Annotated in this window: 108 protein-coding genes (2 of these 108 only partly in view); 53 read left to right on the plus strand and 55 right to left on the minus strand. The window is 71.3% G+C overall.

Annotation, left to right across the window (positions count from 1 at the left end; translation table 11 throughout):
- A protein-coding gene (locus QSK36_RS08920; protein WP_352239945.1) for a carboxymuconolactone decarboxylase family protein crosses the window boundary here: on the minus strand, window positions 1–365 show its 5' portion. The gene continues 73 nt to the left of window position 1, outside the view; 365 of the gene's 438 nt are visible here — the first part of the coding sequence; it begins with the start codon at window positions 363–365; its stop codon lies off the left edge, out of view.
- Between the two features lie 187 nt (window positions 366–552).
- Here QSK36_RS08920 and QSK36_RS08925 point away from each other — a divergent pair, with 187 nt between their 5' ends.
- On the plus strand, window positions 553–1,590 hold the full coding sequence (locus tag QSK36_RS08925; protein ID WP_285782009.1) for a helix-turn-helix transcriptional regulator: 1,038 nt from the start codon (window positions 553–555) through the stop codon (window positions 1,588–1,590).
- A gap of 110 nt (window positions 1,591–1,700) precedes the next feature.
- On the opposite strand, the gene QSK36_RS08930 is transcribed toward QSK36_RS08925, so the two are convergent.
- Genes QSK36_RS08930 through QSK36_RS08940 form a run of 3 tightly spaced genes read right to left on the minus strand, consistent with a single transcriptional unit; the run spans window position 1,701 to window position 4,211 of the window.
- The gene (locus tag QSK36_RS08930; RefSeq protein ID WP_285782010.1) at window positions 1,701–2,501 is read right to left on the minus strand and encodes an ABC transporter permease; all 801 of its coding nucleotides are present in this window, start codon (window positions 2,499–2,501) and stop codon (window positions 1,701–1,703) included.
- A complete protein-coding gene (locus QSK36_RS08935; protein ID WP_285782011.1) occupies window positions 2,501–3,274 on the minus strand; it encodes an ABC transporter permease in 774 nt (257 codons plus the stop codon). Before QSK36_RS08935 ends, QSK36_RS08930 begins: the two co-directional genes overlap by 1 nt.
- A 1-nt stretch (window position 3,275) precedes the next feature.
- On the minus strand, window positions 3,276–4,211 hold the full coding sequence (locus QSK36_RS08940; protein ID WP_285782012.1) for an ABC transporter ATP-binding protein: 936 nt from the start codon (window positions 4,209–4,211) through the stop codon (window positions 3,276–3,278).
- 185 nt (window positions 4,212–4,396) lie between these two features.
- Here QSK36_RS08940 and QSK36_RS08945 point away from each other — a divergent pair, with 185 nt between their 5' ends.
- Window positions 4,397–4,846: a universal stress protein gene (locus QSK36_RS08945; RefSeq protein ID WP_285782013.1), complete on the plus strand. Its 450-nt coding sequence runs from the start codon at window positions 4,397–4,399 to the stop codon at window positions 4,844–4,846.
- Between the two features lie 27 nt (window positions 4,847–4,873).
- On the opposite strand, the gene QSK36_RS08950 is transcribed toward QSK36_RS08945, so the two are convergent.
- Window positions 4,874–5,560 carry an ATP-binding protein gene (locus QSK36_RS08950; protein ID WP_183532195.1) on the minus strand — a complete coding sequence of 229 codons (687 nt, stop codon included), beginning with the start codon at window positions 5,558–5,560 and terminating at the stop codon, window positions 4,874–4,876.
- 200 nt (window positions 5,561–5,760) lie between these two features.
- On the opposite strand from QSK36_RS08950, the gene QSK36_RS08955 reads away from it, so the two are divergent.
- Both QSK36_RS08955 and QSK36_RS08960 read left to right on the plus strand, forming a co-directional pair.
- Complete coding sequence (locus QSK36_RS08955; RefSeq protein WP_183532193.1) at window positions 5,761–6,156, plus strand: DUF3224 domain-containing protein; 396 nt, start codon at window positions 5,761–5,763, stop codon at window positions 6,154–6,156.
- Window positions 6,157–6,185: 29 nt separating this feature from the next.
- Window positions 6,186–7,139: a diacylglycerol/lipid kinase family protein gene (locus tag QSK36_RS08960; RefSeq protein WP_285782014.1), complete on the plus strand. Its 954-nt coding sequence runs from the start codon at window positions 6,186–6,188 to the stop codon at window positions 7,137–7,139.
- 219 nt (window positions 7,140–7,358) lie between these two features.
- Here the strand turns inward: QSK36_RS08960 and QSK36_RS08965 are convergent, their stop codons facing one another.
- Together QSK36_RS08965 and QSK36_RS08970 are read right to left on the minus strand one after the other, a co-directional pair.
- Window positions 7,359–8,471: an ABC transporter substrate-binding protein gene (locus QSK36_RS08965; RefSeq protein ID WP_285782015.1), complete on the minus strand. Its 1,113-nt coding sequence runs from the start codon at window positions 8,469–8,471 to the stop codon at window positions 7,359–7,361.
- Between the two features lie 258 nt (window positions 8,472–8,729).
- On the minus strand, window positions 8,730–9,215 hold the full coding sequence (locus QSK36_RS08970; RefSeq protein WP_285782016.1) for a carboxymuconolactone decarboxylase family protein: 486 nt from the start codon (window positions 9,213–9,215) through the stop codon (window positions 8,730–8,732).
- Window positions 9,216–9,485: 270 nt separating this feature from the next.
- Between QSK36_RS08970 and QSK36_RS08975 the strand changes: the two genes are divergently transcribed.
- Window positions 9,486–10,352, plus strand: a complete 867-nt coding sequence (locus QSK36_RS08975; RefSeq protein ID WP_285782017.1) for an RNA polymerase sigma-70 factor — start codon at window positions 9,486–9,488, stop codon at window positions 10,350–10,352.
- 114 nt (window positions 10,353–10,466) lie between these two features.
- A complete protein-coding gene (locus QSK36_RS08980; protein ID WP_285782018.1) occupies window positions 10,467–11,636 on the plus strand; it encodes an ATP-binding cassette domain-containing protein in 1,170 nt (389 codons plus the stop codon).
- A gap of 148 nt (window positions 11,637–11,784) precedes the next feature.
- Here the strand turns inward: QSK36_RS08980 and QSK36_RS08985 are convergent, their stop codons facing one another.
- From QSK36_RS08985 to QSK36_RS08995, 3 genes are all read right to left on the minus strand, one after another.
- Entirely contained in the window at window positions 11,785–12,441 is a 657-nt protein-coding gene (locus QSK36_RS08985; protein WP_285782019.1) for a nucleotidyltransferase domain-containing protein, read from the minus strand.
- A gap of 156 nt (window positions 12,442–12,597) precedes the next feature.
- The gene (locus QSK36_RS08990; protein ID WP_285782303.1) at window positions 12,598–13,023 is read right to left on the minus strand and encodes a VOC family protein; all 426 of its coding nucleotides are present in this window, start codon (window positions 13,021–13,023) and stop codon (window positions 12,598–12,600) included.
- A gap of 426 nt (window positions 13,024–13,449) precedes the next feature.
- Window positions 13,450–14,085 (minus strand): dienelactone hydrolase family protein, encoded by a 636-nt coding sequence (locus QSK36_RS08995; protein ID WP_285782020.1) that lies wholly within the window; start codon window positions 14,083–14,085, stop codon window positions 13,450–13,452.
- 628 nt (window positions 14,086–14,713) lie between these two features.
- On the opposite strand from QSK36_RS08995, the gene QSK36_RS09000 reads away from it, so the two are divergent.
- On the plus strand, window positions 14,714–16,441 hold the full coding sequence (locus QSK36_RS09000) for a nitroreductase/quinone reductase family protein (RefSeq protein WP_285782021.1): 1,728 nt from the start codon (window positions 14,714–14,716) through the stop codon (window positions 16,439–16,441).
- Window positions 16,442–16,658: 217 nt separating this feature from the next.
- Window positions 16,659–17,582, plus strand: a complete 924-nt coding sequence (locus QSK36_RS09005) for an alpha/beta hydrolase (protein ID WP_285782022.1) — start codon at window positions 16,659–16,661, stop codon at window positions 17,580–17,582.
- A gap of 54 nt (window positions 17,583–17,636) precedes the next feature.
- Here QSK36_RS09005 and QSK36_RS09010 read toward each other — a convergent pair whose 3' ends face one another.
- Window positions 17,637–18,875, minus strand: coding sequence for an MFS transporter (locus QSK36_RS09010; protein ID WP_285782023.1), 1,239 nt, complete (start codon window positions 18,873–18,875; stop codon window positions 17,637–17,639).
- An 18-nt stretch (window positions 18,876–18,893) separates the two neighbouring features.
- On the opposite strand from QSK36_RS09010, the gene QSK36_RS09015 reads away from it, so the two are divergent.
- Together QSK36_RS09015 and QSK36_RS09020 are read left to right on the plus strand one after the other, a co-directional pair.
- Entirely contained in the window at window positions 18,894–19,937 is a 1,044-nt protein-coding gene (locus QSK36_RS09015; RefSeq protein ID WP_352239951.1) for a LysR family transcriptional regulator, read from the plus strand.
- Between the two features lie 94 nt (window positions 19,938–20,031).
- Window positions 20,032–20,799 (plus strand): group II truncated hemoglobin, encoded by a 768-nt coding sequence (locus QSK36_RS09020; RefSeq protein WP_285782024.1) that lies wholly within the window; start codon window positions 20,032–20,034, stop codon window positions 20,797–20,799.
- Between the two features lie 64 nt (window positions 20,800–20,863).
- Here the strand turns inward: QSK36_RS09020 and QSK36_RS09025 are convergent, their stop codons facing one another.
- Together QSK36_RS09025 and QSK36_RS09030 are read right to left on the minus strand one after the other, a co-directional pair.
- Window positions 20,864–21,283 carry an ester cyclase gene (locus QSK36_RS09025; RefSeq protein ID WP_285782025.1) on the minus strand — a complete coding sequence of 140 codons (420 nt, stop codon included), beginning with the start codon at window positions 21,281–21,283 and terminating at the stop codon, window positions 20,864–20,866.
- A 15-nt stretch (window positions 21,284–21,298) separates the two neighbouring features.
- Window positions 21,299–21,811, minus strand: a complete 513-nt coding sequence (locus tag QSK36_RS09030; protein WP_285782026.1) for an ATP-binding protein — start codon at window positions 21,809–21,811, stop codon at window positions 21,299–21,301.
- A gap of 180 nt (window positions 21,812–21,991) precedes the next feature.
- Here QSK36_RS09030 and QSK36_RS09035 point away from each other — a divergent pair, with 180 nt between their 5' ends.
- Entirely contained in the window at window positions 21,992–23,338 is a 1,347-nt protein-coding gene (locus QSK36_RS09035) for a phosphotransferase (protein WP_285782027.1), read from the plus strand.
- Here QSK36_RS09035 and QSK36_RS09040 read toward each other — a convergent pair.
- Window positions 23,266–23,877, minus strand: a complete 612-nt coding sequence (locus tag QSK36_RS09040) for an ArsR/SmtB family transcription factor (protein WP_285782028.1) — start codon at window positions 23,875–23,877, stop codon at window positions 23,266–23,268. The two genes, QSK36_RS09035 and QSK36_RS09040, sit on opposite strands and share 73 nt — an antisense overlap.
- 117 nt (window positions 23,878–23,994) lie before the next feature.
- On the opposite strand from QSK36_RS09040, the gene QSK36_RS09050 reads away from it, so the two are divergent.
- Window positions 23,995–24,945 (plus strand): DUF2218 domain-containing protein, encoded by a 951-nt coding sequence (locus tag QSK36_RS09050; RefSeq protein WP_352239954.1) that lies wholly within the window; start codon window positions 23,995–23,997, stop codon window positions 24,943–24,945.
- 60 nt (window positions 24,946–25,005) lie between these two features.
- Here the strand turns inward: QSK36_RS09050 and QSK36_RS09055 are convergent, their stop codons facing one another.
- Window positions 25,006–25,842 (minus strand): EamA family transporter, encoded by an 837-nt coding sequence (locus QSK36_RS09055; protein WP_285782029.1) that lies wholly within the window; start codon window positions 25,840–25,842, stop codon window positions 25,006–25,008.
- A 108-nt stretch (window positions 25,843–25,950) separates the two neighbouring features.
- Between QSK36_RS09055 and QSK36_RS09060 the strand changes: the two genes are divergently transcribed.
- The 3 genes from QSK36_RS09060 to QSK36_RS09070 are packed head-to-tail and all read left to right on the plus strand — an operon-like array spanning window position 25,951 to window position 28,210.
- The gene (locus QSK36_RS09060; RefSeq protein WP_285782030.1) at window positions 25,951–26,526 is read left to right on the plus strand and encodes a helix-turn-helix domain-containing protein; all 576 of its coding nucleotides are present in this window, start codon (window positions 25,951–25,953) and stop codon (window positions 26,524–26,526) included.
- A gap of 60 nt (window positions 26,527–26,586) precedes the next feature.
- The gene (locus QSK36_RS09065; protein WP_183532164.1) at window positions 26,587–27,054 is read left to right on the plus strand and encodes a ribosomal protein L7/L12; all 468 of its coding nucleotides are present in this window, start codon (window positions 26,587–26,589) and stop codon (window positions 27,052–27,054) included.
- 52 nt (window positions 27,055–27,106) lie between these two features.
- A complete protein-coding gene (locus tag QSK36_RS09070; protein WP_183532162.1) occupies window positions 27,107–28,210 on the plus strand; it encodes a tyrosine-type recombinase/integrase in 1,104 nt (367 codons plus the stop codon).
- Window positions 28,211–28,220: 10 nt separating this feature from the next.
- Here the strand turns inward: QSK36_RS09070 and QSK36_RS09075 are convergent, their stop codons facing one another.
- Window positions 28,221–28,778 (minus strand): GyrI-like domain-containing protein, encoded by a 558-nt coding sequence (locus QSK36_RS09075; RefSeq protein WP_285782031.1) that lies wholly within the window; start codon window positions 28,776–28,778, stop codon window positions 28,221–28,223.
- Complete coding sequence (locus tag QSK36_RS09080; protein WP_285782032.1) at window positions 28,775–29,602, minus strand: MerR family transcriptional regulator; 828 nt, start codon at window positions 29,600–29,602, stop codon at window positions 28,775–28,777. The genes QSK36_RS09075 and QSK36_RS09080 overlap by 4 nt, the downstream gene beginning before the upstream one ends.
- Window positions 29,603–29,740: 138 nt before the next feature.
- Here QSK36_RS09080 and QSK36_RS09085 point away from each other — a divergent pair, with 138 nt between their 5' ends.
- The 3 genes from QSK36_RS09085 to QSK36_RS09095 all read left to right on the plus strand — a co-directional run bounded on the left by QSK36_RS09085 (window position 29,741) and on the right by QSK36_RS09095 (window position 32,218).
- Window positions 29,741–30,148 (plus strand): YciI family protein, encoded by a 408-nt coding sequence (locus QSK36_RS09085; RefSeq protein ID WP_285782033.1) that lies wholly within the window; start codon window positions 29,741–29,743, stop codon window positions 30,146–30,148.
- Window positions 30,149–30,159: 11 nt separating this feature from the next.
- The gene (locus QSK36_RS09090; RefSeq protein ID WP_285782306.1) at window positions 30,160–31,305 is read left to right on the plus strand and encodes an RNA polymerase sigma factor; all 1,146 of its coding nucleotides are present in this window, start codon (window positions 30,160–30,162) and stop codon (window positions 31,303–31,305) included.
- 154 nt (window positions 31,306–31,459) lie between these two features.
- Complete coding sequence (locus tag QSK36_RS09095) at window positions 31,460–32,218, plus strand: MerR family transcriptional regulator (protein WP_285782034.1); 759 nt, start codon at window positions 31,460–31,462, stop codon at window positions 32,216–32,218.
- A gap of 146 nt (window positions 32,219–32,364) precedes the next feature.
- On the opposite strand, the gene QSK36_RS09100 is transcribed toward QSK36_RS09095, so the two are convergent.
- Together QSK36_RS09100 and QSK36_RS09105 are read right to left on the minus strand one after the other, a co-directional pair.
- Window positions 32,365–32,811, minus strand: a complete 447-nt coding sequence (locus QSK36_RS09100; protein ID WP_183532152.1) for an SRPBCC family protein — start codon at window positions 32,809–32,811, stop codon at window positions 32,365–32,367.
- Entirely contained in the window at window positions 32,808–33,254 is a 447-nt protein-coding gene (locus QSK36_RS09105) for an ArsR/SmtB family transcription factor (RefSeq protein WP_285782035.1), read from the minus strand. The genes QSK36_RS09100 and QSK36_RS09105 overlap by 4 nt, the downstream gene beginning before the upstream one ends.
- A gap of 98 nt (window positions 33,255–33,352) precedes the next feature.
- Here QSK36_RS09105 and QSK36_RS09110 point away from each other — a divergent pair, with 98 nt between their 5' ends.
- Window positions 33,353–34,090 (plus strand): HAD family hydrolase, encoded by a 738-nt coding sequence (locus QSK36_RS09110; protein WP_285782036.1) that lies wholly within the window; start codon window positions 33,353–33,355, stop codon window positions 34,088–34,090.
- A gap of 12 nt (window positions 34,091–34,102) precedes the next feature.
- Here the strand turns inward: QSK36_RS09110 and QSK36_RS09115 are convergent, their stop codons facing one another.
- The 3 genes from QSK36_RS09115 to QSK36_RS09125 all read right to left on the minus strand — a co-directional run bounded on the left by QSK36_RS09115 (window position 34,103) and on the right by QSK36_RS09125 (window position 36,992).
- Window positions 34,103–34,852 (minus strand): GNAT family N-acetyltransferase, encoded by a 750-nt coding sequence (locus QSK36_RS09115; protein WP_285782037.1) that lies wholly within the window; start codon window positions 34,850–34,852, stop codon window positions 34,103–34,105.
- An 8-nt stretch (window positions 34,853–34,860) separates the two neighbouring features.
- Window positions 34,861–36,288 (minus strand): adenylosuccinate lyase, encoded by a 1,428-nt coding sequence (gene purB / locus QSK36_RS09120; protein ID WP_285782038.1) that lies wholly within the window; start codon window positions 36,286–36,288, stop codon window positions 34,861–34,863.
- Between the two features lie 65 nt (window positions 36,289–36,353).
- Window positions 36,354–36,992: a hypothetical protein gene (locus QSK36_RS09125; protein WP_285782039.1), complete on the minus strand. Its 639-nt coding sequence runs from the start codon at window positions 36,990–36,992 to the stop codon at window positions 36,354–36,356.
- Window positions 36,993–37,181: 189 nt separating this feature from the next.
- On the opposite strand from QSK36_RS09125, the gene QSK36_RS09130 reads away from it, so the two are divergent.
- On the plus strand, window positions 37,182–38,333 hold the full coding sequence (locus tag QSK36_RS09130) for a sensor histidine kinase (RefSeq protein ID WP_285782040.1): 1,152 nt from the start codon (window positions 37,182–37,184) through the stop codon (window positions 38,331–38,333).
- Entirely contained in the window at window positions 38,330–38,974 is a 645-nt protein-coding gene (locus tag QSK36_RS09135) for a response regulator (RefSeq protein ID WP_285782041.1), read from the plus strand. The genes QSK36_RS09130 and QSK36_RS09135 overlap by 4 nt, the downstream gene beginning before the upstream one ends.
- 32 nt (window positions 38,975–39,006) lie before the next feature.
- Here QSK36_RS09135 and QSK36_RS09140 read toward each other — a convergent pair whose 3' ends face one another.
- From QSK36_RS09140 to QSK36_RS09150, 3 genes are all read right to left on the minus strand, one after another.
- A complete protein-coding gene (locus QSK36_RS09140; protein ID WP_285782042.1) occupies window positions 39,007–40,305 on the minus strand; it encodes an MFS transporter in 1,299 nt (432 codons plus the stop codon).
- Window positions 40,302–40,931 (minus strand): helix-turn-helix domain-containing protein, encoded by a 630-nt coding sequence (locus tag QSK36_RS09145; protein ID WP_183532136.1) that lies wholly within the window; start codon window positions 40,929–40,931, stop codon window positions 40,302–40,304. The genes QSK36_RS09140 and QSK36_RS09145 overlap by 4 nt, the downstream gene beginning before the upstream one ends.
- Window positions 40,932–41,016: 85 nt before the next feature.
- Window positions 41,017–44,319, minus strand: coding sequence for an efflux RND transporter permease subunit (locus QSK36_RS09150; RefSeq protein ID WP_285782043.1), 3,303 nt, complete (start codon window positions 44,317–44,319; stop codon window positions 41,017–41,019).
- Window positions 44,320–44,429: 110 nt separating this feature from the next.
- On the opposite strand from QSK36_RS09150, the gene QSK36_RS09155 reads away from it, so the two are divergent.
- From QSK36_RS09155 to QSK36_RS09165, 3 genes are all read left to right on the plus strand, one after another.
- Window positions 44,430–44,996 (plus strand): MarR family winged helix-turn-helix transcriptional regulator, encoded by a 567-nt coding sequence (locus QSK36_RS09155; protein WP_285782044.1) that lies wholly within the window; start codon window positions 44,430–44,432, stop codon window positions 44,994–44,996.
- 45 nt (window positions 44,997–45,041) lie between these two features.
- The gene (locus tag QSK36_RS09160) at window positions 45,042–45,815 is read left to right on the plus strand and encodes an SDR family NAD(P)-dependent oxidoreductase (RefSeq protein WP_183532132.1); all 774 of its coding nucleotides are present in this window, start codon (window positions 45,042–45,044) and stop codon (window positions 45,813–45,815) included.
- Between the two features lie 328 nt (window positions 45,816–46,143).
- Window positions 46,144–46,587: a hypothetical protein gene (locus tag QSK36_RS09165; protein WP_285782045.1), complete on the plus strand. Its 444-nt coding sequence runs from the start codon at window positions 46,144–46,146 to the stop codon at window positions 46,585–46,587.
- A gap of 75 nt (window positions 46,588–46,662) precedes the next feature.
- Here the strand turns inward: QSK36_RS09165 and QSK36_RS09170 are convergent, their stop codons facing one another.
- Entirely contained in the window at window positions 46,663–47,472 is an 810-nt protein-coding gene (locus tag QSK36_RS09170; protein ID WP_285782046.1) for an SDR family NAD(P)-dependent oxidoreductase, read from the minus strand.
- A gap of 71 nt (window positions 47,473–47,543) precedes the next feature.
- Here QSK36_RS09170 and QSK36_RS09175 point away from each other — a divergent pair, with 71 nt between their 5' ends.
- Complete coding sequence (locus tag QSK36_RS09175) at window positions 47,544–48,098, plus strand: TetR/AcrR family transcriptional regulator (protein ID WP_285782047.1); 555 nt, start codon at window positions 47,544–47,546, stop codon at window positions 48,096–48,098.
- A gap of 98 nt (window positions 48,099–48,196) precedes the next feature.
- On the opposite strand, the gene QSK36_RS09180 is transcribed toward QSK36_RS09175, so the two are convergent.
- Window positions 48,197–49,294 (minus strand): sensor histidine kinase, encoded by a 1,098-nt coding sequence (locus QSK36_RS09180; protein WP_285782048.1) that lies wholly within the window; start codon window positions 49,292–49,294, stop codon window positions 48,197–48,199.
- Window positions 49,291–49,953: a response regulator transcription factor gene (locus QSK36_RS09185; protein WP_285782049.1), complete on the minus strand. Its 663-nt coding sequence runs from the start codon at window positions 49,951–49,953 to the stop codon at window positions 49,291–49,293. Before QSK36_RS09185 ends, QSK36_RS09180 begins: the two co-directional genes overlap by 4 nt.
- A 141-nt stretch (window positions 49,954–50,094) precedes the next feature.
- On the opposite strand from QSK36_RS09185, the gene QSK36_RS09190 reads away from it, so the two are divergent.
- From QSK36_RS09190 to QSK36_RS09220, 7 genes are all read left to right on the plus strand, one after another.
- Window positions 50,095–51,627, plus strand: a complete 1,533-nt coding sequence (locus tag QSK36_RS09190) for a DUF1349 domain-containing protein (RefSeq protein ID WP_285782050.1) — start codon at window positions 50,095–50,097, stop codon at window positions 51,625–51,627.
- 172 nt (window positions 51,628–51,799) lie between these two features.
- The gene (locus QSK36_RS09195) at window positions 51,800–51,925 is read left to right on the plus strand and encodes a hypothetical protein (RefSeq protein ID WP_285782051.1); all 126 of its coding nucleotides are present in this window, start codon (window positions 51,800–51,802) and stop codon (window positions 51,923–51,925) included.
- A gap of 261 nt (window positions 51,926–52,186) precedes the next feature.
- Entirely contained in the window at window positions 52,187–54,247 is a 2,061-nt protein-coding gene (locus QSK36_RS09200; RefSeq protein WP_285782052.1) for a cellulose binding domain-containing protein, read from the plus strand.
- 59 nt (window positions 54,248–54,306) lie between these two features.
- The gene (locus QSK36_RS09205; RefSeq protein ID WP_285782053.1) at window positions 54,307–55,008 is read left to right on the plus strand and encodes a 2-oxo acid dehydrogenase subunit E2; all 702 of its coding nucleotides are present in this window, start codon (window positions 54,307–54,309) and stop codon (window positions 55,006–55,008) included.
- A gap of 4 nt (window positions 55,009–55,012) precedes the next feature.
- A complete protein-coding gene (locus tag QSK36_RS09210) occupies window positions 55,013–56,335 on the plus strand; it encodes a GH1 family beta-glucosidase (protein WP_285782054.1) in 1,323 nt (440 codons plus the stop codon).
- A gap of 519 nt (window positions 56,336–56,854) precedes the next feature.
- Complete coding sequence (locus QSK36_RS09215) at window positions 56,855–57,751, plus strand: aldose 1-epimerase family protein (protein ID WP_285782055.1); 897 nt, start codon at window positions 56,855–56,857, stop codon at window positions 57,749–57,751.
- A complete protein-coding gene (locus tag QSK36_RS09220; RefSeq protein WP_285782056.1) occupies window positions 57,752–58,756 on the plus strand; it encodes a phosphotransferase family protein in 1,005 nt (334 codons plus the stop codon).
- Window positions 58,757–58,758: 2 nt separating this feature from the next.
- Here QSK36_RS09220 and QSK36_RS09225 read toward each other — a convergent pair whose 3' ends face one another.
- Window positions 58,759–58,926: a hypothetical protein gene (locus QSK36_RS09225; RefSeq protein ID WP_161627906.1), complete on the minus strand. Its 168-nt coding sequence runs from the start codon at window positions 58,924–58,926 to the stop codon at window positions 58,759–58,761.
- A 119-nt stretch (window positions 58,927–59,045) separates the two neighbouring features.
- On the opposite strand from QSK36_RS09225, the gene QSK36_RS09230 reads away from it, so the two are divergent.
- Both QSK36_RS09230 and QSK36_RS09235 read left to right on the plus strand, forming a co-directional pair.
- Entirely contained in the window at window positions 59,046–60,293 is a 1,248-nt protein-coding gene (locus QSK36_RS09230) for an FAD-dependent oxidoreductase (RefSeq protein ID WP_285782057.1), read from the plus strand.
- Between the two features lie 11 nt (window positions 60,294–60,304).
- Window positions 60,305–61,675, plus strand: coding sequence for a class II 3-deoxy-7-phosphoheptulonate synthase (locus QSK36_RS09235; protein WP_352239967.1), 1,371 nt, complete (start codon window positions 60,305–60,307; stop codon window positions 61,673–61,675).
- A gap of 114 nt (window positions 61,676–61,789) precedes the next feature.
- Here the strand turns inward: QSK36_RS09235 and QSK36_RS09240 are convergent, their stop codons facing one another.
- A complete protein-coding gene (locus tag QSK36_RS09240) occupies window positions 61,790–62,155 on the minus strand; it encodes a thioredoxin family protein (protein WP_139572877.1) in 366 nt (121 codons plus the stop codon).
- A 122-nt stretch (window positions 62,156–62,277) separates the two neighbouring features.
- Here QSK36_RS09240 and ctaD point away from each other — a divergent pair, with 122 nt between their 5' ends.
- Window positions 62,278–63,966 carry an aa3-type cytochrome oxidase subunit I gene (ctaD, locus tag QSK36_RS09245; RefSeq protein ID WP_285782058.1) on the plus strand — a complete coding sequence of 563 codons (1,689 nt, stop codon included), beginning with the start codon at window positions 62,278–62,280 and terminating at the stop codon, window positions 63,964–63,966.
- A 55-nt stretch (window positions 63,967–64,021) separates the two neighbouring features.
- On the opposite strand, the gene QSK36_RS09250 is transcribed toward ctaD, so the two are convergent.
- From QSK36_RS09250 to QSK36_RS09260, 3 genes are all read right to left on the minus strand, one after another.
- A complete protein-coding gene (locus QSK36_RS09250; RefSeq protein WP_285782059.1) occupies window positions 64,022–66,463 on the minus strand; it encodes an ExeM/NucH family extracellular endonuclease in 2,442 nt (813 codons plus the stop codon).
- 163 nt (window positions 66,464–66,626) lie between these two features.
- A complete protein-coding gene (locus QSK36_RS09255; RefSeq protein ID WP_285782060.1) occupies window positions 66,627–67,508 on the minus strand; it encodes a universal stress protein in 882 nt (293 codons plus the stop codon).
- Between the two features lie 87 nt (window positions 67,509–67,595).
- The gene (locus QSK36_RS09260) at window positions 67,596–68,066 is read right to left on the minus strand and encodes a universal stress protein (protein ID WP_183531361.1); all 471 of its coding nucleotides are present in this window, start codon (window positions 68,064–68,066) and stop codon (window positions 67,596–67,598) included.
- A gap of 401 nt (window positions 68,067–68,467) precedes the next feature.
- On the opposite strand from QSK36_RS09260, the gene QSK36_RS09265 reads away from it, so the two are divergent.
- Window positions 68,468–69,184, plus strand: a complete 717-nt coding sequence (locus QSK36_RS09265; protein ID WP_183531360.1) for a permease prefix domain 1-containing protein — start codon at window positions 68,468–68,470, stop codon at window positions 69,182–69,184.
- Here QSK36_RS09265 and QSK36_RS09270 read toward each other — a convergent pair.
- Entirely contained in the window at window positions 69,144–69,467 is a 324-nt protein-coding gene (locus tag QSK36_RS09270) for a helix-turn-helix transcriptional regulator (RefSeq protein ID WP_076436494.1), read from the minus strand. The two genes, QSK36_RS09265 and QSK36_RS09270, sit on opposite strands and share 41 nt — an antisense overlap.
- Before the next feature lie 100 nt (window positions 69,468–69,567).
- Here QSK36_RS09270 and QSK36_RS09275 point away from each other — a divergent pair, with 100 nt between their 5' ends.
- The 8 genes from QSK36_RS09275 (at window position 69,568) to QSK36_RS09310 (ending at window position 79,192) form a co-directional block, all read left to right on the plus strand.
- Window positions 69,568–70,755 carry a cytochrome ubiquinol oxidase subunit I gene (locus QSK36_RS09275; RefSeq protein ID WP_285782061.1) on the plus strand — a complete coding sequence of 396 codons (1,188 nt, stop codon included), beginning with the start codon at window positions 69,568–69,570 and terminating at the stop codon, window positions 70,753–70,755.
- Window positions 70,756–70,769: 14 nt separating this feature from the next.
- Window positions 70,770–71,516, plus strand: a complete 747-nt coding sequence (locus tag QSK36_RS09280; protein ID WP_183531358.1) for a cytochrome d ubiquinol oxidase subunit II — start codon at window positions 70,770–70,772, stop codon at window positions 71,514–71,516.
- Window positions 71,517–71,526: 10 nt separating this feature from the next.
- Window positions 71,527–73,263 (plus strand): thiol reductant ABC exporter subunit CydD, encoded by a 1,737-nt coding sequence (gene cydD, locus QSK36_RS09285; protein WP_285782062.1) that lies wholly within the window; start codon window positions 71,527–71,529, stop codon window positions 73,261–73,263.
- A complete protein-coding gene (gene cydC, locus QSK36_RS09290) occupies window positions 73,260–75,014 on the plus strand; it encodes a thiol reductant ABC exporter subunit CydC (RefSeq protein ID WP_285782063.1) in 1,755 nt (584 codons plus the stop codon). The genes cydD and cydC overlap by 4 nt, the downstream gene beginning before the upstream one ends.
- Window positions 75,015–75,174: 160 nt before the next feature.
- Window positions 75,175–76,482 (plus strand): extracellular solute-binding protein, encoded by a 1,308-nt coding sequence (locus QSK36_RS09295; RefSeq protein WP_285782064.1) that lies wholly within the window; start codon window positions 75,175–75,177, stop codon window positions 76,480–76,482.
- An 83-nt stretch (window positions 76,483–76,565) separates the two neighbouring features.
- On the plus strand, window positions 76,566–77,465 hold the full coding sequence (locus QSK36_RS09300; RefSeq protein WP_285782065.1) for a carbohydrate ABC transporter permease: 900 nt from the start codon (window positions 76,566–76,568) through the stop codon (window positions 77,463–77,465).
- Window positions 77,462–78,292 (plus strand): carbohydrate ABC transporter permease, encoded by an 831-nt coding sequence (locus QSK36_RS09305; protein WP_240808741.1) that lies wholly within the window; start codon window positions 77,462–77,464, stop codon window positions 78,290–78,292. The genes QSK36_RS09300 and QSK36_RS09305 overlap by 4 nt, the downstream gene beginning before the upstream one ends.
- Before the next feature lie 12 nt (window positions 78,293–78,304).
- Entirely contained in the window at window positions 78,305–79,192 is an 888-nt protein-coding gene (locus tag QSK36_RS09310; protein ID WP_285782066.1) for a MurR/RpiR family transcriptional regulator, read from the plus strand.
- Between the two features lie 73 nt (window positions 79,193–79,265).
- On the opposite strand, the gene QSK36_RS09315 is transcribed toward QSK36_RS09310, so the two are convergent.
- From QSK36_RS09315 to lon, 7 genes are all read right to left on the minus strand, one after another.
- Complete coding sequence (locus QSK36_RS09315; RefSeq protein WP_183531355.1) at window positions 79,266–80,564, minus strand: S1C family serine protease; 1,299 nt, start codon at window positions 80,562–80,564, stop codon at window positions 79,266–79,268.
- A gap of 133 nt (window positions 80,565–80,697) precedes the next feature.
- Window positions 80,698–82,233, minus strand: coding sequence for an acyl-CoA synthetase (locus QSK36_RS09320; protein ID WP_285782067.1), 1,536 nt, complete (start codon window positions 82,231–82,233; stop codon window positions 80,698–80,700).
- Between the two features lie 59 nt (window positions 82,234–82,292).
- Window positions 82,293–83,432: a Fic family protein gene (locus tag QSK36_RS09325; RefSeq protein ID WP_285782068.1), complete on the minus strand. Its 1,140-nt coding sequence runs from the start codon at window positions 83,430–83,432 to the stop codon at window positions 82,293–82,295.
- A 67-nt stretch (window positions 83,433–83,499) separates the two neighbouring features.
- The gene (locus QSK36_RS09330) at window positions 83,500–84,333 is read right to left on the minus strand and encodes a MetQ/NlpA family ABC transporter substrate-binding protein (RefSeq protein WP_285782069.1); all 834 of its coding nucleotides are present in this window, start codon (window positions 84,331–84,333) and stop codon (window positions 83,500–83,502) included.
- A 22-nt stretch (window positions 84,334–84,355) separates the two neighbouring features.
- A complete protein-coding gene (locus QSK36_RS09335) occupies window positions 84,356–85,012 on the minus strand; it encodes a methionine ABC transporter permease (protein WP_285782070.1) in 657 nt (218 codons plus the stop codon).
- Window positions 85,009–85,953: a methionine ABC transporter ATP-binding protein gene (locus tag QSK36_RS09340; protein WP_285782071.1), complete on the minus strand. Its 945-nt coding sequence runs from the start codon at window positions 85,951–85,953 to the stop codon at window positions 85,009–85,011. The genes QSK36_RS09335 and QSK36_RS09340 overlap by 4 nt, the downstream gene beginning before the upstream one ends.
- 359 nt (window positions 85,954–86,312) lie before the next feature.
- Complete coding sequence (gene lon, locus QSK36_RS09345) at window positions 86,313–88,673, minus strand: endopeptidase La (protein WP_285782072.1); 2,361 nt, start codon at window positions 88,671–88,673, stop codon at window positions 86,313–86,315.
- Window positions 88,674–88,827: 154 nt separating this feature from the next.
- On the opposite strand from lon, the gene QSK36_RS09350 reads away from it, so the two are divergent.
- Window positions 88,828–90,291, plus strand: coding sequence for an MFS transporter (locus QSK36_RS09350; protein WP_285782073.1), 1,464 nt, complete (start codon window positions 88,828–88,830; stop codon window positions 90,289–90,291).
- A gap of 12 nt (window positions 90,292–90,303) precedes the next feature.
- Here the strand turns inward: QSK36_RS09350 and QSK36_RS09355 are convergent, their stop codons facing one another.
- Both QSK36_RS09355 and QSK36_RS09360 read right to left on the minus strand, forming a co-directional pair.
- Window positions 90,304–90,882, minus strand: a complete 579-nt coding sequence (locus QSK36_RS09355; RefSeq protein WP_285782074.1) for an HAD-IA family hydrolase — start codon at window positions 90,880–90,882, stop codon at window positions 90,304–90,306.
- A 30-nt stretch (window positions 90,883–90,912) separates the two neighbouring features.
- A complete protein-coding gene (locus QSK36_RS09360; protein ID WP_139572896.1) occupies window positions 90,913–91,746 on the minus strand; it encodes a hypothetical protein in 834 nt (277 codons plus the stop codon).
- A 171-nt stretch (window positions 91,747–91,917) separates the two neighbouring features.
- Between QSK36_RS09360 and arfB the strand changes: the two genes are divergently transcribed.
- Window positions 91,918–92,340: an alternative ribosome rescue aminoacyl-tRNA hydrolase ArfB gene (gene arfB / locus QSK36_RS09365; RefSeq protein ID WP_182902494.1), complete on the plus strand. Its 423-nt coding sequence runs from the start codon at window positions 91,918–91,920 to the stop codon at window positions 92,338–92,340.
- Here arfB and QSK36_RS09370 read toward each other — a convergent pair.
- The 7 genes from QSK36_RS09370 to QSK36_RS09400 are packed head-to-tail and all read right to left on the minus strand — an operon-like array spanning window position 92,312 to window position 98,877.
- Window positions 92,312–92,938 carry a TetR/AcrR family transcriptional regulator gene (locus QSK36_RS09370; protein ID WP_285782075.1) on the minus strand — a complete coding sequence of 209 codons (627 nt, stop codon included), beginning with the start codon at window positions 92,936–92,938 and terminating at the stop codon, window positions 92,312–92,314. The genes arfB and QSK36_RS09370 overlap by 29 nt on opposite strands.
- Window positions 92,939–92,968: 30 nt before the next feature.
- Entirely contained in the window at window positions 92,969–93,424 is a 456-nt protein-coding gene (locus QSK36_RS09375) for a hypothetical protein (protein WP_285782076.1), read from the minus strand.
- Complete coding sequence (locus QSK36_RS09380) at window positions 93,421–93,663, minus strand: hypothetical protein (protein ID WP_183531343.1); 243 nt, start codon at window positions 93,661–93,663, stop codon at window positions 93,421–93,423. Before QSK36_RS09380 ends, QSK36_RS09375 begins: the two co-directional genes overlap by 4 nt.
- Before the next feature lie 18 nt (window positions 93,664–93,681).
- Window positions 93,682–95,316 carry an amidohydrolase gene (locus QSK36_RS09385; RefSeq protein WP_285782077.1) on the minus strand — a complete coding sequence of 545 codons (1,635 nt, stop codon included), beginning with the start codon at window positions 95,314–95,316 and terminating at the stop codon, window positions 93,682–93,684.
- Window positions 95,317–95,337: 21 nt separating this feature from the next.
- Entirely contained in the window at window positions 95,338–96,627 is a 1,290-nt protein-coding gene (locus QSK36_RS09390) for an MFS transporter (RefSeq protein ID WP_285782078.1), read from the minus strand.
- A 19-nt stretch (window positions 96,628–96,646) separates the two neighbouring features.
- Complete coding sequence (locus QSK36_RS09395) at window positions 96,647–98,305, minus strand: urease subunit alpha (RefSeq protein WP_285782307.1); 1,659 nt, start codon at window positions 98,303–98,305, stop codon at window positions 96,647–96,649.
- 5 nt (window positions 98,306–98,310) lie between these two features.
- Window positions 98,311–98,877, minus strand: coding sequence for an urease subunit gamma (locus tag QSK36_RS09400; RefSeq protein ID WP_285782079.1), 567 nt, complete (start codon window positions 98,875–98,877; stop codon window positions 98,311–98,313).
- Window positions 98,878–98,999: 122 nt separating this feature from the next.
- On the opposite strand from QSK36_RS09400, the gene QSK36_RS09405 reads away from it, so the two are divergent.
- Together QSK36_RS09405 and QSK36_RS09410 are read left to right on the plus strand one after the other, a co-directional pair.
- Window positions 99,000–100,181 carry a PucR family transcriptional regulator gene (locus QSK36_RS09405; RefSeq protein ID WP_285782080.1) on the plus strand — a complete coding sequence of 394 codons (1,182 nt, stop codon included), beginning with the start codon at window positions 99,000–99,002 and terminating at the stop codon, window positions 100,179–100,181.
- Between the two features lie 122 nt (window positions 100,182–100,303).
- Entirely contained in the window at window positions 100,304–104,812 is a 4,509-nt protein-coding gene (locus tag QSK36_RS09410; protein WP_285782081.1) for an NACHT and WD repeat domain-containing protein, read from the plus strand.
- A gap of 45 nt (window positions 104,813–104,857) precedes the next feature.
- On the opposite strand, the gene QSK36_RS09415 is transcribed toward QSK36_RS09410, so the two are convergent.
- Complete coding sequence (locus QSK36_RS09415) at window positions 104,858–105,493, minus strand: hypothetical protein (protein WP_285782082.1); 636 nt, start codon at window positions 105,491–105,493, stop codon at window positions 104,858–104,860.
- Between the two features lie 42 nt (window positions 105,494–105,535).
- Complete coding sequence (locus QSK36_RS09420; RefSeq protein ID WP_139572906.1) at window positions 105,536–106,315, minus strand: HAD-IIA family hydrolase; 780 nt, start codon at window positions 106,313–106,315, stop codon at window positions 105,536–105,538.
- An 89-nt stretch (window positions 106,316–106,404) separates the two neighbouring features.
- Between QSK36_RS09420 and QSK36_RS09425 the strand changes: the two genes are divergently transcribed.
- Complete coding sequence (locus QSK36_RS09425; protein ID WP_285782083.1) at window positions 106,405–107,466, plus strand: LLM class flavin-dependent oxidoreductase; 1,062 nt, start codon at window positions 106,405–106,407, stop codon at window positions 107,464–107,466.
- A gap of 126 nt (window positions 107,467–107,592) precedes the next feature.
- On the plus strand, window positions 107,593–107,913 hold the full coding sequence (locus tag QSK36_RS09430) for an alpha-amylase inhibitor (RefSeq protein WP_285782084.1): 321 nt from the start codon (window positions 107,593–107,595) through the stop codon (window positions 107,911–107,913).
- A gap of 46 nt (window positions 107,914–107,959) precedes the next feature.
- Here QSK36_RS09430 and QSK36_RS09435 read toward each other — a convergent pair whose 3' ends face one another.
- On the minus strand, window positions 107,960–108,859 hold the full coding sequence (locus QSK36_RS09435) for a TIGR03619 family F420-dependent LLM class oxidoreductase (protein ID WP_285782085.1): 900 nt from the start codon (window positions 108,857–108,859) through the stop codon (window positions 107,960–107,962).
- A gap of 22 nt (window positions 108,860–108,881) precedes the next feature.
- On the opposite strand from QSK36_RS09435, the gene QSK36_RS09440 reads away from it, so the two are divergent.
- Complete coding sequence (locus QSK36_RS09440; protein WP_183531333.1) at window positions 108,882–109,727, plus strand: phosphotransferase family protein; 846 nt, start codon at window positions 108,882–108,884, stop codon at window positions 109,725–109,727.
- A gap of 19 nt (window positions 109,728–109,746) precedes the next feature.
- The gene (locus tag QSK36_RS09445; protein ID WP_182902512.1) at window positions 109,747–110,013 is read left to right on the plus strand and encodes a TFIIB-type zinc ribbon-containing protein; all 267 of its coding nucleotides are present in this window, start codon (window positions 109,747–109,749) and stop codon (window positions 110,011–110,013) included.
- 66 nt (window positions 110,014–110,079) lie between these two features.
- Here the strand turns inward: QSK36_RS09445 and QSK36_RS09450 are convergent, their stop codons facing one another.
- Together QSK36_RS09450 and QSK36_RS09455 are read right to left on the minus strand one after the other, a co-directional pair.
- Window positions 110,080–111,045, minus strand: coding sequence for a hypothetical protein (locus tag QSK36_RS09450; protein WP_285782086.1), 966 nt, complete (start codon window positions 111,043–111,045; stop codon window positions 110,080–110,082).
- Between the two features lie 43 nt (window positions 111,046–111,088).
- Window positions 111,089–112,672, minus strand: coding sequence for an ABC-F family ATP-binding cassette domain-containing protein (locus QSK36_RS09455; RefSeq protein WP_183531331.1), 1,584 nt, complete (start codon window positions 112,670–112,672; stop codon window positions 111,089–111,091).
- A 400-nt stretch (window positions 112,673–113,072) separates the two neighbouring features.
- Here QSK36_RS09455 and efeU point away from each other — a divergent pair, with 400 nt between their 5' ends.
- Window positions 113,073–113,410: the start of an iron uptake transporter permease EfeU gene (gene efeU / locus QSK36_RS09460; protein ID WP_285782087.1), read on the plus strand. Its footprint extends 505 nt past the window's final position; the window shows 338 of its 843 coding nt (coding positions 1–338); its start codon is at window positions 113,073–113,075; its stop codon lies off the right edge, out of view.

Consider the following 113,410-nt stretch of genomic DNA (forward strand, 5'->3'; position numbering starts at 1 on the left):
AGGATGATCGCGGACATCTGGTTTTCGTCGAAGTGGGTGGCAGCAGCGTCCCAGATCTCGTCGGTCACGCCCGGAGCGCCGTCCTGGATCCGGGTGGCGGCCTCGGTCAGCGCGAGCGCGGCCCGCTCCGCCTCGGTGAAGAACGAGGTCTCGCGCCAGGTGACCACGTTGTGCAGCCGCTCGTCGGTCTCTCCATGCTTCTTCGCCGACTGGACGCCGGCGAAGACACACGGGCTGCAGCCGTTGATCTGGCTGGCCCGCAGGTGGACCAGCTCGAGCACGAGCGGGTCGACGCCCCCGGCGTGAATCGCCTTGTGGAGATGCTGGATCGCTGTGATCACGTCGGGATTCGCCACGCTCTTCATGCGTGCTTCCATGGGTCCTGCCCCTCATCGGTTGCGTGCGCCCATCCGGGCCCGTCATCTGACGAACCTTGGCGGAGGTCATCGTCGTCGTAATGGACTTTTAGGCCGAGGAGTTCTCGGTCATGCCGGCGACGTTACGGTATGACCCGGTCAGAAACGGTCCTGGTCATCGAGCAGACTGTTGTCCGTGCTCAACACCTCGGCGCGGCTGCTGCGGCTGCTGTCTTTGCTGTCAACGCGGCAGTCCTGGACGTGCGCTGATCTTTCCGCCCAGCTGGAGATCACCGAACGGACGGTTCGCCGGGACATCGCCCGGCTACGTGAACTCGGCTACGGCATCGAATCGGAGATGGGCCCATGGGGCGGCTATCACCTCGGGCCCGGAACCAGCATTCCGCCACTGATCCTTGACGAGGAGGAGGCCCTCGCGGTCGCTGTCGGGCTGCGCACCGCCGCCTTCAGCGGAGTCTCCGGCAGCGACCAGGCAGCCCTGTCGGCGCTGCTGAAACTACGCCAGGTGCTGCCGGCCAGGATCGCCGACCGGCTCGGCGAGCTGGACGCCGCGTTCACTCACACCACGCGACCCGACGACAGCCAGATCTCCCCCGCGCTGCTGCTCGACCTGGCCACCGCGTGCCGGCGAGGCGAACGCACCCAGTTGACCTACCGCGACGGGGCCGGAACGACGTCCACCCGCCGGGTGGACCCCTACCGGCTCATCTACACCGGCCGCCGCTGGTATCTCCTCGCATACGACCTGACGCGGCAGGACTGGCGCACCTTCCGTACCGATCGCATCATCGATGCCACAGCCATCGGGCAGGCCGCTGCCCTGCCCGACCCGCCAGATCCAGCACAGATGGTCAGCACGGGCATCGCGCTGAGGCCCTACCCGATGCGGGTGACCATCCGCCTGGCCGTACCGGCCGATGAGGCCCTAAGGCTGGTGCCACCAACGGTCGGCGTCCACCATCCGGACGGCGATGACGCAACGATCGTCGATATCGGCGGGCCAGACGCCGACGGCCTGGCCCGCTACCTGCTCAGCCTCGGCCGACGACTCCAGATACTGCACCCAGAAGAGGTCCGCCAGGCATTCCTCACCCGCACACAACAACTCCTCAAGGACAATCAGCAACACGACCATCCGCTGATCGCCGACACGGCTACCTGCAGTGACGGATGTTGCCAGCCACCACGGACGGGTGCTGAGATTCCGCATTAGGGCAGGTCAGCGATATCCGTTGGTTTTTCGGCCAGGACTACCGGGACGCCGCTACCCCCGAACTCTTCGACGCAGGGATCCGGGGTTCGGGAGAAACCCGGGCGTGTGGGTCAGTCGCACAGGACCCGGGTCAGGCGCCGGGAGGCGAACCAGACTCCCGCCCCGGCCAGCACGGCCAGGTAGGCCGCGTGCCCCAGCAGCCCCCACCCCAGCATCCCCATGCACAGGCCGCGCACCAGCTCCACCGCGTGATAGAGCGGCGTGAGCTGGATCAGCACCTCGACCCCGACCGGGTAGTCCTGCACGGGGGAGAACGTCCCGGAGAACAGGAACAACGCGAACTGCCCGGTGCCCATCAGGTCGAAGTCCTGCCAGCCGCGCATCAGCGTGCTGACGGCCATCCCCAGCCCGCCGAAGGCCAGCCCCACCAGCACGGTCGCCGGAAACGCGGCCAGCGCCCAGCCGGGCTCCGCCAGCCCCATCACCACCATCACCACCAGGAAGATCGCGGTGTAGAGCGAACCCCGGGCGATCGACCACACCAGCTCGCCCACCGCGATCTCGATGGGCCGCACCGGCGTCGCAAGCACCGCCTCGAACGTCTTCATGTACTTCAACTTGAAGAAGAAGTTGAACGTCGTCTCGGCCAGCGCCCCCGACATCGCCGACACCGCCAGCATCGCCGGCGCGACGAACGACGCGTACGACATGGTCCGCCCGCCCACCGTCAGCTCACCGATCAGCGCGCCGACGCCGACACCGATCGACAGCAGATACAGCAGCGGCTCGAAGAAGCCCGACAGCAGCACGATCCAGTACGACGGCCCGGAGCGCAGCGCCCCCACGTTGCGGCCGATGACGGCGCCCACCCGGCCGAGGGAGACCCGGGACGCCACCAGCGTCGTCACCATCAGTCCTCCAGCTTCCGGCGGAACGCCCGCACCGCCAGGAAAAGACCCGCCACCGCCCACACCAGCAGATAGCCGGCATGCACCGGAACCGGCCAGGCCGGGGCCGCGCCGAGCGTCGCCGCCCGGCACAACTCCACCGCATGCCACAACGGCGAGGCGTACGCCAGCGGGCGCAACACCGCCGTGAGCTGCTCGACCGGGAAGAACACCCCCGCGAACAACGTCGAAGGGATCACCACGAACCGGAACAGCAGCGAGAAATAACTGTCGTGGTCGATCGTGGCGGCGAACGCCGTCACCGGCGCCGCCACCGACACCGTCAGCAGCGCGCACACCAGCGGGGTGACCAGCGCCCACGGCGAATGCAGCCCGCCGAAGAACACCACGACGACCAGGAAGGCCACGACCGCGATCGTCACCCGGAAGACCAGGTAGAGCAGATGGCCCCGGACCATGTCGGCCGGCCCCACCGGCGTGGCCCGCATCGCGTGATAGGCCCGGACCCACTTGAAGTCGCCCAGCACCGAATAGGTCGACTCGCCCACCGCGATCTGGAAGGCCGTCGACGCGAGCACGCCCGGCACGATCCACGGCAGGTAATCGACGCCCTGCACCCTACCGACATAACCCCCGACACCGATGCCGATGCTCACCAGGAACAGCACCGGCAGCACGAACGAGGAGAACACCGACGCCTGCCACAACCGCCGGTAGAGGGTCAGGTGCCGCTCCAGCACCGCGATCGTCGGATGCACGCCATGGGTCACGGCCATCTCAGTCCACCAACGTCCGGCCCGTCAGATGGAGGAACACATCCTCCAGCGTCGACCGCCGCACCAGCACGCTCGACGGCTCCAACCCGCGCCGCTGGATCTCGGCCAGCGCGGCGTCTCCGTCGTCCACGTAGACCAGCACCCGGTCGGGCAGCGGATCGACCCGCTTGCCCACCCCCTCCAGCGCCGCCGCGTACCGCGGCCCCGCCTCCGGCATGCCGGGGAAACGCAGCTCGACCACCTCGGCCGTCGAGTAGGTCGCGATCAGCGACCTCGGCGACCCCTCCGCCACGATCCTGCCGCCGTCCATCACGACCAGCCGGTCGCACAACTGCTCCGCCTCGTCCATGTAATGCGTCGTCAGCACCAGCGTGGTGCCCCGCTGCTTGAGCCGGAACAACCGCTCCCACAACAGGTGACGGGCCTGCGGGTCAAGCCCCGTCGTCGGCTCGTCGAGCAGCACGAGATCAGGATCGTTCACCATCGCCCGCGCGATCGTCAGCCGCCGCTTCATGCCTCCCGACAGCGGCTCCACCTTCCCGCCCGCGCGGTCGCCGAGCTGCACGAACTCCAGCAACTCGTCGGCCCGCCTGCGGCTCTCCGCCCGCGACAGCCCGAAATAACGGGCGTACGTCACCAGGTTCTCCCGCACCGTCAGATCGGGATCGAGGTTGTCGAGCTGGGGACACACCCCCAGACGCGCGCGGATCCTCGGCCCGTCGTGCACCGCGTCCATGCCAAGGATCCGCAGCTCCCCGGCGGTCGGCGTGGACACACACCCGATCATCCGCATGGTCGAGGACTTGCCGGCCCCGTTGGGCCCGAGGAAACCGAACGCCTCTCCCGGCGCCACGTCAAGGTCGATCCCGTCGACGGCGGTGAACTCCCCGAAGCGTTTGACCAGGCCACGCGCGTAGATCAGAGGTTGATCAGCCACGATCCGAGACCCTAACCAACGGCCCCGACACTTCCGCAACAGGTTATCCGCGCCACCCGGCCGGGCCCTGCCCCGCCTCCCCGGCGACCCCGCGGAGACCGTCACGCCGCACCTGATCCACCAGGACCCGCCCCCAGGCCCGGCCCCGTATCCGGACGCCCCCCGGTGGCCGTACGCTGACTTGCGTGAACACGTTCGAGCTGGGCACCGACGGCCCACGAGTGATCCTCGTCGGTATCGACGGCTCGGAAACCTCCCTGCGCGCCGCCGCGTACGCCTGGGGGCTCGCCCGCCGCCAGGGCTCGCATGTCGTCCTCGTCTACGTCACCAACCCCGGAACGATCAGCACGATAATGCCGGCCGCGTCGGCCTCGGTGATCGAGGCGGGGGAGGAGGTCGCCGCAGACTTGCGCACACAAGTGGAGCGCTTCGCCCAGACCGCCCACTCACGCGTCGACTACACCTTCCGCACCGAGTACGGCGACGCCGCCGGCGTCCTCGCCAAGATCGCCGACGAGATCAGGGCGGACGCGGTCGTGGTGGGAGCCTCCACACAGGCCGGCCACCGCTTCATCGGCTCGGTCGCGCTCCGCCTGGTCCGCACCGGCCGCTGGCCGGTCACCGTCGTCCCCTGACCCACCGCACATTCACTCGGCCTCGCCTCAGCGGCGGTCGGGGCCCGACACGTCCAGCGCCCGCAGGCCCTCCAGCACCCGCAGCAACGTCGCCTCGTCCGGGCCGTCGGCCCGCGCGCCCACCGGATGCCGCCGCACCCGCCGCGGCAGCGCTCCCGCCAACGCCCCCGCCGCCTCCGGCCGCCCGCGCGGCGCGGAACCGGCGGCCGGAGCAGCCGCCGCCCCCGGCGGACGCGACCCCTCCACCGGCGAGATGGCCAGCTCACACCATACGATCTTGCCGCGATCCGGCGCCGAATAGTGGCCCCAGCGCCGGGCCAGACTGCCGACCAGCGCGAGCCCCCGGCCGCTCTCGCGCAGCTCGCCTCCCCCCTCGCCATGCGGCACCGGCTCGCGCTCGCTGACGTCCCACACCTCGATGAACAGGCTGCGCCGCCCCGGCGCCACCCGGACCCGCAGCGCCACCGTACGCAGGGCCACCGGGAACATCGACGAGGCCACCGGCGGGCTGACCACGGCGTCCGTCGCCCGCACCGCGTTCGTCACCAGCTCGGAGACGACCAGCTCCGCCGTCTCGGCCAGATCCGCGAGCTCCCACCCCCGCAACTGGCACCGCACGAACGCGCGCGCCCGGCGCGGGGCGGTCGCGGCCGACCCGAACACCTTGTACGCCGTCCTGCGGCCCTCCTGCGAAGGGAAGGGGGAGATCAGCATCGCGCCGGCCGGGCCTGGACGAACCGGCCGGCGAGGACCGGGACGGCCGGTCGGGGAAAACCCATGCCTCCGATCATCTGTCATGAACGGCTGCAAAGTGACGGGCTTCACGGCATTCGCCTAACTTTCTCCTGCCGCTCACCCACGTGACACCGCCGTACCTGACAGGAGGTGACAGGAACACGCGGCACGCTGGACATATGAACGGACACGCCACCGGCACCTTCGACATCACCAACTGGACCGACCTGGCCATCGAGGAGAAGGAAGGCGCCACCTTCGGCCGCAACCACATCACCAAGACCTTCCACGGCGACCTTGTCGGCACCAGCACCACCGAAATCCTCACCGTCGTCACCCCTGACGGGCCCGCCGCCTACGTCGGCGTCGAACACGTCGAAGGCACCCTCCACGGCCGCAAGGGCACCTTCGCACTCCAGCACAGCGCGGCCAGCCACAACGGCGAACAGTGGATGAAATGGCAGATCGTCCCCACCAGCGGCACCGGCGAACTGGCCGGCCTCACCGGCGAGGGCACCATCCGCGCGGAGGACGGCCACCACTACCTCCTCGACTACACCCTCCCCGAGGCCTAATCGGCCCCCATCCGGGTAGCCGCCGGTCCATGGTGAAATCCGCTGACCGGCGGCCCGCGGACGACCCCGCCGCCGCGCCTGCCACCCCCAGAACCCCGGTACCCCGCGTCGCCGTCATCGCGCACCGCAAGAAGACCGTCGGCGGCGGCCTCGACGAGCTCCGCAAGCTCATCACCGGCTACGACGTCGACGACCTGCTCTGGTATGAGGTCCCCAAGAGCAAGAAGGCCCCCAAGAAGGTCCGCCAGGCCCTCAAGGACGGCGCCGAGCTGTTCTTCCTCTGGGGCGGCGACGGCACCGTGCAACGCTGCGTCGACGCCCTCGCCGGCAGCGACGCCGCCGTCGCCATCGTCCCCGCCGGGACCGCCAACCTCCTCGCCCGCAACCTCGGCATCCCCGAAGACCTCCCCGAGGCCGTACGGATCGGCTTCGAGGGCCGCCGCGCCAAACTCGACCTCGGCAAGATCAACGGCGAGCACTTCGCGGTCATGGCGGGCGTCGGCTTCGACGCCGAGATGATCGCCGACGCCGACCGCGGCCTCAAGGACCGCCTCGGCCGCTTCGCCTACGTCTGGACCGGCCTGCGCCACGTCGGTGGCGCCGTGACCCCCATGAAGATCAAGATCGACGACAACGACTGGTTCGAGGGCGACGCCAGCTGCGTACTCGTCGGCAACGTCGGCACCGTCACCGGCGGCATCGACGTCTTCGAAGACGCCCGCTACGACGACGGCTGGCTCGAAGTCGGCGTCTCCACCGCGGAAGGCCCCATCCAATGGGCCCGCACCCTTGGCCGCATGAGCGCCGGCAACGCCGAGAAATCCCCCTTCGTCCGCATCACCCGCGCCCGGAAGGTATCGGTCAAACTCCGCACTCCCATGGCGTACGAACTGGACGGGGGAGCCCGCGACCGGGTCAAGCGCATCACGGTCAAAGTCGTGCCCCAGGCCATCACGGTCTGCCTGCCCGAAACCCCCGCCTGACCACGCGAGTCCCGGACGCTCCGCGCCCGGTCCAGGGACGACGCCAACCGTCCGAACTGGCCGGGCGCCTCGAACGGCCCCGCCTGTCCGCGAGGCCTACACAAGCCGTCGTCATCGGAGGCCGCGACCGGGCCGCAGCCCTACCGCCGACAGCAAAGGCCGCTTGCAGGCCCGGTCGTCCAGACCGCCGCCAGGCACCCGCCGATCACCTGTGCTCTCTCAGCCGGTGTGAAGGATCCGAAAGCGACCGGGATCCGCCGGATCACGATCAACGACCTGGATCGGCGTCCACGCCCATTGCCACACGCTGATACCTGGCGTGCGGGAGAAGCGGATCTGCCCCCGGGTGCCTTCGACCGCGACGCGCGGCCAGGATCCGGCAGTGCGCGCCCGGTCCACGCCCTGGGAACGCAGCACATCGGCGAGGACGGCGACCGCGTCGTACCCCTCGAAGGCGACGAAGGAGGGCGCTTCGGCCAGCCGCTCGCGGAGGGCCGTCTCGACTCGTGCACCGAGTGGGCTGAGGCGCTCGGGCAGGTAGCGCAAGAACGGGATCGCCGCACCGTCGTCGCCCAGCAACATCGCCCATTCGGCGAACTCCGGTTGCCCGGCCGGAGCACCGATCATGATCTCGGCGAGACGCTGGTCGCGGCGCACAGACTTGACGATCGGCACTGCCGGCTCCGGATGGCCCACCAGAAGAAGGAGGGCTGTCGCGCGACTGTCGACGAGTTCGTCACACACGGCCCTGGGGGTGCGCCCGCGCACGTCGAGTTCGATGACGGTGCCGCCGCGTGGAGCGAGGTGGTCCCGCAGAACGCGGGCCCCAGCCGCCCAGTAGACACTCGACTCGGCTGCTACGACGATGCGCCTGTGGCCCGCGCGGAGGAGGAAGTCCGCGTAGATCCGCCAGCCGTGGGACTGCGCCGGGGCGAGGCGCGCGACCCATTCCGTCGGCCGTTCGGTGAGCGCGTCGAGAACCGCCGACGAGCAGAGGAACGGCAGGCCGAGGGCGTCGGCCCTGGCGGCGGCGGCACGGGCGACGACGCTGTGATATTCCCCCGCCAAGGCAACCACGCCCAGGCGCGCCAATTCATCCACGGCCGCCGCGGCCCTGTGCGGATCAGCCGCGGTGTCTCGCACCACCAGCTCGAGTGGTCGTCCCACGATCCCGCCGGCGTCATTGACTTCGCGAACGGCCAACTCGAGTCCAGCGAGCAAGTGCCTGCCTGCCTCGACCCAACCAGGCCGAGTCAGCGGAACGAGAGCGCCGATCTGGACGAACGATCCGTCAGCCCGCTCCGCTCCAGGTGGCGACGGTGGCCTGTCCATGCGCTGGCGTCTCCAATGTAACGACTCGTTGCACTATGCCCGGATCGCAGAGTGGCAAGGCCCGATAGTACGCGTCCATCCCATCGTCGCCCTAGCGGGCTTCCGGGTGATCATGCCGGTTATTGCATCCACCACCGCCAACCGGTGCGGATGAAAGGCCAAGGAGCGTGTTCCCCAAGGCCGGTGCCCTTCGCCGCTCCCGGTTCGATGACGTCGCCACCGAAGTCACGGCGAAGGGTTTCCACCATGACGTTTCTTTCAGCTCGCCATGCCGGCGAACATGCCGGGTTCATAGGAGCCGCCCGGGTTGCGCACGATCACGTTGAGCCGGTTGTTGGCATTGATCATGGCGATCAGGGACACCAGCGCGACGATCTGGTCGTCGTCGTAATGCTTGCGCACCCGGTCCCAGGTCTCGTCGGACACGCCGTGGTGCGCGTCGGCGATCCGAGTGCCCTCCTCGGTGAGCGCCAGCGCGGCCTGCTCGGCCTCGGTGAACACGGTGGACTCGCGCCAGGCGGCGACCAGGTGGAGCCGGACCGCGCTCTCCCCGGCCGCCATGGCGTCCTTGGTGTGGCAGTCGATGCAGAAACCGCAGCCGTTGATCTGGCTGGCGCGCAGCATCACCAGGTCCTGGGTGGCCTGGGGGAGTGGCGACTGCTGGATCGCCAGGGCGACGGTGTAGATCCGCTTGGCGATCCTGGCGCCGAGCTCGTTGGCCATCAGGTCGATACGGGGTTCCATGACGGTGGTCCTCACTCGCGACGTGGCGTACCGCGCCGATCGGCGGCGCGGCGTCCTGACGAGCAAGAGATCCCGGCGACCCGATCCCTGTGACAACACGGCCCTGTGACGTGTGTCACCGAACACGGCTGTCACACAGCGGTGAGGACCGGCCTCTTATGCATGGCACAGTCGGGAACCGACAGACAGGAACCAGCGATGAGCGAACGCGGCGAGCGACCGACGGACACAGCAGGGCCCCTCGCTCGTGACAGCCGCATGGACTCCGCCATGGACCTGGCCACGGAGGTGTTCGTCGCCCATCGCAATCTTTTGTTCACCGTCGCCTACGAGATGCTCGGTTCGGCCGCCGACGCCGAGGACGTGCTGCAGGACACCTGGCTGCGATGGGCGGGCGTCGACCTCGGGACGGTGCGGGATCAGCGTGCCTACCTGGTGCGGATCGCCACCCGCCAGGCATTGAAACGGTTGCGTACGCTAGGCCGGCGCAGGGAGTCTTATGTCGGGCCGTGGTTGCCCGAGCCGTTGCTGACCGCGCCGGATGTGGCCGAGGACGTCGAGCTGGCCGACAGCGTCTCGATGGCGATGCTGCTGGTGCTGGAGACGCTCGCACCGACCGAGCGGGCGGTGTTCGTGCTGCGTGAGGTGTTCGACCTGGATTACGACGAGATCGCCGAAGCCGTCGGCAAGAGCCAGGCCGCCGTCCGCCAGATCGCCCACCGGGCACGCGCGCACGTCGCCGCCCGCCGTCCCCGCGACGTCGTCTCCCCGAACGCGACCCGAGCCGCGCTCCAGGCCTTCCAGCAGGCGGTCGAGACCGGCGACCTGCAACGCCTGCTCGACATCCTCGCCCCCGACGTCGTCCTCCTGACAGACGGCGGCGGACTCAAGCAGGCCGCGTCGGCGCCCGTCGTGGGGGCCGGCAAGGTGGCCCACGTGCTGAGCAGGATCACCCCCGCGGCCTCGCTGCAACCGGCACACGTCAACGGCCACCCCGCCCTGGTCGTCCGGCTCGACGGCGACATCGACACCGTCATCACGGTGCGCATCGACGAGGGCCTCATCACCGGGCTCTACGCCGTACGCAACCCCGAAAAGCTGTCGCGCATGGAGCGGGAGACCACGATGAGCCGCTAAGCCCGGCGCCCCGCCGGCAACGCGGCCACCCGGAGCGACTGCGACGACGACCGTGACGCACATCACAGCACCTCGCGCCCGAACCCCCGCGACCCGGCACAGTACCCACAAACAATGGACGACACGGACCTCCGGCTGCTGCGACTGGTCGCCACCGGTGACGACCATGCCTTCGAACAGCTCTACACCCGGCACGCCCACGCCCTGCTCGCCTACGCCGAAGGACTGCTACGCGACCGCGGCGCCGCCGAGGAGGCCCTGCAGGAACCTTCATCGCCGTCTGGCGCTCCGCCGGATCCTACGAACGCCGCTCCACCGTCCCGCACCCGGCTGTACGGCATCTGCCGCCGCCAAGCACTCAAACGCATGAACGGCGGCCGCCCCGCCCCCCTCCCATCCACCGAACCAGACCCCGAAGTCGTGGCCCTCGCCCGCGCCGACACCGCCGCCGTCGCCGCCGCGCTCACCGCACTACCCGCCACCCACCGGGAAGTCCTCACCCTCGCCCTGTCCGCCGGCCTGTCCCACGCCGAGATCTCCCACATCCTGGACATCCCTGTCAGCACGGTCAAAAGCAGGCTGTTCACCGGCGTCGGCGGCCACGACCTCACCACCAGAAGCGGCCGCCTGGCCGTACAACGCCGGCTCGGCTACCTGCCCCAGGACCTGGGCCTCTACCCGGACCTGTCGGCCCAGGAGTTCCTCGACTACGTCGGCCTGCTCAAAGGACTCGACGACACCATCGCCCGCCGCCGCCAGATCGGGGAGCTCCTCGACATGGTCGGCCTGACCGGCGCCGCCACCCGCAAGCTCCGCGGCTTCTCCGGCGGCATGCGCCGCCGCGTCGGCATCGCACAGGCCCTGCTCGGCGACCCCGCCCTGGTCGTGGTCGACGAACCCACCGCCGGCCTCGACCCCGAGGAGCGCATCCGCTTCCGCACGCTCCTGGCCTCCATCGCCGCCGGCCGCACCGTGCTGCTCAGCACCCACATCGTCGAGGACGTCGCCCAGACCTGCCGCGACACCGCCGTCATGGCTCGCGGCCGGGTCGTCTTCAACGGCCCGGTCGCCGACATCGCCCAGCAGGCCGAAGGCGTCACCTGGGAACTGGTCGGCCAGGGACCGCCACCCGCCACCGGCGTCGTCGTCTCCGCCATCAGCCGCTCCGACGGCACCCACTACCGTCTCGTCAGCCCCGCCCGGCCCCATCCTCGCGCCGTACCGGTCCAGCCCTCGCTGGAGGAGGGGTACGTCGCGCTCATGCACGCGGGCGCGAGCGGCTGACCAGCGGGGGAGAGGGGAGTGGTCACGCTGTGTAGTCGCCGGATCGGCCGCTCGCACCGAGGGCACCGCACCGGCACCGGGGAGTCCGGTCGCGTCCTGCCTGAGTCGATCTGTCACGCGACCGAGATGCTGACCAGCGGCGCCCGGGTCAGCACGCGAGCCGTTCTTGCCAGGGGTGTGTGCCGAAACTGTGCGCCAGGGCCTCGCTGAGCCAGCGTCGTTGTGACGTGGTGAGGTGGGGCAGGATCGCGAGGAAGTCGATCTGGTCCTTCGGCCGAGGTTGTCTGGCCTTGTAGAACAGCTGGATCTCGGGCGCGAGGTAGGGGATACCGTCCGGGCTGACCTTCCCGATTTCGGTCACTGGGCAGCGGATGCCGGGATCTCGTCGCGATATCCACTGGCCGTTGCTCGCCTCATCGAAAATCACCTGGATCCGCCACGGTTCATCCGGCCCGGGGCGGCACCAGATGTCGTGCACGGGGCCGGGCAGGGTTTCCGTGGGCTCCCAGGCGCGTAGGACACCCGGTGGGTCGGCCGCCCAATACTCCCAGCCGCGCAGGGCGTCGCAGAGGTGGTGCTGATCCGGGCGCAGCATCACCACGTCGATGTCGCCGTGATCACGTATGTGATGGCCGACGGCGAGTTCGATGGCGAACCCGCCGGCGACCCACCATGGACACGGCATCGCGGAAAGGAGCGAGGCGACCTGTGCGGGCGTCGCCGGTTCCCAACGCCCGTACGGAGCAACGATCGTCCTCATGCTGTGCTCGTCTCCCTGGTCGGCCTGAACGCCCGAACCGCCCATCGGCACCCTGGAGGAGTGGCCAGAGTAGCTAACTTGACATAATGTTCATTATCGAGCAACGCCGGAAGGGGCTCGAAGGGCGGATGACCTGGAGTTTCGCAACGCCCTTCGAAGTGCACATGACACCATCTCTGCGCTGTCGCCGCGACGAGGCCGTCAGTCGATCTGCTCGGCCAGTGCGACGACGATGCCCTCGGGGCCGCGGATGTAGCAGAGCCGGTAGGCGTCCTGATACTGCGCCACCTCGCCGACGAGTTCGGCGCCGTGAGTGCGCAGGCGGGCGATGCCGTCGTCGATGTCGTCGACGGCGAACATGATGCGGCGAATGCCCAGCGTGTTCGCCGGGGCGTCCTCCGGCACGCCGCTGACCGCCGCCGGCGTGTGGTACTTCGCCAGCTCGATTCGCCCGTGGCCGTCCGGGGTCCGCATCATCGCGATGTCGACTCGTTGGTCGTCGAGCCCGACGAGACGTGCCGCCCAACGCCCCTCGATCAGCGCCTTACCCTCCAGCTCCATGCCGAGTTCTACGAAGAACGCGATGGCGGCCTCAAGGTCGTCGACGACAATGCCGACGTTGTCCATCCGCTGAATCGTCATGGTGGTCCTCCTTTGTCGCACGGGCCCGTCGTGGCCACCGGCGTACCTGAGACGGAGCCGGTGCCACATTCTCGACACCCGGGTCCCAAGATCTTGCTTCTGGCCGTCACCACCGGGCGCCCACCCCTCCTCTGGTACGACAAAGGCCCCCTTTATGGGACAAAGACGCCTATGCGGTCCTATACCGGACAGAAGGTGAATTCTGTCCGGTATAGGCGGTCATGTCCGGTCTCTCTGTCGATGACCCTGCGGCTGCTGGATCGGCTGCTGTTCGCACCGCATGAGGATGCCGGTCATACGGCACGAACACCTTGGCTATCTATCTGCGGCCCGGGCCGGCTCGCTCCGGCGATCTCGATCCCTCGGCCGATCCAGGTCGCTGGCGCGCCGCTCCCCCGCTTGCCGGCCTGGTCAGGGAGCGACGAGGCGGTGGCCCTGACCGAGGTGCCGCCTGAAGAACCGTAGCGAGCTGTCGGTCTCGAACTCGGGGATCTCCCCATGCTTGCCGGGGTTGGCGTGCAGCGTCTTCTCGACCGAGGCCAGGGCGTCGAACAGTGCCAGGCCCTGGGCCCGCGGCACCCGCTCGTCGTCCCACTGCAGCAGGAACTCCACGGGGACGGTGATCCGCGCCGCGGCCTCGGCCGATGCCAGCGCCCCGCCCAGGCCCAGCACCGCCGCACGGACCCGGGGTTCGGCCGCGACGAACGGAACGCCGAGCCCGCACCCCAACGACACACCCCAGTAGCCCACCGGGCCGACGCCCACGTGCTCAAGTCGCTGGAGCGCCGTCAGCGCCGCTCGCCACTCCGGGACGGTCTGGCGAGCCACGAGCGCCTGGAAACCGGCGATCAGCGGAGCCGGCTCCTCCCCGGCCGCCACGCGAGCCTGGTTCTCGGTCGCGATCTTGTCGTACCTCTCGTCCTTCGGCCGGTCGCCGTGGCCGGGCACGTCCACCGCGGCCGCCGCGAAACCACACTCGACCACGAAGCGGCGCGCCCGGGTCACGACGTCGGGGGCCTTCTTGTGCCGGCCGCCGCCGTGACCCATCAGAATGAGGGGCCGAGCGCCGGCGGCGCCTTCCGGCGTCCAGAGCGCGCCAGGGATCTCATCGAGGGTGAAGAGTTGTTCGCGGACGCCGTCGTATGACGTCTCAGATATGAAGCGCAATGCGATTCACGCCTTTCGGGATGCCTACTGCGGGCACTCCCCTAGGCCATGCGAAGGAGGGAGCCCCGACCTGTCACAGCGTTGATCGGTCTCACCTCCTCAGTTCGCGGCGATGCGCGGCGATAGCGAACTTATCACGGATCCCGCAAGGCAGGGCTCCTCCCCCACCACGTCACGAATGGGTACAGATGTGGTGTTGCCACATTCCTGAGGTGACGATAACGTGAAAACCGTGACTGCCGGGTCGGCCATGGGCCACAAGCGAGTGAGGCACCCGGCCACGGCGTGAGGGCCGGGCGGGCGCGAGGCCCGCCGCATCTGCGACCTCCTGATTCGGAATTCTTCTTCCCGCGTATTTGCGCGCCCGCGTATCGGCAGCCCCTCGGCGTTGGCGAAATCGCCGCCACGCCGCCCCTTTGCCGTGCGCGTTTCCGTCATTCATTCATAACCGCCGGCCCTCATTCGGCGACGCGGTCGATTCGCCATGCCCGAAACAAGAAAGCAGAGAATGCCGTACGACTTCAACCAGCAGATCATTCAGGAATTCCGCGCGAACCGCGGAAAAGTGGGCGGCCCTTTCGAGGGAGCCAGGCTGCTCCTCCTGACCACCACCGGCGCCCGCTCGGGGGCCCGCCACACCGTCCCGCTCGGCTACCTGCATGACGAGGGGGGCCGCATGCTGGTCATCGCCTCGGCCGGCGGTGCGCCGCACCACCCGGCCTGGTATCACAATGTGCGTGCCGACCCTCACGTCACCGTGGAGACGGGCGTCTTCACGATCGAGGCCGAGGCCGCTGTTCTGGAAGGCGAGGAACGCGAGCGGCTCTTCGCCCGTGCTGTGGAAGCGGACTCCGGCTGGGCCGACTATCAGGCGAAGTCCGGCCGCGTCCTGCCCGTCGTCGCGTTGACTCCGCACTCCGGTTCCTTCCCGGACCTTCCGGAAGGCGAGGTGCTGAAGGCGATCCACGACGCCTTCCGGCGGGAACTGGCCCTCATCCGCGCCGACGCCGCCGTCTCGGGCCCGCGTGTGGGCGCGCAGTTGCGGGTCAATTGCCTGGCCGTGTGCGGTGGGCTGCGCCACCACCACACCGCGGAAAGCGGCCAGCTGTTTCCGCACCTGCGTGACCGCCACCCCGAACTCGACGCGGTCCTTGATCGTCTGCACGCCGAGCACGCGGTCCTGGACCGCCTCCTCGACGACCTGCAGAAGCTGCTCTCAGCGGGACCGGCCGACCTGCTGACCGAGGTGGACCGGCTCGTCGCGCAGATCGAAAACCATCTCTCCTATGAAGAACGGCACCTGGTCCCCCTGTTGAACGCACTGCCGCCCCGGCACGAGGATCATCTGAATGTCACGCGCGTCCCCACCACCTCCGACGACAACGCTGCCGTGACGGCCGCGATCCGGGCTCTGTTCACCCGCACCCCGGCGCTCGCCGCCGACGTGACGCCCGCGCTCGCTCATACCGGAGGCGTACCAGGACAGTGGGTCAGCGCCGCCGAAGGGTCGGCCACCGAGGACGGCGTCACGCTGTACGTGCACGGAGGCGGCTTCGAGCACTCCCAGCCGACGCTGGAGCCTCTCATGGCCTGCCGCCTGTCGCAGGCCACCCGGCGTCCCGCGTTCAGGGTGGACCAGCGCCTGGCTCCCGACCATCCGTATCCCGCCGCCTTGGACGACGTCGTGGCCGTCTACCGGAGCCTGCTGGAGCAAGGCGTTCCCGCCGATCGCATCATCGTGTGCGGCGAGTCGTCGGGCGGCACGCTCGTCCTGTCGGCGCTGCTGGCGCTCAGACAGGCGGGCGATCCCCTACCCGGCGCGGCCGTCGCGTTTTCCCCGCTGACCGATCTGACCCTGTCCAGCCGGTCCCTGGACACCAACGACGGCCGGGATGTGATCAGCCGCCGTGTCGCCGAACACGTCACCGCCCAGTATCTGGCGGGGGCCCGCGCCGATCAGGCTCCTCAGTCTCCGCTGCACGGCGACCTGCACGGCCTGCCTCCGCTCCTGCTCGTGGCCGGCACCGCAGAGGTGCTGCTGGACGACACCCGTCGCTTCGCCGCAGCCGCCTCGGCCGCCGGTGTCGACGTGACCCTCGACCTGTATGAGGGCATGCCGCACGCGTTTCACGCGAGCGTGATGGCACAGGACCCACCCCCCATCGCCATGACGTTCCTGCGCCGCCTCACCGACTGGGTCGCTGAAACCCGGGCAGGGGGCACGAGGCTGCGCTGATCAGCCCATAGACGCCCCTGACCGCCCGAGCAGAACAACCGGCTCAGCGCCCCATCCCGAGAGGGACGCTCGAGAATCGCGCTGCTCGGGCGGTCACCTCGGGACCCACGTCTCTTGCGGGGTTGGTGAAGAAGCCCGGGAGGCCGACCGTGTCACCGCTGATATAGTTTCCAAGGAATATAGTGCAGTGGAAGCTACTTACGGCGGGAGTACACCCATGAGCAGGGAACAGCGCGCTCAGATCGACGCGATGCTGCGACAGCCCCGGCCCGGTGGCCCCCGTTCGGTCGAGGCGATCCGAGCCGGGTTCAAGGCGATGATGGCCCAGATGATCGTGCCCGGCGACATCCGCGTCACGCAGACGACGCTGGGCGCCCGGCCCGCACTGCATGTCGAGCCGGACGACGGGCGCCGCGCCGGGACGATCCTGTACTTCCACGGGGGCGGCTGGGTCTTCGGCTCTCCTGAGACCGCCCTGTCGCTGACGGGAAACCTGGTGGCCAAGACTGGCTTCGGGGCGTACTCGGTGGACTATCGGCTTGCCCCCGAGCATCCGTTCCCGGCCGCGATCGAAGACACCCTGGGCGCCTATCGCGCCCTCCTCGACAGCGGCAGAGATCCCTCGACGATCGCGTTCGTCGGCGACTCCGCCGGCGGCGGCCTCACCGTCACCACCTGCCTCGCCGCCCGCGACGCGGGTCTTCCGCTGCCCGCCGCCATCGTGGCGTTCTCTCCGGGCCTCGACGCCACCCGGACGGGCGAGAGCATGGACACCAAGGAAGGCATCGACCCGATCTTCACCCGCGAGGCGGTCGAACACACCGGGGCCATGTATCTCGCCGGAGCCGACCCGCACCAGCCCCTGCTCAGCCCGGCCGTCCTCGCCGATCTGACCGGCTTCCCCCCGATGCTGCTCCAGGTGGGCACCAATGAGATCCTGCTGGACGACTCCACGCGCCTGGCCGAGCGCGCCAGGGCGGCCGGAGTGGATGTCATCCTGGACATCACCGCCGACGTGCCGCATGTGTTCCAGTCGTTCGCCGGTGTCCTGGACGAGGCGGACGAGGCACTGGACCGCGCGGCTCTCTTCCTCGGTCAGCGCGTTCGCACCGGGGGCGCGGCGCCCACGCCGGCGGAGTAGGACCGGCCCCGGCCCTGGGCCGCCGCCTCGCACCGGCCGCCGCCACCGCGCGGCTCAGGGCCGGTCCGGGGCCGCCTGTTTGCGGGTGGGCGCCGACGCATCGTCGGGGACGGTGCACGAGGTCTTCCGGCGGGTGCCGAGCGTGAGGAGCAGCGAAGCCGCTGTCAGCGCCACACCGAACCAGACGACCTTCGTGACGCCCAGGTGATCGGCGATCAGTCCGCCGGAAAGCGCCCCGAGGGCGATGGACGTGTTGTACGCCATGGTGTTGAGTGACATCGCGGCTTCGAAGGTGGCGGGCGCGGCGGCTTGCGTCATGTTGACCTGGGAGAGCTGGACGACGCCGAAGGAAACGCCCCACAGAATCAGCGTGATGATCGACCCTGCGTGCCCGTGAGCGATCGTGAGCAACAACAGCAGGGACGTCACGAGTCCCGCGCAGCCGACGATGAAGCCGCCCCGCGGATTTCTGTTCACCGTGTATCCGGCGACGAAGTTCCCGGCCGCGCCTCCCGCGCCGTAGACCATCAGCGCCGCGGTGATGAAGAAGGGCGTGGCGGATGCGCTTTGCTCCAGGTAGGGGCGCACGAACGTGTACGCGCCGAAATGGCCGAGCACGAAGAGTACGACGGTGAACAGCACCAGACGTAGCGGCACGTTCTTCAGCGGGAGCCCGAAGACTTCCCGCACCGAGACCGCGTTCGTCGACGGCAGGGAGGGAACGACGGCGACGACCGCGAGGAACACCAGCGCGCTGAGGCCGGCCCAGATCAGGAACGTGGTTCGCCAGCTGGTGAGGCTTTCCAGGGCTGTTCCCAGTGGTATGCCCACGACCGCGGCGATCGAGATTCCGGACATCACGATCGCGGCCGCCCTGCTCGCGTGGCGTTCCCGAACAAGGCGCATCGCCATGCTCACGCCTATGGCCCAGAACACCCCGCTGGCGAAGCCCATGATGAGCCGTGTTGTCAGGACCAGCGGATAGTTCGGCGAGATGGCGGTGATCGTGTTGCCCAGGGTCAGTGTCGCCAGGAGCGTGGACAGCAGGACGCGTCGGTTGACGCGCCTGGTCCATGCCACGATGAAAGGCACGCCGAGCCCGGCCGAGACACCGTACAGAGTGACCATCAGCCCGGCGGTGCCCACGGATATGCGCAGGCTTGCGCTTATGGGAGTGAGCAGGCCGACGGGCATCAGCTCGGTCGTGAGGAAGACGAAGAGGCTGGCGGTGATGGCCGCGACGCCTAGCCATGCTCTCAAGGTCGAGTGCGCGTGTGTGTCGTAGGTGACCAATTTTGTTCTCTCTGATGGTTGATCGTCCGCCGGCCGGTGGCGCCTGGCCGCTCGGCGCGGCGGAAGTGGTCGCCGGCGGCCGAGAGCTCAACGGCCGCCCACATCGACAAGGGTGCGCGACCACCGATCGATGAGTCCAACACATACTTTTCATCGGTATCGATCGTGATTCACTATGGTTGGGTGGAGCTGCAGCAGCTGAGGTATGCCGTGGCGGTCGCGGAGACCAGGAACTTCACCCGGGCGGCCGAGCGCTGCCGTGTGGTGCAGTCGGCGCTCAGTCATCAGATCGCCGCTTTGGAGCGGGAGCTGGGCGCGCGGTTGTTCGAGCGGACCAGCCGGCGTGTACGGCTGACGCCGGCCGGAGAGGCGTTCCTCGCCGCTGCCCGGGAGTGTCTGGAGGCCGCGGACCGCGCGCGTGCCGAGGTGGCGGCCGCCGTCGGGGAGATCCGCGGGCGGCTCGCCGTCGGCACCATCCCCACGGTGACGGCCGTCGACCTGCCGGCCGCCTTGAGGGACTATCGTCGGCGCTATCCGCGGGTGCATATCACGCTCGCCGCGGCGGGCAGCGATGAGCTGGTCGAGCGGGTCCGGCAGGGTGGCGTCGACGTCGCGTTCCTCGGCCTGCCGCCGCGTGCGGAACCCAAGGGCGTCCAGAGTCGCCGCCTCGGCGGAGGTGAGTTGGTCGCCGTGGTCGCGCCCGATTACCACCGGGTGGAGAACGAGGTGGATCTGCGGAGCCTGGCGGACGAACCGTTCATCGACTTCCGTGTCGGCGCGGCTGGTCGAGCGCAGTCGGACGAGGCCTTCGCGGCCGCGGGGGTGCGACGTGAGGTGCCTTTCGAGGTGTCGTCCGCCGAGCTCATGGTCGATCTGGTGCGGCAGGGCCTCGGCGTGGGCATGCTGCCTGCCGCGTACGCGCCGCGCTTTCCCGACCTGCGCGTCATTCGTCTTCGCGATGCTCCCACACGGGTGGAGTACCTGATCTGGGACAACCGGCCGTCCCCGGCGGCCACGGCCTTCCTTGAGCTGATTCGCACTGACTCCGCGGACTCCGCGTGACTGTCGTCGCCTACGCACCCTAATGGGAGTTACATGATTACAATGCAATCATGATCTTATCTTTCGACAGCACGGCCCCCGGGGCGATGCTCACATGATCGTCGAGTACATCCGCTACCGGATCGACCAGCGGGACGCGGAAGAGTTCGAGGCCGCCTACGAACGTGCCGCGGTTCCCCTGGCGGCCGCGCCGCAGTGTGTGGACTACGAACTGTCCCGGTGTGTGGATGAGCCCGAGTGGTACATCCTGCGCATCACGTGGGCCTCGGCCGATGATCACCTGCAGGGTTTCCGCGGTGGCGAGCACTTCGGGGCGTTCTTCTCCGCGATCAAACCCTACGTCCGGCAGATCGAGGAGATGCGGCACTACGAGCGCACCGCCGTGCGCGGCACCGGCTCCTCGGTCCCGAGCCTGTACGACTGGGCGGGTGGCACCGAGGCGTTCGAGCGGCTCACCGAGACGTTCTACGAGCAGGTTCTCAACGACGATCTGATCGGTCCCCTCTTCGCCCACATGGACCCGGGACACCCCAAGTACGTCGCGATGTGGCTGTCGGAGGTCTTCGGCGGGCCGTCCCGTTACACCGCCGAGCGGGGCGGCTACCACCACATGCTGGTCCAGCACCTCGGCAAGGCCATCACCGAACCTCAGCGCCGCCGATGGGTGAATCTCCTCATGGACGCGGCCGACGTGGTCGGCCTGCCGGCGGACCCCGAGTTCCGCGCCGCCTTCGCGAGCTACATCGAGTGGGGCACCCGCCTCGCGTTCGCCAACTCCCAGCCCGGTGCCCGCCCTCCGCAGCAGGCTCCCGTTCCCCGCTGGGGCTGGGGTGTGGCCCCGCCCTACTCCCCTACGTCGTGATCTGACGAGGCCGGCGGGGGTCGTCGATCCCCGCCGGGGCGGTACCGGACATCGACGCGGTGGGTCACATGAGCGGCACGCCGAGCTGGGCCAGCAGCTCCAGCTGGTCGAAGTAGAGGCGCAGGCTGACGATCAGCCCGTTCTCGATGGCGCAGACATAGCAGCAGCGGAGATTCAGCGGACGGCCTGTCGGCGGGATGACCCTGCCGCCCGGTCCCAGGTAACGCCCCTTGTGGGTGCCGAGGAGCACCAGCTCGTCGACCGTCACGTCGTCGACGTCGAACGACTCCAGGACCACCGTGTGCACGTCGGGGAAGGCCGCCCAGAACTCCTCCAGGTAGGAGCCCAGTTCCTCACGGCCCTCGGCCATGCCTTCCGGGGTGAGGAACGCCCCGTCAGGGCTGACCGTGCCGAGCAGCGCGTCAATGTCGTGCGCATTGAACGCGGCGTTGTACCTGTCTCGCACCCGGCGGGCTTCGCCCACGATGTCGATCCTCCCCTATCGATGGATGCCCTCGGAAGGGGCGTTGTCGTCTCGTACATCGAAGCCGCCCTGGTCGTCGAAGGTCACCGTGTGGATCGCGTCGAATCCGTCCGACGGGCGTGGGCGGCGGAGGCGTTTCACCGTGGCGTGGATGCCGACCTGGGGCACCCGCGCGCGGCCGGGTCGCCGCGCGTTGCGGTCCAGGGACGCGGTGAGGTCGGGAGGGAACCAGTAGGCCACGACCCGGGCGCCGTGTTCTTTCGCCGCGACGATGAGCGGGCCCCACTCCTCCGGGGAGGGATTGGTGTTGTCCACGGCCACGTTCCGCCCCTCCTCCAGTGTCTCGGCGACGACCCGGAGCTGGCGTCGCTGCCGGTGGCGGGCGTTCGGCCAGTTGTCCTTGCTGACGTGGGCGTGCGTCGCCGCCAGGCGCTGCCGGTAGAAGGTGGTCTTGCCGGATGCCTGCAGCCCGATGAGGACGGCGACCTCCCGGCTCGTCATGGCCGCGACTTCCACGCCGGGGTTCATACCTCATCCTCCCCCGGTGAGGTCCGGTAGGTCCGGCGAGGTCCCGGTGGGGGCAGGGGGCCGCGCTCTGGTCCGGCGCGTCCGTCCGGGGGCGGGTGATCGGCCACCTCGGGAGTGTCGCCGGCGCTCCCCCGGCCGTGCAACGGCGTTTCCCCGCTCCAGGTCTCGTACGATCACGGCATGTCGGATGGGCGGCTCCCCCACGCCAGGGAAGACTTCGATGTCGCCGCGTACGTGCGGCGTGTCAGGGGTGGTCCCTGTTTCGTCTGCGCGGTGGTGGCGGGCGACCCCGCGTACGTCTTCGAACAGGTCGTGTTCGAAGACGATCTTCACATCGCGTTTCTCGACCGTTACCCGACGTTGCCGGGGAAGGTCCTGGTGGCGCCGAAGGCCCACGTCGAGCATGTGGTTCGCGACCTGGACGAGGAGGCGTACGTGCGGCTGATGCGGACGGTGCGCCGGGTCGCCCTGGCGGTCGAGGCGGTCGTCCCCTCGGAGCGTACGTATCTGCTGTCACTGGGCAGCGGGCAGGGCAACGCCCACCTGCACTGGCACATCGCGCCGCTGCCGCCCGGGATTCCGTACGAGCGGCAGCAGTTCCACGCGCTGATGACGGAGAACGGGGTGATCCCGTGGTCGCTGCGGCAGGCGGCCGACCTCGCGGAGAGGCTGCGCGCGGCGCTCGCCGGTCCGGCCGGAACGCGTTTGCCCGGGGGGCGCGAGGAGGAGCTGACCGGGGGTGGGGTCAACCGTGTCGTGCGGGTCGGGGGCACGGTGCGCCGGCCGGCCCGCCGGTGGACGCCGGCGGTGCACGCTCTGCTGGATCATTTGGCGGCGGCAGGGTTCGGCGGCGCGCCGAGAGCCCACGGGTGCGACGGCGAGGGCCGGGAGGTGCTGGATTTCCTCCCGGGTGAGGTGCCGAACTATCCCCTGCCGGCGTACGCGATGACGGATGAGGCGCTGGCCGAGGCCGGGGCGTTGCTGCGGGACTATCACGACGCGACGGTGGGTTTCGCGCCTCCGGAGGGCGCCGAATGGTACTTTCCGCCACGCGCTCCGGCCGAGGTGGTCTGCCATGGTGACGTGGCGCCGTACAACTGCGTGTTCCGGGAGGGGCGGCCGGTGGCGTTCATCGACTTCGACACCGCGCATCCGGGGCCGCGGGTGTGGGATGTGGCCTATGCCGCCTACCGGTTCGTGCCGTTGCATGATCCCGGCCGTGACGAGAGCGCTCCGGGAGTGGAGGAGCAGGCGCGGCGGCTGCGTGTGTTCGCCGATGCCTATCGGCTTGGAGTGGAGGACCGGGAGGCGCTGACGCGGACCGCGCGGGCGCGGCTGGAGCATCTGGTCGCCCACATGCGTGCGGAGGCGGCGGCGGGTCACGAGGCGTTCGCCGCTCATGTCGCGGAGGGGCACGATCTGCTGTATCTCACCGACAGCGCGCATATCGCGCGTCATGAGGTGCTGTTCCTGGCGGCGCTCTCGTCGGAGGGGCAGGGCGGCAGGGTCGGGATGTCGGCGGGATAGAGCGAGAGCAGCAGCCCGTACGGCTCGCCGCCGGGGGGCGGGGTGCTCGGCGGGGTGCGGCCGGGAGCGGGCAGGAGGTCGCGGAGACGGGCGATGAGCGCGTGGGCCTCCTGCTGGGTGAGCCAGAGGTGGTTCAGCAGGGTGTGCTCGGCCTGGCCGGGCCGGGCAGGCAGCATCTCGGCGAGGGCGGCCCTGACGAGGAAGTCGGGGCCGGCCGCGGCCTCCTCGTGCAGCCGGAAGCCCCGGCTGACCAGGGCGAGGGTCTGTTCGGTGCCGCCGCGTACGTGCCGGGTGCCGGCGAGGCGGACGATGCCGGCTTCGCGCAGGACGCGGACGTGGTAGCCGATGGTGCCCTTGGCGGCCCGCAGTGCCGCGGCCAGCTCCCCGAGCGTCGCGGGGCGCTGGCGGAGCAGGTTGACGATGCGGTGACGGACGGGGTGGCCGAGAGCCTTGAACTGGGCGGGGGTACGTAGCTCCAGGAGGTCGGGCTCGTGCGGGGGTGTGGCGGGGTGCTCCCCGGTCGCCGTCTCGTCGTTCACGGGAGAAAGTGTCGAGGATCGTCGATGCTTTGACAAACGGGTGGACGGGCCAGCAGAATCGCCGGGCCGGAAGCGTCGAAAAGTCTCGACGCTTGATGTGTCACATGGAGGAAGCCGATGCCTCATTCGACGGCGTACGTCGTCACCGACAGGGCCGAGCGCTACATCAAGCAGCTCGTGTCGCACATGGGCCACAAGGTGGAGACCGTGCTCGGCGGCGACGGCCGGGCGGTGATCGAGCTGCGGTCCGGGCATTGCGTGCTGCGGCCGCGCGGCGGCGGGTTCGAGATGATCGCGACCGCGGCTGCCGAGGAGGCGCTGCTCGGCGTGCGGGACGTGGTCACCCGTCACCTGCTGCGGTTCGCCACCCAGGAGGAGCTCGTGGTCGACTGGTCGCCGCCGATCGGGGGTGACGCGGCGTGGACCCTGTCCCCCGTCGTGGACGACTACCTGCTCACGCACTGCTCCCCCGTGGACGAGGTGCTGCGGGATCTGGTGGTCAGGACGCGGGAGGAGACGGGCGGCGCGGCCGGCATGCAGGTCTCGCACGACGAGGGCGCCCTGCTGACGATGCTGGCGCGCATGTCGGGTGCCCGCCTGGCCGTGGAGGTGGGGGTGTTCACCGGCTACTCCTCGATCTGCATCGCGCGGGGGCTGCCGCCGGACGGGCGGCTGCTGGCGTGCGACGTGAGCACGGAGTGGACGTCGATCGCCAGGAACTACTGGGAGCGCGCGGGGGTTGCCGACCGCATCGACCTGCGGATCGGGCCGGCGCTGGAGACGCTGCGCGCGCTTCCGGCCGAGCCGGTCGTCGGTTTCGCCTTCATCGACGCCGACAAGGAGAGCTACCCGGATTACTACGAGGAGGTGGTGACGCGGCTGAGCCCCGGCGGCCTGGTCGTGCTCGACAACGTGTTCCAGGGCGGGCGCGTGTTCGACCCGGCCTTCCAGGGGGACGCGCAGGTGGCCGTACGCCGCCTGAACGACATGATCGCACAGGACAGCCGGGTCGAGTCGGTGATGCTGCCGGTGCGCGACGGCGTCACGATCGCCCGGCGGGTGAGCTGACCCGCAGGGGCCGCCCAATCACCCCGCGGGCGCGGGCGTCGACCGGCCGCGCAGGCGTGCTCAGGCCAGGGCGAGGAGGCTGACGGCGACGGCGGCGGCGCCCAGGCCGACGAACTGGCCGCGGTGGATGCGCTCGGCGAGCACGCCGCGGGCGAGCAGGACCGTGCCCGCCGGGTAGAGGGCGGTGACGACGGCGACGACGGCGAGGTCCCCGCTGCGGGCGGCGAGCAGGAACAGCAGGTTCGCCACCGAGTCCAGCACACCCGCGGCCGCCGACATCGCGTACGCGGGCCGCTCGGCGCCCAGCTTGCGGCGCATCAGCCCCGCCGCGGCCAGGGTGACGGCCGAGGAGACCGCCCGGCCCACGATCAGCGGAGCCACGCCACTGCCGGACGGCGTCTGGTGCAAGAAGATCAGCTGAAGGGCGATGGCGGCGCCCGCGCCGAACGCCAGCAGCAGCGCGGTACGCGAGGGGCGCGCCGCGCCCGCGCCGTGTCCGGCGCTGACCAGCACCACCGCCACCAGCGCGAGCGGCAGACCTGCCAGCCCGGCGGCGGCCAGGTGCTCGCCCTGCAACAGACCTGCGCCGACGGGCAGCATGGCCGACACCAGCGCGGTCACGGGCGACAGCACGTTCATCGGACCGATCGCCAGGGTGCGGTAGAGCAGGGCGAACGCGGCCGCCGAGGCGACCCCCGACGCGGCACCCCAGCCGAGGGCAGCGGCGCTGAACGAGGCGCCGAGCAACGGCCACAGCAGCAGTTCGACCGCGAGACTGGCCGGGGCTGCGATCACCACGGTGCGCAGCACATGAGCCTTACGGGCGCCAAGACCGCCGAGGAAATCGGCGCACCCGTACGCGAGTGAGCTGCCGAGGGCCAGCAGCAGAGCGATCACGGCACATCCTTATTTCATTGGAACGACCGAACCGTACAATAAACCGACCGGCATAACCAAATGACCGAACGGTGCAGCGAAGTGGCATGGCCGCAGTAGGGTGATCAGATGGCCGAGACAGCCGAAGCCCTGCGAACAGTCGCGTACAACGTCCGGGCTGCCCGCATCCGCGCAGGCCTGTCCCTGGAGGAACTCAGCCGGCGTGCCCGGGTCAGCAAGGGGGCCCTGGTGGGGCTGGAGAAGGCCCAGGGCAATCCCAACCTGGCCACCCTGGTCCGGCTGGCCGACACTCTCGGCATTTCGGTGTCCGCCCTGATGCAGGGACCACCAGAAGGCCGCGTCCGTGTCGTGGCCGCCGACGCCGTGGCGCCTCTGTGGATCGGAGAACGGGGCGGCGAGGCGCGGCTCATGCTGACGACCTCAGGCCCGGCCCCCGTCGAGGTGTGGCGCTGGCGGCTGGAACCGGGCGAGGAATACCGCAGCCACCCCCATCAGGCCGGAGTCGTGGAAACCGTCAGCGTCACCTCCGGCCGGATGACCCTGGTCGTCGACGGCGCGGAGCATGTCGTCGAAGCCGGGCAGACCGCCACGTTCGACGCCGACGCCCCGCACGTCTACCGCGCCTCGGGCACCGGAACCTGCAGCCTGATCATGACCGTCCACCTGCCTCCCGGCCCCGCCTGACCCACCGGCCGGAAGCCGGAAGGGCTGACTGTTCCTTGGGGCGCGGCTTACGATCACCGCATGCCTAACATCGGTCCGTTCGAGCTGTTGGTCCTCGCCGTCATCGTGATCGCGCTTCTCGGTGTGGGGCTCGCCGCCGTGCGGGCCGGTGCCCGCCCCGCCGGGCCGCTGGCGTGGCGCAGCCCCGGCCTGCTGCCGCCGGTCTCGGCCGACCTGCAGCACCGGGTGCGGGAGCTGTACGCCGACAACAAGAAGATCGAAGCGATCAAGCTGATCCGCGAGCAGACCGGGCTCGGCCTGAAGGAGGCCAAGGACCTGGCCGAGGCCCTGGCCTCCGGGCGGCCGCTGCCGGTGGCCCCGGGCCACGCGCGGCCCGATCTGGCGTCGCGGGTGCGGGAGCTGAAGGCGGCCGGACGCGGCGAGCAGGCGGTGTTCCTGGTGCGCGGCGAGACGGGCATGGGCCAGTCGGAGGCCGAGCGGTTCGTCGACGCGATCGACGCCGTCGACGCGGAGGGCGGCGAGGGGTAGGAGACCGCCGCCGCTGCGTTTGCTGTCGGTGCGGCTCGGTACGGTGTCGATCATGCTGCCCGTACAGGTGAACAGGCTGACCGTGCAGGAGGCCGGGGACCGCTATGTGGAGCTGGTCCGAGCCAAGACGGTGACCGGTGCGCTGTCGCCCGCCACGGCCGAGGTCTACGCGCGGGACGTGGCCACGTTCGTACGGCTGGCCGGGCCGGACCGGGTGCTGGACGACCTGACCGGTGAGGACGTGGACGCGGTGCTGCTGGCCTTCGCGCGCAAGCCGGACGAGCGCAGGAAGAGCGACGGCCAGGGGAAGGGCACGGGAAAAAGCACGGGGAAGGACACCGGGCAGAGCGCGGCGTCGCAGGCGCGGTTCCGCCGGTCGGTGTCGGCGTTGTTCCGGCACGCCACGTCGGCGGGCTGGGTGCATCTGGATCCGATGGCGGCCTCGTCGGTGCGGGCGCGGGAGCGGGGTGGGCTGCGGCCGGAGCGCCGGGCGCTGACACGGGAGCAGGCCGAGGGCCTGATCGAGGCGGCGGGCTCCCCCGCCGCGCCGCCCGCGGAGGCGACCGGTTCCGGCGCGGGGCGCCGCAGGCGGGCCGACCAGCGGACGGACGTGCGTGACGCCCTGGTGGTGCTGCTGCTGACCACGCTGGGCCCGCGGGTGTCGGAGCTGGTGCGGGCCAACGTGGAGGACTTCTACACCAACGACGGGGTGCGTTACTGGCGGATCTTCGGTAAGGGCGGGCGCACCCGGGATGTTCCGCTGCCCGATGCCGTCGCGGCGGCGCTCGACGCGTACCTGGCGGTGCGGGCGGGCGGGGACGGCGAGAAGGCGCTGTTGCTGTCGTGGCGGGGCAGGCGGCTGGCCCGGGGCGATGTGCAGGCGGTCATCGACCGGGTGCAGCGGCAGGTGGATCCCGGGCGGCGCCGGGCGGTGACCCCGCACGGGTTACGGCACACCACGGCGACGCACCTGCTGGCGGACGGCACCGACATGGACGCGGTGCGGCGGGTGCTGGGCCACAGCGATCTGTCGACGCTCGGCCGCTACCGGGACGACCTGCCCGGGGAGCTGGAGGTGGCGATGGGGTCGCATCCGCTGCTGCGCCGCCGGCGCGGCCAGGCCGGACGGAACGACCAGGCCGGGCCGGACGCCTGACGGAGGGTGTTCAGGCGCTGCGCACGGGTTGCCGCAGGATGGTGCGGATGGCCGCGGGGTCGGTCTCCTGGACGCCGCTCAGGTAGATCTCGTGGTGGAGGCCGGCCGGGACGAGGCCGTGGGCGCGCATGAACTCGTCCATGAGCGCGAGCGACTTCGGTTCCTCGGCGTAGGACCCGTGGTGGGTCATCTGGACGCACCGCCCGTCGGTGAAGGTGACGAGCTGGACGGCGTCGACGCCGGGGGCGGGGCGGGCGGCCTCACGGGCCTGTTCGGCGAGGGCGGGGTCGAGGGCGGCGGGCAGGCGCAGGAACAGGTGCCAGTGCCATTCGTCCCTGGGAACGTCGAGGGGATGGCGGGTGGCGTCCTCGACCCACCAGCGGCCTTCGAGCACGGGCATGGGCAGTCCCCCGGCGAGGCCGGTGAGGGGTTCCGCGACGGCGTACAGGGCGGTGATCGCGGCGAGGTGCGCGGGCCCGCCGGGTGCGCCGCGTCCGGTGACGCCGAGTCCCGTGACGGGGCCGAAGTCGGCGAGTTCGGGGGTGTCGGCGGCGGAATACCAGTTCATTCTTCGTCCTCCAGTCGGATCATCAGGTGGGTGACCAGCCGCTCGGGCGGGGTGGTCGCGGGGTCGGAGACGTAGGCCTCGCGGAGGGGGCCGATGGGGGCGTGCCCGCGTTCCGCGCACCAGGTGAGCAGGGCGTGGGCGGTGAGCGAGATCTGGTCGTAGGGGCCGACGTGGGCGGCGGTGGCGAACGTGCCGCCGGGCAGGATCTCGGGGTCGGCGCCGGGCACCCGCGGCAGGCCGGTGCCGGTGAGGGCGACGGCGACGGGGATGGACTCGCCGTAGTCGAGCGGGAACAGTCCGACGAGGGCCGGTGCGGGTGGTCCGGCGGCCATCAGCCGGGCGACGCAGGCGGAGGTGGCGCGGCCGATGTCCTCGGGGGTGGCCGCCAGGTCGCGGACGACGATCGCGGGGCGCGGGGGTTCGGTGACGACGGTGACCTCGGCGCCGGGCAGGCCGGTGGCGAGGATGTGTTCGAGGCTCTTGAGGGTGCGCCTGCGGCGGGCGAGTTCGGCCTCCAGGTCGTCCCTGACCCGGGCGAGCGCGGCGGCCGCGGAGTCCCGTCCCCGGGCGTCCTCTCCCTCGCCGCCGTGGGACAGCACCTCCGCGACGACGGGTAGCGGGACGTCGAGGGAGCGCAGCAGGCCGATGACGAGCGCGTCGCGGGCCTGGACGGTCCGGTAGTAGCGGTAGCCGCTGGCGGGGTCGATCCAGGCGGGTTCGAGCAGGCCGAGTGTGGCGTAGTGGCGCAGTTGCTTGACGCTGAGCCGGGCGAGGCGGGCGAACTGCCCGATCGACAGGAGGTCGTCGTTCACGTGCCCCAGCATGGCCTCTCCCCCAGTGGGAGAGTCCAACGCGGGATTTCTTGGAAAGATGTCGCGCCGGGTGTCGAGAATGCGGTGCCGGCTCCGTCCCAGGGGCAGGAGCGGCGACGACGGGCCGCGTGAGGAAGAAGGAGAACCACCGTGAAGTACCTGCTGCTGAAGCACTACCGAGGTGGCCCGGCCCACGTCGTCGACTACGGATCGATGGACCAGTGGACGCCGGAGGAGGTCGACGCGCACATCCAGTACATGCGCGACTTCGCGGCCCGCCTGGAGGAGACGGGTGAGTTCGTCGACGAACAGGCGCTGGCACCCGAGGGCACGTTCGTGCGGTATGACGGCGAGGGGCGCCCGCCCGTGACCGACGGTCCGTTCGCCGAGACCAAGGACCTCATCGCCGGCTGGATGATCATCGATGTGGAGTCCTGGGATCGCGCGCTCCAGCTGGCCGGGGAGCTGTCCGCCGCTCCCGGGCCCCGCGGCGAGCCGATTTACGAGTGGCTCGAGGTCCGGCCGTTCCTCACCGAGCCGCCCACGGTGACGGAGTGACGGGTGACGCGGTGAACGAGTCGCTGCTGCGGGAGCTCGTACCCGTGGTGATCGGCATCCTCGTCCGGCGCGGAGCCGACTTCGCCTCGGCCGAGGACGCCGTGCAGGAGGCCCTGATCCGGGCACTGGACACCTGGCCCGGCGATCCACCGCGCGATCCGAAGGCCTGGCTCGTCGCGGCCGCCTGGCGCAGGTTCCTCGACGCCGCCCGTGCCGAGGCGTCGCGGCGGGGGCGGGAGCTGACCGTGGAGGCCGAGCCTCCCGCCGGTCCTGCGCCCGCCACCGACGACACGCTGCGGCTGTACTTCCTGTGCGCGCACCCCACCCTGCCGCAGAGTTCGGCCGTCGCGCTGACGCTGCGCGCGGTCGGCGGCCTGACCACGCGGCAGATCGCGACGGCCCACCTCGTCCCCGAGGCGACCATGGCGCAGCGGATCAGCCGGGCCAAGCGGCGGATCGCGGGGCTGCCGCTCGACCAGCCCGGCGATCTCGGGACGGTGCTGCGGGTGCTCTACCTCGTCTTCAACGAGGGGTACGGAGGAAACGTCGACCTGGCGGCCGAGGCGATTCGCCTGACCCGCCAGCTCGTCGCTCTGACCGACGAACCCGAGGTCGCCGGGCTGCTCGCGCTCATGCTGCTGCACCACGCGCGCCGCGCGTCTCGCACCGGCCCTGGAGGTCGGCTGGTGCCGCTCGCCGAGCAGGACCGGTCGCGCTGGGACACCGGCCTGATCGCCGAGGGGGTGACGATCCTGCAGGGCGCGCTGGCCCGCGACCGGCTGGGCGAATACCAGGCGCAGGCCGCGATCGCCGCCCTGCACGCCGACGCCCGCAGCGCCTGCGAGACCGACTGGGTGCAGATCGTGGAGTGGTACGACGAACTGCTGCTCCTCACCGGCAGCCCGGTGGTGCGGCTCAACCGCGCGGTGGCGGTCGGCGAGGCCGACGGGCCGCGGGCCGGCCTGGCGGCGCTGGCCGGCGTGGACCCCGGCCTGCCCCGCTACGCCGCGGTGACGGCGTACCTGCACGAACGCGCCGGCGACCTCCAGCGCGCCGCCGAGCTGTACGCCGAGGCCGCCCGCGCCGCCACCAGCGTGCCCGAACGCGACCACCTCACCCGAGAGGCCGCACGGGTGCGGCAACTGCCGCGTCGGTGAGAACAGCACGGTGAGAACAGCACGGTGAGAACAGCGCGGTGAGGACGGCCCCCGGCGGCCGGGTGTTCACACGCCGATATCGGCCCGGGCTGCTCGGCTTGACCCTCACGTCGCGGGAGGCCGCAGGCTTGGACCCCGGAAGGGAGGAGAGCCCATGGGCTACTCGGTCGGCCAGGTCGCCCGCTTCGCGGGGATCACGGTGCGCACGCTGCACCACTACGACGAGATCGGGCTGCTGCGGCCCAGCGAGCGGTCGGCTGCCGGATACCGGCGCTACAGCGAGCCGGACCTCGACCGGCTACAGCAGGTGCTGTTCTACCGGGAGCTCGGGTTCTCCCTGGAGGAGATCGCCGTCATCCTCGACGATCCGGGCGGGGACCCGGTGACCCACCTGCGCCGCCAGCACGAATTGCTGCGGCGCAGGATCGGGCGGCTGGAGGCGATGGCGGCGGCGGTCGAACGTGCGATGGAGGCGAGGAAGATGGGGTTTTCCCTCACGCCGCAGGAGCGGTTCGAGGTCTTCGGCGACTTCGATCCCGAGCAGTACGCCGAGGAGACGGAGGAGCGCTGGGGCGGCACCGACGCGTTCGAGCAGAGCCGCCGCCGGACGGCCCGCTACACCAAGGACGACTGGCGGGCCATCACGGCGGAGGCCGGCGAGGTGCTGCAGGCGTTCGCGGCGGCTTTCGCCGAGGGGGCGCCCGCGGACGGCGAGCGGGCGATGGACGTGGCCGAACGGCACCGTGCGCACATCACCCGCTGGTTCTACGACTGCACCTACGAGATCCACAAGGGCCTCGGGGAGATGTACGTGACCGATCCGCGCTTCGCCGCGAACTATGAGCGGGTCGCCGAGGGGCTGAGCCGCTATGTCCGCGACGCGGTCCACGCCAACGCGGCGCGGCACGCCTGACCCCGGGTGGTGGCCCACTCAGGACGGTCCACCCTGGGGTCCAGGGGGTCCAGGGGGTCCAGGGGGTCCAGGGGGTCCAGGGGGTCCAGGGGGTCCGGGGGGTCCAGGGGGTCCGGGGGGTCCAGGGGGTCCGGGGGTCCGGGGGGTCACAGTACGGCGGCGAGCGAGCCGGTCATCAGGCGGCGCCATCCGCCGTCCATGATGGAGCGGGCGCGCCGCTGCATCTCGTTGCCGGGGTCGAAGCCCTCGTGGGTGAGGAACAGCCGGGTGCCCCGGCCTTCGGGTTCGAGCGTCCAGGTGATCGTCCATTCGGCGCCGCCGGGGCTGGCGGGGTCGGCGTCGCGCCAGCCCAGGCGGAGCATGCGCTCGGGCTCGAAGGCCAGCACCTCGGCCTGGACGGTGCCGGAGAACCCGGTGCCGGGCATGGCCGTCCCGCCCATCGTGTAGCGGTGTCCCACGCTGAGGCGGAAGTCGCCCGGCATGAACCACCGAGCGAGCAGGTCCGGGTCGGTCAGGGCCTGCCACACGCGGGCGGGCGGGTGTGCCAGGTATTCGTCTAGGCGCAGCACGGTCGGGTCGTCGGCGTCGGTCATGGTCTCTCCTCGTCCTGGTCCGTCCGGGGGCCGCTGCCGCTGTCGTGCGGGCGGCCGCCGGCGCCGGTTTCGCCTGTGGTTTCGGTGCCTGTGGTTTCGGTGTCGTCGAGCAGGTGGCGCAGGGCGGACAGCCTGTCGCGCCAGAACCGCTCGTAGGGGTCCAGCCAGTCGCGGACCCGGACCAGCGGGACGGGCTCCAGACGGTAGAGCCGGCGCCTGCCGTCCCTGCGTTCGCTGACCAGGCCCGCCTCGCGCAGCACCCGCAGGTGCTCGGAGAAGCTGGGCCGGGCCATGGAGAAGCAGGAGGCCAGCTCCTGCACGGACTGGGGGCCGCGCTCGCGGAGCAGGCGCAGCACCTCGCGCCGCACCGGGCTGGCGAGTGCGGCGAAGATCTCGTCTTCCGCCGGTGACGACCGCCGTACGGCGGTGGGGGTGACGTCCACGACCCCATAATACGTAGGAAATTTCCTACCTGTCATCTCCGGTGGGCTTCACAGTCAGGAAACGCGCCGGAAACACGACCCAGTCAAGATGGGGACTCGTGATCAGGGCCATTCTGTTCGACCTCGACGAGACCCTTTTCGATCATCGCCGGGCGGTCGCGCACGCCGCGACCCGCTGGACCGAGTCGGTCTGCCCCGGTCACGAGCTGCTGCCGGAGACGCCGGCGCTGTGGCTCGACCTGGAGGACAAGCACGTGCCCGCGTGGCAGGCCGGGGAGTGCTCGTTCGCCGAGCAGCGGCGCCGGCGGCTGCGCGAGTTCTGCCGGCGGCTCGGGCTGCCCGAGCCGTCCGACCCGGACGCGGCCTTCGCCGGCTTCCTGACCCACTACGAGTCGGCCTGGGCCGCCTTCGCCGACGTGCCCGAGACACTGGACGCGCTGGCGGCCCTCGACGGCGCCCCCGTGCTGGGCGTGCTCACCAACGGTGTGGCCGTGCAGCAGGAGGCCAAACTGCGCCGCATCGGGCTGATGGACCGCATGGAGGTGGTGCTGACGCCCGACACGCTCGGCGCGTTCAAGCCCGCCTCACGGTGCTACCACGAGGCGGCGGCGAAGCTCGGCCTGCGCCCGCAGGAGGTGCTCATGGTCGGCGACAACCTCCTGCTCGACGCGGTCGCCCCCACCCGGGCGGGGATGCACGGGGTGTGGCTCGACCGCTACCGCGCCGAGCCCGGCACCTCCTCCCCCGCCGTGACGAGGATCACCACGCTGCGTGATCTGCCCGATGTGCTGGCCGCGCTGAGTCCGCGCCTGCTCGGCCCGTCGCGCGCCGCCTGAACCGCGAAAGGCTCAGCTGCGCAGGCCGGTGGCGGCGACGCGGCGGCGGGAGAAGCCGAGCCGTTCGTAGACGACGACGGCCGCCCGGTTCCAGTCGTCCACCATCAGCGCCGCGCGGCCGTGCTCCGCGATCAGCGCGGACGCCACGAACCTGCACACCCGCTCCCCCAGCCCGCGTCCCCGCGCCGGTGAGGCGGTCGCGACGCCGGCGAGCAGGCCCACCGTCGGCGCGGACCACGCGTCGGCCGCGACCGCCAGCAGAGCGCCCGAGCCGTCCCGGACGCCGGCCCAGCGGCGTACGCGCGGCAGGCCCGGCACGGCGTAGGAGTCGGGGCTGGCGGCGGCGAGCAGCGCCGCCACCTCCGGGGTGGCCCAGTCCGCCAGCCAGGAGGCCGCCCCCTCCCCGCCGCTCGCCTCGTGACGGGGCGGGGCGAGCTTCTCGGTGCCCATCCAGGAGAAGCGGACCGCCGGCTCCAGCTCCGGCACGGCCTCGACGACCTGTTCGATCACCGCGGCGTCGCCGAGGGGCCGATACGACGGCCCGGCCTCGGCCAGGGCGTGCCGCACAAGCGGGACGACCTGGGCGGCCGTGCCCCGCACCACCAGGCGGTCGCGCCGGGACGCCTCGGGGCCGGCCACCGCCACCGCGTCCCCGTACGCCCAGGCGCGCACGCCGGGCCGCATGCCCTGCGCCGCCCACACGACGAGGTCGTCGTCGCCCGAGGCGGCGACGACCTCGGCCTCGCTCACCAGTTCACGCACGCGTGTCCCTAAAGGATCGAACCCGGGACGTAGGCGGCGTCATCGGGATGGCGCGCGGTGATCTCGCCGACCCGCGCGGTCACGGCCGCCACCTGACCGGCGGCCGCGCCCGCGAAGGAGGCCCGGTCGGCCAGCAGCGCGTCGAGCTCGGCCCGGCCGAGCGGGAAACGCCCGTCGGCGGCCAGACGGTCGAGCAGCTCGTTGCCCACGCCGCGCGATCGCATGGCCAGCGCCGAGGCGACCGCGTGCTCCTTGATGATCTCGTGGGCGGTCTCGCGGCCGACCCCGGCCCGCACGGCCGCCATGAGCATCTTGGTCGTGGCGAGGAACGGCAGGTAGCGGCCCAGCTCGGCCTCGATGACCGCCGGGAACGCGCCGAACTCGTCCAGCACGGTCAGCATGGTCTCCACCAGGCCGTCGAAGGCGAAGAACGCGTCGGGCAGGGCGACCCGGCGGACGACCGAGCAGGACACGTCGCCCTCGTTCCACTGGTCGCCGGCAAGCTCCCCGGCCATCGAGGCGTACCCGCGCAGGATCACGGTGAGGCCGTTGACGCGCTCGCAGGAACGGGTGTTCATCTTGTGCGGCATCGCCGACGAACCGACCTGGCCTTCCTTGAAGCCCTCGGTGACCAGCTCGTGCCCGGCCATCAGGCGGATGGTCTTGGCCAGGGAGGACGGCGCGGCGGCCAGCTGCACCAGCGCGGTCAGCACGTCGTAGTCCAGCGAGCGGGGGTAGACCTGGCCGACGCTGGTGAAGCGGCGGGCGAACCCCAGGTGCGCGGCGACGCGGTCCTCCAGCGCGGCCAGCCGCTCCTCGCCGCCGAGCAGGTCGAGCATGTCCTGCGCGGTGCCGACCGGGCCCTTGATCCCGCGCAGCGGGTAGCGCTCCAGCAGGTCCTCCAGCCGCTCGTAGGCCACCAGCAGTTCGTCGGCGGCGGTCGCGAAGCGCTTGCCGAGCGTGGTCGCCTGCGCGGCGACGTTGTGCGAGCGCCCCGCCATGACGGTCGAGGCGTGCTCGGCGGCCAGGCGGCCCAGGCGGGCCAGCAGCGCCACGACCCTGCCGCGCACCAGCAGCAGGCTGTCGCGGATCTGCAACTGCTCGACGTTCTCGGTCAGGTCGCGGGAGGTCATGCCCTTGTGGACGTGCTCGTGCCCGGCCAGGGCGTTGAACTCCTCGATGCGGGCCTTCACGTCGTGCCGCGTGACCTTCTCCCGCTCGGCGATGGAGGCCAGGTCGACCTGCTCGGCCACCTTCTCGTAGTCGGCGATCGCCGGCTCGGGCACCTCGATCCCGAGGTCGGCCTGGGCCCTGAGCACGGCGAGCCAGAGCCTGCGTTCCAGCACCACCTTGTGCTCGGGAGACCACAGACGGGCCAGCTCCGGCGAAGCGTAACGGGCGGCCAGGACATTCGGGATACGCGGCTTGGCATTCACGTTGGCCCAGTCTATTGAGCCCGTTCCTTCCGGCTGTCCGCAGGTGCCGGGCACGCACGGGGGGCTCAGGCCACGGCGGGCACCGGCCCCGGCTCCGGGCGCAGGAAACGGACGCCCACCATCCCGTACGCCAGGAGGAGCAGCACGCCGCCCACCGCCTCGGTGACCGGGACGAAGAACGACACCAGGCTCGCCAGGAGCAGCGCGGGAACGACCGGGTGCACCGTACGGGCCCGCAGCAGCCCCGCCGCCAGCAGCACGAAGCCCAGCAGGCCGACGAGCACCATGAGCTGGACGGCGACGAAGACCGGCTGGCCGGCGACCACGTCGGCGATCGCGACCTCCTGTCCGGTGACGCCGCCGGAGGCCAGCGCCGCCAGGGCCGGCCCGCTCGCCGCGTCCCCCAGGTTGCCGAGCGCGTTCAGCGCCAGGAGCCCGATCCCGAGGTGACCGAGCACCGCGCCGCGCCCGGGAAACAGCCGCGTCAGTCCTGCCAGCCCGGGCAGCATGAGCAGGACGGCGACCATCTGCAGCAGGATCGCCAGGCCGAACCGGTCCGGGTCGGCGGCGACCGCGGTGAGGACGGCGCGGGAGTCGTCACCGGAGATCGTCTTGAGGGCCATCGCCACGGTCATGACGACGGGTCCGGCGATCAGGCAGACGCCGGACAGACGGCGGCGGAAGTCCTCGGGGGTTGCGGACATGTGAGCCTCCTCGAAGCTGAGCTCGTGTGGGTGAGGCCGTCACCGTAGGCCGCGGGCACTGTCCCGGTCGTCCGGCGCGGCGACGATCGCGGCGTCGTCCGCGGCGACGACGCGCGGGCTCCGCAGGGCGCCGGTCCGTCGTCCGCGCGGACGATTCGCAGCCCCGCGGCGACGTCTATCGTGACCGCCATGCGCTGGTTTCCGCCCCGGCCGCCCCTGGTCGATGCCGCGATCGCCGCCGTGCTCGGTGTCGCGGCCGTCCTGGAAGGTGTGACGAGCACCTCCCTGCCGTTCACCCGAACGGAGATGCTCGTCGCCGCGGCCACGGTTGTGCCCGTCGCCTGGCGGCGGATCTGGCCACTGGGCGTGGTCGCCGCCATCATGGTCGTCCTGGCCGCCTCCGCGCCGTTCGCGCACGGCTTCGAAAGCGGCTACGCCTTCTTCGCCATGATCGTGGCCTGCTACACGCTGGCGGTGCACGCCAGATTCAGGGACGCCGTCGTCGGCGCGGCCATGGTGGCGACATTCGTGCTGGTCGGGTTCGCCATCGACCCCAACCGGGGCGGGGCAGGGGACTATCTGTTCACCGGCGTCCTGTTCGGCGGGGCGTGGACGCTCGGTCACCTCGTACGCCGGCGCGGCGAGGAGGCCCGGCTGCTCAAGCGGCAGGCCGCCGAGCTCGAACGGCGGCGCGCCGAGGACGCGCAGCGGGCCGTGCAGGCCGAGCGGACCAGGATCGCCCGCGAGCTGCACGACGTGGTCGCCCACAGCCTCAGCGTCATGGTCGTCCAGACCGGCGTCGTACGGCGGCGGCTGCGGCACGATCGGCCCGGCGACAGCGGCCTGCTGGAGGAGGTCGAGCAGACCGGCCGGGGCGCCATCGCCGAGCTGCGGCGGCTGCTGGGCATCCTGCGCACCGACGACGAACAGCTCTCGCTCACCCCGCAACCGGGGCTCGGCGGGCTGCCACCGCTGCTGGGCCAGATGCGCGAGGCCGGGCTCATGGTGACGTCCACGGTGGAGGGCCGCCCCTCCACCCTGCCTCCGGGGGTGGATCTCGCGGCCTACCGGATCGTCCAGGAGGCGCTCACCAACGCCCTGCGGCACGCCGGGCGGGGAGCCCGTGCCGACGTGACGGTCCGGTGGACCGGCGGCGCCCTGGAACTCGTCGTCACCGACGACGGCGGCGGAACGGCGCCGCTCGGCCAGGGCAGCGGGCACGGTCTCATCGGCATGCGCGAGCGGGCGGCACTCTACGACGGGATCCTGGAGGCCGGGCCGCGCGAAGGCGGCGGGTTCCGGGTGCACGCCGTGCTGCCGCTGCCGGGGAACGGGCGATGAGCATCCGCGTGGTGGTCGCCGACGACCAGGCGATGGTCAGAAGGGGCTTTCGGATGCTGCTCGACGACGAGCCCGACATCGAGGTGGTGGCCGAGGCCGGCGACGGCGAGCAGGCCGTGCGCGCGGTCCGCGCTCTCGCCCCCGACGTCGCCCTGATGGACATCCGGATGCCCGGTCTCAACGGGCTGGAGGCGACCAGGATGTTGTCCGGACAGCCGACCAGGATCATCGTCCTGACCACCTTCGACCTCGACGAGTACGTCTACGAGGCGCTGCGGGCGGGGGCCGCGGGATTCCTCACCAAGGAGGCGCCCGCCGAGCGGCTCATCGAGGCGGTGCGGGTGGTCGCCGCCGGGGACGGCATGCTCGCCCCCGCGGTGACCCGCCGCGTCATCGAGGCGTTCGCCAGGGCGCCCGCGCCGCGCCGCGCGCCCGCCCTCGACACCCTCACCGTCCGCGAGGTCGAGGTGCTGCGGCTCATGGCGCGCGGCCTGTCCAACCCCGAGATCGCCGCGCGACTGTTCATCTCCGACACCACCGCCAAGACCCACGTCAGCCGCATCCTCACCAAGCTCGGCCTGCGCGACCGCATCCAGGCGGTGATCTTCGCCTACGAGTCGGGCCTGGTCGTTCCGGGCTGACACTCGAGCCGGTTACGGCGGCGGTCGCCGCCTCACGCCACAGGCTCGGCCGCCCGCGACTCCCGAGCGCCCCGGCCGCGCAGGCGGTCCATCTCACGCCACTGCGGCAGCAGCGCGGCCAGGTTGGTGGTCAGGAAGTACGCCGCGCCGGCCGTCAGCAACACCGGTGCGAGCCCGGACCACGCCACCGCGGCCCCGGCGATCAGCCCGCCCAGAGGGATGCCCGCCCACGCCATCGAGTCGCCCAGGGCGTTGACCCGGCCGCGCAGGCCGTGCGGCACCCGCTCGAAGGCGATCGCCCCGAGGATCGGGTTGAGGAAGCCCCCACCGGCCCCGCTCACCGCGAAGACCGCCAGCGCCGCCCACATCGGCGCGTCGGCGGCCAGCACCAGGAACCGCGGCGCTCCGGCCAGCAGGAACCCGGCGAAGAACACCACCCGGCGCGGCATCCGGTGCGCGACGGCCGCGGCGACCAGGCTTCCCGCGACCGCCGTGGCGCTCCACACGCCGTTGCTCAGTCCGATCGCGGTCGGGCCGTTGCCGGATTGCCGGGCCCACACGGGCAGCAGGACGGTGTTGAACGCCGCGTCCAGCAGGTTCGTGATCCCGACCATGACGATGATGGTGAGCAGCAGCGGTTCGCCGCGCAGGAAGGCGAAGCCCTCGCCGAACCGCCGCCAGTAGCCGGAAGCGGCCGGGGCTTCGTCCGCCGGGTGACCCATGCCACGCGGCAGTGCCAGCGAGATGATCAGCGACCCCAGGGCGAAGCACGCGGCGTTGAGCACGAGACCGGTCAGCGGGCCCAGCAACGCCACCAGGAGGCCGCCGGCCGCCGGACCGACGGTCGAGGCCAGCCGCTCGGTCACGCCGGACAGGCCGGTGGCCCGCTCCAGCGGCACGCCGGCACGCTCGGCCGCCTCCGGGACCATCACCTCCTTGGCCAGGTCGCCGGGGCCGCGTACGGCGCCGATCACCGCGACCAGGGCCAGCAGCACGGGGAAGGACAGCAGGCCCACGGCGTGCAGCAGGGGAATCGCGCCGGCCGCGGCGGCGCTGACCGCATCGGTGCTCCAGGAGACGACCCGCGGGCCCGCCCGGTCCACCAGCGGCCCGGTCAGCGCCTTGACCACCACGTACGGGGTCATCTCGCAGAAGGCCACCAGCCCGGTCTGGGTGGCGCTGCCGGTCGTGACCAGCACGAACCACGGCAGCGCGATGGCCGAGACCCGGGTGCCGGTCAACGCGACCGCCATGGCCGCGAGCAGCCCGCCCAGCGGCCGCAGCCTGGGCGCGCGGGAAGCACCGCCGGTGGACGCGTCCTCTTCCGTCATCGGGCGTCGTCTTCCTGAGCGGTGGACGCGTCCAGCTCGGGCAGGATGTGCACGATCACCGACACCCGCTCGGCGTCGTCCGGGGCGCCGGCCGCCTCCGGGCTGTCCCTGCGGTAGCGCGTCACGACCGCCCACAGCTCCTCCCGCAGGGCGGTGGCCTCCTGCGGGGTCAGCCGCAGCGCCCAGTCGCTCATGTCGGCCGCGTTCCGCCACGCGCGCGGCATCGTCTGGAGCTCGTTGATCGTCCGCTGGGCGCGCATGGTGTAGATGGCGGCGACGGACTGCAGGTACGCCAGCGTCGCCTCCGGCTCCCGCTCGGCCAGGTCCAGGTCGTCGAAGTGCGTCGACTGATGAACCGCGCGCCACCAGCGTTCCCGCGCGTTCCCGCGCCCGGCGTCCTCCTCGACGAAACCGGCGGCGGCGAGCCGGCGCAGATGGTAGCTGGCCGCGCCGGAGTTGATGCTCAGCAGCTCGGCGAGCCGGGTGGCCGTCGACGGGCCGTGCTTGCGCAGCAGGCCCACCACCTGCACACGCACCGGATGCGCGAGGGCGCGAAGCCCCTTGGCGTCGAGGACGACCGCGTCCTCCGCGTTCGGAGAGCAGGGCGTCTCGCCAGGATCACTCATGCCCCCACCGTAAACCGCAAACAGTTCTTCGCAAAGACTCCTTCGCGAAGAACTGTTTGCGGTTATATCTGTGTGGCGGCCGGGCTTACTTCGCCGGTTCGAGGGCCTCCTTGCCGTACACGGTCAGGTCACCGTCGCCGTCACCCTCTGCGGGCTGCTTCGGCGTACGGCGCATGCGCTCCTTCAGCCGCTCCACCATCGTGTAGAGCGTCGGCACCAGCACCAGCGTGAGCAGCGTCGAGGAGATCAGGCCGCCGATCACGACGATGGCCAGCGGCTGGGAGATGAACCCGCCCGAACCGGTCACGCCCAGCGCCATCGGGGTGAGCGCGCAGATCGTCGCGATCGCGGTCATCAGGATCGGGCGAAGCCGCCGCCGGCCGCCCTCCATGACCGCCTCCACCACGCCCAGCCCCTGCTCGCGGTACTGGTTGATCAGGTCGATCAGCACGATCGCGTTGGTGACGACGATGCCGATCAGCATCAGCATGCCGATCAGCGCGGGCACGCCGAGCGCCGTGTCGGTGACCAGCAGCAGCCCGATCGCACCGGTGGCCGCGAACGGAATCGACACCAGCAGGATCAGCGGCTGCACCAGGCTGCGGAACGTCGCCACCATGATCATGAAGACGATCGCCACCGCGAGCAGCATGGCCACCCCCAGATCGGCGAACGCGTCCTGCTGGTCGGAGCTCGCGCCGCCGATCTTGTACGTCACCCCGGCCGGCAGCGTCAGCGTCTTCAGCTTGTCGGTGACCTTCGTGGTGATCGCACCCAGGTTGGACGCGTCGGCCGTGCCCGACACCGTCGCGGTGCGGTCGCCGTCCTGCCGGGTGATCTGGGTCGGGCCGTCGGCCTTCACCACGTCGGCGACGTCGCCGAGCTTCACCATGCCCGTCGCCGTGGGAATCGCGAGCTTCCTGATCGCCGCGATGTCGTCGGGCGCGTCACCGCCGGCGCGCAGGATCACGTCGCTGGAGCGGCCGTCGACGTCGATCGAGCCGATCGGCGCGCCGCGGAACGCCTGCGCGACCAGCTGCCCGATCCCGGCCTCGGTCAGGCCCCTGGCGGCGGCCTTCTCCCGGTCCACGTGCACCTCGACCCGCGGGACGCTGTCTTCGAGGTTGGAGGCGACGTCCCGCAGCCCGTCGATCCCGGCCATGGCGTCGCGCACCGTGGTGGCCGCCGTCTTCAGCGCGGCCTGGTCCGCGCCCTGCACGATGACCTGCACCTGGTCGGAGTTGAACCCGCCGCCGCTGCCGCCGACCGTGATGTCGCCGATCCCCGTCAGGCCCTTCAGCCTCTCCCGCAGCCGGTCCTCCAGGGCGGAGGTCTCCACGTCCTCCTTCAGCGTGACCGAGAACGACGCGCGGTCGGAGCCGCCGCCGACCCCGCCGAGGAAGCGGTTCCCGCCGCCGACCGTCACCTGGTAGGACTTCACGCCCCCGTCGGCCGCGAGCACCGCCTCGACCTTCTTGGCCGCCGCGTCGGTGGTCGCCAGGTCGGTCCCGGCCGGCATCCGCTGGCTGATTTGCGTCGTGTCGTTGCCCGAGTTGTCGAGGAAGTTCGTCTTCAGGTTGGGCGCCAGCGCCATCGTGGCGGCGAACACCACCACCCCGATCAGCACCGTGACCAGGCGCCGCCGCGTCGCGAACCGCAGCACCGGCAGGTAGATCCGCTGCAGCGGGCTGCGCAGCTCCCTGCGCTCGGCGTCCTCGCGTACGGCCTGCGCCTCCTGCGGCGTGAGCGCCGGCGCCTTGAGGAACCAGTACGCCAGCACCGGGATGACGGTCAGCGCCACCAGCAGCGACGCCAGCAGCGCCACGGTCACCGTGATCGCGAACGGGCTGAACAGCTGCCCCACCATCCCGCCGACGAAGGCGATCGGCAGGAACACCGCGACCGTCGTGAGCGTCGAGGCGGTCACCGCGCCGGACACCTCGCGCACCGCGTCGAGGATCGCCCGCCGCTTCTCCTCGCCGTAGGCGAGATGGCGTTTGATGTTCTCCAGCACCACGATCGAGTCGTCGACCACCCGGCCCACGGCGATCGTCAGCGCCCCCAGCGTCAGCAGGTTCAGCGAGTAGTCGCCGATCCACAGCGCGATCAGCGCGATCACCACCGACAGCGGGATCGACACGGCCGTGACCAGGGTCGAGCGGACCGACAGCAGGAACACCAGGATCACGAGCACGGCGAACGCCAGACCCAGCAGACCCTCGGTGGTGAGGTCCTCGATGGACCGCTCGACGTACGGCGCCTGGTCGAACACCACGGTCAGCTCGGCGCTGTCGCCGAGGGCGCGCGTCAGGTCCGGCAGGGCGTCGTTCACGTCGTGGGAGATCTGCACGGCGTTGCCGTCGGGCACCATCGTGATCGACACGCCGAGGCTCGGAGTGCCGTTGGTGCGGGTGAGCGTGGTCGCGGAGGCGTCCTCGACCTTGATGTCGGCCACGTCGCCGAGCTTGACCGGCTTCGGCCGGGCCGCGGCGGCCCGCGCCGCCGCCGACGCCGCCGCGCTCTGCCCGGCGGCAGCGCCCTGTCCCGCGGACTGTCCGCCGCCGACGCCGCCGCGCTGCCCGGCCGCGGCACCCTGCCCTGCCGCGGCGCCCTGCCCTGCCGCGGCGCCCTGGCCCGCCGTCGGCGCGGCGGGGGTCAGGTAGAGGTTCTCGAGGTCCTTCACCGTACGCACCGGGTCGCCGATCTGCACGGTCAGCGACTTGCCGTCCTCGGTCAGCGTGCCTGCGGGGATGGACACCCCGTTGGCCCGCAGGAGGTCGGGGATGGCCGCGGCCGACAACCCCCGCAGGGCGAGCCTGCCCTGGTCGGGGGTGATGACGACCTGTTCCTCACTGGCGCCGCTGACGGTGACGTCCCGGACGCCCTCGATCGACTGCAGCTCCGGCACCATGATCTTGTCGATCTTGTCGACCATGGCGTGCTGGTCGCCGCCGTCGCCCACCGCGATCGCCATCACCGGGATGTCGTCGGTGCTGCCCGCGACCACCTGCGGATCGACGTCGGCCGGAAGCTGTGCCTTGATCCGGCTCACGGCCTGCTGCATCTTCCCGATCATCTGGTCGATGTCGGTGCCGTACTCATAGGCCACCTGCACCTGGGACATCCCCTCCCGCGAGGTGGAGGTGATGTCGGTGACGCCGGCGATACCCTGGAACGCGCTCTCGATCGGTTTGGTGACCTGCTCCTCCACGATCTCGGGAGCGGCACCCGGATAACTCGCCACCGTGAACGCCGCCGGGAACTCCAGCGACGGGAAAAGCTGTTGCTTCAGCGAGGGAATCGCGAACAAGCCGAAACCCGCGAGCACCAGCGTGATCATGATCACGAGAGTGCGGTTGGCAAGGCTCAGCCTGGCCAAGGAGGTCATCCGAGCTCCTGACATCGGGGGAAGTGTTTGGCCAAGCCTAACACTTCGCCTTGTCCGAACATTCAGCTGTCGCATTAACGACTGGTAACCTCTTGACCCGAGAGGTGACAGTGAACGACAGCCCAGCCGATCGCCGCGCCGGAACCGGTGCGGCGGCCGCCCCCCGCCCGCAGGACGACCCCGCCGCCCTCAGGGAGAGTGGGGAGGACCCCGAGCGCGGATGCCTCATCGCCCGCCTCGCGGAGCTGCAGCGCAGCATGGGCCGGTTCTTCGCCCGCGACCGCTCGATGCCGCTGCTGGCCTCCACTCTCACCATGCAGCAGCTCAAGGTCGTCATGTTCCTGTCGTTCGCCGGGTCCACTTCCGGGCAGGAACTCGCCCGCCACCTCGGCGTCGGCCTGGCCACCGTCACCGGCATCGTCGACCGCGTGGTCGCCCAGGGCCTGGCCAGCCGTCACGAGGACCCCCACGACCGCCGCGTACGCCGCGTCCAGCTCACCGAGGCCGGACGGCGGCTCACCAGCGAGATCATCGAAGCCGGCACCGGCGGCTACATCCGCCTCCTGCGGCGCCTCGACACCGAGACCCTGCGCACCATGGAGACGGTGATGCGCAAGATCGAGGACGTGATGCGCGAGATGCACGCCGAAGACGCCGAAGACGCCGGTCCTGCCTGACCCGTCCGCAGGTCCCGCCCCGGCCTGCTGCTACCTTCCGGCGATATGCCGATCTACATCGAGGAACTCTTCTCCCTCACCGGCCGGGTCGCCCTGGTCACCGGAGGCAGCTCCGGCATCGGATACGCCATCGCCGAGGCACTCGGACGCGCCGGGGCGGCCGTGGTCCTGGTCGCCCGGCGGCGCAAGGAACTCGCCGAGGCCGTCGGCGGGCTCGAAGGCCACGGCGTGCGCGCGGCCGCGATCAGCGCCGACCTCGGCGACCGCGCCGACGTCGCCCGCGTGTGCGAGGAGGCGGGCGATTTCTTCGGTGAGATCGACATCCTGGTCAACGACGCCGCCAACAACATCCGAAGGCCCATGGCCGAACTGACCGTCGACGACTACGACCAGACCATCGCCGTCAACCTCACCGCGCCGTTCCTGCTCGGGCAGCACTTCGGCCCCCGCATGGCCGCCCGGGGCCGGGGGCGCATCATCAACATCGGCTCCCAGCAGTCGATCAGCGCCTTCGGCGACAGCGGCGCGTACGGCGCGGCCAAGGCCGCCGTCTGCGGCCTGACCCGTTCCCAGGCCGAGGCGTGGTCGGCACACGGGGTCACCAGCAACACGATCATCCCCGGCTTCGTCCTGACCCCGCTGACCATGCCCGCCCAGGCGGTCCCCGGGCGGGTGGAGCAACTGGCCGCCAGGTCCATGACCGGGCGCAACGGTGTCCCCGACGACTTCCGCGGCGTGGCCGTCTTTCTCGCCTCCGACGCCTCGTCGTACGTCACCGGCCAGGCCATCTGCGTCGACGGCGGCTTCAGCGTCCACTAGCTAGCCGCGCCGCCGCCGCTCGTCCGCGACCGGGGGTGGTGCGACCGCGGCGGCACTACCCCGACCGCGCGGTCGAGCGTGTCCAGCCGAGCCGGCAGTCGTATGCCGCGACGCCACCGCGAACCGGCGAACACTGCAGGCTCCGGTGACGAGTGCGCGTTGATCATCGGTCTGCCTGCGGGTTTCCGGGGCCGTGGACGACAGCTGATCGCTACTTGGCCCCGCGCCGCAGCTACGGAGATCCAGGCCGGGTATGAGGGCCACGTCCCGGCGGAAGCGGACGAGCGACAGCGAACGCCGGGTCAGGAACAGGAAGGCACATACCGAGATGTCCCGCTCCCGCGCGCGCGACCCGCGCGACACCAAGGTCCCCGCGATGGGCCTCTCGACCCGGCGGCTGGCCATGGTCGCGCTCGTGTTCACCGCGGCGGGGATCACGATCGCCCGCGTCGCCCCGCATCAGCCGCGCGAGGGACTCACCGCGCTCCGCAACCCCGGCCCGGGCGGAGGCGGCGGCCAAATGATCAGGAGAGGGCGCTCGGGTGGCGGACAGGTGATCAAAGGAGGGCGCGCGGGCGGTGGCCAGGCGCAATCCGGGGCGGGCCGTTCCAATCAGAACCTGACCGGCGTCGTCAGCCCCACCTTCGTCCGGGGACAGGCACAGCAGGCCATCACCGACCAAGGCGGGTTCGAGGTGCAGGCCACCTTCTGCGGATCCCAGCCGAACATCTGCTGGATCGGACAGAACATGCCGGTCCGCCACGGGTCGTGACGCAGCGGCGATCCGGGCGCGTCAGCCCGCCGCAGTGGGCCTGCCAAGCGTGTCATGCCGAGTACGCCGGGCGCGTCAGCGCGCCAGGCTGGGCGTGAGCTCGTCGGCCACCGGCCGGGTGACCCTCCGGCCGATCAGCGCCATGAGCTTGCGCGGCCGGCGCGGCATGAGGTGAGCCATCATCAGGGTGCCCCGGCCCGGTGCCACGTAGCCGCGGTCACGGTCGAAGGCTCGCAGGGCCGAGGTGACGACCTGGTCAGGTGTGGTCATCTTGGCCCCGATGGCGGCCTTCCTGGTGCCGATCCGGTCGAAGAACGCCGTTTCGACCGGTCCGGGCGTGACGGCGAGCACCTTCACGCCGCTGCCGCGCAGTTCGCTCCACAGCGCGAGGCTGAAGTTGAGCACGAAGGTCTTGGACGAGCCGTAGGTGGCGAAATACGGGGTGATGCCGAAGCCGGCCGTGGATCCCACGTTGATCACCCCGCCGGCGCCCCGCGCGAGCATCCCGGGCACGAACGCGTGCGTCAGTCCCACCAGCGCGACGACGTTGACCATGAGCTCCCGATGCTCGCGTCCGGGGGCGATCCGGGCGAAGTGACCGGCCGTGCCGAAGCCCGCGTTGTTGACGAGCAGATCCACCGTGAGTCCGCGGGCGGCGACCTCCTCGGCGACCCGCGTGGCCGCGTCGGGGGCGGACAGGTCCTGGACGAGCACCTCGGCCCGTACGCCATGGCTGCGGCGCACCTCGTCCGCGAGCGCTTTGAGCGCCGGCGCGGACCTGGCGACCAGGACGACGTCGTGGCCGCGGGCGGCGAGCCGGCGCGCGAATTCGGCGCCGATGCCGGAGGAAGCTCCGGTGACGAGGGCGGTTCCCTGAGAAGTCATGAGCAAAAAGGTAACAGATCTCCAAATATCTGCAACAGACAGTCTCAGTTAGTGCCGGTACTGTTTCCCATGTGGGACACAACAGGCCGCTGAGGGCGGACGCCGAACGCAGCATGCGAGCGATCATGGCGGCGGCGGAAGAGGTGTTGAGCGGCAACCCGCTGGCCACCATGGAGCAGGTCGCCGAGGCGGCGGGCGTGGCCAGGGCGACCGTGCACCGCAGGTTCGCCAGCCGCGAGGCGTTGATCGAGGCCATGGAACTGGCCGCGTGGCGGGAGATCCAAGAGGCGGTGCTCGCCGCCCGCCCGCACACCGCTCCTGCGCTGGTGGTGCTGCACCAGGCCACCGCCACCATCGTGCAGATCAAGCTCGGCTGGCGCTTCACCCTGGCCCGCGAGCTGCCGCTCAGCCAAGAGGCCCAGGCTGTGCAGGCCGAGGTGATGAAGGTGTGCGAGGCGGTCTTCGGCAAGCTGCTGGGCCCCGACGCCGACATCGTGTGGGCCAGGCAGGTCTACCTTGCGCTGCTGGGGGAGGCCGCGCACTCCGCGCTCCCGGACTCCGATCCCGACGCGCTGGCCACGAAGGTGATCGACACCCTCATGCACGGCGTCTCAGACCGTACGTGACAGTCCTGGCGGGTTGCCGACGATGAACGTCCGATCAGGCGGTGAGGTGCTTCTGTCAGAGGCGGTCCAGCGCGATTCGACTGTCGCTGATCAGGTCGCTAACGACAGGCCGCGAACCGCACGGTGATGGTCAGGCCGCCTTCGGGGCGTGCGCCGGCGGTGAGGGTGGCGCGGTGAGCTTGGGTGACGGCGTCGACGATGGCCAGGCCGAGGCCGTAGCCGTCGCGGCCGTGACGTGCAGGCGCAAGTTTCTGGAAGGGGTGAAAGAGGCGCTGGATCTGGTCTCCGGGGACGACTGGCCCGGTGTTGGCCACTGTAAGGGCCACCTGCGCGCCGGAGGTCTGCGTGGTGACCTTCACGTGCCCGTCTGCGTGGTTGTGGCGGATGGCGTTGTCGATGAGGTTGGCGACGAGGCTTTCCATCAGTCTCGGGTCCCCGGCCGTCACCGCGGGCGCCAGATCTTCGGCAAGGTCGATGCCTGCCTCCCTTGCCTGGTCGCGGCGGGAGGCGAGCACTCCTTCGACGACGTGGGCGAGATCGACGGTGTCCCAGCGGGTGACGCCGCGCTCGCTGGTGGCCAGGGTGAGCAGTGCTTGAACGAGCCGCTCCTGGTGTCCGCCCAGAGCGAGGGCCTCCTGGCAGGCCGAGCGCAGGGCGTCGGCGTCGGCGTCGGGGTCGGCGAGGGCGACTTCAAGAAGGGTGCGCAGGCCGGCGAGCGGGGTGCGCAGCTCGTGGGAGGCGTTGGCGACGAAGTGGCGCTGGGCGTCGAAGGACGATTCAAGGCGCGCGAACAGGTCGTCCAGGGTGTGGCCGAGTTCGGTCAGCTCGTCCGTGGGCTCGCCGAGGTCGAGGCGCCGGTGGAGGTTTCCGGCGGAGATGACTTTGGCGGTCGCGGTGATGGCGCGCAGCGGGCGCAGGAACCGGCCGGCGACGTACCAGCCGAGAGCCAGGGCGACGGGAATCAGAACGACCAGGGCGACGGCGGATCCCGCGAGGAGCTGGGGCAGGCTGATCCCGGGCCCGGTTTCGGTGATCGCGCTCGATGAGGGGTGGCCCTCGGGCCTGGCTGCCTGGATGCTGACGAGCGGGAGGTCGACGAATACGAGCACCACGACCCCGGCCGCGTAGATGCCCGCCGCGTAGGCGAGCGCGAGCCGCTTCTGCAAGGACCTTCTGGCGAGTTGCCGGCAGGTCATGACGGCCCGATGCGGTAGCCGCCTTCGCGGATCGTCTCGATGACGGGCGGGTCGCCGAGCTTGGCCCGTAACCGGTGCATGGTGTGCTTGACGGCACTGCTGAAGGGGTCGGCGGCCTCGTCCCAGACGCGTTCGAGCAGTTCTTCGGCGGAGATGACCAGGCCGGGCACCGCGAGCAGGCATTCGAGCAGGCCGAACTCCCGCGGGCTCAGCTCGAGGCGCCGACCGGCCCTGAACGCGATACGACGGGCCGGATCAAGGGTGATGTCCCCGCACGCCAGGGTGGGCGGTAGCGGCGGGGTGGCGCGTCGGGCCAGTGCGCGGACGCGGGCGACCAGTTCGGCGAACGCGAAAGGCTTGGGCAGATAGTCGTCGGCGCCGAGGCTGAGCCCGTCGACACGGTCTTCGATCGTGCCGGAGGCGGTGAGCATCAGTACGCGGGTCTCGCAGCGGCCGCGGGCGAGTCGCCCGCAGATCTCGTCCCCGTGGACGCCCGGCAGGTCGCGGTCGAGGATCACCACGTCGTAGCGGGTGACGGCCAGGCGGTCGAGGGCGGCGGTTCCGTCCAGGACGACGTCAACGGCCATGCCCTCGCGGCGCAGCCCGGTTCCGATGGAGCGGGCGAGGACCTCGAAGTCCTCGACGACGAGGACCCTCACCGCCGCTCACCACCGGCCGTCGTGCGGGCGGTGCGGCCGGGTTCAGGTGCCATGTCCGCCACGATGCCAGATTCCCGGTCGCAGCCGGGTCGCAGCCGCTGGGACCTTGCCGAGACCGGGTGCCCCGTACAACCGGTCGGCATGAATCCATTCACGCCTTACCGCTCCGGACGGCGGGCCGGGCAGGACGGCTTCCCCCGGGTGCTGCACGCGCAGTGGACCACGTTCCGCACCGCGCGCGGCTGGATGCTCGCCCTGGCGGCCTCCGTGCTGGTGACCGTGTCGCTCGGACTGCTGGTCGCCGGGGGCGTCCGCACCGCTTGCGTGACCGGGAAGGGCGAAGGCCCCTGCCCCGCGCCCTTGGTGGGACCCGACGGCACGGCGGTCAGGGACAAGTACTACTTCGTGCACCAGCCGCTCAAGGGAAACGGCAGCATCACCGCCCGTGTGTCGGACATGACCGGGCAGATCCGGCGGCCGGACGCCGTACCCGGGGTGCGCAACGCCGCGGAGGGGGTGGTGCCGTGGGCGAAGGCCGGGCTCCTCGTCAGGCAGAGCCTCAAGCAGGGCACACCGTATGCCGCCGTCATGCTCACCGGAGATCACGGCGTGCGGATGCAGTACAACTACGTCCACGACGTGGCCGGCGGTCCGCACAACGGCCCGCAGTGGCTGCGGCTGACCAGGTCGGGCGACACCATCGGCGGCTACGAGTCGGACGACGGCAAGACGTGGACCGAGGTCGGCACGGTCAAGCTGACCGGGCTGCCGGAGACGGTCGAGATCGGGCTGTTCGCCACCTCGCCAGGCGTGCTGTGGGATATGGCGGAAGCCTTCTCCCAGGTCACCGCCACCTTCGACCAGATCAGGCTGCAGGGCGCGAACGGTTCGTGGCGCCGCGACGACGTCGGCGTCAGCATGGAGTCCGACGGCAAGACCCCGCACCACCCGGGCGGGGTCGTCGAATCCGGCGACAAGCTCATCGTGACCGGGGGTGGTGACATCGGGCCCGCCACTGTGGAGGGCGGCATACGCGCCGACCTCGTGCTGATCGGCGGGGCCGTGGGGCTGATCCCGGTGCTCGTGGTGGCGGTCACGTTCTTCACGGCGGAACACCGGCGCGGGCGCAACAGGACCAGCCCGCCGGCTGCGCCGCATCCAGCGCGGCTGCTGGCGGCCAAGGCCATGGTGGTCGGCGCGGTCACGTTCGTGGCGGGGCTGGTGACCTCGGGGGTCGTGGTCCCCGTCGGCCTGGCGATACTGCGCGCCAACCAGAACCCGGTTCAGCCGATCACCCCGAGTACCGAACTCCGGGTGATCGTCGGCTACGCGGCGCTGGCCGCGGCCGCCGCCGTGCTGGCTCTGGGCCTCGCCGCGCTGGTCAAGCGGGCCGTCGTCGCCATCGGGCTGGCCATCGCGCTGGTCGTCGTGCCCCACCTGCTGGCGACCGCGGGCTGGGCGCCATGGCTGCTGATGATCACCCCTGCCGCCGGGTTCGCGATCACGCAGAGCGTCCCCACGTTCGCACATGTGGACGTCGGCCCGTCGCTACTAGGGGGCTATTACCCGCTCCCGCCTTGGGCGGGTCTGACCGTGACCTGCGGATATGCTGCCCTCGCCCTCGGAGCGGCGATAGCCGTACACGCCCGGCTGGATCACTCGGAGCCTGGATGAGCCGCCCTGAGTTCCCGGCACAGCCGGGCCGGGCCGACTTCGGTCACGGCCGTCTTCGCGTCCAGCTCCCACCCCTTCCCGTACGCCGCGGCGAAGACTTCCCCGCCGAGCGCGGCCCGCCCTCGGCGGGTGAGCTCGCGAACCTGTTCGCGGCCTTGTCCAGGTCGGCGACGTGCACGTCGGCGAAGAGGAGCGGAAGGAGCGGCGCGCCGGCCTGGACCCGAAGATCCAGGTCGTGCGCGAGCTCGCCCGCAAGTACGGCGCGCACCTGCTCACCGCCGACGGCATGTTCGCCTAGCTCGCCGCGACGACCGGGCCGGAGTGCTGGGCCACGGACGGCGCGCATCAGACGCCGGCCGGTCAGGCCGCACTCGCGGCGGCCTGGCCGCGCTTGGTCGCGTGACCCTGGCCGTGCCGCCAACTGCGGCGTTCTGCGTGAAAGTTGCACGACCCGCCTAACTCTGTCGCAGCTCAGGGCCCCACCGGGGGGCTTCTGCTTGACCGCTCCATACGTCCTGATCACGATCTCACGGGCAAGATCCTCCAGAAAAGGGACGTAATGAGCACCCTGCGCATCGCCAGGCCGGCCATCGCACTCCTCACGGGCGCAGCGGTGGCCGCCCAGGTCCTCACCGGCGTACCCGCCGCCACCGCCGACACCGCGCCCGTCAACGTCACCGTCAACACCCGCGCGGGCCTGGCCGCCGCGTCCGACACCGCTGTGGGCGCCAACCATGCGATCTGGGACAGCAATCTCGGCACGAACGAGACCGCCGACCTCCTCAAGGCCGCCGGTGTCAAGATGCTGCGCTACCCGGGCGGGTCGTACGCCGACATCTACCACTGGAAGACCCACACCGCCCCGGGCGGCTACGTCGCCCCCGGCACGGACTTCGACACCTTCATGCACGCGGCGCAGCGCACCGGCGCGCAGCCTCTGGTCATCGCCAACTACGGCACCGGAAGCGCCGCGGAGGCCGCCGACTGGGTGGAGTACGCCAACGTCACCAAGAAGTACGGCGTGAAGTACTGGGAGATCGGCAACGAGAACTACGGCAACGGCCACTACGGGGCCGACTGGGAGGCCGACGACCACGCCGACAAGAGCCCCGCCGAGTACGCCAGGAACCTCGTGCAGTACGCGGACGCCATGAAGGCCGTCGACCCGACCATCAAGATCGGCGCGGTGCTCACCACCCCCGCCAACTGGCCCGACGGCATCGTCGCCGCCGGCGACCAGGCCACCTGGAACGACACCGTCCTGTCGGTCGCCGCCTCGAAGATCGACTTCGTCATCCTGCACTGGTATCCCGCGCACACCGACGTGGCCGACGTCCTCACCAAGACCGCCCACATCCCCGACATGCTCTACCTGGTCCGCAAGCAGATCGCCAAGCACGCCGGCGCCCGCGCCGGCGACATCGGCATCGCGATGACCGAGATCAACAGTGGGATCGCGCCGAACACCCAGCCCGGCGCGCTGTTCGCCGCCGACGCCTACGCCGGCCTCATGGAGCAGGGCGTGTTCACCATCGACTGGTGGAACGTCCGCAACGGCGCCGGCACCATCAGCACCGTCGCCGGCCACACCGACTACGGCGACTTCGGCATGCTGTCCAGCGGCACGTGCTCGGGCGACACCTGCGAACCCCCGCTGAACACCCCCTTCGCCCCCTACCGCGCGCTTTCCATGATCAGCGCGTTCGCCCGCCCCGGCGACCGCTTCGTCCGCGCGGCCACCGACGAGCCGCTGGTCGCCGCGCACGCCGCCCGCCGCCCCAACGGCGACCTCGCCGTCCTGCTGATCAACCGCGACCCGGACGGCGAACACCAGGTGAAGATCGACTACGACGGGTTCACCCCCGCCAGCGAAGCGCCCACGGTGCAGACCCTCACCAACGGCGCCACCTCGGTCAGCACCGGCCACGGCGGCACCGCCACCACCCAGACCCTCCCGCCGTACTCGCTGACCACGCTGGTGCTGCACCCGGCCACCGCCACCACGGGCGCCCCCGCGGCCCCCGGGCAGCCGACCGCGAGCGACGTCACCGACAAGACCGCCACCATCTCCTGGCCCGCCGCCGCCCCCGGCGCGAGCCCCGTCGCCAAGTACGAGATCCACCGCCAGAACGGCGCCGTCACCGAGCAACTCGGCGAGACCTCCGGCACCTCCTTCACGGTCCGCAACCTCGTCCCCGGCACCCGTTACACGGTCAACGTCATCGCCCGCGACACCGCCGGCCGCGTCTCCTGGGCCTCCGCGCCGCTCACCTTCACCACCGGCACCCCCGACGAGAGCTCCTGCTCGGTACGCCTGAGGGACACCAGCGACTGGGGCAACGGGTTCGTCGCCACCGTGGATGTCACCAACACCGGCGCGGCCGCCGTCGACGGCTGGACGCTCCACTTCACCTGGCCCACCGGGTGGCAGACCGTCAGCAGCGGATGGAGCGCCAACTGGACGCAGAACGGGACCTCGGTGAACGTCACCAGCACCCCGGACAACGGTAAGCTCGCACCCGGCGCGAGCACCTCCATCGGCTTCGTCGGCGCCTACAGCGGCCCCAACGTCTTGCCGACCGCCTTCACCCTGAACGGCACCCTCTGCACCGCCCAGTAAGGTGCGCCCAATGATCTCCGGCTTGACTTAGAGCGCGCTCTAACTCCCAGACTGGTCCCATGGACGACGGCATGACCATCGCGCAGGTAGCGCAGCGTACGGGCCTCACCGCCCACACGCTGCGCTACTACGAACGCGCCGGCCTCATGCTGGAGCCGCCGCCGCGCGGCGACAACGGCCACCGGCGCTACACCGAGCGGGACGCCGACTGGATCGCGCTGCTCACCCGCCTGCGGGCGAGCGGCATGCCCATCGCCGCGATGCGCCGGTACGCCGAACTCGTCCGAAGGGGCCGGGACACCTACGTGGCCCGCAAGGAGCTGCTCGAGGCCCACCGGGCCGACGTGGGCGTGACGGTCGACGTGGGCAGGGGGCTGTTCATCCCGGTCGTCCGCGACACCGGCAACCGGCCGCTCGCCGAGATCGCCGGCGACCTGGTCGGCTTCCGCAAGACGGCGCTCACCGGGTCGTTCCGGGAACGCGACCTCCAGGGGGGAGCCATCACGCTCACCCTGCACACGCACGACGGCATCGTGTTCGCCGTCCCGATCGTCTTCCCCGGCCAGACGTGCGCGCTCTCGCTGACCGCGCCGCGTTCGGAGGTCGTCCAGGACGGTTCGGGCTTCGCCGTACGCAGGACCGCCACAATAGGCCTCGCATACGACCACCGTTTCATCAACGGTCGCGATGCCGCGGAGTTCCTCGGCGAACTCCGCACGGCGCTCGAATCACCCGCGCGTTTCCTCACCGAGAATGGATGAAGCCATGAACTCACCCGCACGGTTTCCGGCCGACTTCGTCTGGGGCGCGTCCACCGCGGCGTACCAGATCGAGGGCGCGACCACGGAGGACGGCCGCGGGCCCTCGGTGTGGGACACCTTCTGCGCGGTCCCCGGCAACGTACGCGACGGCGACAGCGGAGAGCACGCCGCCGACCACTATCACCGATACAACGAGGACCTGGACCTGATCGCCGATCTGGGCCTGGGCAGCTACCGCTTCTCCATCGCCTGGCCGCGGATCCAGCCGACCGGCTCGGGCAAGCCCAACCAGAAGGGCCTCGACTTCTACCGCCGGCTCGTGGACGGGCTGACCGAACGCGGCGTCCGGCCGATGGCCACGCTCTTCCACTGGGACCTGCCGCAGGAACTGCAGGACCGAGGGGGCTGGGAGAACCGGGAAACGGCCGAACGCTTCGCCGAGTACGCCGAGATCTGCTTCGACGCCCTGGAGATCAGGGACTGGCTGACGATCAACGAGCCCAAGACCGTGGTCGACTGCGGATACCGCTTCGGCAGCCACGCGCCGGGATTCAAGGACGACGCGCGCGCGTTCGTCGCCTGCCATCACCTGCTGCTCGCCCACGGCCTCGCCTCCCGGGTGCTGCACGAGCGGCACCCCGGACGCCGCATCGGGCCGGCGCTCAACCTGCACCCCACCTACGCGGCCGACGACACGCCGGAGGCGCGCGAGGCGGCCCACCACCAGGACGGGCTGGAGAACCGGCTCTACCTCGACCCCGTCTTCAAGGGCCGCTACCCCGAGGACACGCTGCGCTGGATCTCCGAGCGCGGCCCGATGGCCGACCACATCCTCGACGGGGACCTCGGCGTCATCAGCGAGCCCGTCGACGTCCTCGGCGTGCAGTACTACACCCCGGTCTTCGTGGACGGCAAGGGCGAGCGGGTCTTCCTGCACGAGCGGGCCCAGGCCGAGTGGCTGGAGATCTACCCCGAGGGCCTCCACGACATCCTCGTCCGGGTGCAGCGGGACTACCCCGGCGTGCCGATGGTCATCACCGAGAACGGCCTGGCCACCGTGGACGGGGTCGACGCCGACGGCCGCGTCCGCGACGAGCGACGGATCGCGTACCTGCGCGACCACCTGAACGCGGTGCACCGCGCCATGGAGGCCGGAGCGCAGGTCGAGGGCTACCACGTGTGGTCGCTGCTCGACAACTTCGAGTGGGCCGAGGGGTACAGCCAGCGGTTCGGCATCGTGCACGTGGACTACACGACGCAGCAGCGCACTCCCAAGGACAGCGCGTTCTGGTACCGCGACGTCGTGAAGAGCGGCGAGCTGCGCTGACACCCCTGCGGGCCCGCACGGGCCCGCACGGGCCCGATGAACAGGGCCCGGCAACAGCCCGGCGAGCCGGCCCGGTGGGCGAGGCGGTTCCGCGCCGCGCACCGGGCCGGCGGCTTTCCGCCGCCATCCCTGGCTTCTCCCTGCGCCTTTTCACCGGCGATTCCGCGGCACGGTTCACACCCGGCCGCGCCTATTCGCGTGCCCGGAACCATGGTGCGCGACGGCACGATGACGGCTGCCCGGAGCTGCTGAAACTTTCAGCACGGAATGGTGGGCGGTCGCCCATGCACGTGCATGCGAGGACCGGTCTGCGGCAAATTGATGCCGTTATACCGATCTACGCGATAATCCCGCGAATAAGTTGACGCGTCCGCCGAAAAGACTTAGCTTTACCCGAAGTGGGAGCGCTCCCACTATCCTCCCACCCCGCTTGGATCAAGGGCGATGAGCTGGGATAAAGTCCCTGCATACCGTCAGATGACCCGCTTCTTGACGTCGCGTCAGCGAGAGGACTCCCCCGTGCCCGATTACACGATTGCCGGCGGCGGATACCAGGCCACGATCAGCGAGCGGGGCGGCGCGCTCCGGGCGCTGTCCCACGAGGGCCGCGATCTGGTGACGAGCTGGCCGGAAGGCGGGCCGGTCCCCTACTACAGCGGCACCATCCTGGCCCCGTGGCCGAACCGGGTGGTCGGCGGCACGTACGTCTTCGAGGGGCGGCGCCGCCACCTGCCGGTGAACGAGCCCGACCGCGGCCACGCCCTGCACGGCCTGGTCGCCGAGCTCGACTGGAAGTGCGCGGAGCTGCTGTCGGTCGAGGACCACCACGGCCACGTACGGCTGACGCACGTCGTGGAGCCCACCGAGGGCTACCCGCACAGGATCGCCCTGGAGGTGCGGCACTCGGTGTCCGAGGAGGGCCTGTCGACCACGCTGACGGCGCAGAACGTGGGCGAGACGGCGGCGCCGTACGGCTGCGGGCCGCACCCGTGGCTGCTTGCCGGGCCCGACGTCACCGCCTACGAGCTCGGCCTGCCGGCCGGGCGGGTGCTGCTCACCGACGACCTGCTCGCCCCCACCGACCTGGTGGAGGTCGCGGAGACGCCGTACGACTTCAGGACGCCGCACGTGATCGGGGACACCGCCGTCGACCACGCCTTCACGGGCGTGACGGAGGGGCGCGTGCGCGTGCTCGGGCCCGAGGGCGGGGTGGAGCTCACCTGGGACCCGGCGGTGATGCCGTGGGTCCAGGTCTGCACCGGCACGGGGCTCGGCCACCGGGGGCTGGCCGTGGAGCCGATGACCTGCCCGCCCGACGCGTTCAACTCGGGCACGGATCTGATCGTTCTGCAGCCGGGGGACAAGCACGAGGCCACGTGGACCATCGCGGTCACCACTGCGTCATTGGAAGGGTGAATGGACAGCAAGACGAAGAGGCGGTTGTCCCCCGCCCAGCTCGACGAGGTCACCCGCGACGCGCTGGGCTGCGGGGTGACCTCGTCGGAGGAGCTCGCCGACGGCTTCGCGAACGCCGTCTGGCGGCTCGGCCTCGACGACGGACGTCAGGTGGTGCTCAAGCTCGGGCCGCCGCCCGATCTGCGGCTGCTGGCCTACGAGCGCCACCTGCTGCGCACCGAGGCGATGGTCTACCACCTCGCCCAGCCTGTGGGGCTGCCGATGCCCACCCTGCTCAAGGCGTCGTTCGACGACCCGCTGCTGGGCGGCGACTACCTCATCCTGTCCGCCCTCGACGGGATGCCGTGGAACCGGACGTCGCTCAGCCCCGCGGAGGAGAGCGCGCTGCGGTTCGAACTGGGCCGCCACCTCGCCCGCCTGCACGCCATCCCGGGCACGGGCGTCTTCGGCTACCCGTACGCCGGGCTGACCGGCCGGACCTGGCGGGAGGCGTTCCTCGTCATGGTCGGCGCCCTGCTGGACGACGCGGTCTACTACAACACCCCGCTCCCCGCGACGATCGTGGAGATCGTCGGGCTCGTCCACATGAACGCGCACGTCCTCGACCAGGTCACCGCCCCGTCGCTGGTGCACTTCGACATGTGGCCGGGCAACGTGTTCCTGAACGGCGACAAGCGCGTCCAGGCGCTCATCGACCACGAGAGGGCGTTCTGGGGCGACCCGCTCGCCGACTTCGTCACCCCCACCATCTTCGATGAGCTGCGCGAGGACGATCCGATGCTCGCGGGCTACCGGCAGGAGGCCGGCCCGCTGACGCTGGACCACGCCGCCCGCGTCCGGATCGCCCTCTACCGGGTCTACCTCTATCTGATCATGCTGGTGGAGGACGGCCCGCGGCAGTATCCGGAGGAGGCCTACGCCCCCACCAGGGACATCACCACGCGGTCACTGGTCGCCTGCCTGGACCTGCTGCGCGCGGGGTCCCGGAACCACGCGCACGTCTGAGGTCACGCCTCCAGCGTGAGGGACTGCGAGCCGCACCCGTTGCCGGTGTGCGGCTCGGAGTCGCCGGTCGCGGCGAGGGCCGCGGGCGCTCCGACGGTCAGCGACGCCACAAGGGACAGGACCATCGCCCCGGCCGCGACGCGGGGCAGGTGACTGACACGAGCACTCACAGCGGACTCCAGAAGGCCGACTCCATTGATCACAAAATAGCGGTCCCGCGCGCGCTCCGGTAGGCCCACATCTGGCGGCCCGGCCCCCCGCGTGAGATGATTTCAGCGGGTGATGAATTATGGAGACGACATGTGTGATCGCGGGCGGCGGGCCCGCGGGGGCCATGCTCGCGCTGCTTCTGGCCCGCGCGGGCGTCGACGTCACTCTGCTGGAGAAGCACGGGGACTTCCTGCGCGACTTCCGCGGTGACACCATCCATCCCTCGACCCTCCAGGTCCTGGACGAGATCGGCCTCGCCGAGGCGTTCCACCGGCTGCCGCACCGCAAGGCGTACTCGATGTCCATACGGACCGACGACGGCCAGGTGCCCATCGCCGACCTGCGGCGACTGCCGGGGAAGTACCGGTACATCGCCTTCGTTCCGCAGTGGGACTTCCTCGACCTCCTCACCCGCGAGGCGGGCGCGTATCCCAACTTCCACCTCCTGATGAACGCCAAGGTCGTCGATCTCGTACGGCACGACGGCGCGATCCGCGGGGTGCGCTACCGCGACGAGCGGGGTGAGGAGCGCGAGATACGGGCCGTGCTCACGGTCGCCGCCGACGGCCGGCACTCCGACGTGCGGCGGGCGGCCGGGCTGTCGCCGAGACGGTTCGGCGCGCCGATGGACGTCGTCTGGTTCCGGCTGTCGCGGGCGGAGGGCGATCCCGAGCAGCCGTTCCTGCGGGCGTCGGCCGGACGGCTCATGGTCGCCATCAACAGGGAGACGTACTGGCAGCTCGCCTATCTCATCCCGAAGGGCGGCTTCGCCGCGCTCGAGGCGAAGGGCGTCGACGCGCTGCGCCGCGAGGTGGAACGGCTGCTGCCCTACCTCGGCGGCAGGACCTCCGAGCTGCGCGGCTTCGACGAGACCGGCGTGCTCAGCGTCGAAGTGAACCGGCTCACGCGCTGGCACCTGCCCGGGCTGCTGCTCATCGGCGACGCGGCCCACGCCATGTCGCCGGTCTTCGGCGTCGGGATCAACCTCGCGGTGCAGGACGCGGTCGCGGCCGCCAACATCGTCGGGCCGGCGCTGCTGCGCGGCACGGCCCCCGCCGCGGTGCTCGCCAGAGTGGAGCGCCGCAGGAAGGTCCCCACGGCCGTCGTGCAGACCGCGCAGCGGGTGGTGCAGGAACGCCTCATCCGGCCGGCGCTCGCCGGTCCCGTGGCGTCGATCCCCGCCCTCACCCGCGTGCCGGTGGTGCGCTCGCTGGTGCCCCGGTTCATCGGGCTCGGCGTGCTGCCCGAGCACGTACGTCTTCCGCTGCGAGAAAAAAGATCTCAGCAAATGGACAGGAAGGGGCCCACACGGGACAGGGTGCAATAACCTTGGTACCCGTGAGCGCAACGAACCTCGACCCCGTGAGCGGCCCGGACACCCGGCGTGCCCTGGACACCTGGCGTGACCTGCCCGCGGCCCAGCAGCCGGACTGGCCCGACCGCGGCGAGCTGGACAAGGTCGTCGCGGAGCTGGCGTCCCTGCCCCCGCTGGTGTTCGCCGGCGAGTGCGACCAGCTCAAGGACAGCATGGCCGCCGTGGCGCGCGGGGAGGCGTTCGTCCTGCAGGGCGGCGACTGCGCCGAGACCTTCGCGGGCGCGACGGCCGAGAACGTGCGCAACAAGCTCAAGACGCTGCTGCAGATGGCGATCGTGCTGACCTACGCCGGCCGCGTGCCGGTCGTGAAGATCGGCAGGCTCGCCGGGCAGTTCGCCAAGCCGCGGTCCAAGCCCATGGAGACCCGCGACGGCGTCGAGCTCCCGGCCTACCGGGGCGACATGGTCAACGGCTTCGACTTCACCGCCGAGGCCCGCCGTCCCGACCCGAACCGGCTGCTGCGCGCCTACCACTCCTCCGCCGTCACGCTGAACCTCGCGCGGGCCTTCACCAAGGGCGGCTACGCCGACCTGCGCCAGGTCCACGCGTGGAACCAGGACTTCGTCGCGGAGTCGCCGGCGGGGCGGCGCTACGAGCAGCTCGCGCGGGAGATCGACCAGGCGCTCTCGTTCATGCGGGCCTGCGGGGCCGACCCCGAGGAGTTCCACACCGTGGAGTTCTACTCCTCCCACGAGGCCCTGATCCTCGACTACGACCGGGCGCTGACCCGGATCGACTCGCGTACGGGCCTGCCCTACGACGTGTCGGCGCACATGGTGTGGATCGGCGAGCGCACCCGGCAGCTCGACGGGGCGCACGTCGAGTTCTTCAGCCGCATCCGCAACCCGATCGGCGTGAAACTCGGCCCGACCACCACGCCCGAAGAGGCCATCGCGCTGATCGACAAGCTCAACCCGGACAACGAGCCCGGACGGCTCACCTTCATCGCCCGCATGGGCGCGGGCAAGGTCCGCGACGCCCTGCCGACGCTGGTGGAGAAGGTCAACGCGAGCGGCGCCACCGTGGCCTGGGTGTGCGACCCGATGCACGGCAACACCTTCGAGGCGCCGAGCGGCCACAAGACCCGCCGCCTCGACGACGTGCTCGACGAGGTCGCGGGCTTCTTCGAGGTGCACCACGCGCTCGGCACCCACCCCGGCGGGATCCACATCGAGTTCACCGGCGACGACGTGACCGAGTGCGTGGGCGGCGGGCACGCGATCGTGGAGGAGGACCTGGCGCTGCGGTACGAGACCGCGTGCGACCCCCGCCTCAACCGCGGTCAGTCGCTCGATCTCGCCTTCCGCGTCGCGGAGCTGTACCGGTCGAGCTGACCCGCACCGGGCCTTACTGTGCCGCCCGGTCCGGTCGTCTGAATCCGCCGTCGCCCTCCGATCACTCGGACGGGGTGACGGCGGTTTCCGTTTCCGGGGCGCGGCCCGGGGGCCTCAGGAGTTCTTGGCCTCCGCCTCGATCTGAGCGCGGATGGCGTCCATGTCGAGCGCGCGCAGCTGCCGGATCAGGTCCTCGAGCGCCGGCGCGGGAAGGGCGCCCGGCTGGGCGAACACCACGATGCCGTCGCGGATCGCCATGATCGTCGGAATCGCGGTGATCTCGAAGCCCTCCGACAGGGCCGGCTGCGCCTCGGTGTCGATCTTGCCGAAGGTGATGTCCTCGTGCTCCTCGGACGCCTTTTCGAAGATCGGCGCGAAGGACCGGCAGGGGCCGCACCAGGATGCCCAGAAATCGAGCAGTACGATGCCGTTGTCGGCGATGTCGTTGAAGTTCTTCTCGGTTACCTCGATGGTCGCCATGGGCGACTCCTTTCGCTCGGTCTTCAGCGGGCATAACCAGCCGGACAATCCCAGCATTCCATTTCGCGATGAGCCTCGTGTGGTTGGGCAGGAGACCTCCTTGACCTAGAAGGAGCACCCGGATGACGACTCATGCCGTACGGCCGACCGACCTGACGGCCCAGAAGGGCACAGGCGCCCGGATCGCCTCATGGTTGTCGAGCACGGACCACAAGGTGATCGGCAACCTCTATCTGATCACCACGTTCTTCTTCTTCCTGGTCGGCGGCCTGCAGGCGATGGTCATCCGGGCGGAGCTCCTCGAGCCCGGCATGCAGTTCGTCACGTTGCAGCAGTACAACCAGCTGTTCACGCTGCACGGCACCATCATGCTGCTGTTCTTCGCGACGCCGTTGTTCGCCGGATTCGCCAACGCGATCATGCCGCTGCAGATCGGCGCTCCGGACGTGGCGTTCCCGAGGCTGAACATGGCGAGCTACTGGCTGTTCCTCTTCGGCGGCCTGATGGTCCTCGGATCGATGCTGACCGGTGGGGCGCCGACGTTCGGCTGGACGGCCTACACGCCGCTGTCGCACGCGGCGTTCACGCCGCAACTCGGCGGGGACCTGTGGGTGATGGGCCTGGCCCTGTCCGGCCTCGGCACGATCCTCGGCTCGGTCAACTTCATCACGACGATCATGTGCATGCGCGCCCCGGGCATGACGATGTTCCGGATGCCGATCTTCACGTGGAACGTGTTCTTCACCTCGATCCTCGTGCTGATCGCCTTCCCGGTGCTCGCCGCCGCGCTGCTGGCACTGGAGATCGACCGCAAGCTGGGCGCCCACATCTACGACCCGCAGACGGGCGGGCCGCTCCTCTGGCAGCACCTGTTCTGGTTCTTCGGTCATCCAGAGGTGTACATCATCGCGATACCGTTCTTCGGCATCATCACCGAGGTGATCCCGGTCTTCAGCCGCAAGCCGCTGTTCGGGTACGTCGGGATGGTCGGCGCGACGATCGCGATCACCGCGCTGTCGGTCACCGTGTGGGCGCACCACATGTTCGCCACCGGGAACGTGCTGCTGCCGTTCTTCTCGCTGATGACGTTCCTGATCGCCGTGCCCACCGGAGTGAAGTTCTTCAACTGGACCGGCACGATGTGGCGGGGCCATCTCACCTTCGAGACGCCGATGCTGTGGGCCGTGGGCTTCCTCGTGACGTTCCTGCTCGGCGGCCTTACCGGGGTGATCCTGGCGTCGCCGCCGCTGGACTTCCACGTGACCGACACCTACTTCGTGGTCGCCCACTTCCACTACGTGGTGTTCGGCACGGTGGTCTTCGCGATGTTCTCCGGCTTCTACTTCTGGTGGCCGAAGCTGACCGGCCGGATGCTGAACGAGCCGCTTGGGAAGATCCACTTCTGGATGCTGTTCATCGGCTTCCACATGACGTTCCTCATCCAGCACTGGCTCGGCGCGCAGGGCATGCCGCGGCGGTACGGCGACTACGCGGCCAGCGACGGCTTCACGTGGATGCACCAGGTGTCGAGCGTGGGGGCGTTCCTGCTCGGGCTGTCCACCCTGCCGTTCCTCTACAACATCTGGTGGACCGTACGGCACGGGGAGAAGGTGACGGTCGACGACCCGTGGGGGCACGCCAACTCGCTGGAGTGGACGACGTCCTGCCCGCCGCCGCGCCACAACTTCGTGTCGATCCCGCCGATCCGCTCCGAGCGGCCCGCCTTCGACCTGCGCTATCCGCGGATCGGCGGCAAGCCTGGCGAGCCGCCGGAGACCAAGCGGGACTTCGTCGATCCCGACGCGAAATAGGAGCGCGGAACAGAAAGGGGCCCCCGTCGCCGGGGGCCCCTTCGCGTGCGGATCGTCAGCCCTTGCCGCCGGGCAGGTTCAGCCCGATCAGCAGCGGGTCGTGGTCGGAGGAGCGGAACGCGTCGGGCCGGTAGAGGCTCGGCGGGTTGTACTCCAGGTTGTAGTCGAGGATGCGCGGCTCGTCGGCGTTGACGTGCCAGATGGTCGCCCCGGTCACCCGCTTGACCAGCTGCTTGCCGGCCATCGCGTGGTCCAGCTCGCCCGACAGCCCGTCGAACAGGTAGCTGTAGCGCTGGGCCGCGGGGACGAACCGCTTGGACAGGCTGGTCAGGCCGCCCGTCTCCAGGGTGTGGATCGGGTCCTCCTCGCCGTACGCGTTGAGGTCGCCGATCACGAGCGGGTTCGGCAGGTCCATCGAGTCGATGAGACCGAGCACGGCCTTGGCCTGCCGTACGCGCTCGGCGTTGTAGCAGCTCTGCCCGTCGCCCTGGTCGGTGTCGCCGCCGGTGGCCTCCTCGTCACAGCCCTTGGACTTGAAGTGGTTGACGAGCAGCGTGAACGGCTGGCCGCCGCCCGCCCGGCGGAAGGTCTGGATCAGCGGCGGCCGCCGGAAGACGGGATCGGTCGAGGACCGCGTCTGTCCGACGGGGGTCAGCTTCGCCGGCTTGTAGATCGCGGCGACGTGGATGGCGTCGGTGCCCGGGTAGGGGTGGGTCAGGGCGGCGTACGTGCCCGCGCCCACCTCGGCGTTCAGGGCGTCGACCAGCGCGTTGACGGCCGTCTGGCCGTTGTTCTCGACCTCCATGAGCCCGACGACGTCGGCGTTCAGGCCCTTGAGCGTCGCGACGGTCTTCTTGAGCTGCCGCTGCTGCTCCTCGGCGGTGTCCGCGCCGCGCGAGCCGAGCGTCGTGAACCAGTTGAGCGTGTTGAGACTGGCCACGCGGACGTTGCCGCCCACGGGAAGGGGCGCGGGCAGCCGCGGGTTGGTGCGCAGGAAGGTGACCTGCTTGGTGGGCTCCAGCAGGTACTCCCCGAAGCCGTAGGTCAGCACGCCGGTCATGCCCACGGCGGTGTCGCCCAGCCGGACGACCTGCGGCGTCGTGTACGGGATGGTGGCGGGGTTCTCGGTGCTGGAGCCGTCGTCGACCAGCAGCGACCTGCGGGCGTCGAGCGCGGGGTTCACGCCGGGCCGGTCGGTCGGCTGGAAGAGCCTGCCGCCGGCGGAGACCGTCACCTCGCCGTACCGGCCGAGGTTGTAGTGGTCGGTCACGGTCAGCGGCTCGGGGAAGGTCACGAGCACGTTCTCGTACGGCTCGAAGGTGGCGCCGTCGGCCCGCGGCAGGTCGTAGGTCTTCGGCGTGATCGTCCCGGTGCCGCACACGTCCACCGCCGTGACCGGGGACAGCTCGGTGAGCCCGTTGAACTCGGTGACCCGGCCGGTGACGAGCACGCGGTCACCGGCCTTGACGTCCTTGAACGACGCCCGGGCGAACGCGAACAGGCCGTCGGAGGTGGCCGGGTCGGCGTCGGGCGTGGGGTCCTGGAAGTAGAACCCGCTGAGCTGGTTCGTGGCCTGGAAGTCGCCGGTCACCACGCCCTCGACCCGGACGGTCTGCCCTGCGAGCGGGGAGGCGGCGCCGCTGCCCTGGACCTCGGCGATCTGCCGGTTCGCCGGGACGTCGCACGGGTCCGTGCTGGGCGTCGGCGAGGCGGAGGGCGACGCCGACGGCGAGACCGAGGGCGAGGCGGACGGCGACGGGGAGGCGGCGCCGCAGGGAGCCGGGGGCGTCGCGGTGTTGCGCGGCGCGGGTGTGCCCGCGGCGAAGTCCGCGGCGTTGTCGTCGGTGTCCGCGCAGCCGCCGCCGGCGCGCACCGCGGCGGTGGAGTTGCTCAGGCCCGGGGCCGCCGCCGTGCCCTCGAAGTAGTTGGCCGTGCCGTATCCGACGAGGTCGGCGATCTGCGCGGTCTGCTCGGGTGTGCAGGGCGAGGAGCCGCCGTTGCAGGCGAGACCGGTGGCCGAGCGGACCAGGGCGACCTTGCCGGCCGTGGCGCTCAGGCTGAGAGTGCCGACGGTGTCGGCGGACGGCAGCGTACCGCTCGGCGTCGATCCGGCGGCAAGCTGGACCAGGTGATATTGACCGGGGGCGAGCGAGCCCGACAGGTCCTGCTTCTGGGAGCCGAACTGGCCGGTCCCGGTGGCACTCGTGTACTGGAGGGACCAGCCGTCCAGCGAGATCGTGGCGGTGCCGCGGTTGAACAGTTCGACGTAGTCGTTGGTGTAGGGGGCGCCGGAGTTGCCGCCGCCTCCGTACACCTGGCTGATCACCACGGCGCCCGGCTCGGCCGAGGCGGGCGCCGGCGACGCGACCGTGACGCCGGCGGTCAGGAGACCGGCGGCCGCGAGCGCGGCGACCGCGCGGGCGCCGCGTCTCACGCCACGTCTCAGGTCGCGGCCACCGGGGTGGTCATCGGGAAAGGCCCGGGAGAGAGCACGCATGTCCCGGACTTTAGGGGTAGACCACCGCGACACCAGGACCAATAAGTGTCTTTAACACAAACTTGTATGAATTTGCCGATTGCCTGACGTCGCAAACGTAGGCGTGCTGCCCTTGCGCGGCGCGGTTCGGGATGGATCGGTCCTTTCCGGATGGGTCTCCCGGTCAGCAGTGGACGACGGCCACCGGACAGGTGACCGCGTCGATCAGCGGCCGGGTGACCGATCCGAGCCTGCCGAGCACCCCCCGGGCGCGGGTCGCGCCGACGACCAGCATGGTCGCACCGGGTGCGGCGTCGGCCAGCACGTCGAGCACGGGCCCCTCGACGGGCTGGAGCACGATGTGCACGTCCGGATACCGCGCCCGCCAGGGCTCCACGGTGCGCTCCAGGGCCTCGACGGCCTCCCTGCCGGGGACGTCGGACATCACCATGGGCGCCATGCCCGCACTCCAGGCGGCGGCCGGGTAGCGCCAGGCGTGCACCGCGATCAGCGACAGCCCGCGCAGGGCGGCCTCGCGGAAGGCGAAGGCGAGGACGTGGTCGTCGCCGCCGCCGACGCCGGCGACGATGGGGCCGGGGTGCCTGCGATGCGGCAGCGATCCCGTGCCGCGCACCACGATCACCGGGCAGAGGGCGTGCGTCGCGACGTGCCCCGCGACCGACCCCATCATCCGGCGGGCCGCGCCGCTCAGGCCGCGCGATCCCACGACGACGAGGTCGGCCGTCTCCGACAGCGCGACGAGCCGGTCGGAGGCCGGCCCCTCGAACAGGTCCTCCCGCACGCGGACGCCGCTCGTGCACTGCCGGGCGCATTCCGCGCCGTGCCACAGCACGTGCTCGGCCGCCTGGTGCAGCGACTTGCGCGCCTCCTCGTCGCCCGCGCCGTACGGCGACTGCCAGGCGTGGCAGACGGTGATGGGCGAGTCCCTGAACTCGGCCTCGTCCATCGCCCAGTCGAGCGCCTGCATGGCGAAGTCGGAGCCGTCGTACCCGACGACGATGCCCTGGTTGGTGGCTGGGCCGCCGGCTGGGCTGTTGGGGTCCATGCCCTCATGCTCCGCCCGGGCCGTGCGGTCCGGCAGGGCGGAAAGTCCCGAGACCGGGAGGACATCCGGCCCCTGGCGGAGGTCAAATCAGGACCGGCTGCCGGCGAGCACTCCGGGACGGCGGTCGTGCTCCATGCCGGGCAGCACGACGACGACCGGGCACCTGGCCCGGAGCAGGCAGGCGGAGACGACCGGGTTGAGCACGGGGTAAGGCTCGGACTCGGCCTCGTGCGCGCCCAGCACCAGCAGGTCGGCGCCCTCTGTCGCGCGCAGCAGGACCTGCGCCGGCGGACCCTCGACGACGACCGGCTCGACGTGACGCTCACCGAGTTCGGCGACGGCCTGACCGGCGACGTCCAGGGCCGTCCTGTGCTCGTCCTCCCGTGAGGTGCGGCTCGCGATCGGCGCGTAGTGGGCGTGCAGCCCGCCCGTCCACTCCCAGGCGTACACCGCCTCGACCCGCGCGCCGCGCAGCGAACCCTCGGCGGCGGCCCACCGCAGTGCGGCCTGCGACGCCATCGACCCGTTGATGCCCACCACGATCTTCGGCTGGTTCACGTTCCGCCTCGCTCTCCGCTCTCAGTCTCGCCGACCAGGGTTAACAGGGTGTTGCCGCGGCGAAACGGTCAGAAGACACCGCCCACGAGCATCCCTGTACCCACAAAGACCGCCTGTCCCTCCCGCCACAGGAGGGACAGGGCCATGTTTTGGGGGGCCGGGCTCACCTGAGGACAGGGTATCTGCGAACCGGAGCGGTGCCGCTCCCCCCCTTTGCCGATCCGGAGACGCCCGCTGACCGTCTCGTTGCCCGCTCCACATCCTCAAGGACACCGCACGGCGGCCCGCGGCGGCAGTGCCGTACGGCTCGGGCCGCATGGGACCTTGGGCCCAGGTCAGGGATCACCCTGATGCGCCCCAGGGCTCCCGGCCGTACGCTTGCCGCAGACCGGGGAGGGACGATGGGGAACGCGGGTCCGATCGACGAGTACGTCGCGTCGATGCGTCATGCGCTGCGGGGCCCGGGCGGCGCCAAGCGCGACCTGCTGACCGAGGCGCGCGACAGCCTGCTCGACGCGGCCGAGGCGTACGAGGGCGAGGGTCTCCCCCGAGCCGAGGCCGAACGGCTGGCGGTCGCCGACTTCGGGACCGTGCCCGAGGTCGCGCCGGGCTTCCAGGGGGAGCTGACGGTGAGCCAGGGCCGCCGCACGGCCATGCTGCTGTTCCTCAGCGTGCCGCTCATCGCGTTCATGTGGGCGGTGATCTGGCGGATCTTCCCCGAGAGCCCGCATGTCGACGAGATCAAACCGGCGTGGTTCGGGCTGCTGGCCAGGACGGTGGACCTGCTCCAGCTCAGCGTGGGCGTGATGGGCGGCGTCGCGCTGCTCGCGTTCGGCCGCGGGGCGCGGCGCGTCCGCCGTCCCGCGCGGCTCACCCGGTGGCTGGGGTTGTTCGTCTGGATCGAGACGCCACTGATCGGGGTGTCGGGCCTAGCGCTGGCGGCGGCCGCCCACGGCCCTGTGGGGTTCAGCGGCTACCTCCCCGGACTGGCCGTGGCCCTGGTCAGCGACCTGCTCTCCGTGTGGCAGCTGTACAGCGCGGCGCACTGCCTGCGCTGCACCAGGGCCGTCGCCGCGCTCAGCGCAGCGGATCGAGAACGCTCCCTATCGCGGTCGTGAACGACCGCCAGGCCGACCGCTCCCCCGCCAGCGCCTTGCGCCCGGCGTCGGTGAGGCGGTAGGTCCGCCGTTTGCGCCCCCCGTCGGAGGCCCACTCGCCGGCGAGCAGCCCGGCCCGCTCCAGCCTGCGCAGCGCGGGGTAGACCGTGCCCGTCGGCACGTCGAGTGCGCCGCCGCTGCGCTCGCGCAGCGCCTCGATGATCGCGTAGCCGTGCAGCGGCTCGCGCTCCAGCACGGAGAGCAGCAGGGCGTCCATATGGCCCCGGAGCGCGTCGGCGTTCACGCCCGCAGCCTATCCCGGTTCTTCACGCGTCCAGTCTATATGTAGGCTGTCTATATGTAGGCAGTCTACGTATAAGCTTTAGGACGCCAAGGAGAGACCAATGGACGTCGTCGGCCTCGCCCGGCTGCAGTTCGCCGTGACCGGAAGCCTCCACTTCCTGTTCGTCGTGCTCACGCTCGGGCTGGCCCCGCTGGTGGCGATCATGCACACGCGGTACGCCATCGGCGGGAACCCCCTGCACGAGCGGATGACCCGCTTCTGGGGGCAGATCTACGTGATCAACTATGCGCTCGGCATCGTCACCGGGCTCGTGATGGAGTTCCAGTTCGGACTGAGCTGGAGCGGGCTTTCGCACTACGCGGGCGACGTGTTCGGCGCACCGCTGGCCATGGAGACGCTGCTGGCCTTCTTCCTGGAGTCCACGTTCCTGGGCCTGTGGATCTTCGGCTGGCACCGGCTGCCGCGCGGGCTCCACGTGGCCTGCATCTGGCTGGTGACGCTGACGGCGTACGCCTCGGCGCTGTTCATCATGGTCGCCAACTCCTTCCTGCAGAACCCGGCGGGCTCGGCCGAGGAGGGCGGACGGCTCGTGCTGCGCGACTTCGGCGCCCTGTTCACCAACCCGACCCTCGTCTTCGCGCTCCCCCACGTGCTGAGCGCCGGTCTGTGGGCCGGCGGGTTCGTCGTGATGGGCGCCAGCGCCTACCACCTGTACCGGCGCACCCCCGAGCGGGAGTTCTTCACCCGCTCCCTGCGCATCGGCGTGCTGACCGCCTTCGTCGGGTCGCTGTTCACGGTGGGGTTCGGCTACGCCCAGTTCGGGCCGGTCAGCGACGTGCAGCCGGACAAGTTCCACGGGGCGGCCCCCGGCGTCGCACTCGGACTGATGATCATGATCGGGCAGCTCGTCCAGTTCGGCGTGATGTTCGTGCTGGCGCCGCTGCTCATCCGCGACCTGCTGGCCCGCTGGCGCTGGCTGCACCCACTCCTCATGATCATGACTCCGTTGCCGTTCGTCGCGGCGATCGCCGGCTGGATCGTCCGTGAGGTCGGCCGCCAGCCCTGGCTGGTGTACGGCAAGCTCTCCGTGGCCGACGCCCTCACCCCCGGACTGACCCGGGCGGACATCACCGCCTCCTTCGCGGGGTTCGCGGGCGTGCTCGGGCTGCTCGCCCTCGTCGACTACGTCCTCATCGCCCGTGCCATACGGCGCGGCCCGGGACGGGTCGCGCTCGGCACCGCGGACCTTCCCGTCACCGCCGAGCCCGTCCCCGCCCACTCGCTGTAGAGGACACGCTCCCCATGGACATCTTCTGGTTCCTGACGTTCGCCGTCCTGCTGGCCGGCTACTTCGCCCTGGAGGGCTTCGACATCGGGCTCGGCGTGCTGCTGCCCGTGCTGGGCCGCTCCCCTGCCGACCGCGACCGCCTCGTCGGCGCGATGGCGCCGTTCGTGCTCGCCAACGAGGTGTGGCTGGTCGCGCTCGCCGGCGTGCTGTTCGGCGCGTTCCCGGTGCTGGAGGGCCAGGCGCTGAGCCGCCTTTATCCCCTCGTCGTCGCCCTGCTGCTGGCCTGGATCGTGCGCGACGCGGGGCTGTGGTTCCGCCGCAGGGCCGACGGCGCCGCCTGGCGGCTGGCGTGGGACGGCGCGCTGTGGGCGGGCTCGGCGGGGCTGGCGCTCGCGTGGGGCGCGATCCTGGTGGCCGTCGCGCGCGGCCTGCCCGCCTCGCCCCTCGACGTCCCGGCCGTGGCGGGAGGTGTGGCGCTGCTCGCGCTGCTCGCCTGGCACGGCCGCACCTTCGCGGCCTGGCGCCTGCGGAACGGCCCGCGCGGGAGCGGGCGGGCGCTGCTGCTGTCGGCCTGCGCCGCCGCCGCGCCCGCGGTCCTGGTCATGGCGGCCGCGGCCGCCCACATGCTCGGCAACGCCGCCCCGGATCAGACACTGACTGTGCTCAGTGTCATGGTGGTCCCGGTCGCCCCGATCCTCGCGGGCGCGCAAGTATGGGTGTGGCGCACTTTCTCCAGGGGCGCGCTGCCGACGTTCTTCTGATTGGGGACCGTTGCACAAGGATCTCCTCCGGCTGGCCCGCGCGGAGCGGAGCGTCCGCATCCATCTCGCCTGCTGCCTGGCGGCGGCGGTGGTGGCCGGGCTGCTCGTGCTCGTGCAGGCGGAGTTGCTGGCCGGGGTGCTGTCCGGCCGGTTCGCGGTCGCCGTGTTGCTCCCGCTGGCGCTCGTCGTCGCCTGCCGCGGGCTGCTCGGATGGGCGCAGGGAGTGCTCGCGGGCCGCGCGGCCACCGCGCTGAAGTCGGCCCTGCGGCGGCTGCTCCTCGGCCGGGTGGAGGGTCTCGGGCCGGCGTACCGGTCGGGTGAGGTGGTGACGCTCGCGGGCCGGGGACTCGACGCGCTCGACCCCTACCTGACGGGTTACCTGCCGTCGGTCGCCGTGGCCGGGGTCGTGCCGCTCGCGGTCGTGGTCCGGCTCTTCGTGGCCGACCTGGCCACCGCCGTGATCGTGGTGCTCACGCTGCCGCTGATCCCGATCTTCGGGGCGCTGGTCGGGTGGACCACCAAGACCGTGACGGAACGGCAGTGGCGTGCGCTGGCCCGCCTCGGCGGCCACTTCCTCGACGTCGTGCGCGGCCTGCCCACGCTGCGGGCCTTCGGCCGGGCCCGCTACCAGGCGTCGGTGATCCGCGAGGTGGCCGAGGCCCACCGCGCCGCGACCATGCGCACGCTGCGGGTGGCGTTCCTGTCGTCGCTGGTGCTCGAACTCGTGGCGTCGCTGTCGCTTGCGCTGGTCGCGGTGCCCGTGGGGCTGCGGCTGCTGTCGGGCTCGCTCGACCTGCGCACGGCGCTGCTCGTGCTGCTGCTGGCCCCGGAGGCGTACCTGCCGCTGCGCGCGATGGGGACCCGCTTCCACGCCGCCATGGAGGGCGTCGCCGCCGCCGACGAGGCGTTCGCGGTGATCAACCCGCCGCAGGAGGCCGGGCAGGAGACCCCGTCGGCCGGAGCCGCGACGGGCACGGGCAAGGCACCAAGCGCGAGGAGCGCGGAAAAGGCAGGGGCCGCGGGGCGTGCCGCGCCGGTCGGCGGGCCGGTCGGCGGGCCGCCGGAGATCCGGCTGGAGGACGTCACCGTGCGCTACCCGGGCCGCGAGGAGACCGCGCTCGACCGCGTCTCGCTGGTCATCCGGCCGGGTGAGCGGGTGGCGATCGTGGGCCCGAGCGGCGCGGGCAAGAGCACGCTGCTGCACCTGCTGCTCGGGTTCGTGACCCCGTCCGAGGGGCGGGTGCTGGCGGACGGGGCGGATCTGGCCGGCCTCGACCTCGACGAGTGGCGGCGACGGCTCGCCTTCGTGCCGCAGCGCCCGCACCTGTTCGCGACGTCGGTGGCCGACAACATCGCGCTCGGCTCTGCCGCCGGACCGGACGAGATCAGGGCCGCCGCCGAGGCGGCGCGGGTGGCCGAGTTCGCCGGCGCCCTGCCGCAGGGGTACGACACCCCGCTCGGCGAGCGCGGCGCGAACCTGTCGGCGGGCCAGCGTCAGCGGGTCGCCCTGGCCAGGGCCTTCTGCCGCCCCGCCGCCCAGGTGCTGCTGCTGGACGAGCCCACGGCGCGGCTCGACGGCAGGAGCGAGGCGGCGATCGTGGCGGCCACGCGCAGGCTGGCCGAGGGCCGCACGGCGATCATCGTCGCGCACCGCCCGGCGATGATCGACCTGGCCGACCGGGTCGTCCGCCTCGACGGCGGCGTCCTCGTCCCGCCGGTTCCGGTGCAGGGCGGGGAGGCCCGATGAGCCGCGCCGAGACGACCACGGAGACGACCACGGACACGACCACAGCGGCCTCACCGCTGTCGGTGGTCACCGGCACCGGCATGGGCCGGCGGCTCGTGCTCGCCGCGCTCGCCGGGGCGGCGGCCGACCTCGCGGGGGTCGCGCTCATCGCGTCGGCCGCCTGGCTGATCACACGGGCCGCCGAGCAGCCGCCCCTGGCGGCGCTGTCGGTCGCGATCGTGGCCGTGCGGGCGTTCGCGACCACCCGCGGCGTGTTCCGGTACGGCGAGCGCCTGGCCGGGCACGACGTCGCGCTGCGGGCCCAGGCGGGCACCCGCGAGCGTCTCTATCGGGCGCTGATCCCGGCCGGGCCGCTGCCGCAGCGCGGAGCCGACCTGCTCAGCCGCATGGTGGACGACACCGACGCCGTGCAGGACCTGCTCGTCCGCTGCCTGCTGCCGGCCGCCGCCGCGCTGATCACCGGCGTCGCCGCCGTCGTCATCGCGGGCTTCCTGCTGCCCGCCGCCGCGTTCGTGCTCGCCGCCGGCCTGCTCGTCGCCGGGGTGCTGCTGCCCGCGGGCACGGCCGCCGCCGCGCGGCGCTGGTCGGCGCGGATCGCCCCGGCCCGCGCCGACCTGGCCGCCCGGGTGGCCGACCTCGTCCACGGCGCGGCCGACCTCGCGGCGTACGGCGCGCGTGACCGGGCGCTGTCGGCGGCGATGGACGCCGACGGGCGGCTGTCCCGGTTGGAGCGGGGGCAGGCCCGGATCAACGCCGCCGCGCTCGGTGTCGGCATGCTGACCCAGGGGCTGACCGTCGTCGCCGTGGTCCTGGCGGCCCAGGCCGCCGGTCTCGACCGGGTCGCGACCGCCGTGGCCGCCCTTACCTCGCTGGTCGCCTTCGAGCCCGCGCTGCCGCTGGCAGCGGCGGGCGAGCGGTTCGCGGGAGTGGTCGCGGCGCTGCGCAGGCTCAGGGAGATTGCCACCACTTCTCCCGCGGTGCGCGAGCCCGCGGACCCGGCGCCCGCGCCCGAGCCGCCGCTGACGGTCGAGGTCGACGACCTCGTGGTGCGCCACGGCGGGCGCGAGCCCGCGCTGAACGGCGTGAGCCTGACGCTGACGCCGGGCCGCCGCGTCGCGGTGGTCGGCCCGAGCGGCGCGGGCAAGAGCACCCTGCTGTCGGCGCTGATGCGGACCGTGGAGATCGAGTCCGGCACGATACGGCTCGACGGGATCGACGTGCGGCGCCTGTCCTCCGACGACGTGCGGGCGCTCGTCACGGGCCTCACCCAGGACCCGTACGTCTTCCAGGCCACGGTCAGGGACAACCTGCGCCTTGCCGGGCCGCAGGCGTCCACCGAGGACATCGAGGCGGCCGTGCGGCGGGCCCGCCTGGACGCCTGGACCGAGCGCACCGGCTGGGACGCGGTGCTCGGCGAGGACGGCCGCACCGTCTCCGGCGGCCAGCTCCAGCGGCTCGCGCTGGCCAGGGCCCTGCTGTACGACCCGCCGGTGCTGCTGCTGGACGAGCCGGCCGAGGCCCTGGACGAGGAGACGGCCGACCTGCTGATGGCCGACCTGCTGGACGCCACGCGGGGCCGCACCACGCTGCTGGTCACCCACCGGCTGCGCGGCCTGGAGCAGGTCGACGAGATCGTCGTGCTGGAGGGCGGCAGGGTGACCCAGCGCGGCACGCACGCCGACCTCGTCGCCGTGCCGGGCTACTACCGCGACCTGTGGGAGTCGGAGGCCCTCACCCGCCACCGCGGCTGAACGCTCTCGCCCCGCCGCCTGTTCGCGTGAACCTTCCGTGAAGAAGGCATTGCGGATCTTGTCAGATGTAAGTAATTTTCAGACAACGCGATGACCTTGCATGGCATTTACCTACACACATGGCGCTCGCCGAACTGGCTACAACCCGAAAGGGAGTCTCATGAAGAGAAGGTGGATCGCGGGAGCGATCGGCGTGCTCGCGGTGGCGCTGGCGGCGTGCGCTCCCGGGGGCGGCGCATCCGGCCAGGGCGGCGAGGCACAGGGCGACAAGGCGGGCGGCGACAAGGTCACGCTGAGCCTGTGGTCGTGGCGGGTGGAGGACGTCAAGGCGTACGAGAAGATCCTCGCCAAGTTCGAGGAGTCGCACCCGAAGATCCACGTCGAGTTCAAGCCGTTCCAGGCCACCGAGTACAACAACATCCTGGCCACCGGCCTGTCCGGCACCGCCGGGCCCGACGTCGCCCAACTGCGGGCGTACGGCGGGCTCCAGCCGCTGGTCGAGGCGGGCCAGCTGGTGCCGCTGGACGGCAAGGTCGACGCGCTGTCCGGCTTCGACGCCAAGCTGCTGGAAGGCGCCAAGGGCCACAAGGACGGCAAGATCTACGGCGTGCCCTTCGCCTACCAGACGCTCCAGGTGCTCTACAACAAGAAGCTGTTCGGCGACAACGGCATCCAGCCCCCCGCCACCTGGGACGACATGATCGCGGCGGCCGGGAAGCTGAAGGCGGCCGGGATCACGCCGTTCGCCGTCGCGGCAGGGCCCGACGCGACCTGGACGCTGCCGATCGTCCACGAGATCTTCGGCAACGCCCGTTACGGCAGCACGAAATTCCGGGACGCGCTGCTGAGCGGCGAGAAGAAGTTCACCGACCCCGACTTCACGGCCTCGATCAAGCTGCTCAAGGACCTGGAGCCGTACTTCCCCAAGGACGTGGTGGCCGTCAAGATCCCCGACGTCCAGGCGCTGTTCGCCACCGGAAAGGCCGCGATGTACCCCACGGGCAGCTTCGACCTGGCGCCCGTGCTCGCGGCCAACCCGAGCCTGGAGGTCGGCGCCTTCCAGGTGCCGCCGCCGCCCGGCTCCCCGGTGACCACACCCGTCACGCCGGGCTGGGCCGACGGCTCGTTCGGCGTCAACGCCAAGTCGGCCCACCAGGCCGAGGCGCTCGAACTGGTCAAGTGGATGGCGACGCCGGAGTTCGGGCAGCTCTACGCGAGCGAGCTCAAGCAGCTGTCCGCGGTTCCCGGGGTCACGCCGTCGGACCCGCTGCTGGCCGAGATGGCGAAGAACTACGCCGCCAACGGCGCGCCGTACACGCTGCTCGTCGACTTCCGGTACGGCCAGCCGAACGGTGACGCGGTCTTCCGGGACGAGGTGCAGAAGATGCTGGTCGGCCAGACCGATCCCAAGGCGGTCGCCGAGAGCGTGCAGAAGGGCGTCGAGCAGTGGTTCAAGCCGGGGAACTGAGCGCGCGCCGACGCTCTCCCGGCCGCTCTCCCGGCCGATCCCCCGGACGTCGCGCGGCACGCACCGGCGCCGGTCGCCGCTACGTGCCGCGGTGGCGGGTGCTGGCCGTCTTCCTGCTGCCCGCGCTCCTGCTCTACTCGGTCTTCATCGTCTATCCGCTGGTCACCGCGCTCGACTACAGCTTCTTCGAGTGGCGCGGGATCCGGCAGACGGGGTTCGCCGGGCTCGGCAACTACCGCGACCTGTTCGGCGTCTACCCCTACGACCAGCAGCTGTGGCGGGCGTTCGGGCACAACGCGCTGTTCTTCGCCGGGACGATGCTGATCCAGAACACGGTCGGGCTGCTGTTCGCCCTGCTGCTGTACCGGTACGGCCGCGGCAAGCGGTTCCTGCAGGCCGCGTTCACCACGCCCTACCTGGTGGACCCGCTGGTCGTCGGCTACCTGTGGAGCCTGCTGCTCAACCCGACGTTCGGCCCGGTCAACTCCCTGCTCGAGGCGGCCGGGCTGGACTCGTGGGCGTTGCCCTGGCTGGGCGACACCCGTACGGCGCTGCCGATCGTCATCGTGGTCAACGCGTGGCAGTGGGTGGGCTTCCCCATGCTGCTGTTCTCCGCCGCGCTCGCCGGAATCCCGGCCGAATACCACGAGGCGGCCCGGGTCGACGGCGCCTCGGCCTGGCAGGCGTTCCGCCGGGTGACGCTGCCGCTGCTCACCCCGGCGATCGGCGTGGTGAGCGTGCTGACGTTCATCGGCAACTTCAACGCCTTCGGGCTGGTCTACGCGATGGCCGGGTCGACCGGGTCCCCGGCGGGCTCGACCGACGTGCTCGGCCTGCTGTTCTACCGGGTCGCGTTCGTGGAGGGCGGCACAGAGGCCATCGGGCGGTCGTCGGCGCTCGCCGTGCTGATGTTCGTGTTCATCTTCGGGGTGTCGCTCCTGGCCAGCTCGTACTTCCGCCGCCGCGAGAGGAGACTGCTGTGACGGCCCGGCACCGGGCTCCCGGGCGCGTCGCCGTCCACCTGCTGCTGTGGGGGTACGCGGTCGTCGCGCTGCTGCCGTTGGTCGTCATGGTGCTCAACTCGCTGCGGCCCACGAGCGAGATCTTCACCACGCCGCTGGGGCTGCCGGCGTCCCCCACGCTGCACAGTTACGCCCGGGTGTGGACGGAGGCGTCGTTCAGCACCTACCTGCTGAACTCGCTGGTCGTCACCTGCGGCGCGGTGCTGCTCGGCACGGCGGTCTCCGCGCTGGCCGCCTATCCGCTGGCCCGCTACGACTTCGTCGGCAACCGGGTGCTCGGGGCGTACTTCCTGGCGGGGCTGATGCTGCCGATCCGCCTGGGCCTGGTGCCGATCTTCTACCTCATGGACTCCATGGGCCTGATCGACTCGCTGCTCGGGCTCACGCTGCTGTACGCCGCGTCCGGGGTGCCGTTCTGCATGTTCGTGCTGTCGGCGTTCTACCGTTCCCTGCCCGGCGAGCTGGACGAGGCGGCCCGGCTCGACGGGGCCGGCGAGTTCCGGATCTTCGGGCAGATCATGCTGCCGCTGGTGCGGCCCGCGCTGGCGTCGGTGATGTTGTTCCAGTTCGTGCCGCTGTGGCATGAGTTCCTCTACCCGCTGGTGCTGCTGCGCTCCGACGAGAAGTTCACGATCCCGCGCGGGTTGTCGCAGTTCTTCGGCGAGTACACGACCGACTGGTCGGCGCTGTTCGCCGGGCTGGTCCTCGCCACGGCGCCGCTCTTCGTGCTGTTCGTCCTGGCGACCAAGCAGATCATCGCCGGGCTGACCGCCGGCATGAGCAAGTAGAGGCAGGGCGGCGTGAGCTCCGGCGGAGACTACTCGAACGGAATCCTCGTGCGGCTGCGCGGCGCGATCCGGTCTCTGCGGCCCGCGGAGCAACGGGTCGCGCGGGCGGTGCTGGCCGACCCCCAGGGCGTCGCGGACCGGCCGATCGGGGTGCTCGCCCGTGAGTGCGGCACCTCCGAGGCCACCGTGCTGCGCTTCTGCCGGGCCATCGGGCTGCGCGGTTATCCCGAGCTGCGGATCGCGCTCGCCCGCGAGGCGACGCTGGAGGCGTCGCGTGCCGAAAGTGCCCGCCCACTCGACGGCGACATCAGCGCCGACGATCCGCTGGAGAAGATCGTCGCCAAGATCGGCTACAGCGACTCCCGCGCGGTCGCGGAGACCGCCGAGCATCTCGACATCGCCACCCTGGAGCGCGCGGTCGACGCGATCGCCGGGGCCCGCCGGGTGGATCTCTACGGCGCCGGGGCGAGTGGCTTCGTCGCGGCCGATCTGCACCAGAAGCTGCACCGGATCGGCCTGATGGCGTTCGTCTGGCAGGACTTCCACAGCGCGCTCACCTCGGCCGCGCTGCTGCGCGCGGGCGACGTCGCGATCGGCATCTCGCACACCGGCACCACCGTCGACGTCCTGGACGCGCTGCGGCTCGCCGCCGACCGGCAGGCGACCACGATCGCGATCACGAACTTCGCCCCCTCGCCGATCACGGAACTGGCCGACATCGTGCTGAAGACCGCGGCCCGCGAGACCCCGTTCCGGTTCGGCGCGATGGGCAGCAGGATCGCCCAGCTCACCGTCGTCGACTGCCTCTCCGTCGGGGTGGCCGCCCGGCGCACGTACGACGAGACCCTCACCGCCCTGGAGGACACCTTCCGCGCGATCAGCGGCCGCCGGCGCAAGTAGGGCACTCTTCCGGAGAAAAGCGATCGCCGGCGGGCCGTCCCCCCAGAGGCCCGCCGGCGACGTTCGTGGGCCGTCAGCTCGTGGGCGACTTCTCCGCGAGCGTGGTGGTGATGGTGGTCTCCTTGCCGTCACGGGTGAAGGTGACGGTGACCTTGTCGCCGGGGCGGGAGCTGCGGATGGTGCCGAGCACCGCCTCCGCGCTGTCCACCAGCTTGTCGTTGATCTTGGTGATCAGGTCGCCCTCCTTGAGGCCGGCCTTCTCCGCCGGGCTGCCGGCCGTGATCGAGCTGACCACCGCGCCGGACGCGCCGCCGACCGCGTCGGCCACGCTCACGCCGAGGAACGCGTGGGTCGCCTTGCCGGTCTTGATGAGCTGGTCGGAGACCAGCTTCGCGGTGTTGATGGGGATCGCGAAGCCGACGCCGATGTTGCCGGAGCTGGAGCCCGAGGTGGCGATCGCGGTGTTGACGCCGACGACCTGCCCGGAGGAGTTGACCAGCGCGCCGCCGGAGTTGCCGGGGTTGATCGCGGCGTCAGTCTGGATCATGCCGCCGATCGTCGTGCCCTGGCTCTGCGGCTGCTGCTGCTCCATCCCCCAGGGGAACTGCTGCTGCTGCTCCTCGGGGGCCTCGGTGAGCGTGCGGTCGAGCGCGCTCACGATGCCGGAGGTGACCGATCCCTCCAGGCCGAGCGGGCTGCCGATGGCGAGGACCGCGTCACCGACCTGGAGCTTGTCGCTGTCGCCGAGGGAGGCGGGGGTCAGGCCGGACACGCCCTGTGCCTGGATGACCGCGAGGTCCGTGAGAGGGTCGGTGCCCTTGACGACGGCGTTGGCGGTCTTGCCGTCGCTGAACTTCACGGTGACCGTGCCGCCGCCCCCGCCGCCCATGCTCACCACGTGGTTGTTCGTCAGGATCAGGCCGTCGGCCGACAGGATGACTCCGGATCCCTCGCCGCCGGCCGTGGCGGTCTTCACCTCGATCGACACCACCGACGGCATGATCGCCTTGGCCACCGCGGCGATCGTGGTGGTCGAGGAGTTGGACACCCCCTTGACCACCGGGCTCGCGATCACCGTCTGCCCGCCGTTCACGCTGTTCGCGACGAGGGCCCCGGTGACCCCGCCGCCCAGTGCCACGGCCACGAGGGCGAGGCCCGCGCCCGCCTTCTGGCGGGCGGTCAACGTGGCCTTCCGCGCCGGAGGCGGCGGAAACTGCGCCGTGTCATAGGAGCCGCTCCCGTAGGCGCCGTACGACTGGTACGCCCCGGTGTACTGCCCGTGCTGCGGCGGGGTGCTGCCGAACTGGCTCCAGCCGTGACCGGGGAGTATCTCGGTGTTCTCGTTGCCGGGAACATGCTCAGGTGAGCTCATCGCCATCCCCCTCAATGGATTCGCCGGTGATCCCGGCTCTCCGCCGGTACACGTAATACGATGACGCATCGGCGATAAGGTCTCGCTAAGCGATCAGCGTGGGGATCCCCGAGCGCCCTACGCGTACTTTATGTCAGCTCGTCCGCGGCCAGTACTCGTCCCTGAGCAGGCGCTTGTACAGCTTGCCCGTGGGGTGGCGGGGCAGCTCGTCCCGGAAGTCGACCGACTTCGGGCACTTGTAGTGGGCCAGGCGTTCCCGGCAGTAGGCGATCAGCTCGGCCTCCAGAGCGGGACCGGCGCCCGCCGGGTCCGCCGGCTGCACCACGGCCTTGACCTGCTCGCCCATCTCGGGATCCGGCACCCCGAAGACGGCCACGTCGGCCACCTTGGGATGCAGCGCCAGCACGTTCTCGGCCTCCTGTGGATAGATGTTCACCCCACCAGAGATGATCATGTACGAGCGCCGGTCGGTGAGGTAGAGGAACCCGTCCTCGTCCAGGTAGCCGATGTCCCCCAGCGTGGTCCAGCCGCGGCCCTTGGGGTCCTGGACCGACGCGGTCTTCTCGGGGTCGCCGTGATACTCGAACTTCGGGCCGTCGGAGAAGTAGACCGTGCCGTGCTCGCCGGGCGGCAGCTCGCCGCCGTCCTCGTCGCAGACGTGGGCGACCCCGAGCAGCGGCCGGCCCACCGTGCCCTTGTGCGCGAGCCAGTCCTCCGGCCCCGCGTACAGGAAGCAGTTGCCCTCCGTGCCCGCGTAGTACTCGTGGATGATCGGCCCCCACCACTCCATCATCCGCTCCTTGACCTCGACGGGGCAGGGCGCGGCGGCGTGGATGGCGCAGCCCAGCGACGACAGGTCGTAGCGCCGGCGCACCTCCTCGGGCAGCTTGAGCATCTTGACGAACATCGTGGGCACCCACTGCGCGTGGGTGACCCGGTGCCGCTCGACGAGCGCCAGCGCCTCCTCGGGGTCGAACCTCTCCATCACCACGACGGTCGCGCCGAGGCGCTGGAAGGACATGCTGTAACGCAGCGGAGCGGCGTGGTAGAGCGGCGCGGGCGACAGGTACACGCTGTCGGCCGAGGGCGCGAACAGGAACTGGATGAGCTGCACCAGGGCTCCGGGGGCCTCCAGCGGCGCCCGGCTGAGCGGCGGCTTGACCCCCTTGGGGCGTCCCGTGGTGCCCGACGAGTAGAGCATGTCGGCGCCCTGGCACTCGTCGTCGAGCGGCGTCGCGGGCTGCCCCGCCACGGCCTCCTCGTACGAGGTGAAGCCGGGGGCGACGCCGTCGACCATGAGCCGCAGCTCGACCCCGGGCGTGGCCTCGGTGACGGCGCTCGCGACACCGGCGAGCTTCGCCGAGGAGATGAAGACCCGCGCCCCGCAGTTGTCCACGATGTACGACAGCTCGTCGGCCTGGAGGCGGGAGCTGATCGCGGTGTAGTACAGGCCCGAGCGGTGCGCGGCCCACGCGATCACGAGGAAGAGCGGATGGTTCTCCAGCATGAAGGCGATGTGATCGCCAGGCTTCAGGCCCGCGGCCCGCAGTAGATGGGCCAGCCGGTTGGATTCCTCGTCGAGTTCACGAAAGGTGATCACGCGGCCGGTGCCCGCCATGATCACCGCAGGCTTGTCCGGCGTCACCGCCGCGATCGCCCCAGGGTGCATAACCGAACGTTACTCGGTTTGCTTTCCGCGCGGTAGGCGCGAGTTCCCGATGCGTCCGGTCAGCTCTCCAGCGCCCGATAAGGGTCGCGCAGCGGCCTCGCGCGCTCGGCGAACGCGGCCTTGATCTCCGTCATCTTCGGCCCCGGCGCGTAGAAGCGGCCCTTCGTCTCGCCGTACGGCTGGAGCCACCCGGTGGCCGCCAGCTCGCGCAGGTCGCGGGCCGCCTGGCCCTGGCTCAGCCCCTCGTCGGCCTGGTACATGCCCCGGCGCAGCCGCCTGGAGACGAACACCTGGTAGAGCGCCGAGACCGTGCGCGGGTGCAGGCCCTGCGTCCCGGTCCGCTCCTCCAGCAGCATCCACACCTCGCCCGCCTCCGCGAGCCGGCGTCCCACCCGCTGCGCCTGCATGTGGTGGCAGCGCAGGACGAACCGCACCCACGAGAGGGTGTCCCCGTGCGGGCCCCACCGGCCGCGTCCCACCTCGCCCAGCACGTCGTAGTAGTCGTAGGTGGTGCGGCCCTCGCCCAGCCACTCCTCGATCGAGGCGAACTCCGGCGTGGTGATCTGGTCGCGGCCGAGCACGAGCGTCTGCAGCGCCCGCGACATGCGCCCGTTGCCGTCCCGCCATGGGTGGATCTTGACGAGGTTGAGGTGCGCCATGGCGGCGCGGACGTAGCTGGGCGCGTCGAGGTCGCCCCCGTTGAGCCACTCGACCAGTTCCGCTAGCAGGCCGGGGACCTGCTCGTGGTCCGGGCCCTCATAGACCACCTCACCGGTGGCGGAGTTGCGCACGTAGATCCCGCCGGGCCGCGCCACACCCGGCGTCTTGTCCACGTGGTGGCCGATCATCATGAAGTTGAGCCCATGAAGCAGGCCCACGTCATAGCGGAAGGCCCACGCCCGCGACAGGGTGCCGATGTAGGTCAGCGCCTGCCGGTAGCCGGCGATCTCGCGGGCCACGGCGGTCGACGTCTCCAGGGGGTCCTCACCGGACATGATCGACTCGATGTCCTCGACGCTGGCGTGGTAGCCCTCGATGGAGTTCGACCCCTGGATCGCCCGCGCCTGCAACTGCCGCCGCAGCAGGCCGTCCCAGCGATGCGCCTCGGCCAGCCGATATTTCAGGTCGCGCCGCATCTCCTCGATCTCGGCGAGCACCTTCTCGTCCGCGGCCTCCAGTGCCGGCGTGCCGTACAACATGGAGTCATGACAGCATGGACGAATCATCCGGTCAAGCGACTGGATGATTCGTCCATGTATGTACGCGTCAGGCGGCGGGGATGACCGAGCCCTTGAACGTGTCCTCGATGTACTTCTTCACCTCGGGGCCGGTCAGCAGCCCGACCAGCGTCTTCACGCGCGGGTCGCTCTCGTGCCCCTGCGCGACGACCAGGCCGTTGGCGTACGGGTTGCCCTCGGCCTTCTCCAGCACCAGCGCGTCGGAGGACGGGTTGAGGTTCGCCTCCAGGGCGTAGTTGCCGTTGATCACGGCGGCGTCCACGTCGTCGAGCGAGCGCGGGAGCTGGGCGGCCTCCAGCGGGCGGAAGGTCAGGTTCTTCGGGTTGCCGGTCACGTCGCGCTCCGTCGCGGCGGTGCCCACGCCGTCCTTGAGCGTGACCACGCCGTTGTCGGCGAGCAGCTTGAGCGCCCGGCCGAGGTTGGTGGCGTCGTTGGGCACCGCGACCGTGCCGCCCTGCGGCAGCGAGGCGAGGTCCTTGACCTTCCTGGAGTACAGGCCGAGCGGCTCCAGGTGCACCGGGGCGACGAAGCTCAGCTTGGTGCCCTTGGAGGCGTTGAAGTCGTCCAGGTATGGCTTGTGCTGGAAGTAGTTGGCGTCGAGCTGGCCGTCCTGGAGCTGCAGGTTGGGCTGCACATAGTCGCTGAACTCCACGATCTCCAGCTTCAGGCCCTTCGCGGCGGCCAGGTTGTCGGCCACGTACTTCAGGATCTGCGCGTGCGGCACCGGGCTCACGCCGACCTTGAGCGGGGCGTCCGCCGCCGCCGTGCCGGAGGCGGTCGCGGTGTCCGGAGACGAGGACCCGCAGGCGGACAACACGAGCGCGACCACGGCGGCGATGACGAGGCCGAGCGTTCTACGCATGGGACAGAACTCCTTCAATGGGTTAACGGTGAGAAAGTCGACGGGCGACGGCGTCGCCCAGGGTCTGCGCGAGCTGCACCACGACGACCAGGACGACCACGGTGACGACCATGAGGGTGGTCTCGAACCGCTGGTATCCGTAGCGGACGGCGAGGTCGCCGAGACCGCCGCCGCCGATCACCCCGGCCATGGCCGAGTAGGAGATGAGCGTGACCACGGTGACGGTCAGCCCGGCGACCAGGCCGGGCAGCGCCTCGGGCAGCAGGACGCGCGCCACGAGCGTCACCCGGCCCGCCCCCATCGCCTCGGCCGCCTGCACGATGTCGCGGCCCACCTCGCGCAGCGCCGTCTCGACCAGCCGGGCGAAGAACGGCACCGCGCCGATCGTCAGCGGGACCACCGCGGCGGCGGTCCCGATCGTGGTGCCGGTGAGCACACGGGTAACCGGGATGACCGCGATCATGAGGACGATGAAGGGCAGCGACCGCCCCACGTTCACGACCAGGCCGAGCACGCGCCGCACGGCGGGCGCGGGGAACAGCCCGCCCCGGTCCGTCCCGGCGAGGCAGACGCCGAGCGGCAGCCCGAACAGGACGGTGAACAACGTGGACCAGCCCACCATCACCGCGGTCTGCCCGGTCGCCTCCCACAGCAGGGGGCTCATCTCCGACCAGGTCATGCGTCCTCCTCCACCAGCAGGCCGCGCTCGCGCAACTCCGCGAGGGCGGCAGCCGTACCGGCTCCGGTGACCCGCAGCCGCAGCCGGCCCGCCGGGACCCCGGCGACCTGTTCGACCGCGCCTGCCGCGATGGCGACGTCCACGTCGTGCGTACGCGCGAGACGCGACAGCAGGGTCTGGTCCGCGGCCAGGGCGACCGTCACAGTGCCGGGCTCGGCGGGCGGCAGCGGGAACAGCTCGGCCGCCAGGCGCGACCCGGGGGTGGCGAGCAGCTCGGGGATGGGGCCCGCCTCGGCGATCCGCCCGTCACTCATGATCGCCGCCGAGTCGCAGACGGCCTTGATGACGTCCATCTCGTGGGTGATGAGCAGGATGGTCAGCCCCAGCTCCCGGTTGAGCCGCCGGAGCAGGGCCAGGATCGACTGGGTCGTGGCGGGGTCGAGCGCGGAGGTGGCCTCGTCCGACAGCAGCACCGACGGCTCGGCGGCGAGCGCCCGCGCGATGCCGACCCGCTGCTTCTGGCCGCCGGACAACTGCGCGGGATAGGCCCCGGCGCGGTCGGCCAGGCCCACGAGGTCGAGCATCTCCGCGACGCGCCGGGCCCGGGCGGCCCGGCCGACGCCCATGACCTCCAGCGGGAAGGCCACGTTGCCCGCCACCGTGCGCGACGACAGCAGCGCGAAGTGCTGGTGGATCATGCCGATGCGCTGGCGGGCGCGGCGCAGGTCGGCCGCGCCGAGGGCGGTCAGCTCGCGCCCGTCGACGGTCACCACGCCCTCGTCGGGACGTTCGAGCAGGTTGACGCAGCGCAGCAGGGTGCTCTTGCCGGCGCCGCTGCGCCCGAGCACGCCGAAGACCTCGCCCTTGCCGACGTGGAGGTCGACGCCGTCGAGCGCGACGACGTCGCCGTAGGCCTTGCGCAGGCCGGAAACCGTGATCACTTGCTGTCCTTCGAAGACGTTTGGGCCGACTCCGTTTCGCCTCGCGAACGTGCGGCTAGCACGTGCCGGGCGGGAAGGGCAGATGCGTGATCCGGCGCAGGATCAGATCGGGCGGCGGGGAGAGCGTCATCGGTGAGTGCCTTCGTGGAGAGGGTGCGGATGGACGATGTTCAGGCCGCGGGACACCCTCGCTCGGGCGGGTTCACCAGGTTCGATACGCTCACGACCGGCTGAAACAGAAGCGGGCTAATCCTTATTCCGTACCGGAAATGTGTCCTTTGTCACTGGGGGAAAGGCTCGCGTCACAGGCAAAGGCCCGCGCCTCCGAGACGACGGAGACGCGGGCCGGGTGGGGTGGGTCAGGCGACCGCCTGCCGGGCGAACGAGGCCGGAGTGAGGGCCAGGTCGAGGGCCTCGCGCACGTCGCTCACCGCGTGGACGGTGAGGTCGGCCAGCACCTCGGCCGGGACGTCGTCCAGGTCGGGCTCGTTGCGCGCCGGGATGAGCACGGTGGTGATCCCCGCCCGGTGGGCGGCCAGCAGCTTCTGCTTGACCCCGCCGATCGGCAGCACCCGCCCGGTGAGGGACACCTCGCCGGTCATCGCCACGTCGGCGCGGACCGGCCGGCCCGACAGCAGTGAGGCCAGCGCGGTTGTCATCGTGACACCGGCCGACGGGCCGTCCTTCGGCACCGCGCCCGCGGGCACGTGGATGTGCACCGACCTGTCCTTGAGCGACCCGACCGGCAGCTCCAGCTCTGCGCCCCGGGACCGCAGGAAGGACAGCGCGATCTGCGCCGACTCCTTCATCACGTCGCCCAGCTGACCGGTCAGGGTCACACCGGTCGCCCCGGTCTCCGGGTCGGCCAGCGACGCCTCGACGTAGAGGACGTCGCCGCCCGCGCCGGTCACCGCGAGGCCGGTCGCCACGCCCGGCACCGCCGTACGCTGCCGGGCCTCCGGCAGGGACGACTCGGGCACGTGGCGCGGCCGGCCCAGGTAGGAGACCAGGTCGTCGGCGGTGACCGTCACCGGGAGAGCGGCCTCGCCGAGGGCGACCTTCGCCGTCACCTTGCGCAGGACCCGGGCGATCGAGCGCTCGAGAGAGCGGACGCCGGCCTCGCGGGTGTACTCGCCGGCCAGCCGGCGCAGCGCCGCCTCCTCCACCGCCACGTCGTCGGCGGTGAGGCCCGCCTTCTCCAGGTTGCGCGGGAGCAGGTGGTCGCGGGCGATGGCGACCTTCTCGTCCTCGGTGTAGCCGTCGAGCGTGACGATCTCCATGCGGTCGAGCAGCGGCCCGGGCACCTGCTCCAGCACGTTGGCCGTGGCGAGGAACAGCACGTCGCTCAGGTCGAGCTCGACCTCCAGGTAGTGGTCGCGGAACGTGTGGTTCTGCGCCGGATCGAGCACCTCGAGCAGCGCGGCCGTCGGGTCGCCCCGGTAGTCGGCGCCGACCTTGTCGATCTCGTCCAGCAGCACGACCGGGTTCATCGAGCCCGCCTCGCGGATGGCGCGGACGATGCGGCCGGGCAGCGCCCCCACGTACGTGCGCCGGTGACCGCGGATCTCCGCCTCGTCGCGGACGCCGCCGAGGGCGACGCGGACGAACGTGCGGCCCATGGCGCGGGCGACCGACTCGCCGAGCGAGGTCTTGCCGACTCCGGGAGGGCCGGCCAGCGCGAGGACGGCGCCGCTGCGACGGCCGCCGACCACGCCGAGGCCCTGGTCGGCCCTGCGCTTGCGCACCGCGAGGTATTCCACGATGCGGTCCTTCACGTCGTCCAGACCCGTGTGGTCGGCGTCGAGCACCGCGCGGGCCCCGGCGATGTCGTACTCGTCGGTCGTGTGGACGTTCCACGGAATGTCGAGCACGGTGTCGAGCCAGGTGCGGATCCAGCCGCTCTCGGGCGACTGGTCGGAGGCCCGCTCCAGCTTGTCGACCTCCTTGAGCGCGGCCTCCCTGACCTTCTCCGGCAGGTCGGCGGCCTCGATGCGGGCGCGGTAGTCCTCCTCCTCGTCGGAGGGGTCCCCGTTGAGCTCGGCGAGCTCCTTGCGCACGGCCGCGAGCTGCTGGCGGAGCAGGAACTCGCGCTGCTGCTTCTCCATGCCCTCCTGGACGTCCTTGCGGATCGTCTCCGCGACGTCCAGCTCGGCAAGGTGGTCGCGGGCCCAGCCGACCAGCTTGTCCAGCCGCTCGGCCGGGTCGGGGGTTTCCAGCAGCAGCAGCTTCTGCGGCGTCTGCAGCCAGGGGGCGTACCCCGCGCTGTCGGCGAGGACAGCGGGGTCCGTGATCTGGTTGACCGCGTCGACCACCTGCCACGCGCCCCGCTTCTGCAGGATCGTGGTGGTGAGGGCCTTGTACTCCTTGGCGAGCTCCTCGGCCCTCGGCCCTGTCGTGACCGGCTCCAGCACGGTCGCCTCGACCCACAGCGCCGCGCCGGGACCGGTGGTGCCGGTGCCGACCCGCATGCGGTCGACGCCGCGGACCACGGCCGCGGGCTCCCCGCCCGGCAGGCGGCCGACCTGTTCCACGACGGCGCTCACCCCCACCGGGCCGTAGCGGCCGTCTACGCGGGGCACCAGCAGCACCGTGCTCTCGCCACTGGCGCGGGCGGCGTCGATGGCGGCGCGGACCTCGGAGGCCGACAGATCGAGGGGCACGACCATGCCGGGCAGGACGACCTCGTCGTCGAGCGGGAGGACGGGAAGGATCTGGGACATCAGCACTCCACTAGGTTGAGTTATGTCGGCTCAACTAACAGGAGTCCGATCCTGTTCCCTGTTCTGCGTCAGTTCGCTGTGAGCGATCGTAATCGTGTAATCCGCCTTGCCGCGACGACGCACTCACTCCCCCGGGTAACGCATGATGTGGTCCATGACATCCGGAAATATCCGGCTTCGCTCGGCGCCAGGCCGGTGGGTGCTGCTCACCACGGTCCTCGGGTCGGGCATGGCGACGCTCGACGGCACCGTGGTCAACGTGGCCCTTCCCGCCCTCGGGCGCGACCTCCACACCGGGATGTCCGGCCTCCAGTGGACCGTGAACGCGTACACACTCACCATGGCCGCGCTGATCCTGCTCGGCGGGTCGCTGGGCGACCGGCTCGGCAGGCGGAAGGTCTTCGTCGCCGGGGTGGTCTGGTTCGCCCTGGCCTCCGCCCTCTGCGGGGCCGCGCCGAACACGCCCGTGCTCGTGCTCGCCCGTGCGCTCCAGGGCATCGGCGGGGCCCTGCTGATCCCCGGGTCCCTGGCGATCATCCAGGCGAGCTACGTGCCGGACGACCGGCCGCGCGCCGTCGGCGCCTGGTCGGGACTGGGCGGCGTGGCCGCCGCCCTCGGGCCGCTGCTCGGCGGCTGGCTCGTCGAGGCGGCCGGCTGGCGGTGGGTCTTCCTGCTCAACCTTCCGCTCGCGGCCGTCGTGGTCGGCGTCGCCGCCCGGCACGTGCCCGAGACCCGGGACGCCGGGCCGCACGGCCGCTTCGACGTGCTCGGGACCGTCCTCGCCGCACCCGCGCTGGCCGGACTTACGTACGGCCTGATCCTCGCGGGCGACGGGCTGGTGCCGCTGGCCGCCGGGCTCGTCCTGGCCGCGTGCTTCGTGGTGGTGGAGATCAGGCGCTCCCCCCGGTCCCTCGTCCCCGTGGGTGTGTTCGCCTCGCGGGAGTTCACCGCGGTCAACGTCGTCACGCTGGTCATGTACGCGGCGATGGGCCTGGTGTTCTTCCTGCTGGTCGTCCAGCTCCAGGTGTCGGCCGGGTTCTCTCCCGTCGCCGCCGGGTCGGCGATGCTCCCGGTCACGATCCTCATGCTGCTGCTGTCGCCCCGGGCCGGCGAACTGGCGAGGCGGGTGGGCCCGCGCCTCCCCATGACGGGAGGGATTTTCCTGTGCGCGGCCGGACTGCTGCTAATGAGCCGCATCTCCCCGAACTCGTCCTATCTCGCCGACGTGCTGCCCTCGGCGGTCGTGTTCGGGCTCGGCCTGTCCGCCGCCGTCGCCCCGCTCACCGCGACCGTGCTCTCCACGGCGGAGGAACGGTACGCGGGCGTCGCGAGCGGGATCAACAACGCCCTGGCCAGGACGGGCGGCCTCCTGGCCGTCGCCGCCGTCCCGCCGTTGGTGGGGCTGGCGGGGGACGCCTACGACTCCCCGGCGGCGTTCACCCGGGGGTTCCACACCTCGATGCTGGTCGGCGCGGCCATGATGGCCGTCGCGGCGGTCGTCACGTTCGTCACGATCAGGACGAACGTCCTCGCGGCCGCGTCCGAACCGCCCGCCCCCGGCTGCCCGGTCGACGCACCACCCCTCGACCCCCGCTCTCCGTCAAGTCGAGGCACCTGAGGAGTTCGGGCACTAGACCAGCAGCGTCTTGAGGTCCTCACGCAGGGCGGCCGCATCGCGGAAGTGGACGGCGGCGAGCCCCGCCTGCTCGGCCGCCGCGACGTTCTCCAGCCGGTCGTCCACGAAGACGAGGTCGCCGGGGGCCACTCCGAGCCAGGCCACGGTCTCGTGGAAGATCTCCGGCTCCGGCTTCACCAGGCCCATCCGGCCGCTGTAGAACCGCGGGCCGATCGGCCGCATGAACGGCAGCGCGTCGATGCCCTCGGCGACGCAGACCGGCATGTTGGACAGCAGCGCCATGGGCACCCCGACGGCGGCCAGCTCGTCGATGATCGCCACGGTCTCCTCGTTGGGCCGCGACCAGCTCGCCGCGTCGAGGGCGACGACCACGTCAAGCTCGGCTCCGTCCATCGGCCTGCCGTACACGTGGGACCAGTAGGCGGCCGGGTCGAGCGTGCCCCGGTCGAAGTCGAGCCGCACCTCCCAGTAGCGGTCCTCGAACCCCGGATCACCTCCCGCCATGCGCGCGACGTCCTCGGGGGCCTGGGGAAGCGACACGACGTTGCCGTAGTCGAAAAGCACAGTCTTCATGGTCGTACGATCATAACCGGTGTTCGTAACTCAGGCCACGTAGGGCTTGAGGTACGCGTTGGCGCTCCCGCAGCGCAGGTAGTTGCGCACGGTGTGGAAGTCGAGCCAGTCGATGTCGCAGGAGACGTCCCGCTCGACGCCGTCGAAGCACGACGCGAGCACGGCCGGGATCGCGGCGATGTCGTCCTTGTCGGCGATGTTGATCCAGCGGCGCACCCCCGGCGGGCGCGCCCCTCGCCCCCGGACCGGGACCGGCGCGAGCCGCTCGAAGACCACGTCGCGCATGCCGAGCGGGCTGCCCAGCGTCACCAGCAACTCGACCGACAGATCGGGGTGCGCCCACAGCGCCTCGTACGTCACGACGCTGCCGAGGGAGTGGGCGACGACCACCCGGGGGCGGCGCCTGCGGACGACGTCGGCCACCGCGTCGCGGGCCCGCACCCGCGGGTCGCCGCCGCCGAGATAGGCGGCCACCTCCGGGCAGAAGTCCTGGGCGAACCGCACCGCCTGCGGGCCCATCCTCGCCAGCAGCCACCCGGCCAGCCGGTGCGCGAGACCGGTGAGCGACTCCCCCGCCGCGTCGCGGAACGGACCGCCGAGCTGGGCCGCCCAGTCGGCGAGGACCAGCTTGGCCGGCGCCTCCATCTGCCGCGGCGGCTTCGGCGGCCCGCTGTGCAGGTGGTGGGCGTAGTAGGCGATCTCGGCGAAGTACTCGCCGGCGCCGTCCGCCCGGCCGGTGAGACCCTGGTGCAGGTAGGCGTTCCACTTGGCCCGCATGACCTCGGCGGCGCCGCCCGCCGACCCGCCGGCCTCCTCGTAGTAGTGGTACTTGCCGATGCCGTGGACGCCCACGATCGAGGTCATGCTCCCCGCCCGTCCCTGTCGCCTGGAGTACGGGGGCCACTGTGCACGACGCGATGGACCGCGACAACCCGCAGCCGCGTTTACGGTGATAAATGGAGAGCGGCGGTGATATTCACCCCGATAAGTTGGTCGTCCCGTCTGTACGCCAGAGGAGAGAAAGGGAGAGAACCGATGTCAGGCCCGTTGCACGTGCGCGGCTCGATCGTCGTGCCCGAGGCGGAGCTCGCCTGGCGCTTCTCCCGCTCGTCCGGCCCAGGCGGCCAGGGCGTCAACACCACCGACAGCCGGGTCGAGCTGAGCTTCGACCTCGCGCGCACCACCGCCCTCGGCCCGGCGCTCAGGGCCCGCGCGCTCGAACGGCTCGCCGCCCGCGTCGTGGACGGCGTGATCACGGTGGCGGCCTCGGAGCAGCGCTCGCAGCTGCGCAACCGGGAGGCGGCGCGGGAACGGCTCGCCGCCCTCCTCCGCGACGCGATCGCGCCGCCGCCCAAGCGGCGCCGTCCCACCAAGCCGTCGAAGGGCGCCGTCGAGCGCCGCCTGGCGGCCAAGAAACAACGCTCCGACCTCAAGCGCCTGCGTCGCACGGAGGACTGAGCCGCGACGCGCTCTCGCGCAGGTGCCGGATGCCCATGTCCAGCGCCGCCTCCAGGTGGGTGACCCGGCCGGTGGACAGATGGAGCAGCACGCCGCCCTGGATGCCCGCGAGCAGCGCGGCCGCCGCCTGCACGGGATCGATGCCCGGGTCGATCTCGCCCGCGGCCTGCATGTGCCGCACGCCGGCCGCGATCTCCGCCTCCCATCGGAGCATCAGTTCGGTCACCACGGCCTGGGCGCCCGGCGTGCTGTGGCCCACCTGCGACATCACCACGTTGAGCGGGCACTGCCGCCCCTGCTCGCGGTAGCGCTCCACCACGCGGTCGCGCCAGGCCCGCCAGGCCGCCCACGAAGTGAGCTCGCCGAGGTAGGGCTGCTGGTCGGCGAGCACCCGGTCGGCTTCGAAACGGGCCACGGCCAGCAGCAGCTCCTCCTTGCCGCCGGGAAAGTAGTGGAACAGCTGGCTCTTGCTGGTGCGCGTACGGGCGCGCACGTCGTCGAGGGTGGTGTCCATCACCCCGCGCTCGCGGATCGTCTCGGCCGCGCCCTCGACGATCCGCTGCCGCGTGGCGGCCCCCTTCGTGGTCAGCGTCCGCACCGCGTCCTCCTTCGGACCGACTCTCTGGACTTACTGGTCCATTCTGCCGAGATGGGCGGCGATGGCGTCCTCCCAGGAGCGCAGGAACGCCGGGTAGCCGGCGGCGAAGGCGGCCAGATCGGCCTCGGCCGCGGCGGTGAGCGGGGTGAGGTCGTAGGTGACCGTCACGTCGCTGTGCCCGCGCTCCCCCCGGGCGAGCGTGACGCCGACAGTGCCGGCGTGGACCCCCTCGCGCACGCGGGCGTAGGAGACCGACCGGCCGGGCTCGCGGTGCAGGACGATCCACGTGGTGGCCGCGCCGTCGGCATGGGTCTGGAAGACCGTGCCGGGCGCCGTGTCGTCCGTGACCCGTTCCGGGAACCGCGGCTCCCATCCCTCCACCCAGTCCCGTTCGCCGTACGGGGTGAACAGCCGGAACGCCTCGGCGGGCGCGAGCGCGACCCGGAGACTGCCGGTGAGGCGGCGGCGTCGCGGCCCGGCGCTCACCTCTCCTCCAGCCGGTGGGCGTCGGCGGCCGTGAGCGTCAGGCCGTAGACCTCCTTGAGCTGCCCGATCTTCGCGAGGGTCTCCGGCCCGAACGGCGCCTTGCCCTCGAAGGCGTGCAGGACGATTCCCTCCACGAGGTCGCCGAGGGACATGTCCAGGTATTCGGCCAGGCCCTTGAGGACCTTCAATGTGTTGCGCTCGACACGAAGGCCGGTCTGCGCCCGCTGCACTGTTACCATGGTAACAACGTACCACCCCTATGCGGACAGGCCGGCCGCGTCGAAGACGAAGGCGCCGCCGACGACCGTGGCGAGCACGGCGACGTCCTTGATCCGCTCGGGGGCGACCGCGAACAGGTCGTCGCCCAGGACGACGAAGTCGGCCAACTTGCCGCGCGACAGCGTGCCCTTGTGCCGCTCCTCCCCCGCGGCGTACGCCGAGCCGACCGTGTACGCGCGCAGCGCCTGCTCCACGGTGAGGGACTCGGCGGGGGTGAACGGCACGCCGCTCGCCGTACGGCGGTTGACCAGGTCGTGGATGCCGAGCAGCGGGGCGCCGTCGGCCACCGGGCAGTCGGAGCTGCCCGGAACCACGATGCCGGCCTCCAGGAACGACCTCTGCCGGTAGCAGCCGAGGGAGCGCTCGGAGCCGAGGGCGGCGAGCATGCCGTCGCCGAGCTCGGAGACGAACCGGCCCTGCGGCACCGGGATGACGCCGAGCCTGGCGATCCTCGCCACCTGGGCGTCGCTGGTCACCGCGCAGTGCTCGATGCGGTGGCGGGCGTCGGGCCGGGGATCGCGCGCCTGCGCCTCCTCGTAGGCGTCGAGGACCACGTCGACCGCGTGGTCGCCGATGGCGTGGGTGGCGATCTGCCAGCCCGCGGCGTGCGCCCGCAGGATGAAGGCGCGCAGCGCCTCGGCGTCCTGCTGCAGCAGTCCCCGGTTGCCCGGCTCCCCCTCGTAGTCGCAGCACATGGCGGCGGTGCGGCCGATGAGCGAGCCGTCGGAGAACAGCTTGACCGGCCCGATCCGCAGCCGCTCGTCGCCGATGCCGGTGCGGAACCCGAGGTCGAGCCCGAACCAGCCGTCGCCGATGTCATGGAGGTTGGGCGAGCCGGGCATCAGCGTGGCCCGCTGCGGCAGCACGCCCCGCCGCACCGCCTCCTGGAAGGCGGCGAGGTCCCAGGCGCCGTTGCCGGCCAGACCGCGTCCGATGCCCGGCTCGGTGAAGCTGGTCAGGCCCTCACCGGCCGCCACCCGGCCGGCCAGCGCGATGCCCTCGACGAAGTCCTCGAACGGCACCGGGCGCAGCACGGCGTCCGCCAGGCCCTGGGCCTGTTCGGCGAGCAGCCCGTCGGGCCGGCCGTCGGCGTCCCGCCCGACCGTGCCGCCGGCGACGTCCGGCACGTCCTCGACGCGGTCGAAGCCCATGCGGGCGAACGCCGCCGTGTTCGCGACGCCCATGTGGCCCGAGACGTGCTGGAGCCAGACGGGCCGGCCCCCGGCCGCCCGGTCGAGCGCCTCGCGGCTCGGGTGCAGCCCGCCCAGCTTGTTCTGGTCGTAGCCCGCTCCCTTGACCCACGCGTCCCGCGGCAGGCCCGCGGCACGCTCGGCGACCTTCGCGTACAGCTCCTCGAGCGTCCGCACCCGGCCGTCGCGCAGGTCCAGCTCGCGCAGCCGCTGGCCCCGCATGCTCAGGTGATGGTGGGCGTCGTTGAACCCCGGCACCACCGGCGCCCCGCCCAGGTCGACGACGGCCTCGGCGGTGAGCCCGTCCAGGTCCTCGTCCAGCCCCACGATCCGGCCGGCGAACACGCCGAGCCGGGTCGCGGCGGGCCGAGCGGGGTCCAGGGTGGCGAACCGGCCGTTGACGAACAGGACGTCCAGACGCATGGTGCTTCCCTTCGAGGTTGCTCAGGCGGCCGTGGTGACGGGCCGGGCCTTCGCCGCGAGGGCGGAGCGGTACCGCAGGCCGGCGACGCACGCCATCGTCAGCAGGATGATCACGATGTACTGCGCCACGACGAGCCAGATCGTCCCCGACCAGGTCAGCAGCGCCTGCGCGATGAGCGGGGTGGTGCCACCGATCAGCGCGCCGCACAACTGGTAGGACAGCGAGATGCCGGTGTAGCGCACCCTGGCCGGGAACACCTCCGCGAGGAAGCCCGCCAGCGCCGCGTACGACGCGCCGCCGAACACGATGCTCAGGGCGAGGCCCAGCGTGGCCAGCGGCGCGGAACCGGTGCCGACCAGCAGGAACGTCACCGGCGTCATGACGATCAGCACCGTGAACGCCGCCAGCATGAACTTCGCGGCTCCCCAGCGCTGGCCGAGCACGGCCCCCACGGGCTGCGTGACGAACTGCACGACCGACACGACGAGCAGCACGTTCAGCATCGTGCCCTTCGTGATGCCGAGGTCGGTGGTGGCCCACGACAGGATGAAGGTGTTGGTGAAGTAGGCCGACGCGATGCCGACGCCGCTCGCGCCGATGCCGAGCAGCACCAGCGGCCAGGCCGTGCGGAAGACCTCGGCGACGGGGAGCTTGGCGACCTCCCGCTGCTCGCGCATCCGCACGAACTCCGGCGACTCCTCCACCCGCAGCCGGATGACCAGCCCGATCACGAGCAGGACGGCGGAGGCGAGGAACGGGATGCGCCAGCCGTACGACAGGAACGCGTCGTCGGGCAGCAGGTTGACCAGCGCGAACATGCCGGTGGCGAGGATCGAGCCCGCGGGCGACCCCTGCTGGGCGAACGCCGCGTAGAAGACGCGCTTGGGCCCGGCGTGCTCGGCGGCGATCAGCACGGCGCCGCCCCACTCGCCGCCCACCGCGATGCCCTGCACCAGCCGGAGCACGGCCAGCAGCACGGGCGCGGCCATGCCGACGGACGCGTACGTGGGCAGCACGCCCACCAGGGTCGTCGCGCCGCCCATGAGGAGCAGCGTGGTGATGAGTGTGCCCTTGCGGCCGATGCGGTCGCCGAGGTGGCCGAAGACCACACCGCCGAGAGGACGGGCCAGGAACCCGACCCAGAACGTGGCGAAGGACGCCATGACGCCCGCCGTGGGGCTGGCCTCAGGGAAGAACAGCTTGCCGAACACCAGCGCCGAGGCGGTTCCGTAGATGTAGAAGTCGTACCACTCGATGGAGGTGCCGACGAAGGAGGCGATGCCCGCGCCGCGGGCCTTGCTCGTACTCAATTGCGTATCACCAGGGGGACTAGGCGAAGTGATGCAGTCGGGACAGGGGCACCTCGGTGGCGGGGTCCACGTGGACCTCGGCCCCGTCCACCAGGACGGGGTCGGGCTCCCTGGAGACCTCGACCCGCGGGGTCGCCGTGTTGCGGCACATGTCGGCCCTGGTCAGGCCACGCGCGCGGCGGATGGCCGCGTAACGCAGGCCCGCGGGCAGCGCCTCACGGGCGTCCGCGGAGTCCAGCGCCTCGTGGGCGACGAAGATCCGCGACAGGCGGGCCGGCGCGTCGCCGAGCCCGCCGAAGTACGGGCGGTAGATGCGGGGCTGGGTCAGCCGGGTCGAGCCCGAGCCGCTGCCGGACACGCCCCAGGCGACGAAGCCGGCTTTGATGACGAGTTCGGGCTTGGTGCCGAACCACGCCGGGTTCCACAGCACGATGTCGGCCAGCCGCCCCGGCTGGAGGGTGCCGACCTCGTGCGCGATCCCGTGGGCGACGGCGGGGTTGAGTGTGAGCTTGGCCAGGTAGCGCAGCACCCGGGCGTTGTCGGGCCGCGCGGCGTCCGGTTGGCCGGCCCCCGCGCGCAGTGCCTGCAGGTGGGCGAGCTGCCAGGTCCTGCGGATCGTCTCGGCGATCCGTCCCATGCCCATCGAGTCGGAGTTGACGATGCTGATGGCGCCGAGGTCGTGCAGCACGTTCTCGGCCGCGATGGCGTGCGCCCTGATCCGGCTGCGGGTCACCTCGACGTCGCTGCCGATGTGGTGGTTCTGCCGGTGGACGGTCATCGTCATCGGGAACAGCTCGCCGACCGTGTTGGTGGTGTAGGGGATGGTCGGCGTCGTGGACGACGGCAGGATGTTCGGCTCGGAGAGGATCTGGAGCAGGTCGGGGTGGCCACCGCCGCCCTCCACGTGGTAGGCGTGCACCGTGCGGCCCCGGGCGGCGGCGATCGTGTCGGCCAGGTAGCCCGACTCGTTCATCGAGTCGGTGTGCAGCGCCACCGGCAGATCCGCCTGCTCGGCCACCCCGAGGCAGGTGTCCACGATCCGGGGGGTCGCGCCGAAGTCCTCATGGATCTTGAAACCCCCGGCGCCGGCGAGCACGGCCTCCTCCAGCAGCCTCGTCGAGCTGGAGGAGCCGCGGGCGAGGAAGGCGACGTTCATCGGGGTGCCCCGCCACGCGCTCATCAGCGTGTGCAGGTTGTGCGCGGGGTTGCAGCCCACGTCCCAGACGCCGCCGAGGCCCATGCCCACGACGGTCGTCACGCCGGAGGCGAGCGCCGCCGGAGCGATCTCGGGCGAGGACAGGTGCACGTGCGAGTCGATGACGCCCGGCGTCGCGATGAGGCCCTCGCCGGTGACGATCGCGGTGTGCGAGTCGATCGCGAAGTCCCCGCCGCCGATGCTGACGACCCGGCCGTCCTTGACGCCGATGGCCGTCTTGCGCACACCGAGAACGGCGTCGAGCAGCACGACGTTGGTGACGACCAGGTCGAGCGCCGACTCCCGGTCGGCGCGCGGGGAGGCCAGCAGCCCGTCCCGCAGCGTCTTGCCGCATCCGCCCAGCAACTCGTCGCCGTACGGCGTGTCGTCGTGCTCGACCTCGATCCACAGGCAGGTGTCGCCGAGCCGTACGCGGTCGCCCGTGGTCGGGCCGTAGATCCTCGCGTAGGTCTCCCTCGGCATGGTCGTCACGCCTTCACCACCTCCACGAGCCGCTCCACTCCGGGAGGGAAGGCGAGCGCCGTGCCCGCCGGGATGTCCAGGCGCATGCCCTTCGCCCGCGCCCGGTCGAAGGACAGGGCGGGGTTGACCTGGTCGAGCGGGAAGTGCGAGGAGACGTAGACGGTCTGCTCGCCCTCGTTGCGCACGGTGATCCGCCCCCGATCGCGCCCCGCGTTGAGGCGCAGCTCCCCGTCGGCGGTCTCCACCGCGCCGGGGCCGCGCCCGTCCCCCACGCCGAAGGGGGTGTCGACGCAGACCAGGGCCGTGCCGTTGGGGAACAGCGCCTCGACCTGCACCTGCGGCACCAGGTCGGGCACGCCCTCCATCACGTCGTCCGCGGTGAGCAGCGACCGCGCCGCCGCCACGACCTCCTCCAGGGACGCGCCGTCCCAGGCCTGTTCGAGGATCTCGTCGCAGAGCAGGGCGATGGCCTCGGGGGCGTTGAGCCGCCGGCCCCGGGCCCGGCGCCGCCGCGCCAGTTCCGCGACCGTGAAGAGGGTGAGCCGCTCCTGCTCGCGAGGCGTCAGGTGCACAGTCCGCCCTCGCTTTCGTCTCCGCTCAATGACCCGTCCTTACGGGCGAGTCAACCGTAGGCGCAGGCCAGGGCCCTTCCCAACGGCATTCCGTCGCGGAAATCGGCGGCTACATTGTGCAGATGAACATTCCCCCTCCGGCCCCGGTGACCGAGCTCGCGTTGCGCTGCCTCGACGACATCGACGACATCGTCGAGGGGTGGCTGGCCCAGGTCGAGCTCGTCGACCCGTACGGGTCACCCGACCCGCCCGTCTGCCGGGACGAACTGCGGGGCACGGCGCTGACCGGGCTGGACATGCTGCTGCGGCACATCGCCACGGGATCGGTCTCCCCCGGCATGGCCGGGCTGTCCGAGCGCGTCGGGGAGCGCAGGGCCGGGCAGGGGGTGCCGCTGGAGTCGCTGCTGGCCGCCGCGCGGCTGGACGCCCGGGTGCTCTGGCAGGCCATGAACGCGCGAGTGACGCCGGAGGCGCTGCCCGGCCTGATCGCCGGGGCCCACCTGGTCTGGGAGGCGGTGGAGCAGCACGTGACCGGGCTGATGACGGGCTACCAGCGGGCGGTGCTGGAGATGGGACGGCAGCGGGAGGACCAGCGCAGGGCCTGGTTCACCCGGCTCATGGACAACCAGGGCCGCAATCCCGACGTGGTGCGCGACGCCGGCCGGGTCCTCGGGTTCGACCCGTCGCAGCCGCTCCTCGCCGTGGTCGCCCATCCCGGGGAGGGGGCGGCGCTGCGCGCGGCGGAGGCGGCGATGGCCGGGAGCACGGGCGGGAGCGGGGCGCACTGCTATCGGCACGAGTCGCCGACCGGCGACGTGCTGATCGTGCAGCCGCCGGCCCGGACCGCCGATCCGCCGCGGTCGGTCGTCGCCGCGCTCGCGGGGGTCCGCTGCGGCGTCTCCCCCGTCGTCAGCGGCCTGTCGGAGGTTTCCCGTGCCGTACGGCTGGCCTCGGCGGCCGCGGGGGCGTCGCGGGCCGGTGCGGGGCCGCGGCGGCTGGAGGACGCCTGGCTGGACGTCTTCGTCGGCGGGAGCGGGGAGCTGGCGGCCGAGCTCGCGCACCAGGTGCTCGGCCCGCTGTCCGCCCTGGGCGGGTCGGAGGGCGAGCGGCTGCTGGAGACCGTGCGGATCCACCTGGGCGGCTCGGGCTCGGTCGCCGACACGGCCGCGGCCCTGTACTGCCATCGCAACACCGTGCAGCACCGCTTCGCGCGCTTCCGCGAGCTCACCGGCCGCGACGTGCGCATCCCCGAGGACGCCGCCGTCGTCGCCCTCGCGCTGCGCGCCGCCGGCGCCTTCCCCTAGCAACAGGAGAGGTCGCGGTAGGGGAGCGCCTTGCACTGCTTGCTGTCGCCCGTCATGGCGGCGATAGTGCGGGAGTGAGCGGTGAACCGATCGACGATCGGCCTGGAGCGCCGCGTGCCCAGATGGGTCATCTGATCCGGGCCATGGGGACGGGTGTGGTGCGGTGGACGCCGCCGGTGCTGCTGGCCGTGCTGTCTGCCGGAGCACTGGCGCCGGTGCTGGTGTCGGGCGTCGGCCTGGCAGGCGCAGGGCTCGGCGCCGTCTCTGCGATCGGCGGCAATGTGCTGACCGACCTGATCAAGGCCGGGCTTTCCCGGCTGACCGTCACCGGCCGCAAGCCCTCCGCAGAGGAGGTCGCCGCCGAGATAAGACAGCGGATCCAGGAGGTGCTGGAAGCGGGTGGTGAACACGCGGAGACGCTGCGGCGCGACATCGCGCGGCTGACCCGGGAGTTCGGACTGGCCGAGGCGGCGATCGACGCCGCGGTTCAAGTCGGCGATCGGGAGCTGCAGTCGGCCCTGACCGCGGGCCTGGCCGGTCTGAGTGAGGAATTCGCTGAGTTCGCGTTCGTCATGTCGGCCATGGAACGACACCTGCGGTCGCTCCAGGAAGGCATCGACCGCAACCAGGCCGAGCTTCAACTCGCGGTGAGCCTGCAGTACCAGCAGGCCACCGACACCCGGCTGCTGCTCAATCTGCTGTCACTCATCGAACGCCGCACCCGCCACGAGCACGAGACGCCAAACGGCGGCGAGACGCCGCGCTGGAGCGATGGCAGCCCGTACCAGGGTCTGGCCCCTTTCGGTGAGGCGGACGCAGAGGTCTTCGCCGGGCGTGACATCGCCACCGCCGAACTGGTCAGCATCCTGTCGCGACGACCCGCCGCTTCCGGACCACTGGTCGTGACCGGGGCATCCGGCGCGGGCAAGTCCTCGCTGTTACGCGCCGGGCTCCTCCCGGCGATCGCGCGCGGTGATCTGTCCCGCGAGGCCGGGCACTGGCCGCGACACGTCATCGAGCCGCAGCCACGCTCCCCGATGTCCGCTCTGGCCACCCTGCTCGCCGGCCTGGCCGGCCTGGCCGCGCCCGATGTGCTCGACACGCTGACCGCCGACCCTGATCGCGCCCACCTACTGGTACGGCAGGCTCTGGGGCAGGACGCCCGTCGCCGGTCCCTGCCCGCTGAAACCGTCTCGAAGGCGCGGCTGGTCCTGATCGTCGACCAGTTCGAGCAAGTCTTCACCGGCGACGACGAGACCGCGACGGCCGAGCGTCTGGCGTTCATCCGCGCCCTGCACGCGATGGCGACGATCCCGAGTGGCGCGGACGACGTCCCGTCCGCGCTCGTGGTGATCGCGGTCCGCGGGGACTTCATCGACCGGTGCGCCGGCCATCCCGAGCTGGCCGTGGCCCTGCGGGACCCCTTCGTGCTGGGGTCGATGACCGAGACCGAGCTGCGAATCGCGATCACACGGCCCGCCGACGTCGCGGGCCTGGACATCGAGCCGGGCTTGGTCGACACCATCCTCAGCGAACTGCGCTCCCCCTCGGGCGGGTACGAGCCGGGGGCACTGCCCCTGCTGTCGCAGAGCATGCTCACGGTTTGGGAACATCGCGAGGGCAACCGCCTGACCAGTCGCGGGTACGCCCTGACCGGTGGCGTCACACAGGCCGTCACCACTAGCGCCGAGGCCGCCTACGACAGCCTCGGCGCGAGCGAACGCGACCTGGCTCGACGGCTGTTCCAGCAGCTGACCACCGTGTCGCCCGGCAACAGGCTGGCCCGGCGCGCCGTGCGCCTGCCCGACCTGCGCGCCGCCTTCGATGAGGCCGATCGCGCTCAGGTGGACCACGTGCTGGAGTTGTTCGCGCGGCGGCGGCTCATCGTGGTCGACGCGGCCTCGGTCCAGATCTCTCACGACACGCTGCTACGGACCTGGCCCCGGCTGACCGGATGGCTTGAGGCAGACCTCGCCGCACACGCGCTGCGCAGCCAACTCCTCGACGACGCCGACGAATGGGACCGCGACGGCCGTCACGCCTCCTACCTCTACCGTGGGGAACGTCTGGCCGCCATCGTGCACGCTGAACAGCGGTGGCAGACCGGGCGGCTCGGCCCGTCCCCTCTCACGGGCGTCCCCAAGACATTTCTGGACGCCGCGGTGCGGGCTGAGGAACGCGGCAGGCGTCAACGCCGACTCGCCCTGGTCACACTCTCCACACTGCTGGCCGCCGCCGTGGTCCTCGCCGGAGTCGCACTCATCCAGAGCAGGGCGGTCCGCGAGCAGCGGCAGGTGGCCCTGAAGCAGCAGCGGGTCGCGACCGCTCGCCTACTGGTCTCAGAGGCTGAGGCGGCACGCACCACCGACCCCCGGCTGGCCCTGCTGTTGGGCATCTCCGCCGAGAGCGTCCAATCCGACCCCCAGACGCGCGCCAGCCTGGTCGGCACGCTCACCGCGACCCGGTATGCCGGGACTCTGGGCGAATACTCTGACACGGTCGATTCGGTGGTGTTCTCCCCCGGCGGCCGCCTGTTGGCCACCACCAGCCGGATCGAGACGACCAAGCCGATCCCATCCTGCGACGGGACCGCATGCAGCGCCGGCGGCCCTTCCTGTCCGGACGGACAGACGTCCTGCCAACCGGCGACCCCCTCCCCTCAGCCCACGGTGACCACCAGCGTCTACGGCGCGGTCGTCTTCTGGGACCTGTCGGACCGAGTACGGCCGCGGCGGCTCGGCGCCCCGCTGGTCATCGACAACGCTCAGACGGCGCTCGTCACGTTCGCCCCGACCGGTCACCTCATGGCCACCAATGACGACGGCGGCAGAGCCGTCACCCTCTGGGACATCTCCGACCCCGCCAAACCCGTGCGCCGTGGCTCGTCACCGAGCGGCACCTACGACGACGTCACCGCGATCGCCTTCTCCCCGGACGGGCGCACCCTCGCGGTCGGCCGCGACGCTCATAGGGTCGAACTGTGGGACGTGTCCGACCCCACCCGCGTCACCCGCCGAAGTTCCTCCCTTGCGGGGCTGACCAAGAACGTGGAATCGGTGTCGTTCTCCCCCGACGGGCGTGCCCTCGCCGCGGCGAGTGACGACGAGGTGCTGCTCTGGCGGCTCACCGACCCGGCACAGCAACCCATGCGGCTGGCCTCCCCCATCAAAGTCGGCGCGCCTGCCGCCTTCTCCTTCGACGGGCGACTGCTGGCAACGAGAGTCCAAGATGTCAAGGCGAACAAGCGCGCACAGTTCGCCCTGTGGGATGTCACCAAGACCGTGCCCACTCGCATCGGCCCCGCCCTGACGGGCAACAACAACACCTTCGCCCTGTCTCCGAAGGCGGCCACCATGGCCGTCACCGGATACGACGGCACCATCGCCCTCTGGGATATCAGCGACCCGTCCCACCCCGTCCAGGCAACCTCACCGCTCAGCGCCCATACGGATTGGGTCATGTCGGCCGCGTTCTCCCCCGACGGCCGCACGCTGGCCACGGGCGGCAGGGATAAGACCGTCATCCTATGGAACCTCAGCGACAACGGCCGGCCTGCCCAGCGCGGCAAGACGCTCGAAGGAGCGGACGCGATGACGTTCCGCCCCAACGGCACGGTCCTCGCCTCCGGCAGCAGGAGAGGTGTCGTCTCGCTATGGGACTTGACCGATCCCGCCCGTCCCGGCGAGATCGGCGCCACCGTACCCGGATCGAACACCACGCTCTCGCCCGATGGGCGCCTGCTGGCCACAGGCGGCTCAAACGGCGCGGTGACCGTGTGGGACCTGTCCGACGCGGCCCATCCCGTGCAGCGAGGCGTGCCGCTGTCCGCGGCCGCGGCCCCAGCGATGTTCTCTCCCAACGGACGCATGCTGATCACCGGAGACGCCAATACCTCCACTCTGTGGGACCTGTCCGATCCCATGCATCCCGTACGAGTGGAAAGAGACCTGCCGGCGGTGATCGTGCTGGTGGCGGCGTTCACGCCGGACAGCCGGACGCTGGCAGTCGGCAACATTTACGACTTCGATGGCAAGTTAACGCTGTGGGATGTGTCCAACCCGGCGCACCCGGCCAAGCGGACCGTCCCGATCCTGACGGGCGACACCTCCGACGTGACATCCGTGACGTTCTCCGCCAACAGCCGAATCATGGCGGCCGGCCGCTCGGACGACAAGATCGTCCTATGGAACATATCCGATCAGAAGCGGCCCGTCCGCATCGGCCAGCCTCTCGCGGGAGCCGCGGACCCCAACAAGGGCATCATGTCTTTAGCCAGCTCGATCTCGACCTCGGGAATGGCCTTCTCACCCAACGGGCGGATACTGGCCAGCGTGGACATCGCAGGTTCGCTGTCCCTCTGGGATGTCACCGACCCCGCCGCCCCGCACCGGCTCACCGCCCTCATGTCCCTGCCCGACAAGGACCTGAGAGCTTTGACATTCGCGCCGGACGGTAGATCGCTGGCCGTCGGCACCTTCCATGGCAGCGTGAGCCGGTGGGACATCTCCGGCATTGTGGATCTGCAGAGCCACGCGGTCGAGCGCGCGTGCGCCATCACAGGACATGGCCTCGACCCCATGCGATGGGCTCAATTCATCCCGGGACTTCCTTACCAGGAGACATGCCGGTGAATACGCCAAGCCGGCGTCCAGCTACGTATTCAGATCAAATGCCTCTTAGATGCGGCGGTCTTCCATCTCCCAGATGTGGTCGACGACGTGCCAGATGATGCGGCGGGCGGCGTACCGGACGGGCCAGCCCTCACCACCGGGAGGAAAGGCCTCTGCGGGCCGCTCGAGCACCCGCGCGATGTCGTCGCGCATGGCGGTCAGGCCTGCCTCGTCCTTGAAGGGCTTGTGCCGCACGCCGATCTTCCGGGCGTACGAGCGCTCGGCCTCCACGACGTGGGCGACCATCTTGTCCCTGTCCCTGCCGCCGCCCCTGGGACCCTTGCGCAGTTCCTCCGGGGAGGCCGCGGCCGCCTCGGCGAACACCGCCCAGGCCGCGCGGGCGAGGGCGGCCGCACGCGCGGCCTCCGGCGCCTCCACCGGCTCCCGGTCGAAGTCCGGAATGGCGGAGATCGCGCCGAAGTCCGTCGTGCTGTCGCCCTTGACCCGCTCGACGACCGCCGGGTCCCCCGGCGCGAACTCCAGCCCCGCCCGCTCGGCGATCGCCCGGAAGCGCGGCGTGTAGTCCACGAGCGTGTCGAGCGCGGCCTCCTCCGTCCTGCCGATGCGGCACCAGCCCGGCCAGTCGATCGAGCAGGCGAAGACCTTCTTCGGGCCGATTTCCAGGTAGACGCGATGGTTCATGCCGGTCAGCATGACACCTGTACGTGACAGACCACGTCAGGTTCAGACCAGCTCGATGAGGTCGGCCACGGAGTTGACCACCTGCGTGGGCCGGAACGGATACCGGTCGATCTGGTCCTTCTGCGTGACGCCGGTGAGCACCAGGATCGTGTGCAGGCCGGCCTCGATGCCGCAGACGACGTCGGTGTCCATGCGGTCGCCGATCATCGCGGTGGTCTCGCTGTGCGCGTCGATCCGGTTGAGCGCGCTGCGCATCATCATCGGGTTGGGCTTGCCGACGAAGTACGGCTCCACTCCGGTCGCCTTGGTGATCATCGCGGCCACCGCGCCGCAGGCCGGCAGCGAGCCCTCGGTCGAGGGGCCGATGGGGTCGGGATTGGTCGCGATGAAGCGGGCGCCGTTGTCGATCAGCCGGATCGCCCGCGTTATCGACGTGAAGCTGTAGGTGCGGGTCTCGCCCAGCACCACGTAGTCGGGGTCGAGGTCGGTCAGCACGTAGCCGACCTCGTGCAGGGCCGTGGTCAGCCCCGCCTCGCCGATCACGTACGCCGAGCCCTCGGGCCGCTGGTCGGCGAGGAACTTGGCGGTGGCCAGCGCGGAGGTCCAGATCGCCTCGGGCGGCACCTCCAGCCCGGCCGCGCGCAACCGTACGGACAGGTCGCGGGGGGTGTAGATCGAGTTGTTCGTCAGGACGAGGAACCGCTTCCCCGACTCCTTCAGCCGCCTGATGAACTCGTCGGCACCCGGCACCGGCTGCCCCTCGTGGACCAGCACCCCGTCCATGTCGGACAGCCACGACTCGATGGGCTTTCGCTCGCTCATGTGTCCAAGCATGGCAGGTGACGGTGCACCGAAGCACATCCCTCACCGTGTCCGGAAATATCCTGATGCGACCTCAGGTTGGGCCGAACATGAGCGAGGACAACATCCGCGGGGTGCCGCGTGGGACGGCCGAGGCGCCACTGTCGATCCTGGAGCTCGCGACCGTCGGCGAGGGCTCCACGCCCTCCGAGGCGCTGCGCGACGCCACCGAACTGGCCCGCCGGGCCGAGGAGTGGGGCTACCACCGCATCTGGGTCGCCGAGCACCACGGAATGCCCGGAGTGGCGAGCTCCTCTCCGGCCGTGCTCATCGCGCACCTCGCGGCGGCGACCAGGTCGATCCGGATCGGCTCGGGCGGTGTGATGCTGCCCAACCACGCCCCGCTGGTGATCGCCGAGCAGTTCGGCACGCTGCACGCGCTGCATCCCGGCCGCATCGACCTCGGCCTCGGCCGCGCCCCCGGCACCGACATGGCCACGGCGAACGCCCTGCGCCGCTCGGCCGAGGTGGACCCCGACGAGTTCCCCCAGCAGGTGGCCGAGCTGACCGGCTTCCTCGACGGCTCCTTCCCGCCCGGCCATCCGTACGAGAAGATCCGGGCCGTGCCGGGCGGTGCCGACTCGGCGGCCACGGGCCGCCCGCCGATCTGGCTGCTCGGCTCCAGCGGGTTCAGCGCCAGGCTGGCCGGGCTGCTCGGGCTGCCGTTCGCCTTCGCCCACCACTTCAGCGCCGGCAACACCGAGCCCGCGCTCGACCTCTACCGCTCCTCGTTCCGGCCCTCGGAGGTGCTCGACCGGCCGTACGCGCTGATCGGGGTGGCGGCCGTCGCGGCCGACACCGACGAGGAGGCGCTGCGCCAGGTCATGCCGGGCGCGCTGTCGTGGCTGCGCCTGCGACATGGGCGGCCCGGCCGTACGCCCACTCCCGAGGAGGCGGAGGCGTACCCGTACACCCCGATGGAGCGGGAGTTCGTCCGCGAACGGCTGTCGACGGTGGTCCACGGCGACCCGCAGACCGTGCGGGACGGGCTGGAGGAGCTGCGCAAGCGCACCGGGGCCGACGAACTGATGATCACCACGCAGGTCCACGGCGGCGCGGCGCGCCTGCGCTCCTACGAGCTGATCGCCCGCGCGTACGGCATGATCCCCTGATCCCCGGCGGAAGCGGTTGCGGGAAAACTCGCGGAGATCGCGAACCTCGGCGGACCGACGGTCATCAAAAACGACGGAGCCCGGAGGGGAGGGGCCTCTCCGGGACATTCGGCGAAAGGATGGACCATGATCCAACGGGGGATCCGCAACGGCGTCCTGACCCTGTCCGCGGCGGCGCTGCTGACCGTCGCCGCCGCCGCTCAGGCCGGCGCCGCGTCCGCCGCCCCGGCGTCCGCGAGCGCCGCGAGCTGCGCGCGCGTCAACCACTCGTCCGGCTACGTCACCCAGACGGTGAAGGTGACCAACAACTGCGGCTACACCGTCTCCTTCTCCGTCCGGCGCGTGGGGCCCGACAGCCCCTGCTACATCGTCCGCCCTGGTCACTACCGGACGTACAAGTGGGGCAACGGGCTGAACTACCAGGGCATCAGGTGGAACTGCTCCTGAGGTTCGCTTCGCGGACGCCCGCCTGAGCGGGCGTCCGCCCAGGACGTCAGCGCCCCGCGGGAGCGAGGGCTTCGAGTGCCTCTTCGGCCCGGCGCATGGAGTCGCGGGGGTCGGCCTCGGGGTTGCCGATCTCCGGGTCGAAGTTGAGGTCGTGGAAGACCTCGGTCACGCCCTTGGCCTCGAGCGCCTCGACGTCCCGCCGGATCTTGTCGTACGACCCGGTCAGCGGGCCCTCGTCGGAGGGACGGACGCGGGTGACGCCGCGGACGACGAACCGCAGCGCGCCGGGGTCGCGGCCCGCCCTCCGGGCCGCCTCCTTCACGACGGCGATCTGCTGGTCGATCGTGTCCAGGTCGGCGCGGCTGGAGCTGATCCAGCCGTCGGCGATCCGCCCGGCCCGCTCCAGCGCCACCCGGGCCGTGCCGCCGAGCATCACCGGCGGCGGCGTGGCCGGTTTCGGGTCCTGGTGCGAGCGCGGCACCTCGTAGAACTCGCCCTTGTGCTCGACGACGTCCTCGGTCCACAGCCGCCGCAGCAGGCCGACGTACTCCTCGCCGCGCCTGCCCCGCCGCTCCATCGGCACGCCCGACGCCGCGAACTCCTCGGGCAGCCAGCCGAGCCCCAGGCCCACGTCGAGCCGGCCGCCGGACACCTCCTGCAGGGAGGCGAGTTGCTTGGCCATCAGGACCGGGGAGACGAAGGGCAGGTTGAGCACGGCCACGCCGAGCCGTACCCGCTCCGTGACGCCCGCCAGGTACGCGAGCGCGACGACGGGGTCGTGCACGCTCCGGTAGACCGGCCCCATCGGGTTGCCGACCGGATAGAGCAGGCGCTGGAAGGTCCACACCCCGTGGTAGCCGAGTTCGTCCGCGCGGCGCGCGATCCGCCTCATGTTCTCCGGTGTCGCCCACGAGCCCGACACCGGCACGGAAAACCCAATCCTCATAAGGGCACTTTAGGGTGTCCCCGTGATCGAGGAACTGGCGCGGCTGGCGCGCCGCGACGGGCCGGTGACGGTGCTCAAGCAGACCCGCGTGCTCGTGGTCCGGGCCGGCGACGTCGTCGTCAAGGCGCATCCCCCGGACACCGACGAACGCGCCCTGCGTGCCCGCCTCGACGCCGCCGGGAACCTGCCCGGCGTCATGCTGGCCCCTCTCGGCCTCGAACGGCTGGACGGTAGGCTCGTCACGATCTGGCCCGCAGGCGAGGCGCTGACCATCGCCGACGTCGACGCGGGGACCACCCCGTGGGAGGAGGGCGGCCGGCTGCTCGCCCTGCTGCACTCCCGGCCGGCCCCCCCGGAGCTGCCGCCCGCCGGGGGACCGTCACGGCTGCCCAGGGCCATGGCCGACCTGGCGGCGGCCGGTGTCCCGGACCCGGTCGCCGCGCCCGTCCGGGCGGCGTACGCGACGCTGCCGCCGGTGCGTGCGGGCGGCGCGCTGACGCACGGCGACTGGCACCTCGGCCAGATCGTCCGGCACGACGGCGCGTGGCTGCTGATCGACCCCGACGACCTGGGCGCGGGCGACCCGGCGTGGGACCTGGCCCGCCCGGCCGCGTGGTACGCCGCCGGCCTGCTCGACCCGCGGGACTGGGAGCGCTTCCTGACCGCCTACCTCGCGGCGGGCGGGACCGCCGTCTCCGCGGACGACCCGTGGCGGGAACTCGACGCGCCGGCCCGGGCGTTGACCGTCCAACTGGCCGCGACGGCGGTGGCCACGGCGGCGCGAGCGGGGGAACCGCCCGACGACGCCGCCGAGGCCCTGGTGTCCGCCTGTGGGAGGATCGTCGCGGCCACGGAGGCCGAGACCTGACCGAGGGAGAGTTCGTCACATGGAGTGCCCCAAGTGCCGTGGACGGATGCGGACGTTCGACCGCAACGGGGTCCACATCGAGCAGTGCGACAACTGCCGGGGGATCTTCCTTGACTACGGCGAGCTGGAGACGCTGACCCGCATGGAGTCACAGTGGGCCCAGCACCAGTACGCTCCGCCGCCGCCCGCGCACGGAGGGCCCGCCTGGGGCGGTCACCACGGCGGCCACCACGGCCACCACCATCGGGGGCACAACAGCTGGATCGGCATGCTGTTCTCCAGCTGACCCCTTCTTGAAGGCTTCGGACGGAGGCCGCGGTCCGGATCCGGGCCGCGGCCTCCGCGTGTCCGGTCATCCCGGGAACGCGTCCGGGTCCACCTCGCTCGTGGTGGCGTTCCCGCCGAACACTGCGTCGAGGGTGAGCGTCCAGTCGCTCCACCTCACGCTGTACCCGGCGTAGACGGTCTGGAATTTCAGCGCGTCGTCGAACTTGGAGAAGCCGCAGTTCCTGGTGAAGGCACGGGTGCCCCTGTCGTAGTCCACGCCGGTGGTGAAGTAGACGCGGTAGGTGCCGTCCTTGATGTTCGCGACCTTCGCGGTCGACCGCTTGCGCACGTAGAAGCTGACCGCCTTGCGCCCTCCACGCACGAGGGTCACGACGCCGTCCTGCGTGCCGCCGTTCTTCACGGTCAGGCTGCCCCGGCCGCCGCGGATCGCCGACAGCAGCGTCGCGCCGTTGCCGAGGCGGCGTGCGCGCTGGGCCGGCGGCTTGATCTGGACCACCGGGTAGTCTCCGGCCTTCGCGAGGTCGCCCGCGGAAGCCCTGAAGTCTTTGAACTCGCCCGACCGGCCGAGCCCGGCCAGCACGGCCGTCCCGCTGCACAGGACGTGCGACGTCACGTCCTCGTCCAGCGCGCCGAGCCTGCCGTTCAGGCCGCGCAGCGCCGCGACGTAGTCGGCGTGCTCGGGGGCGACGTCCGCGGGAGGCCGCAGGCCGCCGAGCCGCTCCAGCGCGGATTCCAGGGCGCTTTCCGCCCGGTCGATGCGCTGGTGGAGCGATCGGAAGGTCCGCGCCTTGGCGACGGCGGCGAGCGCCGTGCGGGCCGGGCGGCCGGCGGCGTCGAGGGCGCTCCGGTACGCCTCCGGCGTCAACGCCGGCGGGCCGGAGGCGGCGGCGGACGGCGCCGCCTCCTCGCCGGAGGCGGCCTTTCCCGATCCGCCGGGCGATCCCGTGCAGGCCGCGAGCGTGACGGACGCGGCCAGCACGGCGACGGCACCGGCCGGGACGGTACGTGAGAAGGTCCGGGGGGAGATCACGCGAAACACTGTCAGCCGGTGAGCGGACGCTGTCAACACAGGTTCACGCCGACGACGCCGCTCCCTCCGGGCCCAGGGTGAGCCACCGGGTGATGCCGATCGACTCCAGGAACGGCAGGTCGTGGGAGACCACCACGAGCGCGCCCCGATAGGCCGACAGCGCCTGCGCGAGCTGGCGCACGCTGGCCAGGTCGAGGTTGTTGGTCGGCTCGTCCAGCAGCAGGAGCCGCGGCGCGGGCTCGGCCAGCAGCAGCGAGGCCAGCACGGCGCGGAAGCGCTCACCTCCCGAGAGCGTGCCCGCCGGCCGCTCGGCCCGTGCGCCCCGGAACAGGAACCGGGCGAGCCCGGCCCTGACGGCGTTGACCGACGCCGCGGGCGCGACCGCCCGCACGTTGTCGACCAGGCTGAGCGCGTCGTCGAGCACGTCGAGCCGCTGCGGCAGGTAGCGCACCGGGACGTCGAGCCGGACCGAGCCATCACCCGGCGGAATCTCCCCCAGGATCGTGCGCAGCAGGGTCGTCTTGCCCGAGCCGTTCGGCCCCAGCAGGGCGACCCGCTCCGGGCCGCGGACGACCAGGTCGCCGATCGGCCCGGCGGCCGTGCGCAGGCCGTCCAGTTCGAGTACGGTGCGCCCGGCCGGCACCTCGGTGGCGGGCAGCTCCACCCGGATCTCGGCGTCGTCGCGCACCGCCTCCTCCGCCTCGGCCAGCCGCTCGCGGGCGGCCGCCACCTTCTCCTCGTGCATCGTGCGGTGCTTGCCCGCCGAGACCTGGGCCTGGCGCTTGCGCTCCTGCATGATGATCTTCGGCTCGCGCTTCTGCTCGTACATCTTGTTGCCGTAGCGCACCCGCCGCGCCAGCTTGGTGTGCGCCTCGATCAGCTCGCGCCGCTGGCGGCGCAGGTCGCCCTCGGCCGCGCGGACCATCCGCTCGGCGGCCTCCCGCTCGACCGCGAGCACCTCCTCGTACTCGCCGAGCGTGCCGCCGAAGGTGCGGCGGGCGGGCAGGTCGGCGATCTGGTCCACCAGGTCGAGCAGTGCGCGGTCGTGGCTGACGACGACCAGCGTCCTCGTCCAGGACGAGACGGCGTCGTACAGGCGCCGCCGCGCGTCGAGGTCGAGGTTGTTGGTCGGCTCGTCGAGCAGCAGCACGTCGGGCTCGGCGAGAAAGCGCGCGGCGAGCCCGACCATGACGGTCTCGCCGCCCGAGAGCGTCGCGACCGTCCGGTCGAGGTCCACCCCCGCGAGCCCGAGGCGGTCGAGCTCGGCGCGGGCGCGCTCCTCGACGTCCCAGACCACCGCGTCGTAGTTCGCCTCGCTCAGGTCGCCCCGCTCGATCGCGTGCAGCGCCTGCCTCGCGGGCGTGATCCCCAGCAGGTCGGACACCGTACGGCTCGCGCCGAGCGGGAGGTTCTGCGGCAGGTAGCCCAGCCGCCCCGTGAGCGACACCGAGCCGCTCGTCGGGGTGAGCTCTCCGGCGATCAGCTTCAGCAGGGTGGACTTGCCGCTGCCGTTGACGCCGATGAGCCCGGTGCGGCCGGCGCCGAACGCGAAGTCGAGCTCCTCGAAGACGGGCGTCCCGTCGGACCAGGAGAACGACAGATCCGTACAGACAATGGAATGAGACATAAGGCGGCTCCGGGCATCCCCAAGGGCGAAATGGTGAACAAACCGTGGAGACACCGCGGGCACGGGCCGCGAGGCGAGGGTCTGCCTGAGGTCGCTGCGCCGGACCACCGATGGCGGCCGTGGGCGCGGTGTCGAGACCTCAGAGCTCCAAGTGACCCTCCAGGGTGCGGCGGCAGGACGTCCGTCACCATACGCGGGACGGAGAAGGGGACGCCATCGAATTAATCGGCCGGGCGCCGGGCCGCCACCCGGCGTCCTCCTTGCCGGCGAGGGCGGGCCGTAGTCTCACCCGTCCCTGAAGGTGACAAAAGGCCTACCCCGCTCCACGAGTTCGGGACCTTGTCGGTAAGGTGAACCTGCCCTAAGTTAGGTTAGGCTTACCGACCGTCCGGAGGACGATGTGTTCGCGAGCTACCTCATCGGCCTTCGAGAGGGCCTTGAGGCCTCTCTTGTGGTCTCCATCCTGGTGGCCTTCCTCGTCAAGAGCGGCCGCCGCGAGCGGCTGCCCATGGTCTGGGCCGGCGTCGGCGTCGCCGTCCTCCTCTCCGTCGGGTTCGGCGCGCTGCTGACCTTCACCGCGGCCCACCTCGCCACGCAGCAGCAGGAGATGTTCGACGCCGTGACATCCCTGGCGGCCACCGTCTTCGTCACCTTCATGATCTTCTGGATGCGCACGGCGGCCCGCAAGATGTCGGGCGAGTTGCGGGAGAAGATGGGCGCGGCCCTGGAACTCGGGGC

It is taken from the genome of Microbispora sp. NBRC 16548 (genome assembly GCF_030268985.1).
In the GTDB taxonomy this organism is placed as follows: domain Bacteria; phylum Actinomycetota; class Actinomycetes; order Streptosporangiales; family Streptosporangiaceae; genus Microbispora; species Microbispora catharanthi.

Coding starts and splice junctions, on each gene's coding strand:
- QSK36_RS08930 (WP_285782010.1), bottom strand. CDS start 2,501: ATGGTGACGACGCTGGTGGCGTCCCGGGTCTCCCTCGGCCGGGTGGGC.
- QSK36_RS08935 (WP_285782011.1), bottom strand. CDS start 3,274: ATGGCCGTGACCCATGGCGTGCATCCGACGATCGCGGTGCTGGAGCGG.
- QSK36_RS08950 (WP_183532195.1), bottom strand. CDS start 5,560: ATGCTGATCTCCCCCTTCCCTTCGCAGGAGGGCCGCAGGACGGCGTAC.
- QSK36_RS08955 (WP_183532193.1), top strand. CDS start 5,761: ATGAACGGACACGCCACCGGCACCTTCGACATCACCAACTGGACCGAC.
- QSK36_RS08960 (WP_285782014.1), top strand. CDS start 6,186: ATGGTGAAATCCGCTGACCGGCGGCCCGCGGACGACCCCGCCGCCGCG.
- QSK36_RS08965 (WP_285782015.1), bottom strand. CDS start 8,471: ATGGACAGGCCACCGTCGCCACCTGGAGCGGAGCGGGCTGACGGATCG.
- QSK36_RS08970 (WP_285782016.1), bottom strand. CDS start 9,215: ATGGAACCCCGTATCGACCTGATGGCCAACGAGCTCGGCGCCAGGATC.
- QSK36_RS08975 (WP_285782017.1), top strand. CDS start 9,486: ATGGACCTGGCCACGGAGGTGTTCGTCGCCCATCGCAATCTTTTGTTC.
- QSK36_RS08980 (WP_285782018.1), top strand. CDS start 10,467: ATGGACGACACGGACCTCCGGCTGCTGCGACTGGTCGCCACCGGTGAC.
- QSK36_RS08985 (WP_285782019.1), bottom strand. CDS start 12,441: ATGGGCGGTTCGGGCGTTCAGGCCGACCAGGGAGACGAGCACAGCATG.
- QSK36_RS08990 (WP_285782303.1), bottom strand. CDS start 13,023: ATGGACAACGTCGGCATTGTCGTCGACGACCTTGAGGCCGCCATCGCG.
- QSK36_RS08995 (WP_285782020.1), bottom strand. CDS start 14,085: ATGGGTCACGGCGGCGGCCGGCACAAGAAGGCCCCCGACGTCGTGACC.
- QSK36_RS09000 (WP_285782021.1), top strand. CDS start 14,714: ATGCCGTACGACTTCAACCAGCAGATCATTCAGGAATTCCGCGCGAAC.
- QSK36_RS09005 (WP_285782022.1), top strand. CDS start 16,659: ATGAGCAGGGAACAGCGCGCTCAGATCGACGCGATGCTGCGACAGCCC.
- QSK36_RS09020 (WP_285782024.1), top strand. CDS start 20,032: ATGATCGTCGAGTACATCCGCTACCGGATCGACCAGCGGGACGCGGAA.
- QSK36_RS09030 (WP_285782026.1), bottom strand. CDS start 21,811: ATGAACCCCGGCGTGGAAGTCGCGGCCATGACGAGCCGGGAGGTCGCC.
- QSK36_RS09035 (WP_285782027.1), top strand. CDS start 21,992: ATGTCGGATGGGCGGCTCCCCCACGCCAGGGAAGACTTCGATGTCGCC.
- QSK36_RS09050 (WP_352239954.1), top strand. CDS start 23,995: ATGCCTCATTCGACGGCGTACGTCGTCACCGACAGGGCCGAGCGCTAC.
- QSK36_RS09060 (WP_285782030.1), top strand. CDS start 25,951: ATGGCCGAGACAGCCGAAGCCCTGCGAACAGTCGCGTACAACGTCCGG.
- QSK36_RS09065 (WP_183532164.1), top strand. CDS start 26,587: ATGCCTAACATCGGTCCGTTCGAGCTGTTGGTCCTCGCCGTCATCGTG.
- QSK36_RS09070 (WP_183532162.1), top strand. CDS start 27,107: ATGCTGCCCGTACAGGTGAACAGGCTGACCGTGCAGGAGGCCGGGGAC.
- QSK36_RS09075 (WP_285782031.1), bottom strand. CDS start 28,778: ATGAACTGGTATTCCGCCGCCGACACCCCCGAACTCGCCGACTTCGGC.
- QSK36_RS09080 (WP_285782032.1), bottom strand. CDS start 29,602: ATGCTGGGGCACGTGAACGACGACCTCCTGTCGATCGGGCAGTTCGCC.
- QSK36_RS09095 (WP_285782034.1), top strand. CDS start 31,460: ATGGGCTACTCGGTCGGCCAGGTCGCCCGCTTCGCGGGGATCACGGTG.
- QSK36_RS09100 (WP_183532152.1), bottom strand. CDS start 32,811: ATGACCGACGCCGACGACCCGACCGTGCTGCGCCTAGACGAATACCTG.
- QSK36_RS09125 (WP_285782039.1), bottom strand. CDS start 36,992: ATGTCCGCAACCCCCGAGGACTTCCGCCGCCGTCTGTCCGGCGTCTGC.
- QSK36_RS09130 (WP_285782040.1), top strand. CDS start 37,182: ATGCGCTGGTTTCCGCCCCGGCCGCCCCTGGTCGATGCCGCGATCGCC.
- QSK36_RS09135 (WP_285782041.1), top strand. CDS start 38,330: ATGAGCATCCGCGTGGTGGTCGCCGACGACCAGGCGATGGTCAGAAGG.
- QSK36_RS09140 (WP_285782042.1), bottom strand. CDS start 40,305: ATGACGGAAGAGGACGCGTCCACCGGCGGTGCTTCCCGCGCGCCCAGG.
- QSK36_RS09145 (WP_183532136.1), bottom strand. CDS start 40,931: ATGAGTGATCCTGGCGAGACGCCCTGCTCTCCGAACGCGGAGGACGCG.
- QSK36_RS09150 (WP_285782043.1), bottom strand. CDS start 44,319: ATGACCTCCTTGGCCAGGCTGAGCCTTGCCAACCGCACTCTCGTGATC.
- QSK36_RS09160 (WP_183532132.1), top strand. CDS start 45,042: ATGCCGATCTACATCGAGGAACTCTTCTCCCTCACCGGCCGGGTCGCC.
- QSK36_RS09165 (WP_285782045.1), top strand. CDS start 46,144: ATGTCCCGCTCCCGCGCGCGCGACCCGCGCGACACCAAGGTCCCCGCG.
- QSK36_RS09170 (WP_285782046.1), bottom strand. CDS start 47,472: ATGACTTCTCAGGGAACCGCCCTCGTCACCGGAGCTTCCTCCGGCATC.
- QSK36_RS09180 (WP_285782048.1), bottom strand. CDS start 49,294: ATGACCTGCCGGCAACTCGCCAGAAGGTCCTTGCAGAAGCGGCTCGCG.
- QSK36_RS09190 (WP_285782050.1), top strand. CDS start 50,095: ATGAATCCATTCACGCCTTACCGCTCCGGACGGCGGGCCGGGCAGGAC.
- QSK36_RS09200 (WP_285782052.1), top strand. CDS start 52,187: ATGAGCACCCTGCGCATCGCCAGGCCGGCCATCGCACTCCTCACGGGC.
- QSK36_RS09205 (WP_285782053.1), top strand. CDS start 54,307: ATGGACGACGGCATGACCATCGCGCAGGTAGCGCAGCGTACGGGCCTC.
- QSK36_RS09210 (WP_285782054.1), top strand. CDS start 55,013: ATGAACTCACCCGCACGGTTTCCGGCCGACTTCGTCTGGGGCGCGTCC.
- QSK36_RS09220 (WP_285782056.1), top strand. CDS start 57,752: ATGGACAGCAAGACGAAGAGGCGGTTGTCCCCCGCCCAGCTCGACGAG.
- QSK36_RS09230 (WP_285782057.1), top strand. CDS start 59,046: ATGGAGACGACATGTGTGATCGCGGGCGGCGGGCCCGCGGGGGCCATG.
- QSK36_RS09240 (WP_139572877.1), bottom strand. CDS start 62,155: ATGGCGACCATCGAGGTAACCGAGAAGAACTTCAACGACATCGCCGAC.
- ctaD (WP_285782058.1), top strand. CDS start 62,278: ATGACGACTCATGCCGTACGGCCGACCGACCTGACGGCCCAGAAGGGC.
- QSK36_RS09250 (WP_285782059.1), bottom strand. CDS start 66,463: ATGCGTGCTCTCTCCCGGGCCTTTCCCGATGACCACCCCGGTGGCCGC.
- QSK36_RS09255 (WP_285782060.1), bottom strand. CDS start 67,508: ATGGACCCCAACAGCCCAGCCGGCGGCCCAGCCACCAACCAGGGCATC.
- QSK36_RS09265 (WP_183531360.1), top strand. CDS start 68,468: ATGGGGAACGCGGGTCCGATCGACGAGTACGTCGCGTCGATGCGTCAT.
- QSK36_RS09275 (WP_285782061.1), top strand. CDS start 69,568: ATGGACGTCGTCGGCCTCGCCCGGCTGCAGTTCGCCGTGACCGGAAGC.
- QSK36_RS09280 (WP_183531358.1), top strand. CDS start 70,770: ATGGACATCTTCTGGTTCCTGACGTTCGCCGTCCTGCTGGCCGGCTAC.
- cydC (WP_285782063.1), top strand. CDS start 73,260: ATGAGCCGCGCCGAGACGACCACGGAGACGACCACGGACACGACCACA.
- QSK36_RS09295 (WP_285782064.1), top strand. CDS start 75,175: ATGAAGAGAAGGTGGATCGCGGGAGCGATCGGCGTGCTCGCGGTGGCG.
- QSK36_RS09315 (WP_183531355.1), bottom strand. CDS start 80,564: ATGAGCTCACCTGAGCATGTTCCCGGCAACGAGAACACCGAGATACTC.
- QSK36_RS09320 (WP_285782067.1), bottom strand. CDS start 82,233: ATGCACCCTGGGGCGATCGCGGCGGTGACGCCGGACAAGCCTGCGGTG.
- QSK36_RS09325 (WP_285782068.1), bottom strand. CDS start 83,432: ATGTTGTACGGCACGCCGGCACTGGAGGCCGCGGACGAGAAGGTGCTC.
- QSK36_RS09330 (WP_285782069.1), bottom strand. CDS start 84,333: ATGCGTAGAACGCTCGGCCTCGTCATCGCCGCCGTGGTCGCGCTCGTG.
- QSK36_RS09335 (WP_285782070.1), bottom strand. CDS start 85,012: ATGACCTGGTCGGAGATGAGCCCCCTGCTGTGGGAGGCGACCGGGCAG.
- lon (WP_285782072.1), bottom strand. CDS start 88,673: ATGTCCCAGATCCTTCCCGTCCTCCCGCTCGACGACGAGGTCGTCCTG.
- QSK36_RS09350 (WP_285782073.1), top strand. CDS start 88,828: ATGACATCCGGAAATATCCGGCTTCGCTCGGCGCCAGGCCGGTGGGTG.
- QSK36_RS09355 (WP_285782074.1), bottom strand. CDS start 90,882: ATGAAGACTGTGCTTTTCGACTACGGCAACGTCGTGTCGCTTCCCCAG.
- QSK36_RS09360 (WP_139572896.1), bottom strand. CDS start 91,746: ATGACCTCGATCGTGGGCGTCCACGGCATCGGCAAGTACCACTACTAC.
- arfB (WP_182902494.1), top strand. CDS start 91,918: ATGTCAGGCCCGTTGCACGTGCGCGGCTCGATCGTCGTGCCCGAGGCG.
- QSK36_RS09380 (WP_183531343.1), bottom strand. CDS start 93,663: ATGGTAACAGTGCAGCGGGCGCAGACCGGCCTTCGTGTCGAGCGCAAC.
- QSK36_RS09385 (WP_285782077.1), bottom strand. CDS start 95,316: ATGCGTCTGGACGTCCTGTTCGTCAACGGCCGGTTCGCCACCCTGGAC.
- QSK36_RS09395 (WP_285782307.1), bottom strand. CDS start 98,305: ATGCCGAGGGAGACCTACGCGAGGATCTACGGCCCGACCACGGGCGAC.
- QSK36_RS09405 (WP_285782080.1), top strand. CDS start 99,000: ATGAACATTCCCCCTCCGGCCCCGGTGACCGAGCTCGCGTTGCGCTGC.
- QSK36_RS09410 (WP_285782081.1), top strand. CDS start 100,304: ATGGGTCATCTGATCCGGGCCATGGGGACGGGTGTGGTGCGGTGGACG.
- QSK36_RS09415 (WP_285782082.1), bottom strand. CDS start 105,493: ATGAACCATCGCGTCTACCTGGAAATCGGCCCGAAGAAGGTCTTCGCC.
- QSK36_RS09420 (WP_139572906.1), bottom strand. CDS start 106,315: ATGAGCGAGCGAAAGCCCATCGAGTCGTGGCTGTCCGACATGGACGGG.
- QSK36_RS09425 (WP_285782083.1), top strand. CDS start 106,405: ATGAGCGAGGACAACATCCGCGGGGTGCCGCGTGGGACGGCCGAGGCG.
- QSK36_RS09430 (WP_285782084.1), top strand. CDS start 107,593: ATGATCCAACGGGGGATCCGCAACGGCGTCCTGACCCTGTCCGCGGCG.
- QSK36_RS09435 (WP_285782085.1), bottom strand. CDS start 108,859: ATGAGGATTGGGTTTTCCGTGCCGGTGTCGGGCTCGTGGGCGACACCG.
- QSK36_RS09445 (WP_182902512.1), top strand. CDS start 109,747: ATGGAGTGCCCCAAGTGCCGTGGACGGATGCGGACGTTCGACCGCAAC.
- QSK36_RS09455 (WP_183531331.1), bottom strand. CDS start 112,672: ATGTCTCATTCCATTGTCTGTACGGATCTGTCGTTCTCCTGGTCCGAC.